This is a genomic window from Kitasatospora sp. NPDC048239 (genome assembly GCF_043202015.1).
In the GTDB taxonomy this organism is placed as follows: Bacteria; Actinomycetota; Actinomycetes; order Streptomycetales; family Streptomycetaceae; genus Kitasatospora.
The window spans coordinates 56,415-139,151 of sequence record NZ_JBICZP010000014.1 but is presented as its reverse complement, the minus strand read 5'-3'; the positions used below and the strand labels follow the sequence as shown (position 1 = coordinate 139,151).

Here is an 82,737-nt window from a genome sequence, read left to right as displayed (position 1 = left end):
CGTGGGGGGGGGGGGGCCGGGGGGGGGGCGGGCGCGGGGCCCCCCCCCCGGCGCGGGGGGGGGGGGCGGGGGGGGCCCCCCCCCCCCGCGCGGCCCCCTCGCCGCTGTCGTGTGCCGTCGCGTGCCGTCGTGTGCTGTCGTGTGCTGTCGTGTGCTGTCGTACGCGGGCTGCGCCGCGCGGTCGTCAGCCTGTCGCTCAGCCCTCGGCGGCCAGGGTCAGGGCGGCCGCCCGCGGGTCCTCCTCGACCGGCCAGCGGGCGTAGTTGCGGCGCCAGTACATCAGCGGGCTCGGCACCTCGGGCCGGGCGGCGCCGTCCACCACCGCGCCGACCACGATGGTGTGGTCGCCGGCGTCGAGGGCCGAGGCGACCCGGCACTCGGCGTGGGCGACGGCGTCCGCGGGGAAGGTCGGCAGGCCGCCGAGCCGGCTGGGCTCCCACTCGACGCCGCCGAAGCGGTCGCCGCGGGCCGAGGCGAACAGCGCGGAGGTGTCCTCCCCGCCGCCGCGCAGCACGTTCACCGCGAACGCGCCGCGGTCCAGGAGGGCCCGCAGCACCCGGCTCTCCCGGTGGATGCAGACCAGCAGCAGGGGCGGCGTCTTGGAGACGCTGCAGGCCGCCGAGCAGGTCAGCCCGTACGGCTCGCCGTCGGGGCCGAGGGTGGTCACGACGGTCACGCCGGTGGGCAGCGCTCCCATGATCGACAGGAAGGTCGGGCCGTCGACGCAGTCGGCGAGCAGCTCGTCGGGCAGGGGTATCGGGGGCATGGGTCCTCCACTCTCGGTGGTCCAGGGGATGTCCCCATGCTCGTGGGAGCGCTTCGAGCCGCCGTCGCGCGTGCGACGGCCCGGGGTCGGCCACCGTGTGGTGGCCGGCCCCGGGCCGTGGTCCGCCGGTGCCCCGCACGGGGGTCACCCCTCGTCGCGCAGCTCCCGCAGGAGGAAGGTGAGCACGAAGCCGACCGCCAGGATCACGCCGCCGACCAGGAACATGGTCTGGAACCCGGAGGCGAAGGCGTCGACCGCCGTCGCGGCGAGCCCGCCGGTGGTGTCCGGGTCGGAGAGCGCCCGGCGGACGGCGTCGTCGCCGTCGAGCGCTCCGCCGATCCGGTCGGCCGCGACGCTGAACAGCACCGACATGAAGACCGCGGCGCCCGCCGTGCCGCCGAGCTGGCGGAACAGGCCGGAGGCGGCGTTGGCCACGCCCAGCTCGGACTTGGGCGCCGCGCTCTGGATGGCCAGCGTGATGACGGTCTGCGAGAGCCCGATGCCCAGGCCGAGCCAGCCCGCGAGCAGCACGACCGCCCAGAGCGGGGTGTCGGCGCCGGCGGCGGAGAGGCTCAGCAGTGCGCCGGCCATCGAGCCGAGCCCGGCGATCGCGGGCTTCTTGTAGCGGTTCGACTTCTTGATGATCTTCGCGCAGACCATCTGGGAGAGGATCGCCCCGGTCATCACCGGGATGATCACCAGCCCCGCCACGGTGGCGCTGCGGTCCTGCACCAGCTGGAGGAAGAGCGGCAGGGTGGAGACGGTGCCGAAGATGCCGACGCCGATGGTGAAGTTGACGGCGGTGGCCAGCGTGATGCCGCCCCGCCGGAACAGCCGCAGCGGGACCATGGCGGACAGCCCGCGGGCCCGCTCCACCACCACGAACAGCACCGTGCCGACGGCGGCGACCGCGTACAGCACCAGGGCGCGGGCCGAGCCCCAGCCCCAGTCCAGGCCCTCCTCGGCGACGATCAGCAGCGGCACCAGCGCGAGCGCGAGGCAGAGGGCGCCGCGGTAGTCGATCGGGTGGTCCGTCCGCTGGTGCGGCAGGTTGAGCGCCTTGCGCACGCTGAGCAGCGCCACCAGCCCGAGCGGCACGTTGATCAGGAAGGCCCAGCGCCAGCCGGTCACCCCCAGGATGTCGCCGGCGCCCGCGAACAGCCCGCCGACCAGCGGGCCGAGCACGCTGGCGGCGACCCAGGCCATCATCAGGTAGGAGAAGTAGCGGCCGCGCTCCCGTACCGGGGCGAGGTCGGCGATCACGGCGGTGGGCAGCGACATCAGGCCGGCGCCACCGAAGCCCTGGACCACCCGGGCGATGGCGAGGGTCTCCATGGAGTTCGCCGCCGCGCAGGCCGCCGAGCCGACGATGAAGATCACGATCGCCGCCAGGTAGAGCGGCTTGCGGCCGTAGATGTCGGAGAGCTTGCCGTAGAACGGCATCGCGATCGTGGAGCTCACCAGGTAGCCGGTGATCACCCAGGCCTGGACGGTCTGGCCGTGCAGCTGGTCGCCGATGGTGCGCAGCGCGGTGGAGACGATGGTCTGGTCGAGCGCGGCGAGCAGGACGGCCAGCAGCAGTCCGGAGAGCGCCGTGATGATCTGGCGGTGGGTGAAGCCGGCCGGGCCGGTGTCGTCGTCGGCGACGGCCTCGTCGGTCTGCGAGGCGAGGTTAGCCATTCCTGTTTCTCCATTGAAATCGACAAGCTCTTGTCGAGTTGAGGGTAGTGGCCGGGCCGAGTGAATGACAAGCTCTTGTCGAAACGGCGGGGGCGTGCTGCGATTAGGCTGCCCCCATGACGGACCTCTCCCCCGCGGCCGATACCTTGAGCGAGATCACCACCGAACTCTTCGCCGTCAACGGCGCCCTGCTGCGCGCGGGCGACGCGCTGTCCGGCCGGTTCGGGCTGACCTCCGCGCGCTGGCAGGTGCTCGGCCTGCTGGCGGAGGGCCCGCAGAGCGCCGCCCACCTGGCCCGGGAGCGCGGGCTGCGCCGGCAGGCCGTCCAGCAGACCGTCGTCCGGCTGGTCGAGGACGGTCTCGTCAGCACCGCGCCCAACCCGGCGGACAAGCGCGCCCCGCTGGTCTCGCTGACCGCCAAGGGCGCCGACGCGCTCGCCCGGCTGGAGCCGGCCGAGCGGCGCTGGCTGGAGCACCTGGCCGCGGCCCTGGACCCGGACGACCTGAAGGCCACGCGGCGGCTGCTGCGTGGCCTTCGTGCGGTCCTGGCGGACGAGCTGCCCCCGTCGGTCACCGACGGGCCGGGCGCCGCCGAGGTCACAGGTCCAGCGTGACCTCGTACTCCCGGAGCCAGGAGTTGAGCCAGAGCACCAGCTCCAGGCTGCCCCGGTCGTAGGGCCGGCTGACCGCGCCCAGCGGCCGGTCGACCAGGGCCCGGGCCCGCCCGAGGTCCAGCAGCGGCAGCACCGGCGCGTCCCGGTCGCGCAGCAGCCCCGCGAGCTCGGCGCGCAGCACGCCCTCGTAGCCCGGGTCCTGGGTGGCCGGGTACGGGGTCTTGACCCGTTCGACCACCGAGCGCGGCAGCAGGTCCGAGACGGCCGCCCGGAGCAGGCTCTTCTCCCGGCCGTCGAAGGACTTCATCTCCCAGGGCACGTTGAACACGTACTCCACCAGCCGGTGGTCGCAGAACGGCACCCGGACCTCCAGGCCGACCGCCATGCTCATCCGGTCCTTGCGGTCCAGCAGGGTCTGCACGAACCGGGTCAGGTTGAGATAGGTGACCTCGCGCATCCGGCGGTCCTCGGCGGACTCCCCCGGCAGCACCGGGACCTCGGCGAGCGCCTCGGAGTACCGGGCGGCCCGGTGGCCGTCCAGGTCGAGCTTGTCCAACAGGCCCTGCTGGAACAGCGACCGGCCGCCGAAGTAGCGCGCCGAACCGGACGTGAGCCAGGGGAAGGTCGCGGCGCGCAGGGCCAGCGGGTTGCGGAACCAGCGGTAGCCGCCGAACAGTTCGTCCGCCGCCTCGCCCGACAGTGCCACCGTGCAGTGCTGTTTCACCGCCCGGAAGAACAGGTACAGCGAGGGCCACATGTCGCCCCAGTACGCGGGCGGCAGATCGGTCGCCCGCAGCACCGCGGCCCGTACCGCGGGATCCGTCAGCTCCGGGCTGTCCAGCAGGATCTCGCGGTGGTCCGCGCCCACGTGCCGGGCCAGGTCGCGGACGAACGGGGCGTCCGGCGCCTGCCGCACCGCGTCCGGGGCGAAGCCGTCCGCCGCCCCCCGGAAGTCGACCGAGAACGAGCGCACCGGCCCGGAGCGGGCGGCCAGCGCGGTGACCGCCGAGGAGTCGAGCCCGCCGGAGAGCAGCACTCCCAGCGGCACGTCCGCGACCAGCTGGCGCTCGACCGTGTCGGACAGCAGCTCCCGGACGGCCCCGATGGTGGCGGGCAGGTCGTCGGTGTGCTCGCGGGCCTCCAGCCGCCAGTACGTCTGCCGGCGCACCCCGGTGCGGCCCACCCTGACCAGCTGGCCGGGACGGACCTCGTGCATGCCCGAGAAGACCGCCGCCTCGGGCGTCTTGACCATGTCCAGGGCCTCGCACAGCCCCTCCGCGCCGACCCTGCGCGGTATCGTCCGGTCGGCCAGGATCGCCTTCGGCTCCGAGCCGAACAGCACACCCGTGCGGGTCGGGTGGTAGTACAGCGGCTTGACGCCCATCCGGTCCCGGACCAGCAGCAGCTCCTCGGCCTGCCCGTCCCAGATGCCGAAGGCGTACATGCCGTTCAGCCGCTCGACCAGTGCGGCGCCCCACTGGAGGTAGCCGCGCAGGACGACCTCGGTGTCGCACGCCGTCCGGAACCGGTGGCCGTGCCCGATCAACTCGGCGCGCAGCTCACGGAAGTTGTAGACCTCCCCGGCGAAGGTGATCGACGCGCTGCGGCCCTCGTGCTCGGCGGTCATCGGCTGCTGCCCGTGCGCCGGGTCGATCACCGCCAGCCGCCGGTGGCCGAAGCCGACCCACGGGCCGAACCAGAGCCCCTCGGCGTCCGGCCCCCGGCAGGCCATGGTGTCCGTCATCGCCTGGAGCAGCTCGCGGCGCTGCTCGGGGGAGGCCTCGAAGTCGACCGCCCCAACGATGCCGCACACGCTCAACCCGCCTTGGCGAGGCCGAGGTTGACCGCGTCCAGCAGCTGCCGGGGCGTGGTGGCCTCGACCACGACGTCGTCCGGAAGGGCGACGCCGCGGTCCCGCTCGATCATGTTGACGGTGTTGAACAGGGCCAGTGAGTCGTAGCCGAGGGCCTCGAAGGGCACGTCGAGGATGTCGTCGAGGTCGACGCCCTCGTCGCTGCCGGCCGCCTCGCGCAGCGCGCTGATCAGATCGTCAAGGGTGAACTCTGCCATGGTGTTTCCTCAGTTCGGTTGATCGTCGGTCACTTCTTCGACTACCTGCTCGGCCGCCCACTGCGGCTTTCGGCGGCTCGTCGCTCTCCCGCCGTCGGCTCGTCAGCGACTGCTCGGCGACTTCTCAACGACTGCTCGGCGACTTCTCAGCAACTCGTCAGCACGAGCGCGCTGTTGAACCCGCCGTGCCCGCGGGCGAGCACCAGCGCGCTCCCCAGCCGGGCCGACCGGGGCCGGTCCCGTACGAGGTCGAGCCCGCCGTGGGCCGGCCGGTCGATATGGACGGAGGGCGGGATGACGGAGTCCCGCATGGCCAGCAGCGCCGCCGCCACGTCCAGCGGGGCGCCACCGGCGAGCAGTCGGCCGGTCATCGTCTTGGGCACCGTCACCGGCACGCCACGCGGTCCGAACACCGCGCTCAGCACCTCGGCCTCCGCGCGGTCCCGCTCGGCCACCCCGCTGGCGTCGGCGAACACCACGTCGACGTCGCCCGGCCCGACCCCGGCGTCGGCCAGGGCCGCGTCGATCGCCCGCCGCAGCCCGGCGGGCCGACCGGAGCCCGGCCGCGGGTCGAAGGTCGCCGCATAGCCCGCGACCTCGCCGTAGTGGCGGCGCTGCCCGCGCTCCACCGCCCGCTCCGGGGTCTCCAGCACGAGCAGGGCGCCGCCCTCCCCCGGGATCCCGCCCGAGGCGTCGGTGTCGAAGGGGACGAAGGCCCGCCGCGGGTCCTTCTCCGCACTGATCGTGCCGCTGCGGGTGAGGCAGAGCCACGACCACGGGCAGATCGAGCCGTCCACCCCGCCGGCCAGCATCAGCGCGGTGTCCTCCCGCACGTGCCGCCGCGCCTTGGCGAGGGCGTCCAGCCCGCCGGCCTGCTCGGCCACCAACGCGGACCCGGGGCCCCGCATGCCGTGCCGGATCGAGATCTGGCCGGTGTTCACCGGGTAGAACCAGGCGAAGGACTGGTAGGCGCTGACGTAGGCGGGGCCCTTGCTCCACAGCGCCTCCAGCTCGCGCTGCCCGAACTCGAACCCGCCCGCCGAGGCGGCCGTGACCACCCCGGCGGCGAAGTCCGGCATCGACGCCGGGTCCGCACCGGCGTCGGCCAGGGCCTCCTGCGCGGCCACCAGCGCCAGCCTGGTCATGTGGTCGGTCTGGGGCAGCAGCCGACCCGGCAGGTGGTCCTCCGGGGTGAAGTTCACCTCGCCTGCCACATGCGCCCGGTAGCCGGCCGAGTCGAAGCGGGTCAGCGGACCGAGGCCCGAGCGCCCGGCCAGCGTCGCCTCCCAGTACTCCTCCACACCCCAGCCGTTCGGCGCCACGACGCCGATGCCGGTCACCACCACCCTGCTCATGCCCCACCCCGTTCCGGATCCGCCAGCACGATCGCGCTCTGGAAGCCGCCGAAGCCGCTGGCCACGCTCAGCACCGTGGACACCCGCTGCTCCCTGGCCACCAGCGGCACGTAGTCCAGATCGCACTCCGGATCGGGCACGTGGAGGTTGGCCGTGGGCGGCACCACCGAGTGCTCGATCGCCAGGGCGCTGGCCGCGAACTCGAGCGCGCACACCGCGCCCAGCGAGTGCCCGATCATCGACTTGATCGAGCTGACCGGCACCCGGTAGGCGTGGTCGCCCAGGCTCTTCTTGAACGCGGCCGTCTCGTGCCGGTCGTTCTGCTTGGTGGCCGAGCCGTGCGCGTTGACGTACGCGATGTCCTCGGGGTTCATCCGGCTGCGGTCGAGCGCGACCCGGATCGCCTCGGCCATCTCGTTCCCGTCCAGCCGCAGCCCGGTCATGCTGTAGGAGTTGCAGCGGCCCGCGTATCCCGTGACCTCGGCGTAGATGTGCGCACCGCGGCGGCGCGCGTGCTCGCGCTCCTCCAGGACGAACATCGCCGCGCCCTCGCCGAGGGCGAAGCCGTTGCGCGTCAGGTCGAACGGCCGCGAGGCGCTCTGCGGCTCGTCGTTGCGCGGCGTGGTCGCCTTGATCGCGTCGAAGCAGGCCACGGTGATCGGCGAGATCGCCGCGTCCGAGGCACCGGCGAGCATCACGTCCGCCTCGCCGTCGCGGATCAGGTCGCACGCGTGGGCGATCACGTCGATCCCGGAGGTGCACCCGGTCGAGACCACGCCCACCGGCCCCTCCGCCTCCACCAGCCAGGCCAGTTCGGTCGCCATCGAGGACGGCACGAAGTAGTCGTAGAGGTACGGCACCCCGTGCCCGTCGTCGACCAGGCGCTTGCGGCCCTCGTCGCTCACCACGGCGAACTCGCGGTCGAGACTGATCGTCATCCCGCACGCCGTGCCCGCCATCACCCCGGTCCGCAGCGGGTCGTTCAACCCCGACACCCCCGAGTCGGCCAGCGCCTCCCGGGCCGCGACCACCGCGAACTGCGCGGTGCGGTCCCACTGCCGGATCTCACGCTGCGTCAGACCGCTGGCCACCGGATCGAATTCGCACTCGGCGGCGACCCGGGACCGGAACGGCGACGCGTCGAACGTCGAGATCGTCCGGGTCGCCGTCCGGCCCGCCGTCAGCAGCTCCCAGAAGGCCTTGGTGCCGACCTCGCCGGGTGCCACCACCCCCATCCCGGTCACCACCACACGGCGCCGCCCGTCCTCACCTGACACTGCTGCTCCCCCCGCCCGTCTCCGACCTGCTGTCCGTCTCCGACATGCCCGACGACCTCCTGTACGGCAGGGAATTCCGCCGGTACAGATCGTCCGGCCCCGGCCTCGCGGCGGGTTCGAGCCGTCGTCCACCTGACCCGCCCTACCGAACCCCGCCCGCCGCGGGCGCGCTCCCGGCCGACGGCGTCCACGCTGCCCACGGCCACCGCAGGGCGGCGGCGCGAACCGCCGTTGAGGGGCGCTGCCTAGGGTCTGGGCGCATGGACATCGACACCGACATCTGCGTGGTCGGCGGCGGCCCGGCCGGGCTGACGCTCGCCCTGCTGCTGGTCCGCTCCGGCATCCGGGTCACCCTGCTGGAGCGCAGCCGCTCGCTGGACCGGACGTACCGCGGGGAGATCCTGCAGCCCGGCGGCCAGGCGCTGCTGGACGAACTGGGCGTCCTCGGCCCCGCCCGGGAGCACGGCGCCGTCGAACACGACCGCTTCCTGCTGGAGGAGCACGGGCGGGTCCTCATCAACGGCGACTACCGGCGGCTGCCCGGACCGTACAACTGCCTGCTGAGCCTGCCCCAGCGGCACCTGCTGACCGAGCTGCTGGCCGCCTGCGAACGCCACGAGGGGTTCACCTACCTGGCCGGCACCAAGGCGTCCGCGCTGGTGGAGGAGGCGGGCGCGGTGCGCGGCGTGGTCGCCACCCAGGGGGCCGGCCCGGTCGGCCGGGTGGTCCGGGCGCGGTGCGTGGTCGCGGCGGACGGCCGGTTCTCCAAGGTCCGCACCCTGGCCGGCATCGGGTACCGGCGCCAGGAGCTGTTCAGCCAGGACGTCCTCTGGTTCCGGCTGAGCGGGTCACCGCCCCCGGCCGGCTCGGGATCTCGGGACGTCCGGGTCTTCCGGGCCGGCGGCAACCCCGTCCTCAGCTACTTCTCGGCGTCGGACTCGGTCCAGCTCGGCTGGACGCTCCCGCACGGCGGATTCCGGCCACTGGCCGACCAGGGCGCCGGCCACATCGTCGAGCAGCTGTGCCGCGCCGCCCCGGAGTACGCCGACCGGATCCGCGCGGAGATCACCGGCTTCGGCGACCTCTCCCTGCTCGACGTCTTCTCCGGCAGCGCCGAGGAGTGGGTGCGCGACGGGCTGGTCCTGATCGGCGACAGCGCCCACACCCACAGCCCGATCGGAGCCCAGGGCATCAACCTGGCCATCCGGGACGCCGTGGCGGCCCACCCGGTGCTGGTCGAGGCGGTCCGCAGCGGCGACGCGGGCGCGGACCGGCTGCGGGCCTACACGGCGCTGCGCCGGCCCGAGGTGGACCGGATCACCCGGATCCAGCGCGTGCAGAGCCGGATGATGCTCTCCACCGGACGGCTCTCCTCGACGGTCCGCCCCAGGACTGCGGCGCTGCTCTCCAGGACCCCGCTCTACGGCGCCATGCTGCGCCGGATCGCCTTCGGCACCTCACCCGTCCCGCTCCGGACGGATCTGCTCGCCGCCGGGCGATGACCGCCGCCCTCCCCTCGTCCCGGTACCGCCCGTACCGGCACGGCCACCGCCCCCAGCCGGGCACCGAACGAAGAGGTCGTACCCGATGAGCCCACTGGCCCTCCCCCCTCCCCATGACTCCTACGCCCCTGTGCACCCGCAGTTGCTCGGCGCCGGTCCGACCGAGGCGCAGACCGCGGGCGGGGTGCTCGTCGCCCTCGCCGTCATCCTCGCCACGGCCTTCGTCTGCGGGCGGCTCGCCGTCCGGCTGCGGCAGCCGGCCGTCATGGGGGAGATCGTCGGCGGCGTCGCCCTGGGGCCCAGCCTGCTCGGGCTGCTCCCGGGGCACCTGGACGCCGTCCTGTTCCCCGCCGAGGTCCAGCCCTTTCTCCGGGTGCTCTCCCAACTGGGCCTGGTCTTCTTCATGTTCATCGTCGGCTACCAGTTCGACATCGGCCATCTGCGGGGCGCCGGACGCCAGGTGACCGCGGTCTCGCTCAGCTCCGTCGTGCTGCCCTTCGCGCTCGGCCTCGGCCTCGCGGTGCTGCTCCAACCCTGGTTCGACAAGTCGCAGTTGACCACGGACGGCTGGCTCGGCCCGGCGCTGTTCCTGGGCGCGGCGATGTCCATCACGGCGTTCCCCGTCCTCGCCAGGATCATCGCCGAGCGCCGGATGCAGCAGGATCCGCTCGGCACCATGTCGCTGGCCTGCGCCGCCCTGCAGGACTTCCTCGCCTGGTGTGCGCTGGCCGTGGTGGTGGCCGTGGTGAAGTCCCAGAGCCCCTGGGCCCTGGGCAGGCTGGCGCTGAACTCGGCCCTGGTCGTCCTGGTCCTCGCCTTCGTCGTGCGCCCCGGCCTGACCTGGCTGCTGGCGCCGGAGCGCCGCCGCTCCGTCGGCGGCCCGTGGATCCACGCCGTGCTCGTCACGGGGACGCTGCTCACCGCCTACGTCACCAGCACGATCGGCCTGGACGCCGTCTTCGGCGCCTTCATGTTCGGGGCGGCGGTGCCGCGCCGGCGGATCGACGTCCTCGCCCCGGAGGTCCCGGAGCGCATCGAGCAGGCCGGTCTCCTGCTGCTGCCCGCCTTCTTCACCGTCACCGGCCTGGCCGTCGACCTCGCGGGCCTCGGGCTGCACGGGCTGGCCATCGTCGCTGCGGTGCTGGTGACGGCCTGCGCGGGCAAGTTCGTCGGCGCTGCCGCCGCCGCCCGGTTGACCGGTTCGACCAGGCGCGATGCCGCCGCCCTCGGCATCCTGCTCAACGCCCGGGGGCTCACCGAACTGGTCATCCTGAACGTGGGCCACCGGCTCGGGGTCATCGACACCCGGATGTTCAGCGCCATGGTGGTGATGGCCCTGGTCACCACGCTGATGACCGGGCCACTGCTGCGACGCCTGCCGCCCAGGGAGGAGCCGCCGCGCGAGGGGCCGCCGCTTGAAGGGCCGGCCTCGGCGCGGTCCACCGCCTCCGCGGGCGCCTGAGCCTCCGCTCCGCGCACCCCGCGTGTCCCCGGGCGGGGCGCGCGGGGCCGGCGCGGGAGAGGCGCCGGCACGCCGGACTCAGAGTTCAGGGCGCGTCGGCCCGTCGCCGAGGCCGCGGAGCTCACGCCGCAGCCGCAGCTCGACGGCGCTGAGCGGCACCTCGGGGCAGAGCCGCTCCGGGTGCCCCGGCGCCGGGCCGCTCCCCGACGGCGCGAGCACCGGTGGGACGTACCCCGAGATCTGCCCCGAGACGACCAGGCCTCGCAGCAGGAAACGCAGGCAGGAGCCGAGCAGTGAGTACATCCGTCGAGGATGGCGCCCGGCCCCGGAGCCGTCGTACAGGGGCGCTCAAGCCCGCGGGCGGCTCGACCCGGCCGACCCGCGCAGCCCGTCCTTCTGCAGGCCGGCCAGGTGCCGCAGGGCCGTGTGCAGCAGGGCCGCGAGCGCCGCGCCGACCAGGTACCAGAACAGGTCCGGCGGGTTGAAGGTGGAGCCGAGGACCAGCCGGGCCGCCGTGCTGCGGCGGCCGAGGCCGTCGGGCACCCCGGTGAGCTGGAACAGCTCGACCGCCCAGCTCAGCGCGGCGGACACCAGGGCCGCGCGCACCGGGCGCACCCGCGGGGCGGCGGCGACCACCAGCGCGTACACCAGCACCGTGTAGAGCCCGTCGCCCGCGTACTTGGCGACCGCCCCGCCCGCCAGCGCCCGCACGCCCAGCCCGGCCGCCACCACCGCCACCGCCACCGCGCCCGCGGTCATCCGCACACCGGCCGTCCGCACGCCGGCCGTCCCCCGAAGATCGTCCACCCGGCCACCATAGGGCGTGTCCGGCGGCGGAACCGCGCCCTCCCCTCCGGCGTCCCTCCCCCTGCGGGTCGACCGGAGCGGCCAGGTAGCCTGCTGCGCGGCCCGCGAGGGGCCGGGTCCGCGCGGGGCGCGGGCCGGAACGACGGAGGAAACGGGGCGGGCGCAGTGACGCAGCTGACCGATGCGGTGAACGGGTCCGACAGGCCGGCGGCCAGGGCGGACGCGGTGGCGACCGGACGGGGGGCCGGGCGGCGGTTCGCCGTGGACGGGTTCGCGCCGCGGCACGACGGGCGGGCCCGGGAGCGCGGCAAGGCGCTGCGCGGGCGGATGCCCCGCGACCGGCACGGCGAGTTCGTCCCCGCGGACGACCGCCCGACCGCCGTCGAGGCGATCGAGGCGTCCAACGCGGGCCGCCTCGCCGACCTGGTGCCGATCCGGCTCGGCCGGATGGCGGCCACGCCGTTCGCCTTCCTGCGCGGGTCGGCCGGGCTGATGGCCGCCGACCTCGCCGCCACGCCCACCACCGGGATAACCGCCCAGCTCTGCGGCGACGCGCACGCCGCCAACTTCGGCCTGTACGGCGATGCCCGCGGCCAACTGGTCATGGACATCAACGACTTCGACGAGACCGTGCCCGGACCCTGGGAGTGGGACCTCAAGCGGCTCGCCGCCAGCCTGGTGCTGGCCGGCCGCGAGGTCGGCGCCGACGAGACGACCGCCCGGCAGGCGGCCTTCGACGCGACCGGTTCGTACCGCCGCACGATGCGGTCGCTCGCGAAGCTGCCCGCGCTCGACGCCTGGAACGCCGTCGCGGACGACCAGCTGGTCTCCTTCGCCCAGGCGCACGACCTGGCCGAGGTGCTGCACAGGGTCGGCACCAAGGCGCTCGGCAACACCAGCGCCAGGTTCGCCGCCAAGTCCACCGTCCGTACTGAGGAGGGCGGTTGGCGCTTCACCGCCGCGCCGCCGGTGCTCAGCGAGGTGCCCGACGCGACGGCCGCCGCCGTGGCGGCCGCGCTCGGCCCGTACGTGCACACGGTGGCCGCCGAGCTGCACCCGCTGCTCTCCCGCTACCACGTGCAGGACGTGGCGTTCCGGGTGGTCGGCACCGGCAGCGTCGGCACCCGCTCCTACGTGGTCCTGCTGACCGACCACCGGGAGCAGCCGCTGGTCCTCCAGGTCAAGGAGGCCCGCCCCTCCGTCCTGCTGCCGCACCTGGCCCGCGCGGGCTACCCGGTGACGGCGCAGGACGGTCACGAGGGCCGCCGGGTGGTGCTCGGCCAGCAGCGCATGCAGGTGGTCAGCGACACCCTGCTGGGCTGGACCACGGTGGACGAACTGCCCTACCAGGTGCGGCAGTTCCGCAACCGCAAGGGAAGTGTGGACCCGGCGGCGCTGCTGCCGGGCCAGCTGGACGACTACGCCCGGATCACCGGCGCCCTGCTGGCCCGGGCCCATGCGCACACCGCCGACCCGGGCCTGCTCGGCGGCTACTGCGGCAAGAACGAGGAGCTGGACGAGGCGGTCGCCGCCTTCGCGGTGGCGTACGCGGACCGTACCGAGGCGGACCACGCCGAGCTGGTCGCGGCCGTCCGGGCGGGCCGGCTCCCGGCCGAGCACGGGGTCTGACCAGGTCCCGTCCGGTCGGTCTTGGCGGATCAGCGCGCGGCTCGATGCCCGGCGTCGCGCGCCCGGCAGGATCGGCCGGACAGGGCCTTGTCGTCAGTCCGACTGGCCGGCGGGGTGCAGGAACGGTGCGACCACCGCCACGTACTCCGCCGGCCGGCTGTGGTGCACCAGGTGTCCGGCCTCGATGGTCACCACCCGGCAGTCCGGGATCCGGCGGGCCAGTTCGGCGATCCGGTTCTGCGGGACGTGGCTCGCCGCTCCGCCGGCCACCACCAGGGTCGGTGCGGCGATGTCCGCCAGACGCTCCCGCCAGGCCGGCTCCGGGGTGTCGATCTGTGCCTTGATCTGCCCGACCGCCGCCCAGTCGAAGTCCACCGGCCTTCCAGGACCAGCCGCCCGACCCGCTCGGGGTGCGACTGGGCGAGCAGGTAGGCGACCACGCCGCCCATCGAGTGGCCGACGAGGTCCACCCGGGCCAGTCCGAGCGCGTCCAGGAAGGCGACCACGTCGTCCCGCATCAGCTCCAGGCCGTAGCGGGCGGGGCGGTCGCTGCCCCCGTGGCCGCGCAGGTCGAGGGCGTACACCCGGTGGTGCGGGGCGAGCTGCGGGAGCACCCCGTCCCAGTCCGCGCCCCGCTCGCCCAGCGCGTGCAGGAGCAGCAGCGGCGGGGCGCCGGCCGCACCGTGCACGCGGTAGGCGAGGCGGAGTTCCCCGAGGTCGACGGTCAGCTGATCGGTCATGACGATCACCGTATGCGCGGACCGGCCGGGCCGGGAGCGCTGTTCGCCCGACGCACAAGCCCGACGCACAAACCCGACGCACAGGCCCGACGCCGATGCGGAACCGCCGCGGCGGGGCTCAGCGCTCCGCTCCCACCGCCGAAGGCCCGGGCGAGGCCACCGCCGCCGGCGCCTCCCCGTCCTTCGCGGCCCGGCTCGCGTACACCGACGCCAGCACCGCCAGGCCCGCCACCACCGCGCACACGGCGCTCGCCCAGGAGTAGGCCGCCCGGTGCCCTCCCCCACCCGCGGTGGCCCGCAGGTACAGCCCGGACAGCGCGGAGACGCAGACCGCCGCCGCGATCCGCTGCGCCATCTGCAGGATCGCTCCGCTCACCCCGGCCGCCTCGGCGGGCGCGTGGCGCAGCACGTAGGCCTGGTTGGTGGCCCCCATCACGCCGATGGCCGCACCGCCGAGCAGTTGCAGCAGCGCCAGCACCCAGGGCAGGGCGGCCGACGGCGCCCAGTGCACGACCAAGCCGCCGGCGAGCATCACCAGGGCGGAGGCGGCCATACCCGCGGTCACGGTCCGCCGGCCGAACCGCTGGACGACCCGCCAGGCGAGCGCCGAGGCCACGCCCATCGACACCGCCGAGGGCAGCGAGACCAGGGCGGCGCCCATCGGGGACAGGCCGAGGCCGTCCTGGAGGAACATCGTGAGCACCAGCCCGGCGGCGATGGACGAGCCGAACTGGGCCATCGCCACCGCCGTGCCGAGTGCGTACGGCGCCGAGCGGGTGAGCGCGGGGTGGATCAGCGGGTGGCCGCCGGACCGGGCGTAGCGGCGCTGCCACCAGGCCAGCGCGCCGAGCAGCAGGCAGGCGCCGGCGGTGAAGGCGAGCCAGCCGGTCCAGCCGGGCGGCTGGACGAAGGGCAGCATCAGCGTCAGGGTCAGCGCGGCGACCAGCAGCAGGCCGACCAGGTCGAGGTCGGCGTGCCGGGCACTGGGGCGCGGGCGCGGCAGGTAGCGGGCGGCGAGCGCGACGGTGGCCAGGCCGAACGGCACATTGAGCAGGAAGGTCAGCCGCCAGCCGTGTTCGGGCCCGACGGCCGCCAGGACCGCGCCGCCGATCGGCGGCCCGAGCGCGAAGGCCAGACCGCCGGTGACGGCGTACATCCCGAGGGCCCGGGCGCGCAGCTGGCCGCTGAAGACGTCCTGGAGGGTGCCGATCATCTGGGAGTTGACCAGGCCTGCCCCGGCGCCCTGGAGCAGCCGCGCGGCGACCAGCACCCAGGGCTCGGTGGCGGTCGCGGAGAGCAGGCTGACCGCGGTGAACAGGGCCAGTCCGGTGACGAAGAACCACTTGCGGCCCCTGACGTCGCCGAGCCGCCCGCCGGGGATCAGCGCCAGGCCGAAGGCGAGCGAGTACCCGGCGACGATCCACTGCAGGTGGGCGGGCTGGGCGTGCAGGCTCTCGCGCAGGGCGGGGATCGAGGTGTTGAGGACGGACTGGTCGAGCAGGGTGGTGAAGCCGCCGGCCACGCAGACCAGCAGCACCCGGCGCCCGGCGGCGTCGAAGCGCACGGGGGCGGGAGCCGGGGCGTCGGCGGGAGCCGGCTCAGCAGCGGATATCGGTCCGTCGGCGGGTATCGGCCCGTTGGAGGTCACGGCTCGACCACCACCAGCGCGTACCGGGCGTCCTCCGGTCCGGGGCTGCGGAACCGGGTGGTGCCGCAGACGAAGCGCAGGCAGTCCCCGGCCGCGAGCAGCTGTGGCTCGCCGTCGACGGTCAGCTCCAACTCGCCCTCCAGGAGCCAGATGTGGTGCTCCAGCCCGGGCACCGACGGCCGGTCGTAGCTGATGTCGGCGCCCGGCGGCAACCGTCCCTCGATGATCTCGGCGCGCAGCGAGCCGTGCGGCGGCGACACCGAACGCCGCACGAACCCGGTGGCCTCGTCGCGCCAGACCCGCTGCTCCCCGGCGCGGACCAGCCGGGCCGGGGCGGACTCCACCTCGGCGAGCAGGCGCGACATGGTGCGCCCGTACACCGCGCAGAGCCGTCCGAGCAGGGCCGCGGTCGGACTGACCTCGGCCCGCTCGACCCGGGACAGCGTGGACCGGCTGACATCCGCCCGCCGGGCCAACTCCTCCAGTGTCCAGCCGCGTTCGATGCGAAGTTCGGCCAGCCGGGTGGCCAGCCGCTCGTCGGCGGCCGTATCGATTCCCATATTCGCGATGCTATCCCAGATCCGGGATCACCAGAAGGCGGCCGGCCCGGCCGTCGACCCTGCCAGCTGCGGCGATGCGCCGATCCCACCGGTCGCCCGCACACCTCGCGCAACACCTCGCCAGGACACGGGAGTTCGCCGACCGGACCGCCACGCCGAAGTCTCTTGCCACAACTACTCTGCAATGCAAAGCTGACTGTATGACAGACGAAGCGGTGCCCGCGCCGGGCACGCCCCACGAAGTCCTCGCCAACCTCGGCGACTTGACCCGCAGGGTCCGCGCCGCCCAGCGCGGCACCTGGTTCCCCCTCTTACTGCTGGGTGTGCTCACGCTGGGCGGCATCCTCGCCAACCGCCTCACCTTCAGCATCCGGACCGTGGCCTGCCTGGACGGCTACAGCTCGACGGGCCCGGGCACCGGCTGCATCCTCATCAAGCAGGGATCACCGGTCTACTGGACGCTCGGGCTCCTGCTCGCCTACACCGCGACCGCGTTCTTCTACGTCCGCCGCTCGCGCAACCGCGGCGTGGGCACCCCCGTCCGGCCCTATGTCGTCGCCGGGATCGTCCTGGTCGGCCTGGTGGCCGCCACCGGGTTCTGGGCCACCCGCCACCTCACACCCGGCGGCCCGCTCGACCTCTGGGGTCTGCAGCTCGACCCCTCCTCCGAACTGACGGTGTTCCTCGAACGGTTCACCGGAGGGGCCGCATCCGTCGGGCTGCCGCTGCTGGTGCTGGCCTGGGTCGAACGCAGCCGCGTCCTGCTGCTCTTCACCCTGGCCTACCTCACGCTCGAACTGGCACCGATCCCCACCGGCTGGGCGGGGATCGACGCCACCTCGCCCTGGTCGGGCCTGCCCCCTCTGATCCCTCCCGGCGTGTTCCTGCTGCTCGGCGCCCTCGGCTTCGCCCGGACCCAACTGCCCCGCCACCGCGCCCTGTCATGACCGACCAGAGCGACCAGCGCGACCAGCACCCCGTCAACGGCCTGGACGACGTCGTCCACCAGCGCGTCCGCCTCGGCATCCTCACCGTCACCCACCAGGCCCGCCGCGTCGAGTTCGGCTTCCTGCGCACCACCCTCGAACTCACCGCCGGAAACCTCGGACAGCACCTCACCGTCCTGGAGAAGGCCGCACTGATCCACATCGAGAAGGGCTACGAAGGCCGGCGCCCCCGCACCTGGATCACCCTCACCCCGGCCGGCGACCAGGCCCTCCGCGAGGAGGTCGCCCAGCTCAAGCGCCTGATCCAGCAGATCGAGCGGCCCGAAGCGCCATGACGGCCGGCCGTGCCCAGGGGGCCCGTCCCCTCACCTCCCCCGTCGACCGGAGGCCGAGGAGGCGGGGCCCGGGCACGTCCAGCGGTCGCCCGGCGGACACCCTGTCCCGGTACGGCGCCGGGAGGCCGATCCGGCCGGGCGGACAGGACCGGTCGGACCCGCCCGGGGTGTCCGGTCACCGTTTCCCCACAGCTCCCGGGCGCGTCGGGCGGTGATCATATGATGTCCGGCGGACGGGGGTCCGATCAGCGGCCCGCGAGCACGCAAGGGGGATCATGTTCGGCATCATCAGGCCCTGTAGGCACCGGCTTTCCGAGCGGTTGCAGACCTCCTGGATGGCGCACCTGTGCGGGCTCTGCCTCGCGCTGCGCGACGACCACGGCCAACTCGCCCGCACCGCCACCAACTACGACGGCCTGATCATCTCCGTGCTGGTCGAGGCGCAGATCGCCCGCGACGACGCCTCCTGGCGCCGCACCGCCGGGCCCTGCCCGCTGCGCGGGATGCGGACCGCCTCGGTCGCCAAGGGCGAGGGGGCCCGGCTCGCGGCCGCCGTCTCGCTGGCGCTCGCCTCGGTGAAGATCCGCGACCACGTCGAGGACCGGGACGGCGTGTTCGCCCGCCGCCCGGTCGCGGCCGGCGCCCGCGCGGTGACCAGGCGCTGGGACCGGCAGAGCGCGGGCAGCGCCTCGGCGGTCGGCTTCGACACCGCCGTCCTGCTCGACGCGGCCTCCCGGCAGGGCGGGCTGGAGCGCGGACTGGGGCCGGGCGGCTCGGTCCTGCTGGTCACCGAACCCACCGAGAGCGCCACCTCGGCGGCCTTCGCACACACCGCCGTCCTGGCCGGACGACCCGGCAACGCGGCTCCGCTGGCCGAGGCGGGGCGGCTGTTCGGCCGACTCGCCCATCTGCTGGACGCCGCCGAGGACCAGGCCGAGGACGCCGCGAGCGGCGCCTGGAACCCGCTGACCGCCACCGGCACGGACCGCGCCGAGGCCGAGCGGCTCTGCCGCGACGCCGTCCACGGCATCCGCCTCGCCCTGCGCGAGGTGGAGCTCACCGACCGCGCGCTGGTGCACACCCTGCTCGCGCACGAGACCGAGCGCGCGGTCGAGCGGGTCTTCGGCCGGCCGGGGCACGCGGCGACCTGCGGCAACCACCCGGCCACCGGCGCCGATCCGCAGTCCCCGCCGACGCACACCCCCGACCAGCCGCCGGCCGGGCCCGGAGCCCCGATCCCGCCCTGGGTGCCGCAGGGGCCCGGCTTCACCCCGCCCGGCGCTCCGAAGCCGCCGCACCGCAACCTGCTGGCCGGCTGCGCGGTCTGGGCCCTGATGGCCTGCTCCTGCCAGCTGCTCTGCTGCGACCACGACGACCCGTTCTCCCGCGAGCGCCGGGAGGGCTTCTGCGAGCGGCACGACTGCTGCAACTGCTGCGACGGGTGCGAGGGCTGTAGCGACTGCTGCAGCTGCTGTGACGGCTGCGACGGCTGCGACGGCTGCGGGTGCGACTGCTGAAGCACGATGTGATGCCGGCGGCCTTCCCGAGGTGCGGTTCGCCAAGTAGTAGGCCACCGGAGGGCGTTCGGCGCGGCTCGGGCAGGCGGTCTCCGCACCGGCCGCGCCGAACGGTTTCCGTACGCGCTCTGGACGCGGGGTGACCTGAGCATGTAAAAAGCTGTCCCCGGCAGCTCTCCGCACAGCGCCATCCGCCGCGCCATCCGCCGCGCGATCCACAACGCGCCGTTCACAGCGCGCCATCCGCCGCGCCGTCCGCCCCCTCGCTGCGCCAGGTGCACCCCCGACCGCCCTCGCCGCTGCCGTCGTTCACCGCGTCCCGCCGCCGCGCCCCCTCGACGGCGCACCCTTCCGTGCGCCGTCGCCGCGGCCTTCGCCGAGAACCGAGGAGCACGATGCCGCTCAGCCTCCGGACCACCGCCGCCGCCATCGCCGTCGCCGTCGCGGCCTCCACCTTCACCGCCGTCGCCCTGCCCGGCACGGCCCTCGCCGCGCCCGCCGGGCCGCCGTCCGCGGCCGCCCGGGCCGACGCCGCGCTGGCCGCCAACGCCGCCCGACTGGGCATCACCCCCGGCCAGGGCCGCACCGTCCAGGGCGTCGTCACCGACGCCGACGGCACACAGCACGTCCGCTACGACCGCACCTACGCGGGCCTACCCGTCCTGGGCGGCGACCTGGTCGTCCACCTCGCCCCCGGTGGCGCCTTCGCGGGCGCCGACCGCGCCACCTCCACGGACGTCGCCGTGCCCACCACCCGGCCCGCCGTCCCGGCCGCCGCGGCCCGCGCACAGGCCGTCCGCGCCCTCGGCGGATCCGCCCGACAGGCCGAGGCGAACGCCGAGTTGGTGGTGGACGCCCTGCACGGCGCGCCCCGACTGGCCTGGCGGACCACCGCCTCCGGGAAGGACCACCTCGGCAACCCGGTCTCCCGCACGGTGCTCTCCGACGCGGCGACCGGCGCCGTGATCGACGCCTGGGACGCCATCGAGACCGCCGCCGGAGACGGCGCCTCGCTCTACGGCGGCACCGTCGCACTGGAGACCACGCCGGCCGGCGGCGGCTACCAGCTCAAGGACCCCACCCGGGGCACCACCTACACCGGTGACGCCCAGAACAAGACCGACCTCTGCTTCGGCAGCATCTGCCTCAGCCGGGCACCCGCCGTGGTCTTCACCGACACCGACAACCACTGGGGCACCGGCACCACCGCCGACCGCGCCACCGCCGCCGTCGACGCCCAGTACGGCACCGACACCACCTGGGACTACTACCGGAACGTCCACGGCCGCACCGGCATCGCCGGGGACGGCAAGGGCTCGTACAACCGCGTCCACTACGGCAGCAACTACAACAACGCCTTCTGGCAGGACGCCTGCTTCTGCATGACGTACGGCGACGGCGACGGGACGACCTTCGGCCCGCTGGTCTCGCTGGACGTCGCGGGGCACGAGATGTCCCACGGCGTCACCTCGCGCACCGCCAAGCTCACCTACTCCGGGGAGTCCGGCGGCCTCAACGAGGCCACCTCCGACATCTTCGGCACCCTGGTCGAGTTCTACGCGGCCAACCCCGCCGACCCGGGCGACTACCTGATCGGCGAGGAGATCGTGAAGCCCGGCTTCGGCAAGGCCGCGCTGCGGTTCATGGACCAGCCCTCCAAGGACACCAAGTCGGCGGACTGCTGGAGCTCCGGCGTCGGCAACCTCGACGTGCACTACTCCTCGGGCGTGGCGAACCACTTCGCCTTCCTGCTCGCCGAGGGCAGCGGCGCCCGGGTGGTGGACGGCGTCTCCTACAACAGCCCGACCTGCAACGGCTCGACCGTCAACGGGATCGGCCGGGACAAGCTCGGCAGGATCTGGTACCGGGCGCTCACCGTCTACATGACCTCCGGCACCACCTACGCCGGTGCCCGGACGGCCACCCTGAAGGCCGCCACCGACCTCTACGGCGCCGGCGGCACCGAGTACGCCGCGGTCGCCGCGGCCTGGTCGGCCGTCGCGGTCAACTGACCCTCGCCGCCCTCCACCACCGGTCCGGTGTGCCCCCGCACCCCGGGCCGGTGCGCGTCGTACGGCGCGGCGGCCGGCCCGCGCTGCCACAGCGGCAGCACCCGCACCGGTCTGCCGCCCGCCCCCTCAGTCATCGCGGCCCTGCGCCCCGGCCGGTGCCCCCGCCCGCCGATCGGTCCCCCGCCGATCCGTCGCAGGCTGACCCGCCACCCGGCGGTCCGCCGCCAGTGAACTCTCCAGCCGGGTCAACAGCAGCCGGAACCGGTCCGCGTCCTGCTCCGTCATCCGCCCCTCGGGCAGTGCCCGCACGCCCTGCACCCCGGTCGTTCCGTTGTTCATGGCCCCGACGCTAGGCCCAGGCGATCAACGTCCGATAAACACCCGGGCACAGCGGGGACGGCCTCAGGCCCTAGGCCCGGCCGAGCACCCGGTCCACGGTGATCTCGATGACCACCCGGTCCGGGTTCACCCGCGGCTCCCGGTAGCGCTCGGCGTACCGCCGTACCGCCTCCGCCACCGCCTCGGGTGCGTCCCGGACGACGGCCACCCCCTCCAGCGTCGACCAGCGCGCACCCTCCACCTGGCAGACCGCCACCCGCATCCCCTCGGGCCCGGCGGCCAGCACGTTGCGGACCTTCCGGCTGGTCCGGCTGCTGATCACCCGCGCGATCCCGGCCTCCGCCTGGAACGTCACCCCCACCGGCACCACGTGCGGCGAACCGTCCGGGCGCAGCGTGGTCAGCGTGGAGATGTGCCGCTCCCGCCAGAAGGCGAGAAAGGTGTCGTCGAGTGCGCGCGGATCATGGGCCATGCCCGCGATCGTACGACGCCCGGCCCGGTGCGGCGGGCACCGGGCCGGGCGGTGGGTACGTACGACGTCAGTGCCCGCGGGCGATCCACTCCGGCAGGGCCGGGGCCTCGGCGGCGATGGTGGTCGGGTCGCCGTGGCCGGTGCGGACCGCCGTCTCCGGGGGGAGGGAGAGCAGGCGGTCGCGGATCGAGTCGATGATGGTCGGGAAGTGCGAGAACGACCGGCCGGTGGCACCCGGGCCCCCGTGGAAGAGGGTGTCGCCGGTGAAGACCGTGCCGAGCTCCGGCGCGTACAGGCAGACCGCGCCCGGCGCGTGGCCGGGCGTGTGCAGCACGGTCAGCACGGTGCCGGCCACCTCGATCCGCTGCCCGTCGGCGAGTTCGCCGTCCGGCAGGCGGTCGGGGTGGGTGAGCTTCCACAGCGGCAGGTCGTCCGGGTGCAGCAGGATCGGCGCACCGGTGCGCGCGGCGAGCGCGGGGGCGGCGTCGATGTGGTCGTTGTGCGCGTGGGTGGAGACGATCGCCAGCAGTCGGCGCCCGCCGAGCGCGGCCTCGATCGCGTCGGCGTCGTGCGCGGCGTCGATCACCACGGCCTCGGCGTCGTCGCCGACGATCCAGACGTTGTTCTCCACCTCCCAGCTGCCGCCGTCGAGTTCGAAGGTGCCGGCGGTGACGAGCCGGTCGATCCGTGCGGTGCTCACAGGACGACCACCGAACGGAGCACGTCGCCCTGGTGCATGCGCTCGAACGCCTGCTCCACCGCGTCGAGTTCGATGGTCTCGGTGACGAACGCGCCGAGGTCCAGGCGGCCCTGGAGGTAGAGGTCGATCAGCATCGGGAAGTCCCGCGAGGGCAGGCAGTCGCCGTACCAGGAGGACTTCAGCGCACCACCGCGGCCGAACACGTCCAGCAGCGGCAGCTCCAGCGTCATCTCCGGGGTCGGCACGCCGACCAGCACGACCGTACCGGCCAGGTCGCGCGCGTAGAACGCCTGCTTGTACGTCTCCGGGCGGCCGACCGCCTCGACCACCACGTCCGCGCCGTGGCCGCCGGTCAGCTCGCGGATCGCCTCGACCGGGTCGGTGGTACGGGAGTTGACGGTGTGGGTGGCGCCCAGCGTGCGGGCGGTCTCCAGCTTGCGGTCGTCGATGTCCACCGCGATGATCGTCCCCGCGCCGGCCAGCCGCGAGCCCATCACGGCCGCGCCGCCGACCCCGCCGCAGCCGATCACCGCGACCGAGTCGCCCCGGCCGACGTTGCCGGTGTTGATCGCGGCGCCGATGCCCGCCATCACTCCGCAGCCCAGCAGTCCGGCCACGGCCGGCGCGGCGGCCGGGTCCACCTTGGTGCACTGCCCGGCCGCGACCAGGGTCTTCTCGGCGAACGCGCCGATGCCCAGGGCCGGCGACAGCTCGGTGCCGTCCAGCAGCGTCATCTTCTGCTTGGCGTTGTGGGTGTTGAAGCAGTACTGCGCCCGGCCGCGCCGACAGGCCCGGCACTGGCCGCACACCGCACGCCAGTTGAGGATGACGAAGTCCCCCGGCTCGACCTCGGTGACACCCTCGCCTACCGACTCCACGATGCCCGAGGCCTCATGGCCCAGCAGGAAGGGGAACTCGTCGTTGATGCCGCCCTCGCGGTAGTGCAGGTCGGTGTGGCAGACGCCGCAGGCCTGGATCCGCACCACCGTCTCGCCGGGCCCCGGGTCGGGCACGACGATCGTCGCCACCTCCACGGGCGCGCCCTTGGCGCGCGCGATGACTGCCTTGACCTGCTGGGACATCCGAAATCCACCTCCGTCGGCCGGTGCGACCAAAAGCACCGGCGTGACCTGATCGACCTGCTCCACGGCTTACCCGGGCAGCCTAGCGCCCGGGGTGCCCCGTGCCCGGCGAACGGCCCGGGTGATCCGGCTCACCGGCCCTCCGATGACCGCCGACCGGGGGGCGCGCGCCCGGCACTGAGCGCCTGTCATCGTGCCCCGGCCGCATCGCCGATGGCTCAAAGTGCCGCTGACTGCACGCCCGTCGCCCACGTACGGTCGTATCGGGCCCCGCCCCGTCCCCGAGCATCCACGCCCGCGCACCTCCCCGGATCCACCCCCCCCGCCGGGCCGCCCAGAGCGGCCCACCGCCTGGAGTCTGGAGTACGGATGTCCGCCGAGAACAGTGCCACCGGTGCCGGTCCTGGCACCACCGACGCGCCCCTGATCCCGCTGCACTGCCTGCGCCACCTCGAACCCGGCCCGCCGCGCCTGGCCGCGCTGCCCACCGGCACCCCGGTCTGGCTGGTCAGCCGGCACACCGACGTCCGACAGGTGCTCACCGACCCGCGCCTGGGCCGAGCCGCGCTGTACGCCCCGGACGCGCCCCCGCTCGCGCTCACCCCCAACATCCTGGACGACCCGCAGAGCCTGCTGAACCTCGACGGCACCGACCACCAGCGGCTGCGCCGCACCGTGCAGCGGGCGTTCACCCCGCGCGCGATCGCCCGCTGGCGCCCCTGGGTCGCCTCGGTGATCGAGGGCCTGCTGGACGAGCTGATCGACCAGGGCTCCGCCGTCGACATCGTCTCCGCCTACACCCGCCCGCTGCCGGTCGCCGTGATCAGCCGGCTGATGGGCCTGGACGGGCTCGACGGCAAGCGGCTCGCGCACTGGAGCGACCACGCGCTCTCCGCCACCGCGTACTCCGCCGAGGCCATCCGGACGGCGATGGGCGAGTTCGCCGCCTTCGGTGCCGAGGTGATCGCCGAGCGCCGTGCCGCCCCCGGCGAGGACCTGGTCAGCAGTCTGCTCACGGCCGCCGACGAGAGCGGCGACATCACCGAACCCCAGCTGGTCTCGCTGGTCATCGGCCTGGTGGTGGCCGGCCACGAGACCACCATGACCACCCTCGGCAACGCCCTGGTCTACCTGCTCGGCGACGGCCGCGAGGCCTGGCACCGCCTCGCGGCGGACGAGCAGAGTGCGGCCGCCGCCACCGAGCAGCTGCTGCGCGCCGTCCCGCTCGGGGACTCCGACGTCCTCCCCGGCCTGCTGCGGCGCACCGTCGAGGACGTGGAGATCGGCGGTGTGGTCATCCCGAAGGGCAGCGTGGTCGCCGCCGACACCGGCACCGCCAACCACGACCCCGAGCTGTTCACCGGCGACCTGATCACCGAGCTGTTCTCGCCGCTCGCCGCGCCGATGTACACCTTCGGGGCGGGGCCGCACCACTGCCTGGGCGCCTGGCTGGCCCGGATGGAGCTCGAACTCGGCCTCCACCGGCTGGCCCGGCGGCTGCCCTCGCTGCGGCTCACCGAGCCGCCCGGGGGGATCGACTGGCGGCGCGGGCTGCTCACCCGCAGCCCGAACACCCTCCAGGTCGCCTGGTGACGGCCGCGGCGCACCCGGTGCCCCCGGGGGCACCGGCGTCCGGACCGCTGGTGGTCGTCCGGGTGGACCGGGACCGCTGCGTCGGCTCCGGGATGTGCGTGCTCACCGCGCCCCGCTCCCTGGAGCTCGGCGCCGACGGCCTCGCCCACCCGCTGCGCGGCGGCGCCGGGGAGGAGCCGACGGAGGAGCTGGCCGAGGCCGTCGACTTCTGTCCCGCCGAGGCACTCGCCGTACACCCCGCGCGCGACGGCCGACCGGCCCCGCCCTCGGCCTGAGGACGGGTCGGGCCCTCCCGCATGGTGTGGGAGGGCCCGACCCGGGCAGGAACCGCTGTACCGGGATGAGCCGCCGAACCGACAAGGGGGCATGCGATGGACCTGGTACTGCACTGCCGGTGGCGTGACGACGCCGACGGCGAATGGGTCTTCGGCGTCGGCCGGGCACCGGACGGGTCCGGCTCCGGCTGGCAGTTCCTGGCCGGGGCGCCCGGCTGGTCCGAGACCCTGCCCTTCGAGGACACCGAGCAGGTCGGTGCGTTCGCCCGGGCGCTCCTGGAGCTCCCGCACGACGAACCCCCGCCCGAGCAACCCCCGCACGAAGACCTCCCGCCCGAGCAACTCCCGCGCGGACCGGAGCCCTTCGAGCAGGAGTGGCAGCTCGCCCGGACGGAGAACGGCCGGACCCACTTCGCCACCCTCGCCGTCGGCCTGGACCCGCTCGACGACCACCGCCCCTACCTCGCCTACCAGTCGTACTACGCGGCCAGCCGGGCGACCGCCCTCGGCCTGGAGCTGATCTACGAGGGCCTCCCCGTCGACCACCTCCGGGAGCAGGCCCGCACCCTCCTGACCACCCTCACCGGGCCGGACAGGGGCCAGAGCTGACGCCTCATCACGGTAAGCACCGTTGCAGTACTAGGGCCCGGCGGATCGTCCGGTGCCCCGGCGCAGGGCGGGTGCGGTCCCGTGGACCGCACCCGCCGTGGTCCGCCGTGGTCCGCCGTGGTCCGCCGTGGTCCGCCGTTCAGGACATCGGCACCGGTCGGAGCAGTGCCGGGCCGACCGGCAGCCGGCCGGGCGCCGGCGGCTGCGGCACCGCCGTCCGGGCGTCGACGGGGTCGGGCTCGCAGGTCAGGTCACGGGCGGGCAGCACCCCGGTGACCAGGAACCGGTTGGCCGCGGTGACGGCGCAGGACGGGGTGAACGGGTCGTAGGCGCCGTGGTTGCCGGTGTTGACGGTGACCAGCTGGGCCCGCTTGCCGAACGAGCCGCGCTGGCCGAGCGCGCCCGCGAGCGGGGTGGCCGGATCCCGGGCGGTCTGCAGGAGCAGGACGTTGCGCGGCCCGCGGTCGGTGATCCTCACCGGCGGCTCGACCGGGTCCGGCCAGAACGCGCAGGGCAGGATGTTGGTGCCCATCCCGGCCAGGAGCGGGTACCGGGCCCGGTCGGCCGTCACCTCCCGCTGGTAGTGGCCGATGTCGCGCGGCGCACGGGCGTCCCCGCAGGCCACCGCGAACAGCGAGGCCGTTCCGTTGTCCTCGGGTATCCCGGGTACCACCGGGAAGGCCAGCCACTCGGGGGCCGGGCCGCCCTGGTCGAGAAAGCGCCACCAGGCGGCGATCTCGGGGAAGTAGAACGTGTGGTACGAGTACCCGTGGTAGACCGCGCGGAACAGGTTGCCGTTGACCGGACCCGCCTGCGGGTGGGTGACGGGGGCGCGGTCGAGGCGGGCGGCCAGGGCGAGGAAGTTCGCCCGGACCTCCGCGGGGGTGGCGCCGAGGTGCAGCTCGGACTCCCGCTGGACCGCCCAGTTCGCGAAGTCCCCGAAGCGCAGCTCGGTCGCCTGGTCCCAGAGCGCGAACTGGCCGTGCCAGACGGTGTTCGGGTTCACGTTGGAGTCGAGGATGATCCGGTCGCTGCGGTCCGGGAAGAGCTCGGTGTACACGGCGCCCAGGTAACTGCCGTAGGAGGCCGCGTTGTAGGACAGCTTGCGTTCGCCGAGCGCGGCGCGGATCCGGTCCATGTCCCGCGCGGTGTTGGCGGTGGTGATGTGGCGCAGCACGTCGCCGCCGTGGGAGAGGCAGTCCCTGGCGAGGTCGCGGGCGAAGGTGACGTTCGCACCGATCGACCCGTCCGCGGCCGGGTAGGGCAGGACGCGCTCGTTGGGGAGGCTGGCCGCGGTCCGACCGCAGGTGACGGGCGTACTGTAGCCGACGCCGCGCGGGTCGAAGCTGACCAGGTCGTAGCGGTCCAGGACGTCCTGCGGGTAGTTGTGCACCCAGGAGCTCGGCAGGTTGAGGCTGAACCCGCCGGGGCCGCCGCCGTTGTGCAGCAGGATCCCGCGACGCACCCCGGGCTTGGCGGTGGCCAGCCGGGAGACGGCGATCTCGATGGTCGGACCGGACGGCACCCGGTAGTCCAGCGGCACGCGCAGCGTGGTGCAGCGCAGCCGCGGGTCGACGGGGCTTCCGTAGGGGTCGGGCGGGCACTCCCGCCAGGTCGGCGCGGGAGGCGGCGGTGCGGCCTGGGCCTGGGCCACCGAGGCGAGGGTGGCCGTGAGGGCCAACACCACCGTCCCGCAGAGGACTTTGAGTGATCGGCTCAACATGGCCTAGACCATAGGAAGAAGGTAAAGGAGGAGTCATCCTCCCTGGGGGGTGGGGTAAAGCCCGGTCGACTCATCCGCCGGGGGTACGGACCGTCAGATCTTCTAGGGGATGGCCGAGTTGTCGCCGGTCACCGGCTCGGTCAACCCGAACACCGAGGCCTGGCAGGGACGTTGCCCGGCCAGGCCTCGACGGCGGTCGGCCGGGAGCCGACCGGCGGTTCACCGGGCCAGCGCCGCGCGGATCTCGTTCACCGGGTCGCCCTCGTGGTACGGGCGCTCGCTGGTCTCGACGTGGTCCAGGAACTCCTGGTACCGCACGGCGTAGGACAGGTGGTAGAGCGGCTCCACCAGCTCCAGGGCGCGTTCCGGGTCCGAGCCGGGCGCGTGCCTGCGCCAGGCCTGCGCCCACACCTCGGCGATCTGCCCCCAGCGCTCCTCCGAGACGTACTGGCGCGGGCGCAGCCCGTCCAGGGCCGGGTGGCCGAAGCAGGAGTCGGCGTAGTCGACGACCACCGTGTTGCGGCCGTCGGAGCGCCAGTTGCCGGGGTGGAAGTCGCCGTGCACCAAGGTCTCGGGCAGGCCGCAGGCGGCGAGCTCCTCGACCAGCGCGGGCAGGCGGTCGGCGAGGGCCCTGGCGGCGGCGAGCTCCTCGGCGGTCAGCTCGGCGGTGGCCTCCGGCCGGTCGAGCAGGGTGCGCACCCGGCCGACCAGGGCGGCCGGGGTCCGGTCGGGCAGCCCGGCGGCCGCGGCCCTGCCGTCGGCGGCGAGCGCCGCCTGGGCGGCGACCAGCCGCGGCAGCACGTCGGCGACGGCCTCGGCGGACGGGCCCCAGCAGTCCTCGCCGGGGACGTGGTCGAGCAGCAGCCGGCCGCGCTCCGGGTCGGCGGCGAGGACCGACGGGACGAGGGTGGGGTCGACCGTGCGGAGCAGCGCGATGACCTCGGACTCGCGGGCGTTGAACGCCGGGTTGATCGCCTTCAGCCAGGCGTCGCCGCCCGGGGTGGTGAAGCGGAACAGCCCGGACAGGTTCCAGGTGCGGACCTGTTCGGCCCGGCCGGCCGCCGGACGGCCCGCCTGCCGCAGTGCCTGCTCCGCCCAGTCGAGTGCCTCGCGCAGTCCGGACGGCGTGGCCCAGCCGGCCCGCCGCTCGGCGGGGCCGAGCAGGGCGGCGGTCTCGGCCTGCGGCGGGCGCGGCTCCAGCGCGGTGGGCCGCTCCAACGCCTCGGCGTGGTAGACCACGTGCCCTCCGTGGCCGCCCCCGCCCTCCGCAACCTCGGCCAGCCGGACCACCACCACCGGGACCCCGACCAGTGCCGTGACCTGTTCCACCACCGGCGCGGCGGACGACCACCAGCCCCCGGCCACCTCGAAGGGGCCGAGCGGCCCCAGATAGTCACCGTCGTGGGTGAGATGGACGCTGACCATCCGTTCGTTAGCTCGTTGCATGCGGGCAGGGTCGCTCATCCCGCGCCGCCTGCGCGAATGGTTTTCTCCGACGGGGCCGACCCCGCCGGAGCGGCGGCCCACCGGGGAGAGCGACCGCGCTGGCGAACCCGGGCCCGGACTCGGACCCGGACCCGGGGGCCTGTGGGGGCGGTCACAGCGCGCCGCGTTGCACGGTGTCGGCGCATCGCACTAGGTTTCGACAGCCGTCGGCGCACACGTGCTGACCGCCGCTCAGTTCGGGTGGCGGCCGCCGCCCCGGATCCCCGGGGCCCGCGCACCGGCGGCAGGAATCACGGGGGAAAGGAAAAGCCATGCCGGGTGCCCGCTCTCAGGGGCCGACCGGGCGGTGAGGCGCGGCCCGTACCGCTGCCGCGGTACGCAGGGCCGCCGTGCGCCCCGACCCCGAACCATCACACCGGACACTTGAGGAACCGTCAGTTGTCTGCCACCAGAACCGCCATCGCCACCACCCTCGCCGCGCTCTGCTGCCTCGGCTCGCTCAGCGCCTGCGGGCCCGAGAACGGCGACGACAAGAACGCGGCGCCGCCCGCCACCGCCGCACCGGCCACGGGAGCCGCCGCGCCCACCACGGGAGCCGCCGCGCCGACCACGCCCGGCGGAGGCCAGGCCAAGCCGTCCTCCGGCGCCGCCGCACCCACCGGGGGCGGCGCGGCCAAGGGCATCCCGGCGGGTGCCTGGATCAACCCGCGCAGCATCCCGCTGGACTCCACCCACCACTGGGCCGCCCCGGCCGACCACGCCAAGCCGGCCGGCGGAGCGGTGGCCTTCAAGCTCCAGGAGCTGTGCCACTCCAAGCTGTCGAAGGACGTGGAGAGCCTCGGCACCGGCCAGGCCGCCGCGCAGGCCCTGATCGGCCCGGGCGGGGAGCAGTGGCAGGCGCAGCAGACCCTGCTGTACCAGGGCGACCCCCGCCCCAGCAGCGGCGTCGCCCAGAGCACCCACGCGGTGTTCACCGATCTCCGCGACGAGCTCAAGAACTGCGCGAAGACCGCTCCCGGCGCCACCGTGAACGTGACCAGCCCGGAGGACGGCATGTTCTTCGCGGCGACCGTGACCCTCCCGCAGTCCGGCGGCGGCACCGTCACCCTGCACGAGTACCTGACCGTCCCCGACGGCACCGTGAACGAGCTGTCGCTCTGGACGACCGCCAAGGCGGGCGCCCAGCCCAAGGTCCCGTGGGCCGGCCCGGCGGACGCCGAGGTCGCCAAGGCCATGGACTCGGCGCTCTGCAGCACGCTCAAGGACTGCTGACAGCAGCCGGAGCAGGCCGGACGCCGTCGGGGCACCCCACCCCGGCGGCGTCCGCCGCGTTCGGCCCGCGCCGGCCACCGAGGAACTTAGACGCCTTCGATGATGCGGAAGTCGCGCTCGACGCCGTCGGACAGGGCGAGCAGCGCCTGCTGGTAGGCCTCACTCGCGTGAGCTGCGACGGCCTGTTCGAAGTTGTCGAACTCGACCAGGACGACGCGCTCGGCGACGCCGTCGTCGTGGGCGACGACCCGCCCGTCGCGGGCGATCAGCCGTCCGCCTCCGGCCTCGATGGCCGGACGGGCCAGCTTGATGTAGGCAGCCATCTTCTCGGGGTCGGAAATGGTGCGGTAGGCGCTGACCCAGTAGCCCTTGGCCACGAGAACCTCCAGTATTCGGAAAGTGCGCGTCCGAGAATGCACGACGGAAGGTGCACGTCTGACGCCGGATTCACTCCTGCGAGCGAGCCACCCCGGCGGCAGATCACCGGGGTGGCTCAGGGAACCAGGCCGTCATCGACCTCCCAGGGCCGACGTGTGCTCTACTTCGTCTCGGCTGCCCCACACCTCCGGCAGCATCAACGAGGCCTGACACACACCGCATTCCCGCAGGTCGGACAGCCCGGTTCTGTTACCTCCTAAGCCCTGTCCGGCGCCCTACGGAATGGCCACCCCAGCACCCGACACCCGGACCCGGGTGTCCCCCTCCTGCAGCTCGACCCGCAGCAGACCGGGCCGGCCCAGGTCCTCCCCCTGGTGCAGGGTGAGCACCGCCGGCGCCACCACGGCGCCCTGCTCCCGCAGGTAGGCCCCGAAGGCGGCGGCCGCCGCCCCCGTCGCCGGGTCCTCCACCACCCCGCCGACCGGGAACGGGTCCCGGACGTGGAACACGTGCTCGCTCTCGCGCCAGACCAGCTGGAGCGTGACCAGGTCGCGCGCCGTCATATAGGCGGCGAGACCGTCGAAGTCGTAGGCGAGCCGGGCCAGCCGGTCGCGGGTGGCGGCGGCCAGGACGAGGTGGCGGGCGCCCGCGTAGGCGATCCGCGGCGGCAGCGCGGCGTCCAGCTCCTGCGGCGACCAGTCGAGCAGGGCCAGCACCTCCGCGATGTCCGCCTCGGCCACCTCCTCGACGTGCGGCTCGACGCTGGTGAGGGTGGCGCGCAGCACGCCGTCCGGGCCCTTGTCCACCTCGATCGGCACCTCGCCCGCGCGGGTGGCGAAGCGGAACCGGCCGGGGCCGAAGCGCTCGCCGAGCGCGACGGCGGAGGCCACCGTGGCGTGGCCGCAGAACGGAACCTCCGTCAGCGGGCTGAAGTACCGGACCGCGTAGGCGCCCTCGGCCGCCTCCGGTATCAGGAAGGCCGTCTCCGAGTAGCCGAGCTCGGCGGCGATGGCGAGCATCCGCTCGGCGGACAGCCCGGAGGCGTCCAGCACCACGCCCGCCGGGTTCCCGCCGGCGGGGTCGGTGGCGAACGCGGCGTAGCGCAGGATGTCGGGGGAGGCGGTCACGGATGCGTCGTCACTGGTCATGCCCGGTCGAACGCCGGCCGTCCGCCTGTTGTTCCCCTCCGCCCGAACACCCGTTGCAGCCCCACACGTCGCACGCCCCCCACGCAGTCCACACGCCCCGCAAGCCCTCCAGCCCCCCAGTCCCTCAAGCCCCCTCAGCCCGTCGGGGCGGACCCTGGCCGTGGCCGCCAACCGGCACCGGCACCGGCACCGGAAGCAGCCAGGATCCCCGGACCCGCCCCGACCCGCGGAGCCGGCGTCAGCCCGAGAACCCCGGGACCACCACGACCCCCTCCGCCCCCACCGACTGGTCCAGCACCAGCCGCGCGACCGCGATGTCCAGCGAGCCGAGCCCGAACGGCGAGTAGACCGCCAACCGCTCCCGGTCGGGCTTCACCCGGCCCTGGAGGTAGTCGCCGACGTTGCGGACCTCCTCGCGCGGCACCAGGCCGCCGGCCACCGCCAGCGCCAGCGAGGTCCGCTCGCGCAGCGCGTGCCCGACCTCGTCCACCACGTGCACGGCCCCGGCCATCGCGTCGGCGGTGAGGTCGCGCAGCGACATGTGGAGCACCACCGCACCCGGCTTGAACCAGGACGCGTCCGCCAGGTGCGGCAGCACCGCCGTGGTGGCGAGCAGCACCAGGTCGGCGTCCGCGACCGCCTCCCGGGTGGATTCGGCCGCCACCGCGCGGGCGGTGTGTCCGGCAATCCGCTCCGCGAAGCCCTCGGCCCTGGCCGGGTCGAGGTCGTGGACGGCGACCGAGTCGAACTCCCAGCCGTCGGCGGCCATGGTGCGGACCGTCGTCTCGGCGATGAAGCCCGTCCCGATCACGGCGAGCCGGCCGACCCGCCGCTCGCCGCCGTAGAGCGCCTGGGCGCCGACCGCCGCCGAGAGGGCCGTCCGGTGGGCGCTGATCAGGGCGCCCTCGATGACCGCGGTCGGAAAACCGGTGAGCAGGTCGTTGAGGACGATCAGGGCCGACGCCCGGGGCAGGCCGAGGTCGAGGTTCCCGGGGAAGCTGGAGATCCACTTGATGCCCATGGCCGAGCTCTCGCCGGGCACGTACGCGGGCAGGGCGATGATCCGCTCGCGGTGGGCCGGGTCGGGGTCGGGCCGCAGGAAGAGGCTGTCGGGGTTGACCAGCCGCCCCTCCGCGGCCTCGATGTAGACGTGTTCGACCACGGCCTTGGACTGCGGGAGCAGCCGGTCGAGCGCGGCCGCCACGACGGCCTGGGGTATCACGGTGAGCTGGTACGGGGAGGCCGTGCGGTCGGGCGTCGCGGTCACGTTGGGCTCCTTCAACTCAGCAGGAAAGCAGCAGGTAGGCAGCGGGTAGGCAGCGGGTAGGCAGCGGGATTTCAGCACGTAGGCAAGAGAACGGCGAACAGGACGTCCGGAAGGCCCCGGTACGGGCCCGCCCTCAGCGCAGCAGCGAGAACTTCCTGGTCAGCGGGTCGACCTGCTCCCGCGGACCGAACAGCGCGACGCCGTAGTAGTCGAGGGCCTCCTCCGCGGTGGACTTCATCCGGTCCAGCTGGTCGGCGTAGTCCCCGCCGGCCATCTCGCCGGTGAAGTCGGTGCAGAGCAGCCCCGCGGCGTGCGCCTCCTCGCGCAGCCGGCGCAGCCAGGCGGGCCGGCCCTCCAGGACGACCAGCGAGAGCCCGGAGATCGGCGTGTGCTGTCCGCCGTCCCCGTCGGTGAAGGTCAGGAAGGACATGTCGGCGACCAGCTCGGGCCGCTCGGCGGCGGCCTTGGCGACCAGGCCGAGGCACAGGTGGGAGGCGGCGTTGGTGGCGACGCCCGGCGCCAGCTTGGCCTTGAGGGCGACGACGAACTTGTGGTCGGTGGCGACGGCGTCGGGCTCGACCACACCGCTCGGCAGCTCGGTCATGGTGGCACCTTTCTCAGGGGGTTGACGATGGATCGGTCGGAACGGGAGGGGTCAGCGGTCGGGCGGGAAGCGGTGGAAGCTCTCCACGCTCACCGGGTTGATGCGGTAGCCGGGCCGCCCCTGGATGACGGTGTCCGGGTCGAGGGTGAACTCGGTGGCCGCGCCGAAGCGTTCCTGTGCGGCTCCGCGGAAGCGGCGCACGCTCTGGGCGAGCGCGGCCGTGGTCCGCCCGGTGCGGCTGGACAGTTCGGCGGCGGACAGCAACGGCACCTCCCGCCCCTCGGCGACGGACCCGGCGAACTCCTCGCCGAGCACCTGCAGGATATCGACCAGCGGCTCCGGGGTCTGCTCGTACACGGTGATCCCCTCGATGGACAACAGCCTTCCGTAGAGGGCCACTTCCACCTGGACGGAGTTCTCCCGGCGGCGGGCCGCCCGCTCGGCCACCAGGGCCGGCACGGTGTGCAGCTCCCGCAGGCCCGCGTAGTGGGCGAGCAGTCGCTGGGCGCCCTCGGAGCTGGTGTCGGGGGTCTCGCCGTTGAGCTGGAGGTAGGTGACGGCGGTGCGCAGCAGCTCGGGGATCTCCGGTCGCAGCTCCCGGGTGTAGCGGCTGATCCACTCCACCGTGGCGGTGGTGCCGTGGAGTTCGGCGTGGATGATGGCGGCGTCGAGCAGCGCGATGTCGGCCTGCTTGGTGAGGCCGGCCCGGGTGAGCCGGTCGTGCAGGTCGACGGCGGTGTCGATCAGGGTGGGCGAGGTGGGCCGCACCCGGCCGGAGCGCAGCATCCGGTGCCAGCGGGCGTAGCCGGTGAGTTGGGCGCCCCAGCGGCCGGGCGCGCCGGCCAGCCGGTCGGCGAGGTGCTGGAAGATGTGCGGGTACGGGGAGTCGGGGAAGCTGGTCCAGCCGAAGGAGAAGAGGTCCAGGGCCGCCTCGAAGTCCCGCTGGGAGCGGTAGCGGGCGGCGGAGAGCAGCAGTTCGCTGACCCTCGCGTATCGGCGCAGTATCGCCCGGTCGGCCTCGGTGAGGGCGGTGGGCTGCAGGGTGACGGATTCGACGAAGGTGCTGTAGTCGCCGCTCTGGACGTCGCCGAGCTGGAACACCGGCGGGCCGTCCCCGGTGACGGGGTAGTCGGCGAGCACCTCTTCGACGTATCGGCCCTGCTCCTGGAACACCCCTGCCGCGTCGGCCTCGTGACCCTGCATCAGGTGGACGATGACCAGGTCGGTGAAGAGCCAGGCCGCGTCGGCGTGGTAGAGGTACGCGCGGTAGCGGGCGAGCGAGTCGTCGAACAGGGGCGCGGCGAGGTCGGCCCGGCCGTCCGCCGCCGTCTCCAGCCCCCGTCTCCAGCGGGTGAAGGAGGTGGTGGCGAACGGCTCGGCGCCGTCCGTGAAGCCGAGCTCGGCCGCGAGTCGGGCGAGCGCGGCCGGGAAGACCGAGGAGGGGAAGGCGGGCCACCCCTGGCTGAGGTGGTCCGCCAGCTCGACGAGCGTACGGGGGCAGCGCTCGTCCACCGCCCGGTCCAACAGGACGATCATCTCGGTGAACCGCGGGATGATCCGCCCGGTGTACAGGAACGACCCCTCCTCGTAGCTGCGGGCCACCGCGACCAGCCCGGCGGCGTCCGATGCACCGCCGTCGAGCCGGGCGCAGAGTGCGGCCAGCAGCAGGGTTCGCGCCACGGCGTGTTCGCCGGACTGGAGGAGCTGTGCGCCGGTCATACGGCGCATCCCCTCCGGGTCCGGGCGCGGTCCACCGTCGACGTAGCTCTCCAGCGCTCGTTGGATATCGGGCAGTTCGGGCATTCGTGCTTCCTCATCGGCTGGTCCGGTGTCCTCCACGGGGAGGTCACAGACCATGTCTACCGCACGGTGGCGGCCGTTCGTGTCCGGTGGACGCCCGGCAGGTCGGCCGGTTGACCGATGGATTCGAGCCACTCGTCGTTGTAGATGGTGCTCTGGTACTTCTCCCCGCCGTCCGCGCAGACGCACAGCGGTTCGGCCGTCTCCGGGTGGTCCGCCAGGTAGCGCACGCAGGCGGCGAGCACCGCTCCGGACGAGCCGCCGAGGTGGATGCCGGACTCCTGCAGGACGAGCCGGCAGTAGTAGGCGGCCTCGGCGATGCTCGCGTACGCGACCTGGTCGATCATGTCCGGCTCCAGGAACGAGGACCGGCGGCTGGCGCCGATCCCGGACAGGTGCCGGGTGCCGGGCGGTCCACCGACCGCGACCGAGCCGTTGATGTCCACGGCCACCAGGCGGGTGCGCGGACTGTGCTCCCGGAAGTGCTGCGCGAGCCCGGCGAAGGTGCCGCCGGTGGAGATCGCCGCGAACAGCGCGTCGGGCGGCTCGGGCAGTTGCCCGAGGATCTCGGGGCCGGTCATGGTGCGGTGGATCTCCGGGTTGCGCGGGTTCTCGTACTGGTTGGCCCACACGTACCGGTCGTCGGTGGCGACCAGTTCGCGGACGGCCGCCAGCCGGGAGAGCAGGTAGCCGCCCGCCGGGTCGGGCCGGTCGACCGTGATGACGGTCGCGCCCAACTCGGCGAGCCGTTGGCGGCACTCGGCCGTGATCATCGGATCGACCACGGCCGAGAACCCCACGCCCAGGTAGCGGGCCATGCTCGCGAGCGCCACCCCGAGGTTGCCGGAGGTGGACTCCAGCAGCTCCACCCCCGGGCGCAGCAGCCCGTCCTCGGCGAGGCCGCGCACCAGGCCGTACGCGGTGCGCCCCTTGACCGAGCCGGTCAGGTTCTGCCCCTCCAGCTTGAGGTGGATCCTGCGGGGCCGGCCGAGGACGTCGATGGTGACCGTCCGGATCGGTGTGAGGCCCAGCAGGGTCTCGAAGCGTTCGAGGTGTTGCCGGAAGAACATGGCGGGTGTGCTCCCATCGCGTTCCATCACCAGGTTCCGCGTTCCATCAGCGGGTTCCGCGTTTCATCAGCAGGTCCGCGGGGGGCCGGTCAGTCGCGCGGGGTGGCGTAGACGACCCAGTTGTCGTGCGTGTGCGGGTAGGGGCGGAAGTCGCCGTGCGGCGGGTCGTCCCAGGAGATCCGGTCGAGGTCGATGATCTCCCACTTCTCGAAGAGCCCGCGGATGTCCTCCTCCTCGTAGTAGCGGAAGAGGGTGTCCTTGTAGGCGAAGGTGTGCCGGGCTATCTCCTCGCCCTCGCCGTAGGTGCCGTCCTGGGTGGTGAAGGCGTTGGTGACGAAGAGCCCGCCCGGGGTGACGATGCGGCGGGCCTCGGTGACGAGGTCGGTCGGGTCCTGGACCTGGCCGAACACGTCGAAGCAGGTGACGGCGTCGACGGAGCCGTCGATCAGCGGGAGCCCGGTGGCGTCGGCGCGCAGCAGGAAGGAACGCTGCTTGATGACGCGCCGGGCGTGGGCGAGGCCGGTCGGGGCGATGTCGACGCCGAGGGCGGTGAACCCGGCGTCGGCGAGGGCGGCGAGGTTGCGACCGTCCCCGCAGCCGAGGTCGACCACCGTCTTGACCTCTCGCGCCTTGAGGGCGGCGACCGCGGCCGGGATGACCGGGATCGGATCCTCCTGCCAGAGGGGGCCTTCGCTCTGCTCCTGGTAGGCCTTCTCCCAGCCGTACTGGAGCTCGCCGTAGGTCACTGAAGTTGTCATCTTGACTCCTTGAGTTGACATCTGTGTAGCATCTTATGCACTCGACTTGACATGTAAACCTCCGTCTCAACATCTGAGCCGGAGCAGCCGAGCGCGGAAACGGGGTACGGCCATGGCGACGGGGACCGAACAGCACAACGACACTGGTCCGGCCCGGGACAGACCGGCGATCCTGCGGGCCGCCGCCGGAATCGCGCTGGCGGTCGGCGCGTACGGACTCTCCTACGGAGCGCTCGCCGTGGCGGCGGGCCTGACGGTCTGGCAGGCCCAGGCGCTCTCACTACTGCTGTACGGCGGCTCCTCCCAGCTGGCGCTGGTCGGGGTGCTCGCCTCGGGCGGCACGGGCGCCTCGGCGACCGCGACCGCCGCACTGCTGGGCGTCCGGAACCTGTTCTACGGGGTCGGCCTGGCCCGGCAGTTGCGCCCCAGCCGCAGCGAACTGCTGCCGATGGCACACCTGTTGAGCGACGAGAGCGCGGCGATGGCGGCCGGACAGCCGGAGCGCGGCCGGGCCCGACTGGCCTACTGGGCCACCGGGGGCGCGGTGTTCGCCTGCTGGAACCTCGCCACGCTGATCGGCGCGCTGGCCGGATCACTGCTGGACGATCCGAAGACGCTGGGCCTGGACGCGGCGTCCTCGGCCGCATTCCTGGCCCTGGTCGCACCGCGGCTGCGGACCGCGGCGGACCGCACGCTGTTCCTCACCGCCGGTGCGGTCGCGGTCGGCTGCTCACTGGTCGCGGGATCCGGCCTGCCCGTCGTGGTGGCCGGCCTGACCTCGTTCGGCGCCCTGCTCATCCGCACCGCTCCTCCGTCCGCACCCGAACCCGAAGCCCAACCCTCTGCCCGACCCTCGCCGGACACCGACTCCGACGAGCGGACCGACCGCGGCGACGAGCACCGCTCCGGCCCCACCCACACACCCGGCGCACGCACGGCCGGTCCTGCCCACACACCCGGCGCCCACACGCCCGACCCCGCCCGCACACCCGACCCCGTGCCCGAAGGCCGAGGAGAACACCGATGAGCTGGATCTGGATCGCCGTCGCCGCCGGGGCCTGCCTGGTCCTGAAAGTCACCGGCCTGCTCGTGCCGGCCCGCGTCCTGGAGAACCCGGCGGTGGCCAGGGTCTCGCAGGCGATGCCGATCGCCCTGCTGGCGGCGCTGATCGCGGTGCAGACCTTCGTCAGCGGCCACCGGGTCGACCTGGACGCCCGGGTCGCGGGACTCCTGGCGGCCGGGGTCGCCCTGCGTCTGCGCGCCCCCTTCCTGGTCGTCGTCCTCTCCGCGGCCTCCACCACGGCGGCCCTGCGCTGGTTCGACCTGGCCGGATGACCGGGTGCCGGGCCCCTCCGGCGGCTCCATCGTGAGTCAGGTGCTGACGCCATGTCAATCATGCCTGGATGTCCGGCATATGAGACACGGGCGAGGGGGTCTGGCGCCCGCCGCACCCGGCGACGCAAGATGCGAAAGGGACTCCGGTCCCCCTGTGCGGCGCTTGTCCCGAGTGCCGACCGGCCCGGCCGAACGGCCGGAACACGACCCTCCCACCCGCCGCCGCCGATGGGATCCGGTCTGCCCGAAAACGCCCGCACCCCGTGATTCCGGGTAATCCCCGAATATCCGGAGGGCCTTGCGCCCGGGGCCGTTCGGCAGACATTCTGAAAACGGCGGCGAGAGTAATTCCCCAGCCGGTGAACCGGGCTGGGCCGAACCGAACCGAGCTCGTCCGCACTGATCCGCACCATCCGGAAGAAATCGACCGGGAGCAGCCGTGCGCGAAATCGACATGTTCACCCCTGGGCCGGCGCGAATCCCGATCGGCGTTCGCCTGGCCTCCGTCTCCACCGTCCTGCACCACCGCTCGCCGGAGTTCCGCGAACTCTACGGGCGCATCCACGAGGGCCTGCGGGGTCTCTTCCGCACCTCCGGCGAGGTACTGATGCTGCCCTCCTCGGGCAGCGGCGCCCTGGAGGCGGTGGTGGTCAACACCGTCTCCCCCGGCGACCGGGTGCTGGTCCTGGCGGCCGGCAAGTACGGGCGCCGCTGGGCCGAGCTGTGCCGGACCCACCAGGCCGAGGTCCGGCTGCACGAGGTGCCCGACGGCGCGACCTTCGACCCGGAGGCCGTCCGCCGCGAACTGGCCGCCCACCGGCCGCGGCACCTCTTCTTCACCCACTGCGAGACCTCCACCGGTGTCGCCCACGACGTGGCCGGGCTCGCCGAGCTCGGCCGCCGGGCCGGGGCGACGGTCGTGGTCGACTCGATGACCACCATCGGCGTGGAGCCGTTCCTCCAGGACGCCTGGGGGGTCGACTTCGCGGTGACGGCCTCGCACAAGGGCCTGATGAGTCCGCCGGGTGCGGCCTTCGTCTCGGTCGGCAAGCAGGCCTGGCACCGGGTGCGGCCCACCCTGGGCTACTCGTACTGGAACTTCCGGCACCTGCGGGAGAGCGCGCTCGACCGCACGGTGCCCAACACCCCGCCGGTCGCGGCACTGCTCGCGGTCGCCGCCGGCCTCGACCTGATCGAGGCCGAGGGGCTGGAGAACGTCTGGGAGCGGCACGCCCGGTGCGCCGCGGTCTGCCGGACCGGGCTCGCCGCACTCGGCCTCGAACCCTTCCCCCGGGCCCCGCAGGCGGCCGCGCTCTCGGTGGCCCTGCTGCCCGAGGACCGGCGGGCCGAGCGACTGGTCGAGCAGCTGCCGGAGCGCTTCGGCCTGCGGATCGCGGCCGGTCAGGGCGGGCTCAAGGGCCGCATCCTGCGGGTCGGCCACATCGGCGCCGTCGCCCCGCTGGACCTGCTGCCGGTCCTCACCGCCCTCGAACTCCTGATGCTGGAACGCGGACTCGCCGAGGAGCCCGGCCGCGCGGCCGCCGCGATGGCCGCGGAGCTCTGGCAGCGGACGGCCCCCGCCGGCGCCGACCGCCGGGCCGTCGCCACCGCCCGCTGACCCTCCGCCCCTCCCCTCTCCCCTTCACTCCCCTCACCCCTGGAGCAGTCGCATGCTGAGCGAGAGCACGCGCCGTTTCACCGGCGCGTTCACCACCCTGCTGACCCCCTTCACCTCCGACGGCGAGCTGGACGAGCCGACCCTGCGCAGGCTGGTCGACTTCCAGATCGACAACGGCGTCACCCGGCTCGCCCCGAACGGCGTGACCGGCGAGGCCGCCGCGCTCACCGACCGCGAGAAGGTCCGGATCACCGAGATCGTGGTCGAGCAGTCCGCCGGCCGGGCCCTGGTCGTCCCCGACATGGGCACCGAGAGCCTGGCCCGAACGCTGGAGCTGGCCAAGGAGGCCGAGCGGATCGGCGCCGACGCGGTGCTGGCCTTCACCCCCTACCTCGACCCGCCCACCGAGCGCGGCCTGGTCGCCTACTACGGGATCGTCGCCGACGCCCTCTCCGTGCCGCTGCTGATGCACAACCTGCCCGGCCGCACCACCGTCGACATCGCCCCCGAGTCGGTCAGCGAGCTGGCCCGGCACCCCAACATCGTCGGCATCAAGGAGGGCAACCAGGACCTCGTCCGGTTGCGCCGGGTGCTGCACCTCGTCCGGGACGCCGACTTCGCCGTGCTGTCCGGCAACGACTTCACCGCGCTGCCCACGCTGCTGCTCGGCGGCCACGGCCATGTCTCGGTGGCCGCGAACGTGATGCCCCGGCAGAGCCGGTCGATCGTGGAGGCGGCGCTCGCCGGCGATTTCCTGACCGCCCGCGACCTCTACCTGAAGTTCGCCGAGTTCTACCGCGCCGTCTATTTCGCGACGAATCCGATCGCCCTGAAGAAGGCGTTCTCGATCGCCCATTTCGAGGTCGGCGACCCGCGTATTCCGCTGACCCCGCTACCGGCCGACCGGATTCCCGAACTGGAGTCGATCATGAAGGACTGCGAGCTGCTCTGATCCACCGCCCCGACCGGTGGTCCCGAACAATTCACCAGGGAAAGGAACCAGCCGATGGAACCGATGATCGACGTGGCCGCGATCACCGAAGCCGTCTACGGCGGAGACGTGGTGCGCTCGCTGCTGTTCGCGGCGGCGGAGCAGCCCGAGAACCGGGTGGTGCGGGTCGCGATGGCCAGCGCCGAGCCCGGCAAGGGCGGTCAGCTGCACCACCACCCGGAGACCGACGAGATCTACTTCATCATCGCGGGCCGGGCCCGACTCCACCTCAACGGCGAGCAGTTCGACCTCGTCCCGGACAACTGCGTCCGGATCCCGCGCGGTTCCACCCACCGGATCGCCTCGGTGGGCACCGAGCGGCTGCGCTACCTCGCCTTCCACGTCGGCGCGGCGGACAACGACCGCCCGGTCGCCCACGTCCAGGCCCCCGGCACCGCGGCCGCCGGGTCGGCCGACCGGGAACCCGCCGACGCCGCGGCCCCGAAGGCCCGGTAGCGCCGGTGGACATCGTCATCGTCGGTGCGGGCAAGGCCGGTTCGCTGCACTACCGGGCCTACTCCCGGCTCGCCCGCGCGGGCCGCCTGGACCTGCGCCGGATCCACTTCATCGACCACACCGGCCGGCCCGGCACCGAGCTGGAGCGGCTGCTTCGCGCGGACGGCCTGAACCCGCCGATCGCCACCGACCGGACCGGCGCGGAACTGCCCGCACCGGAGCACACCGTGGTGGACCTCTGCCTGCCCAGCCGCAGCCTGGCCCCCGCGTTGATCGAGTGGTGGCGCGCCGGATACCGCCGCTTCCTGCTGGAGAAGCCCTTCCTGGTCACGCCCGAGCTGCGGGCCGAGGTCGCCGAGGTGTTCGCCGGCTCGCACATCGTGCTGGTCCGCAACTACCTGCACTCCCGGGTGCACGGGGCCGTCCGCGAGCTGATCGACCGCTACGACCTGGACCCGGTGCTCTGCGTCACCGACTTCTCCAAGGACCGCCGGGCCGACAACCACCGCGGCCGCGGCGCCTCCGGCCTCTCCTCCTTGACCGTCTACGAGGTGGAGCTGCCGCACCAGTTGTACATCGGCGCCGACCTGATCGGCGCACCCCAGGCGATCGAGCACGTCGAGGACCTCGACCAGGACGCGGTGGGCGGGGCCGGGCCGCTGCGGCTCGGCGAGGGCGTGATCGTCGGACGGGCCGAGCGCGGCGCCGCCTTCATCCACTACTCCAACCTCCAGCACCCGACCATCGTCCGCAGCCTGGACCTGCTCTGCCGCGAACGGCTCTCCGTGCACGCCACCTACGCACCGATCTGCGAGGAGCTCACCGCCATCAAGGCCGGGGTGTTCCTCTGCAAGGGCGACACGGTGCTGGCGAAGAGCCTGTTCACCGAGGACGACAACATGCTGGCGATGATCTCGGACGCGCACACCGCGCTGACCGCCCCGCGGCCGACCGCGCGGGCGGACCTCGCCGAGGTGCTGCGCAACTCCGAGCTGATCCACGCCGCGATCGCCGACCCGACGGGCGCGGCCACCCCGGGCGTCCGGCCCGCCCGCGGGGACGTGCTCCAGGAGTGGGTGGTCGACTCCTTCCGGCTGGGCCTGCCCTCCGGCGCCGGCCGGGCGTTCCTGGGCTTCCTCGACCAGCGCCGCCGGGCCCGGATGGCCGGGCAACTACCGGCGCTGGACCCTGCGTTCGAGACCGGCCCGGGCCCGCGCGGCCTGGCCAGAGCGGTGGCGTGATGGCGATCCAGACCGAGGCTCTGCTCCATGTCGCCCTGGTCACCGACCAGTTGGACCGGATGGAGGCGTTCTACCAGGACGTCTTCGGCGCCCGGACGCTCAAGCGGCTGGACCTCGACTCCGAGCGGTTCGCCGCCGGGGTCGGCGTCCCCGGCGCCACCGCGGTCACCGTGCACCTGCTGGTGCCGGGCGCGGAGGTGGTGTTGGAGCTCACCCAGTACCGGGCGGTCCACCCGGCCGCACCCGGCGCACCCGCGAACGCCGCCGGCTGGCGGCACATCGCCTTCCGGGTGCCAGACCTGGCCGCCGCCGCCAAGGAACTGGCCGGCCGCGGGGTGCCCGTGGTCGGCGAGGGCCCGGTGGTGGTCGACCGGCCCGCCGCCGCGGCCGGCACCGGCTTCCTGTACCTGCGCGACCCCGACGGCAACATCGTCGAACTCATCCAGCCGCCCGCACCGGCCCCCACCCCCGAAGGAGACCAGGCATGAGGATCGGACCGATCGAACGCACCACCGCCGACGGGTTCCTGGAGCTCTCCGCCCAGGTGACCGGCGCGGACGGCGGCGCCGCGGACCGGCTCTGGTACCGCATACCCGAGCAGTTCGCCGACCGGCTGGCCGACACCGCGGACACCTTCCTGCTCGCGGCGCTGTTCGCGGCGATCCGCCGGGGCGAGAGCCTGCACTCCGAAGGCCCGGTCTCGGCAAGCCTGTTGGAGAACCTGGAGGAGTTCCAGGCCGCCTGGGCCCAGTGGCGCCCCGACCGGTACACCCCGATCGCGCTCTCCGCAGACCAGGAGGTCGCCGACCCGGACACCCCGGACGACCGCTCGGCGATCCAGACCTTCTCCGGCGGGGTGGACAGCGCCTTCACCACCGTGCGCCACACCAAGAAGAGCGCCGGGCGCGCCTCCCTCGAGCTCGCCGCCGCCGTGATGGTGCACGGCTTCGACATCCCGCTCACCGACGGCGAGGCGTACTGGTCGCTGCACCGGCGCAGCGTGCCGCTGCTGGCCTCGGTCGGCGTCGACCTGATCCCGGTCGCCACCAACTTCCGCTCCCTGTGGCACAGCGACCTCAACGACTGGGAGGACGCCTTCGGCACCGGCATGGTCTCGGTGCTCAGCCTGTTCGCCGGCCGCTACCGGCACGGGCTGATCGCCAGCTCGGAGCCGTACGGCTCGCTGGTGCTGCCCTGGGGTTCCAACCCGATGACCGACTGGATGCTCTCCAGCGGCCGGCTGCGGATCCACCACGACGCGGGCGGCGTGGACCGCAGCGACAAGGTCGACGGCCTGTCGCGGCTCTGGCCGCAGGGCGCGGACAACCTGCGGGTCTGCTGGCAGGGCGAGCGCAAGGACGCCAACTGCGGCCGCTGCGAGAAGTGCATCCGCACCATCCTCAACTTCAAGGTGGCCGGCCGCCCGCTGCCCGCCGCCTTCCAGCAGGACGTGACGCCGGATCAGATCAGCAGCCTGCGCGGCCTGTCCGAGGCGCACATCAACCCGCTGCGGCAGATCCTCGCCACCGCCCGGCGAAACGGCCTCAAGGAGGACTGGACGGTGGCGCTGGAGGCCTGCATCGCCAGCAACGAGGACGAGTTGGCCCGCGGCGTGCGCTACGAGGGCGGCTTCCCGCAGTTGGCCTCCGCCGGCACGGCCGGCTGAGGGGCGCGGCGATGTACGCGGTGGTGGCCCGCTTCGACGTCCGGCCCGGGCACGAGGCGCAGTTCGACGCGCTGGCGGCCTGGCGGATCGGCGAGGCCGCGCACGAACCCGGCCTGGTCGGCTACGCCGTGCACCGGATCGACGGCGAGCCGCAGGCCCGGGTGTTCTACGAGGTCTACCGCGACCACGCGGCGTTCCTGGAGCACCGGGCGACCGTCGAGACCAAGCGGTTCGGCGCCGAGCACGTCCCGTACGTGACCGGGCCGCCGCGGATCGAGCTCCTGGAGGTACTGCACTCCGCCGCCGGACTCGCCCGCTGACCCCGCCGGCCCGCTCCCCCCTTCACCCCCCCTCTGGCCGTCAACCCCCTTGTACGGAAGGCACAACCATGACCGATCCCGCCCCGGCCGGCACCTTCCGGCCGCACCACACCGCGATCACCGTCGGCGACCTGGAGGCCTCCAAGGCCTTCTACGGGTACTTCGGCTTCCGGCTGATCGCCGAGTGGGTCAAGCACGACAAGTCGCTGACCATCACCCACCTCCAGCTCGACGAGGGCTGGGTGCTGGAGCTGTTCCACTACCGCAACGACGACGGCACCGAGCCGCCGGTCTTCACCGTCGGCAACAACCTGCCGGAGACCGGGGTCAAGCACTTCGGCTTCACCGTGGACGACCTGGCCGCCACCCGCGCGGCGGTGGTCGCGGCCGGCATCGGCGAGGTCACCGAGATCGCCCGGGGCCGCACCCTGGTCGACTACTTCTTCGTCCGCGACCCGGACGGGATGTACGTCGAGGTGGTGAACGACTCCCGCGACACCGACTGGCGCCGGCCGCTGCTGCTGACCGACGGCGGCTGACCGACCGCGGCCGGCCGAGATCCTGTCCGGCCCAGCCGCCACCACGACGCGGGCGGGCGCGCTTCCCCCGGCGCGCCCGCCCGTCCCTCCCCTCCGGCTCCCGCTCGCCCCGTCACCTCGCCCGTTCAGCACGAGAGGCCCTGCGATGCCCGTCTCCTCCCAGATGGTGCCCATCGGCACGCCCGCGCCCGACTTCGCCCTGCCCGCCGTCACCGGCGGCACCGTCCGGCGCGACGACCTGGTACCCGCCGACGCCCTGCTGGTCGCCTTCCTCTCCAACCACTGCCCGTTCGTCCGGCACATCGAGCCCGCGCTCACCGCGCTCGCCGAGGAGTTCCCGCAACTCGCCGTGGTCGCCGTGTGCAGCAACGACACCGACATCGCCCCGGACGACGACGCCGTCGGCCTGAAGGCCCAACTCGGGCGCACCGGCTGGACGTTCCCGTACCTGATCGACGCCGGTCAGGATGTCGCCCGGGCCTACCGGGCGGCCTGCACCCCGGACTTCTTCCTCTACGACGCCGAACTCCGGCTCGCCTACCGCGGGGCCGTCGACGACTCCCGCCCCGGCAACGGCGAGCCCGTGGACGGCGCCCGGATGCGTGCCGCCGTGACCGCCGTGCTGGCCGGCCGCGCCGTCCCCGAGCCGCACCGCGCCTCGATCGGCTGCTCGATCAAGTGGACCGAGCCCGAGGACGACTGACCCTCCCCCCTGCCCGACCGCGCCACCCTGTCCACCCCGGCAGCCCGCGCGTGCGGGCCCAAATGGAGGAGTGAGCCATGGCCGTCAACGCACCCGCCGTGAACGGGCCCGCCCTGATCGCGATGCGGATGAACCGCCTGCCGCTGACCCGTACGCACCGCCGGCTGGTCCTGACCGTGGGCCTCGCCATGTTCTTCGACATGTACGAGATCTTCATGTCCGGCGTCCTCGGCGCCGTGATGAAGCAGCGGTACCACCTGGACCGCACCGAGGTCTCGGCGGTGCTGGCCTCCGTGTTCGTCGGCATGTTCATCGGGGTGCTGGCCGTCGGCCGGCTCTCCGACCGGCTCGGTCGGCGGCGGGCGCTGCTGCTGGGGGTGTGCGTCTACACGGTGTTCTCCGCCGTGGGGGCGCTCACCGACGGGGTGTCCCAGCTGATCGCCGCCCGGATGCTGGCGGGCCTGGGCATCGGGCCGGTGCTGCCGCTGGCCGACGCCTACCTGAGCGACCTGCTCCCGGCACGGGCCCGCGGCCGCTGGACGGCCTGGGCGTACACCGTCGCCTTCTTCGGCGTGCCCGCCGTCGGCCTCACCGCCCGCTGGCTGGTGCCGCTGAAGCCGCTCGGGGTGGACGGCTGGCGCTGGCTGTTCCTGATCGGCTCGGTCGGCGGACTGATCGTGCTGGCCCTGCGCCGCCATCTGGTGGAGTCCCCGCGCTGGCTCGCCTCGGTCGGCCGCACCGCCGAGGCGGACGAGGTGCTGCGCCGCCTGGAGGGCGAGGCGGGCGTCACCGGGGCCGACGCCGCCGCCGAGGTACTGGACCGCCTCAGGGCGGAGGCCGGTACCGCCGACTCCGGCGCACACGTCCCGGCCCCCGCCAAGGGCGGCGCACCGGCGAAGGGCGACACACCGGCAACGAGCGGCGGGTCCACGACGATCGGCGGGTCCGCCAAGGGCGGCGAGCCGGTGCAGGCCGAGGCCCGCAGACGCCTGGAGCCGGTCCACCGCAAACGGGTCGCGATGATGGCGGTGTTCCACCTGCTCCAGGCCTTCGGCGGCTACGGCTTCGGCACCATCGCGCCGCTGGTGCTCGCCACCAAGGGCTACTCGATCGTCAGTTCGCTGCTCTTCAGCGCGCTGACCTTCGCCGGCTACCCGCTCGGCTCACTGATCTCCATCCCCCTGATCGAGCGCGTCGAGCGCAAGTTCCTGATCGTCGGTGCCGCCCTCGGCATGGCCGTCTCCGGCCTCGCCTTCGGCCATGCCTCCGGCGCGCCGGCGATCATCGCGGCGGGGGTCTGCTACACCGCCGTGAGCAACGTCTTCTCCAACGGGTACCACGTCTACCAGGCGGAGATCTTCCCGACCACCCACCGGGTCGCGGCCGTCGCCGCCACCTACTCGCTCTCCCGGATCGCCACCGCCGCGATGCCCTTCCTGATGGTGCCGCTGCTGGAGCGCTCCGGTGCCGACGTGCTGTTCGCGGTGGTGGCCGCGACCCTGGTGGCGATCGCGCTGGACATCGGCCTGCTCGGGCCGCGGGTCAACGGGCAGACCCTGGAGGACGTCAACGAGGCGCTGGCCGCACGGTCCGGGCCGAACCCGCCCGCACACCCCGCACCGGCGGCCGGCGCGGGCGGGGAGGCGGAGTCCGGGTCCGGGCCTCGGCACCCGGACCGTGCGGTCGGACCGGTCAGCCCCGGAAGCCCCGGTTCACAGCCGACACCAGGGCCTTCAACGAGGCGGTGACGATGCTGGAGTCGATCCCGACGCCCCAGAACGCCCGGCCGTCCACCGCGCACTCCACATAGGCCGCCGCCCGCGCGTCACCGCCGGCGGACAGCGCGTGCTCGGCGTAGTCGTGCACCCGGACGTCGATGCCGAGGTCGGCGAGCCCGGCGACGAAGGCGTCGATCGGGCCGTTGCCCGCGGCCTCCAGCCGCCGTTCGGCGCCGTCCAGCCGCAGGTCCACCACGAGGGCGTCCTTCTCGTCCACCACGGCCGAGGTCCGGTGGGCGAGCAGCGCCATCCGGCCCCACTCCTTGGCGCCGGCCGCCAGCGGTCCCGCCTCCGGCGAGCCGGCCGGCAGGTACTCCTCGACGAAGATCGCCCAGAGCTCGGCCGGGGTGACCTCGCCGCCGGACTCGTCGGTGCGCGCCTGCACCGCCCGGGAGAACTCGATCTGCAGCCCGCGCGGCAGGTCCAACTGGTGCTCGGTGCGCATCAGGTGGGCCACGCCGCCCTTGCCGGACTGCGAGTTGACCCGGATCACCGCCTCGTAGGAGCGGCCGACGTCCTTCGGGTCGATCGGCAGGTACGGCACCGCCCAGGCCGCCTGGTCGACCTCGACGCCGGCCGCGGCGGCGTCCTGGCCGAGGTGGTGGAAGCCCTTCTTGATGGCGTCCTGGTGCGAACCGGAGAAGGCGGTGTAGACCAGCGAGCCGCCGTAGGGGTGGCGCTGGTGGACCGGCAGCTGGTTGCAGAACTCGACGGTGTCGCGGATCCGGTCGATGTCCGAGAAGTCGATCATCGGGTCGACGCCCTGGCTGAACAGGTTCAGCCCGAGCGTCACCAGGCAGACGTTGCCGGTCCGCTCACCGTTGCCGAACAGGCAGCCCTCGATCCGGTCCGCGCCCGCCAGGTAGCCGAGTTCGGCGGCCGCGACGGCCGTGCCCCGGTCGTTGTGCGGATGGACGGAGAGCACCACCGCGTCGCGGAAGGCCAGGTTGCGGTGCATCCACTCGATGGAGTCCGCGTACACGTTGGGTGTGGCCATCTCCACCGTGGCCGGCAGGTTGACGATGGTCCGACGGTCCGGGGTCGGCTGCCAGACCTCGTTCACGGCGTTGCAGATCTCCACCGCGAACTCCAGCTCGGTGCCGCTGTAGGACTCCGGCGAGTACTGCAGCCGCACCCCGGTGTCGGTCATCCGCTCGGCCAGGTCGGCGCAGACCCGGGCGCCGTGCAGGGCGATGCCGGCGATCTGCGGACGGTCCATGCCGAAGACGACCCGGCGCTGGAGCGTGGAGGTGGAGTTGTAGAGGTGCACGATCGCCCGGCCGGCGCCGCGGACGGCCTCGAAGGTCCGCTCGATCAGCTCGGTCCGGCAGGGGGTGAGTACCTGGATCGCCACGTCGTCCGGGATCAGGTCCTGCTCGATCAGCTGGCGGCAGAAGTCGAAGTCGGTCTGGCTGGCGGACGGGAAGCCCACCTCGATCTCCTTGTAGCCCATGGCGACCAGCAGTTCGAACATCCGCAGCTTGCGGCCCGGTCCCATCGGGTCGATCAGCGCCTGGTTGCCGTCCCGCAGGTCCACCGCGCACCACTGCGGGGCCCGGGTGATGGACCTGCCGGGCCACGTGCGGTCCGGCAGGTCGATCGCCTGGAACGGGCGGTAGCGCTGGAACGGCATGCCCGAGGGCAGTTGGAGCGGAAAGTCGGGCCGGGCGTACTGCTGCGCGTCGGTGTTCATCGGGTTCGTCCTCCTGGGCTGTTCAGGTCTTGCGGTCGGCCGCACGGGCCTCTGCACACCGCGACGAGCCGGCCGACCGTTACGGGCGCTCGTCGCGGCGGCTAAGAAGGAGGGTGGGACGCGTGGAGGGACGCGTGGCGGGATCGCGCATGGCGCCTCACCATACCGGCGATGATCCCGTCGTGCGCGCGCCATCCAGCATGAGGACAAACCGAACGGTTGTTTGACGATCAGTCAGGCTGACGTGACGTCATCTCGGCTTCGCGGTGCGCCCCTCACCCCGGCCCTCCCGCCGCGCGGCCAGCCCGAACCCGACCAGCAGCGCGATCAGCAGCACCACGCCCGCGTCCACCAGGGTGCCCAGCCGCACCCCGCCCAGCAGCGAGAGCTCGAACGACTCCCCGGCGTCCTGCTGTTGGGACAGCCGGTACGAGCAGACGGCGCTCAGCACCGGCGTGCCGATCGTGATCCCGATCTGCTGCGCGCTGGTGATCAGCCCGCCCGCCAGCCCCTGCATGTCGTCCGGCAGCCCGGCGGTCGCGTTCACCCCGTACGAGACCACGGCCGACATGTGGCCCACCGAGGCCAGCAGCAGCGCCGCCAGCGGCACCCAGGCCGAGGCGTCCGCCCGGACCAGGGCGAGCAGGGCGAAGGTCCCCACCGCCTGCACCGCGAGGCCGCCGGTCAGCACCGTCCTCGCCCCGAGCCGGCCGATCAGCCGCGAGGCGCCCATGCCGGTGGCCACCAGGACGATGCCCTGCGCACCGAAGAACAGCCCGGTGGAGAGCGCCGACAGGTGGAGCACCTGCTGGAGGTAGAGGGTGAGCAGGAAGATCAGCGAGCTCATCATCGCGAAGGTGGTCAGCCCGCCCAGGTTGCCGAACGCCACCCCGCGCAGCCGCAGCATGGCCAGCGAGACCAGCGGCTGCGGTGCCCGCCGCTCCACCAGGACGAACGCGGCCAGCAGCAGCACGCCGACCAGCAGCGCACCCGCCACCACCACCTTGTTCGGGTGCTCCCCGGAGGCGGTGGAGGCGCCGTAGATCAGCGCGAGCAGCCCGCCGGTGACGGTCATCGCGCCGGGCAGGTCCAGCCGGGCGGTCCGCTCCGACCGGCCCGGCTCGGCGATCAGCCGCATCGCCGCGACCGCCACCAGGGCCCCGGCGACGGCCAGCAGGCCCATCGTCGAACGCCAGCCGAGCCCCTCGGTCATGCTGCCGCCGAGCACCATGCCGACGGTGTACCCCAGCGACAGCAGCGCGCCGTTGACGGCCAGCGCACGGTTGCGCAGCGGGCCCTCGGGGAAGATCGTGGTGAGCAGCGACATCCCGACCGGCACCACCACGGCCGCGCCGAGCCCCTGCAGGGCGCGGGCGGCGAGGAAGGAGCCGGGGTTCCAGCCGAGCGTGGCCAGCACCGAGGCGGCGGTGAACAGCGCCACGCCGCCGAGGAACAGCCGGCGCCGGCCGTAGATGTCGGCGGCCCGGCCGAAGAACAGCAGGAAGCCGCCGGAGGGCAGGGCGAAGGCCGTCACCGCCCACTGGAGGTCGCTCGGCGCCATCCCGAGGTCCTTGCCGAGCTTGGGCAGGGCGACGTTCAGGATCGAGAAGTCCAGCGCGATGATGAACTGGGCGCCGCAGAGCACCGCGAGGGTGAGCGCGGCGCGGGCGCCCAGCCGCCCGTCGTCCGCCGCGTGCGCCGCCCGCGGGCCGGCGGACTGTTCACTGGTTGTGGTCATGGCGACCAGCCTGGCCCGACGCACCCGCCCGTGGGGAGCCACTGTCTATCCTGGTGGTCGCACCACCAGGCGGTGAGGAGAGCAGTCGTGGATGTCCAGCAGCCCGGCCGGCGGCCGGAGTTACGTGAGTTCCTGATCAGCCGCCGGGCCCGGGTCAGCCCGGCCGGGGCCGGGCTTCCGGCCGGCACCGACCGCCGCCGCACCCCCGGGCTGCGCCGCGAGGAGGTCGCGGTGCTGGCCGGGGTCAGCCCGTCCTGGTACCAGTGGCTGGAGCAGGGGCGGGACATCACCGTCTCGGGCGGGGTCCTCGACGCGGTCTCCCGGGTGCTGCGGCTGGACGACACCGAGCGGCGCCACCTGTACGGTCTGGCCGGCCTCAACCCGCCGCCGAGCAGCGCCCCGGTCGACACCGCGTACTGCGAGGAGCTGCAGCGGCTGATCGACTCCTGGGCGCCGAACCCGGCCGCCATCCTCGACCGGTCCTGGAACTACGTGGCGCACAACGCCACCGCCCGGCTCGCGCTCAACATCGGCCAGGCGGACCGCAACTGCCTGGTGGCCTTCTTCCGCGACCGCGCCTACCGGGCCGGCAGCGGGCCGTGGGAGCGGGTGGCCCCGTCCGTGGTCGCCGCGTTCCGGGCGGCCGCCTCGGAGCACCCGGACAACCCAGGGTTCCGCGAGGTGGTCGACGAACTCTCCGCCACCAGCCCCGAGTTCAGAGCCCTCTGGGCCCGCCAGGACGTGGCGGCGGGCGGCGTCCTGGTGAAGGAGGTCGACCACCCGACGATCGGCCGGCTGAGCTTCGAGAGCAGCCAGCTCAAGCTGCCGGCCCGACCGGACCTCACCGTGGTGCTGTACAACCCGCTGCCGGGCACCGACACCGCCGAGAAGCTGGCCCACCTGGCGGCCGCGGTCTGAGGCCCGCGGCCTGGCCTGCCAGGCTTGGCCTCCCGGTCCGGTCTGCCGGTCCGGTCTGCTGGTCCGGTCTGCCGGTCCGGGCCGCTGCGGCCCGAGGGGCGCTCCGGCGGGGCGGTCCCCCTCTCGGGCCAACCCGGGGTGCGGGCGGTGCCGGGGGCGCCGATGCTGGGCGGCGACGCGTGCCCGGCCCACGGCCGCCGGGCCGGCCCCAGGAAGGACCCCCATGAGCTCCCTCGACTTCCAGGTCATCGACAGTCCCGACAGCTCGCTCAACAAGACCTCCGTGCTGGTGACCGGCCCGAACGAGGCCCTGCTGGTGGACGCCGGGTTCACCCGCTCCGACGGGCGGCGGCTGGCCGAGGCGGTCCGGGCCTCCGGCCGACGGCTGACCACCGTGTTCGTCAGCCACGGCGACCCGGACTTCTACTTCGGCGCGGAGGAGGTCCAGGACGCCTTCCCGCAGGCCCGCTTCGTCGCCACCCCCAGCACCGTCGAGCACATCCAGGAGTCCTACGAGGGCAAGCTGAAGGCCTGGGCGCACCTCGGCCCCGAACTGCCCACCCGGCTGGTCCTCCCCGAGGCCCTGCACGGCGACGAGATCGTCTTCGAGGGCCACCGCTTCGAGCTGCGCGGCGCGGACTTCCACCTCCCGGACCGGCACTACCTCTGGCAGCACCACCACGGCGCGCTCCTCGGCGGCGTGCTGCTCTTCGAGGGCCTGCACGTGTGGACGGCCGACACCGGCACCCAGCAGCAGCGCGCCGCGTGGATCGACCTGCTGGACGGCATGGAGGCGCTGGAGCCGCAGTTCGTGGTGGCCGGCCACCGCATCGCGGGCGCGCCGACCGACACCACCGCGATCACGCACACCCGCGACTACCTGCGGGCCTTCGAGACGGAGATCGGCAAGTCCGAGGACGCGGCCGGGGCGAAGGCCGCACTGGAGCGCCGCTACCCGGACCTCGGGCTGAAGCTGGCGGTCGACCTCGGGACGAAGGTCGCCAAGGGCGAGCTGGTCTGGGGCTGAGCCGCGATGATCGAGATCCCGAGGTCCACCGCGTCGTTCGCCGAGTCCTCCGCCCCCGCCGACGTGGTCCGCCGCCAGTACCTGGCCTCGGCGCGCGGCGACCTGGCCGCGCTGCGGGCCACCCTGGCCGACGACGTCGAGTGGACCGAGATGGCCGGCTTCCCGCTGGCCGGCACCTACCGCACCCCCAAGGGCGTCACCGGCGGGGTGATGGAGCGGCTGGCCGCCGACTGGGACGGCTGGACGGCGCACGACGACCACTACGTGGTGGACGGCGAGAACGTGGTCGTGCTGGCCCGCTACACCGCCGTCCACAAGGCCACCGGGCGCCCGCTGGCCGTCCGGGTCGCCCACCACTTCACCGTGCGCGGCGCGCGGATCGTCCGCTTCGAGCAGTTCGTCGACACCGCGCTGGTCCGCGACGCGATGACGCCGTAGCGCAGGAGGCGCGGCGGGCGCGGCGGGCACGGCGGGCGCGGCGGGCACGGCGGGCACGGCAGGCGCGGCGGGCATGGCAGGCGCAGCGGGCGCAGCGCAAACCCGGCGCCCGCCCGCTTCACCCGTTCGGGGGAGCCTGCCGCGGCGCGCCTGGCGTGGTCTCGACAGGCCCGCCGGGCGGCGGCAGGCTGTCGGTGATTCCGGCCGGAGAGCGAGGAGTTCACCATGAGCACGGGCACATCCACGGACACCCCCGAAGGTGCCGACGGCCCCGGGGAGGAACGCCCGATCGTCATCGTCGGCGCCTCCCTCGGCGGTGCGAAGGCGGCCGAGGCCCTGCGCGAGGCCGGGTACCGGGGCGGCATCGTGCTGATCGGCGACGAGCACGAGCGCCCGTACGAGCGGCCGCCGCTCTCCAAGGGCTACCTGCTCGGCAAGACCCCGCGCGAGAAGATCTACGTCCACCCGCCGCAGTGGTACGGCGAGCAGAACGTCACCCTGCGGCTCGGCACCGCGGTCGCCTCCGTCGACCCGGCCGCGCACACCGTCACGCTCGCCGACAACGGGCGGATCGCGTACGCGAAGCTGCTGCTCACCACCGGCTCGGTACCGCGCCGGCTCCCGGTGCCCGGGGCGGACCAGGAGGGCGTGCTCTACCTGCGCCGGGTCGGGGACAGCGACCGGATCAAGGCCGCGGTGGAACGGCCCGGCGCCCGGATCGCGGTCATCGGCGCGGGCTGGATCGGCCTGGAGACGGCCGCGGCCGCCCGCACGGCGGGCGCCGAGGTCACCGTGCTGGAGGCGGCCGAGCTGCCGCTGCTGCGGGTCCTCGGCCGGGAGGTCGCCCAGGTCTTCGCCGACCTGCACCGGGAGCACGGCGTGGACCTGCGGTTCGGCGCCAAGGTCGAGGAACTGGTCGGCGAGGGCGGCCGGGTCACCGGCGTCCGGCTCGCCGACGGCACGACGGTGGCGGCCGACGCGGTGGTCGTCGGCATCGGGATCGCCCCCGACACCGCGCTCGCCCGGACCGCCGGACTGGACGTCGAGGACGGCGTCCGGACGGACGAGCACCTGTGCACCTCCGACCCGGACGTCTTTGCGGCGGGCGACGTCGCCAACGCCTTCCACCCGCTGTTCGACCGCCACATCCGGGTCGAGCACTGGGCCAACGCGCTCAACCAGCCGCAGACCGCCGCCCGCGCGATGCTCGGCCAGGACGCGGTGTACGACCGGGTCCCGTACTTCTTCACCGACCAGTACGACCTGGGCATGGAGTACACCGGCTACGTGGAGCCCGGCGGCTACGACCGGGTGGTCTTCCGGGGCGATCCGGCCACCCGGGAGTTCATCGCCTTCTGGCTCGCCGACGGCCGGGTGCTGGCCGGGATGAACGTCAACGTCTGGGACGTCACCGACCCGATCCGCGAACTGGTGCGCTCCGGCCGGGCGGTGGACCCGGACGCCCTCGCCGACCCGGCCGTCCCGCTGTCCGAGCTCTGAAATCGCGGCACCCCGGCCGCGCCCGCACCATGGTCAACCGGCCGTCCTCCCGGGCATGGTGGTGCACACCATGCCCGGGGGACGACCCCGGGGGCGGCCCGCCCGGCCGTCACCGGCGACAGGACGGCGGCCCGCGATGACCCGGCAGTTCGGCGACTACCAGAACGAGATCTACTTCGACGGCCTGTTCGGCGTCCTGCCGAAGTACCCGCTGGAGTTCGCCGGGTTGGAGGCCGCGGCGCTGGCGGCGCTCCCGCCGTCGATCCGCTCGTACGTGGCGGGCGGTGCGGGCGACGAACACACCCAGCGGGCCAACGTCACCGCGTTCCGGCGCTGGGGCCTGGTGCCCCGGATGCTGGTCGGCGCCGCCCGACGGGACCTCTCGGTCCGGCTGTTCGGACTGGAGCTGCCCTCCCCGCTGTTCCTGGCACCGATCGGGGTGATCGGGCTCTGCGCGCAGGACGGCCACGGGGACCTCGCCACCGCCCGGGCCGCCGCCCGGACCGGCGTGCCGATGATCGCCTCCACCCTCACGGTCGACCCGATGGAGCAGGTGGCCGCCGAACTCGGGGACGTCCCGGGCCTGTTCCAGCTCTACACGCCCACCGACCGGGCGCTCGCCGAGAGTCTGGTGCACCGCGCCGAGGCGGCCGGCTTCCGCGGGATCGTGGTCACGCTGGACACCTGGGTCACCGGCTGGCGCCCGCGCGACCTGGCGGTCGGCAACTTCCCCCAGCTGCGCGGCCAGGCGCTGGCCAACTACACCTCCGACCCGGTGTTCCGCGCCCGGCTGGCCAAGGCCCCCGAGGAGGACCTCCAGGCCGCCGTGGCCGAGTGGGTCGGCCTCTTCGGCAACCCGCTCACCTGGGACGACCTCGCCTGGCTGCGCTCGATCACCCGGCTGCCGCTGATCCTCAAGGGCATCTGCCACCCGGAGGACGTCCGGCGCGCCCGGGACGGCGGCGTGGACGGCGTCTACTGCTCCAACCACGGCGGCCGCCAGGCCGATGGCGGACTCCCCGCCCTGGACGCGCTGCCGGCCGTGGTCGAGGCCGCCGCCGGCCTGCCGGTGCTCTTCGACTCCGGCGTGCGGACCGGCGCCGACGTGGTCAAGGCCCTCGCGCTGGGCGCCGCCGCCGTCGGCATCGGCCGCCCGTACGCGTACGGCCTCGCCCTCGGCGGCGCCGACGGCGTCGTCCACGTCCTGCGCTCGCTGCTCGCCGAGGCCGACCTGATCATGGCGGTGGACGGCTACCCGACCCTGGCCGACCTGCGCGCCGAGGGCGCCCTGCGGCGGGTCTGAGCACCCGCCGCGGGCCGGCCTCAGGCCGTGACGAGTGCGAGCACGAAGCCGTCGTAGCCCTTCTCCCCCACCGTCTGCACCGCGGTGGCCGTCAACCGCGGGTGGGCGGCCACGAGTTCAGTGAACCGGCGGACGCCCTGGACCCGCGGGTCGTCGCTGGCGGGGTCGGTGACGGCGCCGTCCCGGACGACGTTGTCGCCGATGATCAGGCTGCCCGGCCTGGTCAGCCGCAGCGCCCAGTCCAGGTAGTCCGGGTTGGCGGGCTTGTCGGCGTCGATGAAGACCAGGTCGAACGGCCCGGCCTGCTCCTGCTCCAGCAGCGGCAGGGTGTCCAGCGCCCGGCCGGCCCGGACCTCCGCGACGTCCGCCAGGCCGGCCCGGGCGAGGTTGGCGCCGGCGACGGCCGCGCAGCGCTCGTCGGCCTCCAGGGTGATCAGCCGCCCGCCCTCGGGCAGCGCGCGGGCGAGCCAGATGGTGCTATAGCCGCCGAGGGTGCCGATCTCCAGGATCCGGCGGGCGCCGTGGACGCGGGCGAGCAGGTTGAGCAGCTTGCCCTGGTTGGGCGCCACCTGGTGCGGCGGGAGGCCGGCCGCCGCGCTGTCCTCGACGGCGGCCAGCAGGGCGGCGTCCTGCTCGACCAGCAGGTCGTTGAAGTAGTCGTCGACGGCGGTCCAGGTCTGCTGCGACATCGTGAGTTCCCCTTCGAGACCAAGTCAGTTCCGAAGAGAAACCTACTATGCCGCTCCGCGAGCGCGCCCACCACCCCCCGGCACCCGCGGCCCGGGTGCGGCGGGAGAACGCCGGGCCGCCCCAACGCCCCTGACGCCGGGGCGGTCCGCGCGTGCGCCGCCGGCCGGTCGCGGGGCGTTCCGTCAGTTGGTCGCGGCGGCGTCCCGCCGGTCGGGGGCGGGCAGTGCCGCCACCGGGCCGGGCCCGGACGGGATCGGACGCCAGGTGCGGGCCGCCAGCACGCCGGAGGCGAGCGCGAGCGCGCCGAGAACGGCCGCCGCCGCGGTGAGCCCGGCCGCGGCGCCGAGCCGGCCGGCCAGCGGGTAGGTGAGCAGCCAGCAGCCGTGCGAGAGGGAGAACTGGGCGGCGAAGACGGCGGGCAGGTCCGCCGCGGCCACCGAGTCGCGCAGGACCCGCCCGGTGGGGGTCAGGATGAGCGAGCCGGCCGCGCCGAAGGCCGCCCAGACCGCCAGCAGGGCGGGCCAGCGCCAAGCGGCCGGGCCCGCCTGGGTGATGGCCGCGAGGACCGCGAACAGGGCGACGACGGCGAACGCCGCCGGGAGCATCACAGCCCGGTCGGCCACCCGGTCCAGCACCCTCGGCAGCAGCAGGGCGACGGCCATGGAGCCCGCGCCGTAGGCGCCGAGCGCCAGCGCAACGTCGCCGGCCGGGCGGTCCAGCCGGTCACGGACGTACACCACGGTGTTGACGATCACCATGGCACCGGCGGCGGCGACCGCGAGGTCGAGGGCGAGCATGGCCCGCAGCCGCGGCACCGCCAGGAAGAGCCGGGCGCCCCGGGCGGCGCGGGTGAACACGCCGTCGGTGGCGGGGTGTTCGGCCGGTACCGCCCCGGGCAGGACGGCCGTGGCGACCAGCGCGGCGGAGCCGAGAAAGCCCGCGGCGGTGCCCCAGAACAGCCAGTGGTAGCCGACCAGGGTGAGCAGCGCGGCCGCGAGCAGCGGGCTGACCAGGCTCTCCGTGTCGTACGCCAGACGGGAGAGGGACAGCGCCCGGGTGTAGTCGCGTTCCTTCGGCAGCACCTCGGGGATCACCGACTGGAACGCCGGGGTGAAGGCCGCCGAGGCGCACTGCAGGACGAACACCAGGCCGTAGACCTGCCAGATCTGGGTGACGAAGGGCAGGGCGAGCGCGGCGGCGAGCCGGGTGAGGTCCGAACCGACCATCAGACGGCGGCGCGGGATCCGGTGCGCCAGCGCGGTGACGAGCGGGGCGATCCCGACATAGGCGGTCATTTTGATCGCCAGCGCGGTGCCCAGCACCGCTCCGGCGTCCGCGCCGGCGAGGTCGTAGGCGAGCAGCCCGAGGGCGACCGTCGCCAGCCCGGTGCCCACCAGGGCGAGGAGGTGCGCGGTGAACAGGTGCAGATACGCGCGGTCGCGCAGGACGGACAGCATCGGGGGACCCCGCTCGGACTCGGCGTGGCAGGACGGCGGATCCAGCATAGGACAACATGTACGTACCCGTGCACCTGTTGCAGGGGCCGCCGGCCGGGGACGAACGGTGGGCCGATGAGGCGGCAGCGGAGCAGGGCGGGTCAGTCGTGCGGGGGCAGCCCGCTGATCTGGTGGTCGGCGACGTTCAGCGCCTCGTTGACCAGGCGTCGGAGGTGGCCGTGGCGCAGCGCGTAGACGACATGGCGGCCGTCCTTGCGGGCGGTGACCAGCCCCGCCAGCCGGAGCTTGCCGAGGTGCTGGCTGACCGACGGCCGGGCGGCACCGCACGCCTCGGTCAGAGTGGTCACATCGGCCTCGCCCTCGCCCAGCCGCTGCAACAGCGCCAGCCGGGTGCGGTCGGCGAGCAGTGCGAGGATGCCGGCGGCGGTGTCCAGCCGCTCGGCGGCGTCGCGCTGTTGCACCTGATGTGCACCTGATAGCTGAAGGCTGCCGCTCATGGCCTCATCGTAGTGGGGCGGCACCGGCCCGGACCCCTCGCGGAGTCGGCGGCCTCCCCCTACGAGGACGAGGCGACGCGGCGAGGGGCCCGGGCCGGGACGGTCAGCCGCGGGCCAGCACCAGGGACTGGACGGCGGGGAGCCTGCGCCAGTCGCTGGAGACGATGCTGGCGTGCGCGCGGGCCAGCTGCTCGGTGCGGCTGCGGGCCTGGTCGACGGTCGGGTCGGTGGCGCTGATCGCCGGCGCGACGTTGTGGGCGTCGGTCAGCACCAGCAGGTAGTGCCGGCTGTCGTACCAGCCCGTGTCGATCCCACCGCCGGTGTAGGTGGCGGCGTCGCCGTCGAAGAGCACGAACCACGGGCGGATCGCGGCCTCGCCGTACTTGCCGCGCGGGTCCCCGGCGGCCGCGCCGTGGACGGCGGGGAAGACCTGGGCGTCGCCGATCCGGCCGGCGGCGGCCAGGTCCCGCAGGTGCCGCCCGTACTCGACGTCGGTGTGCAGGGTGTCGAAGGGATTGCCCTCCTCGACCGTGCCGGGGATCACGTACACCAGCACCCGCCCGGCCAGCGCCGCCCGGGACGGCCAGTTGCCGGCCTTGGCCGCCTCGTCGGCGGTCGGGTAGGCGCCGCCTCCGGGCTTGGCGAGCAGGTCGGCGGGGCGGAAGACGGCGGAGCCGAGGTGCCCGGCGATCAGCGAGTCGAGCTGGGCCGGGCCCATCCCGCGGTTGGCGGCGAAGCCGCCCTTGAGCTCCAGCTTGACCACCAGCGGGCCGGCCCCGGGGTGGGCGCCGAGCCAGACCCGGACGTCGTCCAGGCAGGTCTCCAGGTTCTTGTTGGCGCCGCCGGTGTAGAGCTGGGCGGGGGTGCTCGCGGTGACGCAGTTGTTGGCGTTGCCGAGCGGGTTGGAGTGGCTGACCTTCCACTCCTTGGTGATGGTGTCCGTCCAGGCGTCCAGCTCGATCATGCCGGTGCCGGTGTCGAGGCCCTGGGCGAGGTAGCCGAAGGCCGCCGGGTCGTAGGCGTTGTGCAGGCCGACGGTGGTGGCCGAGCCGAACGGCAGCTCACCGGGCCCGGTCGCGGCGTCGGCCGACTGCACCGAGATCAGGGCGGCGGCGGCGAGCAGGCCGGCGGCGAGGGAGCCGGCGAAGGTGCGGCGTGCGTTCACGGGTGGCTGTCCCCTTGTCGGAGGTTCGATGGGCGGTCGCCCCGCCCGGGCAGAAGGATGGTGCGCCTGAGCATCCTTCAGGTGAAGGGGACACAACAAGAACGCGACGCATCATCGTAGACCGTCCGCGGACCCGCTCCGGACTCAGGTACCGGCGGACCGTTCGGGGGCGGCCTGCTCCCCCGGCAGCCGGGCCTCGGGGGCGGCCTGCTCCCCCAGCAGCCGGGCCAGCGCCTCGGCGTAGGGCTGCGGGCGGCCGCGCCGGGCCAGCGCGATCCCGAAGTGGCGGGCCGGGCTCGGCGGCCGCACCGGCACCGCCCGCGTCCCGGGCAGTGCCGGTGCGAGCGCCACGTGCGGCACCAGCGAGACGCCGACGCCGGCCGCGACCAGCGAGCGGGCGAAGAAGTAGTCGGTGGTGGAGCCCGCCACCCGGAGCTCGAAGCCCGCCAGGGCCGCGTGCCGGTGCAGAAAGGCCTCGGTCTTCAGGCAGCCCAGGACCCAGCGCTCGTCGGCGAGTTCGGCCAGCTCCAGGTCCTCCCGGCCGGCCAGCCGGTGCCCGTCCGGCAGCACCACCGAGAGCGGGTCGTCCATCAGCGGCGTCCAGTCCAGCCCGGAGCGGTCCCCCGGGAGCACCGGCAGCGGGCCGTCGAAGTGGTAGGCGAGGGCGAGGTCGGCGGTGCCCTCGCGGACCATCGGCAGGCTGTCCTCGGGCTCCCGCTCCACGATCCGCAGCTCGACCTCCGGGTGCTCGGCCGCGAACCGGGCCAGCGCCACCGGCAGCAGGTGCCGCCCGCCGCTGGTGAAGGTGGCGAGGGTGAGCCGGGGCCGGGTCGCGCCGAGCCGGCCGATCCGCTCCTGGGCGTTCCGCAGTTCGGCGGAGATCGCGGTGGACGCCTCCACCAGCAGCCGTCCGGCCTCGGTCAGCCGCACCCCGCGGGTCGAGCGCTCCACCACCGTCGTTCCCAGCCCCCGCTCCAGCGCCGCGACCTGCTGCGACACCGCGGAGGGGGTGAGCAGCAGGGCCGCCGCCGCCCGGTTGAAGCTCCCGTGCTCGGCGACCGCCTGGAGCACCCCGAGCCGTCGGACGTCGATCATCGCGCTCCCCCGGTCAACAGTTTCGCTGATGACCCGTTCAGTAAGTCGGTAGTTCCGGTGATGACCATACGACGACAGGGTGGGGGTCATGCAAAACGTCTGCGTCATCGGCGGAAGCCGCTACTTCGGCCTGCACCTGGTCACCCTGCTTCGCGACTCCGGTACCCGCGTCACCCTGGTCAACCGCGGCTCCGGGCCGCCCCCGCCCGGCGTCGACCACGTCCTGGCCGACCGGTCCGACGAGGCCGCGCTGACCGCCGCGCTCGGCGGCCGCACGTTCGACGCGGTGATCGACCAGGTGCTCTACACGCCCGCCCAGGCCGCCGTGGCCCGCCGGGTGTTCGACCACCGCACCGACCGCTATGTGATGACCTCGACCATGGAGGTGTACGACCCGGCGACCTCGCCGCTGGTGCGCACCGTCCCGGGCGTGCCGGTGGCCGAGCAGACCGTCGACCCGGCCCGCTGGCCGGTCGCCGCCGGCCTGCCCTGGCACGACCCGAACGCGCTCGCCCGGCACTTCGACGAGGCGACGGCGTACGCGGAGGGCAAGCGGCAGGCCGAGGCGGTGCTCGCCCAGGACCCGCCGTTCTCCTGGGCGAGCGTGCGCAGCGCCCACGTCCTCGGCGGCGGCGAGCGGGACTTCACCGGCCGGCTGGCGCACTACACCGGACTGATCGCGGCCGGCCGCCCGGTCGCGGTGCACGAGCACCCGCAGCCGACCTCCTTCGTCCACCACGAGGAGATCGCCGCCGCCCTGGCCCTGGTCGCCGCCTCCGACGCCGTCGGCCCGGTGAACGCCTGCTCCGCGGACCCGCTCGACGCGGTCGCGCTCGGCGGGCTGGTCGCCGAGCGGCTCGGCACCACCGCGCGGTTCAGGCCGGCCGTCGGCGCGGACGCCTCGCCGTTCTCCTTCGACCGCTGGTACCCGATGGACGACCGGCGCGCCGTCGCCCTCGGCCTGCGGTTCTCCCGGACGGCCGACTGGCTGCCCGCGGCCGTCGACGAGGCCGCCGCCGGCGCCCGACGGGCGGCCTGAGATGACCTCCCCCCTCCCCACCCGGCCTCGAAAGGCGGTCTGAGATGACCCTCCCCCTCCCCACCCGGCTGCCGCAGCGGACCGTCGGCGGTACCCCGGTCGGCGCGATCGGACTCGGCGCGATGCCGCTCTCGGTCGAGGGGCGCCCGGACGAGGAGGCCGCGCTCGGCACCCTCCACGCCGCGCTCGACGCCGGTGTCACGCTGCTCGACACCGCCGACTCCTACCACTGGCACGCCGACGAGGACGGTCACAACGAACGCCTGGTGGCCCGCGCGCTGGCCGCCCGGCCCGCCGCCGACCGCGCGGCCGTGCTGGTCGCCACCAAGGGCGGCCGCGGCCGGCCCGGCGACGGCTCCTGGACGGTCGACGGCCGGCCCGAGCACCTCCGGCAGGCCTGCGAGGGGTCGCTGCGCCGGCTCGGCGTCGAGGCGATCGACCTCTACCAGCTGCACAAGCCGGACCCGAGGGTGCCGTGGGCCGAGTCGGTGGGCGCCCTGCGCGAGCTGCTGGAGGCCGGGAAGATCCGCGCCGCGGGCGTCTCCAACGTCGACGAGGCACAGATCCTGACCGCCCGGGAGATCCTCGGCGCCGGCCTGGTCGCGGTGCAGAACCGCTTCTCCCCGGCCGTCCGCACCGCCGAGCCGGAGCTGAGGCTCTGCGAACGACTCGGCCTGGCCTTCCTGCCGTGGAGCCCGCTCGGCGGCCTGTCGCGCAGCGTCCTGGACGACCCGTCGGACACCGCCGCCGTCGGCACCGCGTTCCATCGGATCGCCGCCGAGCGCGGCGTGTCGCCCCAACAGGTCGGCCTGGCCTGGCTGCTGGCCCTGTCGCCGGTCGTCGTCCCGATCCCCGGCGCACGCCGCCCGGCCAGCATCCGGGACTCCGCCGCGGCCGCCGGGCTCACCCTCGACCCGGCCGAACTCGCGGCGCTCTCCGTACCGTTCGCCTGACCGGCCGCCCACGCACTGCGCCGAGGCCGCCCTGGCCCGCGACGGGGACGCCGCGTCGATGAGAGCCGTCGCGCAGGGGGCGGGCGTCGGCCTCGGCACGATCTACCGGCACCTCCCCACCCGGGAGGCACTCTACGAAGCGATTCTCCTCGACCGGATGCAGCGCCTGACCGAACGCGCGGCGGCCTTGCGCCAGGTGGAGGACGCAGGTGCCGCGTTCTTCGGCTTCTTCACCGAAATCGTCGACAACGCAAGCCGGATGAAGGCCATGGCCGATGCCCTCGCCGACGCCGGGATCGACGTCAAGGCAGGCCTGCCGGAGTCCGGCAGCGCCGTGCGGTCCGCCGTCGAGGCGCTTCTGATCCGCGCCCAGCAGGCGGGTGCGGTGCGCAACGACCTGCACATCCCCGAGGTGCTGGCCCTGCTCGGAGCCTCGTGCACGGCGGCGGAGCGCAACCGGTGGGAACCCGAGCTGCGGGACCGGGCTCTCGGAGTCGTGTTCGACGGCTGCCGTCCGCGCCACTGACTCGGCCTGGTGCCGTCGGCGAGCCGGCATCCCCGCCTACCGGCCCGGGTCCGTACTGCCGTCTCAGGGACCGGCGGCGCTGCACAGCGGGCCGCCCTCCCCGGGACGATCAACCCGCGGCACACCCTTCGGGTCGATTACGGGACCGCCCTCAGCAACGCCCGCAGCCTGCCCGGCGGCAGACCGGCAGCCCGGCGGACCACGTGCGTCATGTGCGCCTGGTCGGCGAAGCCCATCTCGTGGGCGAGCAGGCCGAGTTCCGCCTCGCCCTCGGTCAGCCGCTCCAGCACCCGGGTGACCCGCAGGCGGTTGCGGTAGCGGGCCAGGCCCTCACCGGTGGTGGCCCGGAAGACCCGGCTCAGGTGGTGCGGGGAGCAGCCGACGGCCCGGCCGAGCTCCGCCAGGCCGAGTCCGGGCTCGGCGGCCAGGGCCGCGCGGGCGCCGTCCACCAGCCGTCGGCGGGCGGCCGTCCGGACCGGCAGGCCGCTCGCGGCCCGTTCCGGGGCCAGCCCGGCCAGCACCCGGCCGACCAACCCCAGGGCGCGCTCGGCGAGTTCGAAGGCGTCCGCGTGCGCCCTGGCCCGGGCGGTGAGCAGCCGCTGCTCCAGCGCCAGTTCGGGGGTGGTGAACACCAGCCCCTGCGGCACCACCGGGTCGCCGCCCAGCAGGGAGGCCAGCTGCGGCTCGGAGAGCACGATCTCGGTGTAGGCGTCACCGCCGCACGGGTGCGCGAACTGCTGCTCGCAGCCCGGCCGTTCGACGTAGACGCTGGCCGGGTCGAGCAGCTGCTCGACTCCGTCGGCCCGCCCCCGGACGAGGCCCCGGCGCACCATGACCAGCCCGAAGACGGGGGCCGGGCGCAGCTCCGTCCAGCCGTGCGGCGGGTCCTGGCAGTGCACATCGGCGACGTAGAGGTCGTCACCGCTCAGCAGACAGCTGCGTTCGACCGGCATGGGCGCACCCTACCGCCGCCCGGCAGGGCTGTCGCCGCCTGCGCGCGGGTGCCACCGGCTGGGAGTCGCACGCCGGTTGGTGGATTCAGCCGCTTGCGCGGCTGGTCTCCGATCGCGCAAGAACCTACAAGCCGCGGACGTGCCGCCGACGCGAGCATGGTCGGACCGGCGCCCCGTACGGGGGACGGGGCGCCGGGTGTCCGACTCCGACCTCTCCCTCGCGAAGGAGCCCCGGTGAACCATCAGCACGCCCGACCCGGCCGACCCGGCCGCCGCCAGGTGCTGCGCGGTGCGGCCGCGGCCGCCGGCACGGCCTCCCTCTGGAGCCTCACCGGCCGCCCGGCCCGCGCGGACCAGGCCGGCGCGGACCGGGTCCACCCGGACCAGGCCGCCGCCGTGCCCGGGGGCCTGGTGGCGGCCCGGCAGCTCGGCCGGTTCGAGGTCCTGGCGCTGCTCGACGCCCACGGGCCCTTCCCCGGCACCCGCCAGGCGGCGTTCCCGACCGCCGGCGCGGCACACTGGCGGCGCGCCCGGGAGCTCGACCCGGCGGCCTTCGGGCCGGGCGAAACCTGGGAGTTGGACTTCCGCTGCTACGCCGTCCGCGGCCCGGGCGGCCGGGTCACCCTGGTGGACACCGGGGTCGGCCCGGCCGGGAGCCCCGCCTCCGGCTGGGCGCCGGTCCCGGGGCGGCTGCCGAAGGTGCTGGCCGCCGCCGGAATCGCCCCGGGCGACGTCACCACGGTGGTGCTGACCCATCTGCACGAGGACCACTACGGCTGGTCGGTGCTGCCCGACGGCACCCCGGTGTTCCCCAACGCCCGGTACCTCGTCCAGCGGGCCGAGGTCGCGGCGCTCGCCGAGACCAGGACGGCGATGACGTACGTGGTGGCGCCGCTGCGCCGGGCCGGGCTGCTGCGGGAGGTGGACGGCCGGCTCCGGCTGCCCGGTCCCGGGCCGGCCTGCGACGTGCTCACCCTGCTGCCAACCCCGGGCCACACCCCGGGGCACCAGTCGCTCCTGGTCGAGGGCGGCGGGCACCGGCTGGTGGTCACCGGGGACGTCCTGGTGCACGCCGTCCAACTGGCGGACCCGGCGGTGGCGTACGCCTACGAGCTGGACCCTGAGCTCGCCCGGCGCAGCCGCGAGGAGCTGCTGGCCGAGGCCCGCCGCACCCGCGCGGTGCTGGCCACCGCCCACCTCAACCAGCCGTTCGTCCGGCTCCCCGGCCCGCCGCCCGGCCAGGGCCGGGGGTGACCGGGCCCCGGTCCGACGTGACGGCAGACCGGGCCCGGCGTGGCGGCGGTCAGGCCCGGCAGCTGCCGGTGGCCCAGTCGACGGTGGCCGTGGCCTGGGAGTACTGCCACTCGGGGGCCAGCAGGTCGCGGTCCAGCCGGGCCGCGGCCGCCCGGTCCTCGACGATGTAGCCGAAGTCCTGGAGCCAGGCCGGGTAGAGGTTCTTCGAACCGATGTAGAAGGCCGAGCCGTCCACCGCGACCAGCTTGTGGTGCAGCGCGTAGGGGTGGCCGTCCGCCCAGGTCGCGGTCGGGGCGGCGCGGAAGGTGGCGAGCTGGAGGTTGCCGCACAGCGCCGCCGAGGCCTTCGCCGGGTCGCCGGTGAGGGCGGTCAGCCGGGCCCGCAGGACGTCGCTCACCTCGGAGAGGGACTTGATCTGCGAGTAGCCGCCGCTGCCGACGGCGCCGCGGTTGGCCGGGTCGCTGACCACGATGCGCACCTTGACGCCGGCCGCGAGCTTGGCGGCCAGCGCGTCGTACAGCCGGGCGTCGTAGCGGGGCAGCGGCGGGCAGGTGCCGTTCATGTCCTGCTGGGAGATCTCGATGTGGCTGCGGGCGCTCTGGACCAGGGCCCGCAGCGCGTTCTCCTCGGGGTTGACCGTCTCGTAGTTCCGGTCGGCGTTGGTGTTGTCGTGCAGGGTGAGCGGGCCGCAGCGGGTGTCGGAGGCGGCCGCGACCGGGCTCGGGCGGTAGGGCGAGGCGGGGTCCTCGGCCTTGATGCCGACGCCGAGGCCGCCGACGGCGAGGACCGGGACGGTGCCGGTGGCGGGCGGGGCGGCCGGGTTGAGCTCGCGTTCGATCGAGGGCCGGCAGGCGCCGCCGTCGGAGGAGGCGAACCAGGCGTTGTCGAACAGGCCGGTGTTCTGGCAGGTCCAGGCCCACAGGGTGTCCAGGTAGCGGCCGGCCGAGCCGGCGGCCGGGCCGGTCAGGGCGAGGTCGACGTCCGAGACGGGGTGCGCGGTGTCGAGGTAGTCGTCCTTCCACCCGTTGATGCCGCCGGCGATGACGCTGCGGCCGTCCACCACCACCAGCTTGGAGTGGTTCCAGGAGAACGCGGTGCGCGAGGTGGTCATCGAGGCGATGTTGAGGGTCACCGAGCCCGCGGCGGGGCCGAGCCTGGCGAGCAGCTCGTCGCGGTAGCGGGACGGCAGGATGTTGGCGTTGTAGATCGGCGCGGCGCCGACCAGGATGCGCACCTGGAGCCGGTGGCCTGCGGCGGCCGAGGCCTTCAGCCCGGCCGCCAGCGCGTCCTCGAAGCCGCCGTTGGGGAAGGGCGCGAGGGTGGAGACGTCGACGGTCCGGGTGGCGCCGGCGATGTCCGCCGTCATCCGGTCGAGCAGCGCGCGGGTGCCGGGCCGGTCGGCGCAGGCGGCGTCGCCCCAGCAGCCCGGGGTCTGCAGCAGCCAGCCGGCCCGGTCGCCGGCGGGGGTGTCGAGGCTGTTGCCCTCGGTGCGCTGCCAGACCGTGCCCTCCAGGCCCGGCGACACCTGGCGCAGGACGCTCTCGACCGCGTCGAGGTGCGGGGTCCCCTCGGTGCTCGCACCGCCGGAGCCGGTGGCCGGCGCGGGGTCCGCCTGCGCCGGGACGGCCGGGACGACGGCGAGCAGGGCGGAGGCGGCGGCGGTGGCCAGGGCGGACCGCAGGAGGCGGCCGGGACGGCGGGACCGGTGGAGGTGCACGTGATGTTCCTTCAGGAAGCGGCGGGCGGTTCACCCGTGGGACCCCCTGAGATTACCCAAAAGTAACATGGCGTCTAATCGGGACATGACAACAGGCCAGCTGTCCGGATTCGCACCCGCCGTTCGGCCCCCGCCTCCCGACGGGGTCGGCCCTGCGCACACGGCGGCGGAGGGGGAGCGACCGCGGGCCGCTCCCCCTCCGCCGTGGCATCACGCCGAGTGGGCCGGCGTCAGGCGACCGACGGGAAGATCTCGGCGTCGGGCCGCAGGAGCTGGCCGGACGCGGGCACCTTGCCGTCCACCAGGTACGAGGTGACCAGCGTGTTCAGCGCCTTGCTGCGGCCGATCGCGCAGTGCTCGATCGCGTCGACGCTGACCAGCACGGCGCTGCCCAGCTGCTGCTGCATGCGCTGGGCGAACTTGTACTGGGTGGCCGGGTCGTAGAGGTTGCCGATCACCAGGACGGGGTTCGCCGTCCGGCGGTTCCACGGGCCGGAGTACCGCTCGGCGTCACGCGCCGGGGCCGGCCAGCTCGCGCACGCGGGCGCGTCGAAGGCCTGGTACCGGCCGAAGGTCGGCGACTCCCGCTCCCAGGACTTGGCCACGTTCGCGAACACCCGGGTGTTCGACGGGTACGGCTTGTCCTGGCAGTTGACCCCGTAGTAGGAGTCGTCGGTGGTGTACGGGGTGTCGGCCGGGGCCTCCCGCAGCGCCGCCGGGACGGTCTGCGTCAGCACCTTCGCCGCGTCCACGGACGGCGCGGCCGCCAGCGAGGCGGTCCGCGGCTGGATCGCCTGGTCCAGCGCCTGGATCGACACGGCGAGCGGCGCCAGCCGGCTCTGCGCGTAGAGGGCGTTGGCGACCTGGCTGGTGAAGCTGCTCAGGGTGACCTGCGAGCCGTCCGGCAGGGTGACCGGGCTGGTGCGCAGGTGGTCGCGGATCGCGTCGAACCTGGCCCGGGTGTCGCCCTCGCCGAAGGCGCAGCGCGGGGCGCCGGCAGCCTGGCAGCGCTTCAGGAACTCGTCCAGGGCGATCTCGAACCCGTCCGCACGCTGCCGGTCGTACTCCAGGCCGTTGTGCAGCCGCAGTTGCGGGTCGACGTTGCCGTCGATGATCAGCGCGCGCACCTTGTCGGGGTACATGCCCGCGTAGGTGGCACCGATCAGCGTGCCGTAGGAGAACCCGGCGAAGTTGAGCTTGGCGTCACCGACGGCCCGGCGCATCCGGTCGAGGTCGCGGACCACGTTGATGGTCGACATGTGCTCGATCAGCGGGCCGGCGTTGCGGCTGCAGGCGTCGGTGTAGTCCTCGGTGGCGTCCAGCGTCTCGTCGACCTCCGCCCGGGTGACGGGCACCCCGGTCATCCGGCCGGTGATGGCGTCGGACTCCTCGGCGGTCTTGAAGCACCGGAGCGGGTTGCTCCGGGCGACCCCGCGCGGGTCGAAGCCGATCAGGTCGAAGCGGTCCTGCACCTGGGGGTCGAACCGGGCGGTGGTCGCCCACAGGTAGCCGCTGCCGCCCGGGCCGCCGGGGTTGAGGAACAGCGAGCCGATCCGCTTGGCCGGGTCGCCGGCCCGGCGGCGCATCATGGCGATGCCGATCTTCTCGCCCTTGGGGTGGTCGTAGTCGAGCGGCACCGGGTAGACGGCGCAGTCGTAGATCTTCGGGTCCGGCTTGGAGGGGTCGGGGTTGCAGGGCGTCCAGTTGACCGGGTCGACCTTCTCCGCGGCGGCCGCCGCGGCCACCCCGGGTGCCTGGTCCGTCGGCGCAGCCGACACCGCGCCGGCGGTGCCGGCGACGAGTGCGAGGGCACAGGCGGCCGCTGCTGCAAGTGTGGATATGCGGGACAAGGAATCTCCTCCGTTTCTACAGAATCGGGCCCAGCCTGGCAGTCCACGATCAGCAGGGGAAGACCTGGTACGCACCGAAGATCCTTTGGCTGAATACCGTGCCGGGAGCAGGATCTGGCGTGAATGGACCGAACCTGACGACAAATCGGCGCGACGGGGGTGAGGCGTTGCGCAGTACCGCGGGCGGTGCGGGTGACCACCGCCCGCGGCACGGGGGACGGTCCAGGGCGTGTGGAAGCTGATGCGGCGCAACAGCTGGCCGTGCCAGCAGCCGGTCCGCCGGGCGATCGAACGCGACGACGGGGCGATCGAGGTACGGAGGAAGCTGGGGGTACCCCCGCTTGCGGGGAGTGCGGCCGCTCTACCGGCCCGGGCTGGACGACGGAAAGGGCCGCCTTCGCCGATCCCGACCACCTCGTGCGCACAGTCGGACACGGCCTACGGAAGATCCAGTACCGGCCCCGGCTCATCGACGGCTGCCTGGCCGCAACCGGGCTGATCACCGACATCGCGAGTTCAGCCTGAGTAGCCCGCCGGCCAGCCGTCCACCATCGTGAGGCTGCGGTGGTAGGGCCCGTCGGGGCCGGTGCTGCGGTAGTCCTCGACCGAGCGTCCGGTGCGGACGGTGGCGTCGCCGTCGTGCCGGTGGGCGGAGGGGCTCAACGTGTGGTCCACCGTGGAGCGTTCGACGATCCGGGCGCCGACGGCGGTAGTGGCCTCCCGGTGGTAGCCGAGGTCCATGACCGTCCACTGGTCTCCCGCGCCTGCCGCGTCGCGGGCGACCCGGTAGTCCACGTCCAGCGGTGCGCCCTCGTGGACGGTCGCGGTGCGGCGCGGGCCGGCACCCGAGGTGACGGTCGTCCGGGTGAGGTCGGTGCGGTTGTGCAACGTCAGGTCGTTGCCCCCGTCCCGCAGTTGCTGCTCCGAGCGGAACGAGAGGTCGTCGCGGACCTCGGTGGTGATCCGCCCGTGCGAGGTCTGCACCCAGCCGCGGGCCAGGTCGTGCCGGCCGGCGGTGACGCACCAGTCCGCGCTGCCGGTGCCCCGGTCGGTGAGGGCGGTGCCGACGGCGGCCTCCGGGGCGACCCGGTGCTCGGTGAGCTGCCCGGTGGTGCGGGCGGCGCCGTGGTCGACCTCGGCGAAGAGGTTGACCTGGCCGGTCCAGACGTCGTTGCCCTGCGCCTCGGCGGCGTTGACGGCGATCCCCAGGGAGTGCGGGCGGCCGTCCAGCAGCAGCCCGACGTAGGGCGTGAGGTCCACCTGGTAGGCGGGCAGGTCGAAGGCGAAGATCCCCGGGGTCGGCCGCCAGAGCAGCGGGTCCCACCCGCCGGTGTAGATCACCGGGTACGGCCACACCGCGCCGGCCGTCCGCCCGTCGATGGTGAGCCGCAGCTCGCGGAACGGGCCCTTGCCGCAGGCCCCGAGGCCGGGGTTGGCGCGGACGAACTCGTCGGGCGCGGAGGCGTAGGCGAACTCCTCGCAGGCGCCGCCGCCGCGGGCGTACACCTCGGCGGTCAGCCGCTCCAGGTTCTGCGGGAGGGTGAGCTCCCGGGCGGCCGCGGGGGCGGCCTGGGTGAGCCCGAACGGGCCGGTGGTGAGCAGCCGGTCGGCGGTGTGCGCGGCGGGCCACCGCGCCGACGCGGTGTAGAAGGTCAGGCTCGCGGAGATCCGGAAGACGCCGGTGTAGGTGGCGTCGGTGACGTTCGCCAGGTCGAAGGAGAACGGCTGCGGGTCGCCGGTGAGCAGCGGGGCGTAGCGGGTGACGTCCCGTTCGACGGCCCACTCGATGCCGTCCGCGGAGGGCTCGGGGGTGGAGGAGAGCATCACCTGCACGCCCCCGATCCGGACGGAGAACAGCCGGTCGAACTGGCGCCCCGCCACCTGCCCGTGCAGGTCCAGCACGACCGCGGACCACGGTCCGGCGCACTCGGCGGGCGGGGTGACGGTGGCGGTGTACGGCGTGTCGGGCGGGTTGCCGTAGCCGTCGCGGAACGGCTGGTCGTGCATCACCTCGGCCCGGCAGGAGCGGGTGTCCGGCCGGTGCAGCGGTTTCACGGCCGTGACCGGGTCGTGGTAGTCGGTGCCGAAGTCGGCGTACGCGGGGCCGCCCGCGGCCAGGGCGCCGGCGAGGGCGAGAACGAGGGCGGCCAGTACGGCGGCGGCCCGGCGGAGCCGGCCCGGGCTGTGCGGGCGGATCGGAGCTCGGCGGACCGGAGCTCGGCGGATCGGCGGGTGAACGGCCAACGGGGTCCCTCTCCTCGGACCGGACGGGCGACCCGGGCATCCTCCCGGCCCTGGCATGACACCGTCAAGCACCCGGCCCGCCCCGAACCGGCGGCCCCTTACCGGCAGTTCTCAGACCGGCGACGGGACGGCGTGCGCCTCGGCGGCCGCCGGTGCGAACCGGGCGCGGTCCCGCTCCGCCCACCGGACCGCCGGACCCATCGCGCAGCCGGCCGCCAGGAAGAGCCCGCCGAGCAGCAGCCAGCCGGGCGCTCCCCAGTCCAGCAGCAGCGTCGTGAGCAGCAGCGGCCCCAGGGTGCGCGCCACCGCCACGCCCGTACCGAAGAAGCCCTGGTACTGGCCGGTCTGGTGGGCCGGGGCGAGGTCGAAGGCGATCTGCCAGGAGCCCGCGGACTGCTTCATCTCGCCGGCCACCTGGAGCGTCGCGGCCACCACGAGGAGCGTCGCCATGCCCCACAGCGGAAGGTCCGCGGCCGACAGCGCGAACACCGCGCAGGAGGCGAGCAGCAGCACACCGGCCTCGCGCACCGCCCGGGAGGCGGACCGCAGTCCGCTGACACCGCGGGCCGACCTGACCTGAAAGGCCATCACGGCACCGGTATTGAGCACGAACAGCGCCGAGCCCAGCCAGCCGAGCTCGCTCGACCGCGCCGCGATCCACAACGGGATCACCAGGCTGAGCAGCGGCATCCGCAGCAGCAACACCGTGTTGACCAGCGCCACGACGGCATACCGCCGGTCCGACAGGACCGCGAGCCTCGGCCCGCCGGCGGTCTGCCCGGCGGCCGGTGCGACCTCGGGCAGCCGCAGCAGGATCAGGCCGCAGGCCAGGAACCCCAGCGCGTCGACCGCGAAGACGGCCAGGAACCCGCCCCTCGTCCCGATGCTCAGCGCGATGCCGCCGAGGGCCGCACCGAGGGCCAGGCCCGCGTTGAGCGTCGACTGCAGCCGGGCCAGCACCTCCGTACGCTCCGACGGCGCGACGAGTCCGCCGATCAGCGCCTGGCGGGCGGCCGTGAGCCCCGACTGCGCGGTGGCGTACAGGCAGACGGCGATCAGGAACGGCCCGAAGGACCGGACCACCAGGAAGGTGGCGACGGCCGCCGCGGTGGCGAACGCCAGCAGCACCGCCGTGCCGCGCGGCCCGCGCCGGTCGGCGAGATGGCCGAGCGGCACACCCGCCAGCGAACCCACGGCCCAGGCCACCGCGAGCGCGACACCGAGCCGCGTCGCCGACATGCCCACGATGTGGGTGAAGTACAGCGCCGAGCAGGTGTAGTAGGCACCGTCACCGACGGCGCTGATCAACTGGGCGACGACCAGGGTCCGCTGTGGTCCGGCGGGCGGGACAAGACGCATGGGCACGGCACTCCTGGCTGAGGCGGCCCCCCGGCCGCTCGTTCACTCGACTCCGCCCAGACTAGGCGTCAAGTGGACCAGCCGACAGGGCCAGTCACAGCTCCTGACAGTGGGCCACTCCGCCCTCGGCCTGCACGGTCCACCCGCCGCACCGGGGCAGGTCGGGCCAGGTCAGGAACCGCGGGGGTAGCTCCGCTTCACCGTGCCCTTGGTGTCGACGGACAGGTAGCCGCCGCCGTAGGCGTCGGAGAGGTAGACCCTGATGGTGGGGGTGCCGTCGAGGATGTCCGGTCCGATGATGAGGTAACGGCTGGTCGGGTTGGGCACGTTCAGCGTGTCCTGGGCCTTCTTGAGCGCCCCCGGGATGATCTCCCAGTCGAAGCTCTGCAGGTCGGACATCTTGTCGCTGGAGCTCAGCGTGCCGCCCGGCGTGTGGGTGACCTTGCCGTCGCGGTAGCTGAGCCGGTCGTACAGCTTGGGGTCGGCGACCGTCGGCGCCTCGGCGCTCGCGTAGGTCGGGTAGACGGTGAGCTGCTTGATCCTGGTTCCGGACATCTGCGGACGCATCGCATCGATCGTGGCGCGGACCCCGGCCGGGGTCAGCAGGTCCGGCTGGGTGGCGGGCGGGGCCGCCGTCCGGTCGGCGGTGGAGGTCGTCGCGGCGGGCTCGGTCGGGACGGGTGCGGTGGAGGCGGGCGGCGCGCCGACGGTCGACGCCGGGCTCGCTCCGGGGTTCCCCGGGCCCGAGACACCGCCGGTTCCGGTGGTGGTGGTGCCGTCCCCGGGGCGGAGGTTCCAGGCGAGCACACCGGTCAGCGCGACCGCGACCACCGAGGCCGTGACCACCGCCGTCCGCCCGCCGCGACGGGCCGGGGCCGGGTACGTCGGCCGGGTGGGGTCGGTGGCGGCGGGCCCGCCGACCGCCGCGTCGACCGGACCGAAGCCGGGCGGTGGGAACGTCCCCGAGGCACCGGACGGCGGGAAGTGCCCCGGGACACCGGGGGGCGGGAACGTCCCCGAGGCGCCGGTCGGCCAGTGCTGGACGGGCCCGGGGGCGGCTGCTCCCGGGGTGGGCCACGGCGTGGGGGTCGACACCGGGGAGCCCGGCGAGCCCGGCGAGGCCTGCGAGGCCGACGGCCAGGGCGCCGCCGGACCCGGCACCGGGCCCGCACCGTACTCGGCCGCGGCCAGAGCGCGGTCGAGCTGCTCGGCGTCCGGGCGGGCGGCCGGGTCCCTGGCGAGCAGGGCGGACAGCAGCGGACCGAGCACCCCCGCGCACACCGGCGGCGGCAGCGGCTCGTCGAGCACGGCGGCGAGGGTGGCGAGCGTGGTGGCGCGGCGCAGCGGGTGGTGGCCCTCGACGGCGACGTACAGCATCATGCCGAGCGACCACAGGTCGGAGGACGGGCCGCCGTCGTGCCCGCGGATCCGCTCGGGGGCGATGTACTCGGGCGAGCCGATCAACGAGCCGGTGGCGGTGAGGGCGGTGGCGTCGTGCATGGCGGCGATGCCGAAGTCGGTGAGCACCGGTGTGCCGTCGGGCCGCAGCAGGACGTTGCCGGGCTTGACGTCGCGGTGCTGGATGCCGGCGGCGTGGGCGGCGCGCAGCGCGGCGAGCACTCCGCGGCCGATCATGGCCGCCTCGGGGACGGTGAGCGGCCCCTGGGCCAGCCGGTCGGCCAGGCTGCCGCCGCTGACCAGCTCCATCACCAGCCAGGGGTGGGGGTGTTCGGAGGTGTCGACGATGTGGTGGATGATCACCACGTTGGGGTGCTGGAGGCGGGCCAGCGACCGCGCCTCGCGCAGGACGCGCTCGCGCAGCTCCCGCGCACCGTCGGGGTTGGCGGCCGCGATCGCCGGGTCGAGCGGGCGGACCTCCTTGAGCGCCACCTCCCGGTGCAGGGCGTTGTCCCGGGCGCGCCACACCAGGCCCATGCCTCCGCCACCGAGCCGTTGCAGCAGTTCGAATCGGCCGTCGATGAGTCTTGCGTCCGACCCGTCAGCGTTCATGCCCGACATGGTAGGAGACGCCGCCGACACCTCCGCGCGCGGGAGCACTCCGGCGGGGCCGACCCCGTGGCGCCGTGGGCGGTCCTATTCCTCCAGGTCGGCGGGCGGGGGTGGCCACCGCAGTTCGCCCGTACCCAGAGCAACCGTCAACCGCACCCGCATCGGGCCCTCGCCCCGGCGGGACAGCACGACCAGCTCGTCGATCGGCGCCGAGGTGGCGCCGAGCCGCGCGGCGCATGCGGCGGCGAGCCCGCGCGGGTTGCGTGTCCGGCCGAGCGACAGGTGGGGGGTGAAACCGTCGGCCCGGCCCCGGCAGCGGGGGAAGCGCTCGACCAGTGCGTCGTACAGCGCCGCCCAGGGCGCCGGGCCGTCGGCCGCGGGGTCGAGCCAGACGGTGGCGTCGTGCCGGTGCCGGAAGCTGCGCACGCCCCGCAGGCGGGCGGTGAACGGCGCTCGCGAGGCCGCCGCGGCGGCCAGCAGCGGCGCGGCCGAGCCGAGCTCGGACTCGGGGACGAAGCCGAACAGCAGGTTCACGTGCGGCGGCCAGCGGCGGATCTGCGGGTCGTACTCCTGCCGGATCCCCTGGATCACCGGCCACAGCCCGGCCGGCGGGAGCCAGGCCACCGCCGTCCGGGGCGTCGGGGCGGCGTCCAGCACGCCCGGGAGGTCGTAGCGGCCCGGGAGGCCGTCGGTCGGATGGGCGTCCACCCCTCCATGGTCCCGCGCGCCGGCCGCCACCGTCAGCCGGCGTCGCGGGAGCGGGCCCGCTGCCAGGGCGCGGGGTGCGTGAAGTGCACGTCGTAGCGCTCCTGTTCGGCGAGCAGGCCGTCGAAGGTGCCCTGCCCGGCCGCGATCCGCCCGAGGTGGCGGAAGTAGCCGAAGCGCTCGACCGCGGGCGACATCACCACCAGCAGGTCGGCCGTGCTGCCCCGCGCCGCGCCGAACGCGTGCGGAAGTCCGGGCGGCACGACCAGCAGGTCGCCCGTGGCGGCGGTGGTCAGGCGGTCGCCGAGCAGGAACTCCGCCACACCGCCCAGCACGTAGAACAGCTCGGAGGACAGCGCGTGGTAGTGCGGCCTGGCGCCGTCGGCACCCTCCGCCAGGGTCAGGCGGTTCGCGCCGAACGCGCTGCCGCCGCCACCGCCGTCGCCACCGCCGTCGACGAGCAGGTGGAAGGCGCTGCCCGCGGCCAGCGCGACGAGCTCGGCGCCCGCCGCGCGGACGACTGCGGCCTCCCCGGGGTCGGGGCGGGTCGAGGGGGCGGTGTCAGGGGCGGGGTGGGACGGCATATCGGCAGTTCCTCAGGTGGTAGACGGCCAGGCGGGTCGGCGGGTAGCCAGGCCGGCGATCACGCCGCCCGGCGCCGGGACCCATTCGACCGCGGGAATACCGCCCGAACCAGCGCCGGTTGGCGATGGCACCGATCACCGATCGCGATGGATCGGCACGGCAGTGCGCCCGCCCCACCCGGCGGTCCCGCGCATCGGCGACGAAGGGGGTGCGGTGGAGCTGCGGCAGCTGGCCTACCTGGTGGCGGTGGCCGAGGAGGGCGGGTTCGGCCGCGCCGCCGAGCGGCTGAGCATCGTCCAGTCCGCGGTCAGCCAGCAGGTGCAGCGGCTGGAACGCGAGCTCGGGCTGGTCCTGTTCGACCGCTCGTCCCGGCGGGTCCGGCTGACGGCCGCCGGGGAGCGCCTGCTGCCCGAGGCCCGCGCCGTCCTCGCCGCGGCGGAGCAGACCCGCCGGGTGGCCGCCGAGATCACCGCCGGCGCCGAGGGCGTGCTGCGGCTGGGCGCCGTCCACGGCCCAGGGGACCGGCTCTACCGCGTGCTGGCCGAGCTGGCCGAACTCGCCCCTCGGCTGCGGGTCCGGCTCACCCGGGCCGCCCCGACGCAGCGCCTGGCGCTGGTCCGCTCCGGCGCGCTCGACGCCGCCTTCGTCCGAGGCCCGGCCGCCGCCCCCGGCCTGGACCTGCTCCCGCTGTGGAGCGACCCGCTGTACGCCGCGCTGCCCACCGCCCACCCGCTCGCCGGACCAGGCGACGGCGCCCCGCTGCGCCTGGCCCAACTCGCGGATCTCCCCCTGCGGTTGGCCCCCCATACGGACAACCCGCCGTTCCACGGGCTGGTCACCGCCGCCTGGCGCGCGGCGGGCCTGACCCCGCCACCGCCCGGGCCCCCGTTCACCACACTGCGCGAGACCCTCACCGAGATCGCGGACGACCCCCCGTCGTGGACGGTGTTCTACCAGGTCTCCGATCTGCCCCCGGTCCCCCGCGTCGCCTACCGCCCCCTCGCCGACCTCACCGTCACCACCTCCCTCGCCGTCCGCAGCGGCCCGCCTCCGCCCGCCGTGCGCCGGCTCCTCCAGGCCCTGCACCTCGTGAACTCCCCTGCACCGGGAAGGACTTGATCACTCCGTCACGCACCGAAAGTCACCGCGCGAGCACGCAGCGCAACCTTCGGCATGCGCGGCAGCTCGGCGGGGGCGGGCCGCCCCGTCGCGCGCCCCCCACCGTCCGTACCCGCCCCATCCGCGCCTCGTCCGGCGCTCCGGCGGCGCACGCACCGTGCTTCGAGCACCTGCCCGATCGCGCGCGAACCGGCCATGTTGACCCGTCAGTAGAGCCCTCCTATGCTCAACCGCGTTCGCGATCCGGCACCGGGGCCGGGGCCGCCCAGACCCGCCCGGCCGGAGCCGCCATCGGCTCGAAGGGCTTCTCCCATCAGCACCTCCATCGCACCCGGCGCCGGCGCGCCGGAAACCGCCGCACGGGACACCGCCGCCCGGGACACCAGCGCGCAGAACACCGGCGCGCCGGCACCCGCCGCGCGGGAGTCCGCCGATCCCGCCGCGGCCGGCGCACCCACCGGCCGCCGCCGCTTCCTCACCTACCTGCTCGCCGCCCCGACCCTCACCGTCGGCGCCCGGCTCGGCCTGGACGCCGTCGCACCCGCCACCGCCGCCGCCCAGCCGGCCGCCGTACGCGCCGAAGCACCCGCCGCCGCACCGCAGTTGCTCGGCCTGCCCGGCATTCCCGACATCGTCGACCTCGGCGACGCGCTGATCCTGGCCGGGCTGCCCACCGCGCACCTGCTGGTCCTGGAGATCACCACCGCCGGCCGGGCCGCGCTGTACCTCCCGCGCCTGGAGGTCGGCCAGGGCCTCACCACCACCATCGCGATGCTGGTCGCCGACGAACTCGACGCCCGCCTCGCCGACGTCGACGTCCCGCTCTCCGACGGCCGCCCGGACCTGCTGTTCAACCAGCTCACCGGCGCCTCCAACTCGGTGCGCTCGCTGTACGACCCGGTCCGCGCCGCGGCCGCCGCCGCCCGCGCCCGGCTGGTCACCGCCGCCGCCCGCCGCTGGGGGCTGCCCGCCGACACCCTGCGCACCGCCGACTCCGCCGTCCTCGCCCCGGACGGCCGACGGGCGGGCTACGGCGAACTCGCCGAGGCCGCCGCCGCCATCGCCGTCCCGGCCGTGCCGAGCACCCCCAAGACCCCTGACCAGCTGCGGCTGGTGGGCCGCCCGACCGGTCGGATCGACGCCCGCGACATCGTCACCGGACGCGCCAAGTACGCCGGCGATCTGGCCGTCCCGGGCGCCGTCCCGACCGTGGTCGCCCGCCCGACCACCATCAACGGCACCCTCAAGTCGCTGGACGCATCCGCCGCCCGCGCCATGCCCGGCGTGCTCGGCGTGGTCCGGATCCCCAGCGGCGTCGCGGTGCTCGCCGAGACCTTCGACCAGGCGCTGAAGGCCCGCGACGCACTGCAGACCTCGTGGAACCCCGGCCCGGTGGCCGCCCTCTCCGACGCCGACATCCGCCGCCAACTACGCGCCAGCCACCTGCCGTTCCTGGTCCCGCCGCTGCTCACCCAGTACGTGGACGGCGAGTTCGACTTCGCCTTCGTCAACCACGCGCCGATGGAGGTGCTGACGGCCGTCGCCGACGTCCGGCCGAACCGCGCCGAGATCTGGTTCGCCTCGCAGACCCCGATCGTCGCCCAGCAGGCCATCGCCGCCGAACTGGGCCTGCCCCAGGGCGCCGTGACCGTCCACGTGGTGCGCGGCGGCGGCTCGTTCGGACGCCGGCTGTTCTTCGACGCGGCGCTGGAGGCCGCGCAGATCTCCCGGGCGGCGGGCCGACCGGTCAAGCTGATGTGGACGCGCAACGACGACATGCGCCACGGCCGGATGCGCCCCGCCAGCCACCACCGGGTCCGTGCCACCTTCGCGCTCGGCCAGGTGCTCAGCTACGAGCACCGGGCCGCCACCGTGCAGACCGACTTCCGGCACGGCCTCGGCGAGGCGCTCACCGCCGCCGGATTCAGCCTGTCGGTGGCCGGGATCAGCCTCGCCCAGGCCTTCTTCCTGCTCAGCGAGAAGAACCCGTACAACGTCGGCATCGTCACCCAGCTGCTCTCCGAGCTGCCGTTGGAGATGCACACCGGCAGCTGGCGCTCGGTGTACTCGGGCACCGTCCGGGTCGCCGACGAGATCATGATGGACGAGATCGCCCGCCGCCTCGGCCAGGACCCGGTCGCCTTCCGCCGGGCCCGGATCCGCGACACCGGGGGCCGGGCCGTCCTGGACAAGGTCGCCCAGGCCGGCCGGTGGGGCCGACCGATGCCCGCCGGACAGGCCCAGGGCATCGGCTACCACGACGAGAACGGGGGCCGCACCGCCTACCTGGTCGAGCTCGACGCCACCGACCCCGCGCAGCCGCGCGTCACCAAGGCCGTGATCGCCGCCGACCTGGGCCGGGTGATCAACCCGCGCGGTCTGGAGGCCCAGCTGACCGGCGCGCTGATCGACGGCATCTCGGTGATCCTCCAGGCCGGCAACCACATCGACCACGGCGCCGTCCGCGAGGGCAGCTTCGCCGACTTCCGGTACGCCCACCAGCGCCACAGCCCGCCCTCGGTCGAGATCCACCTCATGCCGCCGAGCGGACCTCCCGGCGGCGCCGGGGAGTTGGGCGTCCCGGCGGCGTCGGCCGCGGTCGCCAACGCCTACGCGCGGGCGACCGGCACCAGCCCCCGCTCCTTCCCGATCGACTTCTGACCTCGCCCCCCGGACCCGGCACCCGGGCCCCGCACCCCAACCGACACCCCCGAAGGGCCCAGCCTCACCATGCCCAGCCACACCTTCGTCCTCAACGGGCAACCGGTCACCGTCGAGGCCCCGGACGACATGCCGCTGCTCTGGGTCCTGCGCGACAAGCTCGGCGTCACCGGCCCCAAGTACGGCTGCGGGGTGGGCGTCTGCCGCGCCTGCACCAGCCATCTGGACGGCGAGGAGTTCCAGCCCTGTACGCGGGCCGTCAAGGACTGCGCCGACCGCCGGGTCACCACCATCGAGGGCCTGGCCGACGGCGAGACGCTGCACCCCGTCCAGGAGGCCTGGCTGGAGTGCGACGTCGCCCAGTGCGGCTTCTGCCAACCCGGCCAGATCATGACGGCGGTCGCCCTGCTGCGCCGCACCCCGGCCCCCACCGACGCGGACATCGACCAGATCCAGAACATCTGCCGCTGCGGCACCTACCCCCGGATCCGCGAGGCGATCAAGAAGGCGGCCGCCCGGGGGGCCGTCCCGGGCGCGCCCGCGTAACGCCCCATCGGGGCCCGGACACCAGCTGCCGGTGTCCGGGCCGAGCGCGGCTCGCGACGGCTCAGACCGCGGCGGTCACGAGGATCTCGACGAGCACCTCGGGACGGTAGAGCCGGGCCTCCACGGTGGCGCGGGCGGGCGTGGCCCCGGCGGGCACCCAGGCGTCCCAGGCGAGGTTCATCTCCGCGAAGTCACCGATGTCCGCGAGGAAGATCTCCGCACGGAGCACCTTGCTCTTGTCGCTGCCGACCTCCGCCAGCAGCCGGTCGACGGCGGCCAGCACCTGCCGGGTCTGCCCCTCGACGTCCAGGTCGATGTCCGTGGCCACCTGGCCCGCCAGGTAAACGGTGCCGTTGTGCACCACGGCCTCGCTCATGCGCTTGCCCGAACCGAACCGCTGGATCATGGGGTCCTCCTGTAGATCGTCAAGGAGCGCCGATGGTAGCGGCGGCGCCGCACCGCCGTCGGCCGCGTCCACAGGATGGCCTCCGGCCCTGCACCGCCACCGGGGGGCAGCAGCAGGCCGGCCGTCCGATCCGGACCCGGGCAACCGGGACCCGTCCTGGCCATATTGGTCCAGTCCACCTAAGGTGATACTCCGTCAGGACGGCTGATCCCAGGGGTGGATGACGATGATCACACGCCGGTCACTGCTGGCACTCGCGGGGCTGGGCGGCGCCGCGCTCACCCTGCCCGGCGCACCCGCCTGGGCCACCGCCGCGGCCGCCCCCGCCCGGCCGCGCGTGATCGACCTACCGCCGCCCACCCTCCGGCGCCCGGTCGGCACGGTCTCGCTGCATCTGGTCGACCGCGCCCGCCAGGACCCGTTCGCCCCCATACCCGGCCCACGCGAGCTCATGGTCCAGCTCTGGTACCCGGCCCTCGGCACCGCCGGCCGCGCCCGCGCGCCCTACACCACCCCGCGGGTGGCCGCCGCCATCGACACCACCCTGCCGCTGGACCCGGGCACGATCGCCGCCGTCCGCCCGACCGCCCGCACCGGCGCGCCCGCCGCACCCGGCGCCCTACCGCTCCTACTGATGGGGCACGGCCGCAAGGGCGGCCGCAGCAACTGCACCGCGCTCGCCGAGGAGCTGGCCGCCCACGGCTACCTGGTCGCGGCGATCGACCACACCTACGACGCGACCGCCGTGGAGTTCCCCGACGGCCGCCTGGTACGCAGTGCGCTGCTCGACGACCCGGCGGACTGGGACGCCGCCGACCGCAAGGAGATCACCGCCAGGGTCGGCGATCTCCGCTTCGTGGCAACGGAGTTGACCGAAAACCGGACCGACGCGCACTCCGGCCTGCCCACCGCCGACCCCCGGCGGATCGGCGTCCTGGGCCACTCGATGGGCGGCGCGGCCGCCGCCGAGGCCGTCCGCCAGGACGACCGGTTCGCGGCCGGACTCGACCTGAACGGCGGCCTGTTCGGCTCACCGGTACCCGAACTCGGCCTGGACCGGCCCTTCCTGCTGCTCACCGCACTCCCCGACCACGACACCTGGCAGCACTGGCGCGAGCACCAGAACGCCTGGGGACGGCAGTTGAGGATGCGCGACGCCGGCCACCTCAGCTTCACCGACCTCCC

77 protein-coding genes (1 of these 77 cut by a window edge) are annotated in these 82,737 nt (G+C 74.2%); 37 read left to right on the top strand and 40 right to left on the bottom strand.

The genetic code is table 11. The features are described from left to right. Positions 1–196 precede the first annotated feature (196 nt). Both ACGFZP_RS30555 and tcr3 read right to left on the bottom strand, forming a co-directional pair. The gene (locus tag ACGFZP_RS30555; RefSeq protein ID WP_392939213.1) at positions 197–766 is read right to left on the bottom strand and encodes a flavin reductase family protein; all 570 of its coding nucleotides are present in this window, start codon (positions 764–766) and stop codon (positions 197–199) included. Positions 767–910: 144 nt separating this feature from the next. Continuing rightward, positions 911–2,446 carry a tetracycline efflux MFS transporter Tcr3 gene (gene tcr3, locus ACGFZP_RS30550; protein WP_392939212.1) on the bottom strand — a complete coding sequence of 512 codons (1,536 nt, stop codon included), beginning with the start codon at positions 2,444–2,446 and terminating at the stop codon, positions 911–913. A 116-nt stretch (positions 2,447–2,562) separates the two neighbouring features. On the opposite strand from tcr3, the gene ACGFZP_RS30545 reads away from it, so the two are divergent. Then, complete coding sequence (locus tag ACGFZP_RS30545) at positions 2,563–3,060, top strand: MarR family winged helix-turn-helix transcriptional regulator (RefSeq protein WP_392939210.1); 498 nt, start codon at positions 2,563–2,565, stop codon at positions 3,058–3,060. On the opposite strand, the gene asnB is transcribed toward ACGFZP_RS30545, so the two are convergent. From asnB to ACGFZP_RS30525, 4 genes are all read right to left on the bottom strand, one after another. Continuing rightward, the gene (gene asnB / locus ACGFZP_RS30540) at positions 3,044–4,873 is read right to left on the bottom strand and encodes an asparagine synthase (glutamine-hydrolyzing) (protein WP_392939208.1); all 1,830 of its coding nucleotides are present in this window, start codon (positions 4,871–4,873) and stop codon (positions 3,044–3,046) included. The genes ACGFZP_RS30545 and asnB overlap by 17 nt on opposite strands. A 2-nt stretch (positions 4,874–4,875) precedes the next feature. After that, positions 4,876–5,130 (bottom strand): acyl carrier protein, encoded by a 255-nt coding sequence (locus tag ACGFZP_RS30535; protein WP_387949243.1) that lies wholly within the window; start codon positions 5,128–5,130, stop codon positions 4,876–4,878. 146 nt (positions 5,131–5,276) lie between these two features. Next, positions 5,277–6,485, bottom strand: a complete 1,209-nt coding sequence (locus ACGFZP_RS30530; protein ID WP_392939206.1) for a ketosynthase chain-length factor — start codon at positions 6,483–6,485, stop codon at positions 5,277–5,279. Then, positions 6,482–7,762, bottom strand: a complete 1,281-nt coding sequence (locus ACGFZP_RS30525) for a beta-ketoacyl-[acyl-carrier-protein] synthase family protein (protein ID WP_392939204.1) — start codon at positions 7,760–7,762, stop codon at positions 6,482–6,484. Before ACGFZP_RS30525 ends, ACGFZP_RS30530 begins: the two co-directional genes overlap by 4 nt. A gap of 260 nt (positions 7,763–8,022) precedes the next feature. On the opposite strand from ACGFZP_RS30525, the gene ACGFZP_RS30520 reads away from it, so the two are divergent. Both ACGFZP_RS30520 and ACGFZP_RS30515 read left to right on the top strand, forming a co-directional pair. Beyond that, entirely contained in the window at positions 8,023–9,264 is a 1,242-nt protein-coding gene (locus ACGFZP_RS30520) for an FAD-dependent monooxygenase (protein ID WP_392939202.1), read from the top strand. A gap of 85 nt (positions 9,265–9,349) precedes the next feature. After that, positions 9,350–10,726: a cation:proton antiporter gene (locus ACGFZP_RS30515; protein WP_392939201.1), complete on the top strand. Its 1,377-nt coding sequence runs from the start codon at positions 9,350–9,352 to the stop codon at positions 10,724–10,726. Positions 10,727–10,804: 78 nt separating this feature from the next. Here ACGFZP_RS30515 and ACGFZP_RS30510 read toward each other — a convergent pair whose 3' ends face one another. Continuing rightward, on the bottom strand, positions 10,805–11,029 hold the full coding sequence (locus tag ACGFZP_RS30510; protein ID WP_392939200.1) for a DUF6059 family protein: 225 nt from the start codon (positions 11,027–11,029) through the stop codon (positions 10,805–10,807). A 45-nt stretch (positions 11,030–11,074) separates the two neighbouring features. Beyond that, positions 11,075–11,533, bottom strand: coding sequence for a DUF2809 domain-containing protein (locus ACGFZP_RS30505; protein ID WP_392939198.1), 459 nt, complete (start codon positions 11,531–11,533; stop codon positions 11,075–11,077). Positions 11,534–11,707: 174 nt separating this feature from the next. Between ACGFZP_RS30505 and ACGFZP_RS30500 the strand changes: the two genes are divergently transcribed. After that, on the top strand, positions 11,708–13,162 hold the full coding sequence (locus tag ACGFZP_RS30500; RefSeq protein WP_392939357.1) for a DUF2252 domain-containing protein: 1,455 nt from the start codon (positions 11,708–11,710) through the stop codon (positions 13,160–13,162). Positions 13,163–13,350: 188 nt separating this feature from the next. Here the strand turns inward: ACGFZP_RS30500 and ACGFZP_RS30495 are convergent, their stop codons facing one another. The 3 genes from ACGFZP_RS30495 to ACGFZP_RS30485 form a co-directional block, all read right to left on the bottom strand. Continuing rightward, the gene (locus tag ACGFZP_RS30495; protein ID WP_392939196.1) at positions 13,351–13,902 is read right to left on the bottom strand and encodes an alpha/beta fold hydrolase; all 552 of its coding nucleotides are present in this window, start codon (positions 13,900–13,902) and stop codon (positions 13,351–13,353) included. Between the two features lie 118 nt (positions 13,903–14,020). After that, on the bottom strand, positions 14,021–15,550 hold the full coding sequence (locus ACGFZP_RS30490; RefSeq protein ID WP_392939195.1) for an MFS transporter: 1,530 nt from the start codon (positions 15,548–15,550) through the stop codon (positions 14,021–14,023). Beyond that, positions 15,547–16,110: a helix-turn-helix domain-containing protein gene (locus tag ACGFZP_RS30485; RefSeq protein WP_392939193.1), complete on the bottom strand. Its 564-nt coding sequence runs from the start codon at positions 16,108–16,110 to the stop codon at positions 15,547–15,549. The genes ACGFZP_RS30490 and ACGFZP_RS30485 overlap by 4 nt, the downstream gene beginning before the upstream one ends. Before the next feature lie 200 nt (positions 16,111–16,310). On the opposite strand from ACGFZP_RS30485, the gene ACGFZP_RS30480 reads away from it, so the two are divergent. From ACGFZP_RS30480 to ACGFZP_RS30465, 4 genes are all read left to right on the top strand, one after another. Continuing rightward, on the top strand, positions 16,311–17,057 hold the full coding sequence (locus ACGFZP_RS30480; protein WP_392939191.1) for a hypothetical protein: 747 nt from the start codon (positions 16,311–16,313) through the stop codon (positions 17,055–17,057). Next, positions 17,054–17,392, top strand: a complete 339-nt coding sequence (locus ACGFZP_RS30475; protein ID WP_392939190.1) for a winged helix-turn-helix domain-containing protein — start codon at positions 17,054–17,056, stop codon at positions 17,390–17,392. The genes ACGFZP_RS30480 and ACGFZP_RS30475 overlap by 4 nt, the downstream gene beginning before the upstream one ends. Before the next feature lie 275 nt (positions 17,393–17,667). Then, the gene (locus ACGFZP_RS30470) at positions 17,668–18,909 is read left to right on the top strand and encodes a DUF5685 family protein (protein ID WP_392939188.1); all 1,242 of its coding nucleotides are present in this window, start codon (positions 17,668–17,670) and stop codon (positions 18,907–18,909) included. Between the two features lie 395 nt (positions 18,910–19,304). Continuing rightward, the gene (locus tag ACGFZP_RS30465) at positions 19,305–20,921 is read left to right on the top strand and encodes a M4 family metallopeptidase (protein ID WP_392939187.1); all 1,617 of its coding nucleotides are present in this window, start codon (positions 19,305–19,307) and stop codon (positions 20,919–20,921) included. A gap of 126 nt (positions 20,922–21,047) precedes the next feature. On the opposite strand, the gene ACGFZP_RS30460 is transcribed toward ACGFZP_RS30465, so the two are convergent. From ACGFZP_RS30460 to ACGFZP_RS30445, 4 genes are all read right to left on the bottom strand, one after another. After that, positions 21,048–21,260, bottom strand: coding sequence for a hypothetical protein (locus tag ACGFZP_RS30460; protein WP_392939186.1), 213 nt, complete (start codon positions 21,258–21,260; stop codon positions 21,048–21,050). Between the two features lie 70 nt (positions 21,261–21,330). Next, positions 21,331–21,732, bottom strand: coding sequence for a pyridoxamine 5'-phosphate oxidase family protein (locus ACGFZP_RS30455; protein WP_392939184.1), 402 nt, complete (start codon positions 21,730–21,732; stop codon positions 21,331–21,333). Between the two features lie 67 nt (positions 21,733–21,799). After that, entirely contained in the window at positions 21,800–22,432 is a 633-nt protein-coding gene (locus ACGFZP_RS30450) for an MBL fold metallo-hydrolase (RefSeq protein WP_392939183.1), read from the bottom strand. Then, complete coding sequence (locus ACGFZP_RS30445; protein WP_392939182.1) at positions 22,429–23,514, bottom strand: S-(hydroxymethyl)mycothiol dehydrogenase; 1,086 nt, start codon at positions 23,512–23,514, stop codon at positions 22,429–22,431. Before ACGFZP_RS30445 ends, ACGFZP_RS30450 begins: the two co-directional genes overlap by 4 nt. Before the next feature lie 369 nt (positions 23,515–23,883). Between ACGFZP_RS30445 and ACGFZP_RS30440 the strand changes: the two genes are divergently transcribed. The 3 genes from ACGFZP_RS30440 to ACGFZP_RS30430 all read left to right on the top strand — a co-directional run bounded on the left by ACGFZP_RS30440 (position 23,884) and on the right by ACGFZP_RS30430 (position 25,991). After that, positions 23,884–25,107 carry a cytochrome P450 gene (locus tag ACGFZP_RS30440; RefSeq protein WP_392939180.1) on the top strand — a complete coding sequence of 408 codons (1,224 nt, stop codon included), beginning with the start codon at positions 23,884–23,886 and terminating at the stop codon, positions 25,105–25,107. Continuing rightward, the gene (locus ACGFZP_RS30435; RefSeq protein ID WP_392939178.1) at positions 25,104–25,382 is read left to right on the top strand and encodes a ferredoxin; all 279 of its coding nucleotides are present in this window, start codon (positions 25,104–25,106) and stop codon (positions 25,380–25,382) included. Before ACGFZP_RS30440 ends, ACGFZP_RS30435 begins: the two co-directional genes overlap by 4 nt. A gap of 96 nt (positions 25,383–25,478) precedes the next feature. Beyond that, complete coding sequence (locus ACGFZP_RS30430; protein WP_392939176.1) at positions 25,479–25,991, top strand: hypothetical protein; 513 nt, start codon at positions 25,479–25,481, stop codon at positions 25,989–25,991. A 139-nt stretch (positions 25,992–26,130) separates the two neighbouring features. Here ACGFZP_RS30430 and ACGFZP_RS30425 read toward each other — a convergent pair whose 3' ends face one another. Beyond that, on the bottom strand, positions 26,131–27,714 hold the full coding sequence (locus tag ACGFZP_RS30425) for an alpha/beta hydrolase (protein ID WP_392939174.1): 1,584 nt from the start codon (positions 27,712–27,714) through the stop codon (positions 26,131–26,133). A gap of 219 nt (positions 27,715–27,933) precedes the next feature. After that, the gene (locus ACGFZP_RS30420; protein ID WP_392939172.1) at positions 27,934–29,160 is read right to left on the bottom strand and encodes a phosphotransferase; all 1,227 of its coding nucleotides are present in this window, start codon (positions 29,158–29,160) and stop codon (positions 27,934–27,936) included. Positions 29,161–29,598: 438 nt separating this feature from the next. On the opposite strand from ACGFZP_RS30420, the gene ACGFZP_RS30415 reads away from it, so the two are divergent. After that, entirely contained in the window at positions 29,599–30,432 is an 834-nt protein-coding gene (locus ACGFZP_RS30415; RefSeq protein WP_392939170.1) for a hypothetical protein, read from the top strand. Between the two features lie 86 nt (positions 30,433–30,518). On the opposite strand, the gene ACGFZP_RS30410 is transcribed toward ACGFZP_RS30415, so the two are convergent. The 7 genes from ACGFZP_RS30410 to ACGFZP_RS30380 all read right to left on the bottom strand — a co-directional run bounded on the left by ACGFZP_RS30410 (position 30,519) and on the right by ACGFZP_RS30380 (position 37,457). Next, positions 30,519–30,809: a DUF1330 domain-containing protein gene (locus tag ACGFZP_RS30410; RefSeq protein WP_392939168.1), complete on the bottom strand. Its 291-nt coding sequence runs from the start codon at positions 30,807–30,809 to the stop codon at positions 30,519–30,521. 276 nt (positions 30,810–31,085) lie between these two features. Beyond that, entirely contained in the window at positions 31,086–31,958 is an 873-nt protein-coding gene (locus tag ACGFZP_RS30405) for a PhzF family phenazine biosynthesis protein (RefSeq protein WP_392939166.1), read from the bottom strand. 238 nt (positions 31,959–32,196) lie between these two features. Further along, on the bottom strand, positions 32,197–33,225 hold the full coding sequence (locus tag ACGFZP_RS30400) for an NAD(P)-binding domain-containing protein (protein WP_392939164.1): 1,029 nt from the start codon (positions 33,223–33,225) through the stop codon (positions 32,197–32,199). A gap of 133 nt (positions 33,226–33,358) precedes the next feature. Then, positions 33,359–33,829, bottom strand: coding sequence for a DUF2000 domain-containing protein (locus tag ACGFZP_RS30395; protein ID WP_392939162.1), 471 nt, complete (start codon positions 33,827–33,829; stop codon positions 33,359–33,361). Between the two features lie 51 nt (positions 33,830–33,880). Continuing rightward, complete coding sequence (locus ACGFZP_RS30390) at positions 33,881–35,632, bottom strand: hypothetical protein (RefSeq protein WP_392939160.1); 1,752 nt, start codon at positions 35,630–35,632, stop codon at positions 33,881–33,883. A 56-nt stretch (positions 35,633–35,688) separates the two neighbouring features. Beyond that, positions 35,689–36,699, bottom strand: a complete 1,011-nt coding sequence (locus ACGFZP_RS30385; RefSeq protein ID WP_392939158.1) for a pyridoxal-phosphate dependent enzyme — start codon at positions 36,697–36,699, stop codon at positions 35,689–35,691. An 89-nt stretch (positions 36,700–36,788) separates the two neighbouring features. Continuing rightward, a complete protein-coding gene (locus tag ACGFZP_RS30380; protein ID WP_387949275.1) occupies positions 36,789–37,457 on the bottom strand; it encodes a class I SAM-dependent methyltransferase in 669 nt (222 codons plus the stop codon). 112 nt (positions 37,458–37,569) lie between these two features. Here ACGFZP_RS30380 and ACGFZP_RS30375 point away from each other — a divergent pair, with 112 nt between their 5' ends. The 12 genes from ACGFZP_RS30375 (at position 37,570) to ACGFZP_RS30320 (ending at position 48,074) form a co-directional block, all read left to right on the top strand. Then, positions 37,570–38,484 (top strand): AzlC family ABC transporter permease, encoded by a 915-nt coding sequence (locus tag ACGFZP_RS30375; RefSeq protein WP_392939157.1) that lies wholly within the window; start codon positions 37,570–37,572, stop codon positions 38,482–38,484. After that, positions 38,481–38,792 (top strand): AzlD domain-containing protein, encoded by a 312-nt coding sequence (locus tag ACGFZP_RS30370; RefSeq protein ID WP_392939155.1) that lies wholly within the window; start codon positions 38,481–38,483, stop codon positions 38,790–38,792. Before ACGFZP_RS30375 ends, ACGFZP_RS30370 begins: the two co-directional genes overlap by 4 nt. Before the next feature lie 439 nt (positions 38,793–39,231). Continuing rightward, on the top strand, positions 39,232–40,410 hold the full coding sequence (locus ACGFZP_RS30365) for a pyridoxal-phosphate-dependent aminotransferase family protein (protein WP_392939154.1): 1,179 nt from the start codon (positions 39,232–39,234) through the stop codon (positions 40,408–40,410). Positions 40,411–40,462: 52 nt separating this feature from the next. Beyond that, positions 40,463–41,362 carry a 4-hydroxy-tetrahydrodipicolinate synthase gene (gene dapA, locus ACGFZP_RS30360; RefSeq protein ID WP_392939152.1) on the top strand — a complete coding sequence of 300 codons (900 nt, stop codon included), beginning with the start codon at positions 40,463–40,465 and terminating at the stop codon, positions 41,360–41,362. A 54-nt stretch (positions 41,363–41,416) separates the two neighbouring features. Further along, complete coding sequence (locus tag ACGFZP_RS30355) at positions 41,417–41,857, top strand: cupin domain-containing protein (RefSeq protein ID WP_392939150.1); 441 nt, start codon at positions 41,417–41,419, stop codon at positions 41,855–41,857. 5 nt (positions 41,858–41,862) lie between these two features. Then, positions 41,863–43,098 (top strand): hypothetical protein, encoded by a 1,236-nt coding sequence (locus ACGFZP_RS30350; RefSeq protein ID WP_392939148.1) that lies wholly within the window; start codon positions 41,863–41,865, stop codon positions 43,096–43,098. After that, entirely contained in the window at positions 43,098–43,586 is a 489-nt protein-coding gene (locus tag ACGFZP_RS30345) for a VOC family protein (protein WP_392939147.1), read from the top strand. The genes ACGFZP_RS30350 and ACGFZP_RS30345 overlap by 1 nt, the downstream gene beginning before the upstream one ends. Next, a complete protein-coding gene (locus ACGFZP_RS30340; protein ID WP_392939145.1) occupies positions 43,583–44,764 on the top strand; it encodes a hypothetical protein in 1,182 nt (393 codons plus the stop codon). The genes ACGFZP_RS30345 and ACGFZP_RS30340 overlap by 4 nt, the downstream gene beginning before the upstream one ends. 11 nt (positions 44,765–44,775) lie before the next feature. Further along, a complete protein-coding gene (locus ACGFZP_RS30335) occupies positions 44,776–45,084 on the top strand; it encodes a putative quinol monooxygenase (protein ID WP_392939143.1) in 309 nt (102 codons plus the stop codon). Positions 45,085–45,152: 68 nt separating this feature from the next. After that, positions 45,153–45,623, top strand: coding sequence for a VOC family protein (locus ACGFZP_RS30330; RefSeq protein ID WP_392939141.1), 471 nt, complete (start codon positions 45,153–45,155; stop codon positions 45,621–45,623). 145 nt (positions 45,624–45,768) lie between these two features. Then, entirely contained in the window at positions 45,769–46,326 is a 558-nt protein-coding gene (locus ACGFZP_RS30325; protein ID WP_392939139.1) for a thioredoxin family protein, read from the top strand. Positions 46,327–46,403: 77 nt separating this feature from the next. Next, a complete protein-coding gene (locus ACGFZP_RS30320) occupies positions 46,404–48,074 on the top strand; it encodes an MFS transporter (RefSeq protein ID WP_392939138.1) in 1,671 nt (556 codons plus the stop codon). Here the strand turns inward: ACGFZP_RS30320 and leuA are convergent. After that, on the bottom strand, positions 48,019–49,797 hold the full coding sequence (leuA, locus tag ACGFZP_RS30315; protein ID WP_392939137.1) for a 2-isopropylmalate synthase: 1,779 nt from the start codon (positions 49,795–49,797) through the stop codon (positions 48,019–48,021). The genes ACGFZP_RS30320 and leuA overlap by 56 nt on opposite strands. Positions 49,798–50,047: 250 nt before the next feature. Beyond that, on the bottom strand, positions 50,048–51,535 hold the full coding sequence (locus tag ACGFZP_RS30310; protein WP_392939136.1) for an MFS transporter: 1,488 nt from the start codon (positions 51,533–51,535) through the stop codon (positions 50,048–50,050). An 87-nt stretch (positions 51,536–51,622) separates the two neighbouring features. Here ACGFZP_RS30310 and ACGFZP_RS30305 point away from each other — a divergent pair, with 87 nt between their 5' ends. The 5 genes from ACGFZP_RS30305 (at position 51,623) to ACGFZP_RS30285 (ending at position 56,721) form a co-directional block, all read left to right on the top strand. After that, the gene (locus tag ACGFZP_RS30305) at positions 51,623–52,453 is read left to right on the top strand and encodes a helix-turn-helix transcriptional regulator (protein ID WP_392939134.1); all 831 of its coding nucleotides are present in this window, start codon (positions 51,623–51,625) and stop codon (positions 52,451–52,453) included. A 223-nt stretch (positions 52,454–52,676) separates the two neighbouring features. Further along, complete coding sequence (locus tag ACGFZP_RS30300) at positions 52,677–53,480, top strand: MBL fold metallo-hydrolase (RefSeq protein ID WP_392939132.1); 804 nt, start codon at positions 52,677–52,679, stop codon at positions 53,478–53,480. 6 nt (positions 53,481–53,486) lie between these two features. After that, positions 53,487–53,918 carry a nuclear transport factor 2 family protein gene (locus tag ACGFZP_RS30295; RefSeq protein WP_387949290.1) on the top strand — a complete coding sequence of 144 codons (432 nt, stop codon included), beginning with the start codon at positions 53,487–53,489 and terminating at the stop codon, positions 53,916–53,918. Positions 53,919–54,143: 225 nt separating this feature from the next. Then, on the top strand, positions 54,144–55,418 hold the full coding sequence (locus ACGFZP_RS30290) for an NAD(P)/FAD-dependent oxidoreductase (protein ID WP_392939131.1): 1,275 nt from the start codon (positions 54,144–54,146) through the stop codon (positions 55,416–55,418). 136 nt (positions 55,419–55,554) lie between these two features. Beyond that, the gene (locus tag ACGFZP_RS30285; RefSeq protein WP_392939129.1) at positions 55,555–56,721 is read left to right on the top strand and encodes an alpha-hydroxy-acid oxidizing protein; all 1,167 of its coding nucleotides are present in this window, start codon (positions 55,555–55,557) and stop codon (positions 56,719–56,721) included. A gap of 20 nt (positions 56,722–56,741) precedes the next feature. Here the strand turns inward: ACGFZP_RS30285 and ACGFZP_RS30280 are convergent, their stop codons facing one another. The 5 genes from ACGFZP_RS30280 to ACGFZP_RS30260 form a co-directional block, all read right to left on the bottom strand. Then, the gene (locus tag ACGFZP_RS30280) at positions 56,742–57,410 is read right to left on the bottom strand and encodes an O-methyltransferase (RefSeq protein ID WP_392939127.1); all 669 of its coding nucleotides are present in this window, start codon (positions 57,408–57,410) and stop codon (positions 56,742–56,744) included. A gap of 183 nt (positions 57,411–57,593) precedes the next feature. Continuing rightward, a complete protein-coding gene (locus tag ACGFZP_RS30275; RefSeq protein WP_392939355.1) occupies positions 57,594–58,868 on the bottom strand; it encodes an MFS transporter in 1,275 nt (424 codons plus the stop codon). Between the two features lie 140 nt (positions 58,869–59,008). Then, entirely contained in the window at positions 59,009–59,365 is a 357-nt protein-coding gene (locus ACGFZP_RS30270) for an ArsR/SmtB family transcription factor (RefSeq protein WP_392939125.1), read from the bottom strand. A gap of 103 nt (positions 59,366–59,468) precedes the next feature. Next, entirely contained in the window at positions 59,469–60,530 is a 1,062-nt protein-coding gene (locus tag ACGFZP_RS30265; RefSeq protein ID WP_392939123.1) for a phosphatidylinositol-specific phospholipase C domain-containing protein, read from the bottom strand. A 144-nt stretch (positions 60,531–60,674) separates the two neighbouring features. Next, positions 60,675–61,625, bottom strand: a complete 951-nt coding sequence (locus tag ACGFZP_RS30260; RefSeq protein ID WP_392939122.1) for a LysR family transcriptional regulator — start codon at positions 61,623–61,625, stop codon at positions 60,675–60,677. A gap of 88 nt (positions 61,626–61,713) precedes the next feature. On the opposite strand from ACGFZP_RS30260, the gene ACGFZP_RS30255 reads away from it, so the two are divergent. The 3 genes from ACGFZP_RS30255 to ACGFZP_RS30245 are packed head-to-tail and all read left to right on the top strand — an operon-like array spanning position 61,714 to position 64,143. Beyond that, positions 61,714–62,664 (top strand): reductase, encoded by a 951-nt coding sequence (locus ACGFZP_RS30255; protein ID WP_392939120.1) that lies wholly within the window; start codon positions 61,714–61,716, stop codon positions 62,662–62,664. 44 nt (positions 62,665–62,708) lie between these two features. After that, complete coding sequence (locus tag ACGFZP_RS30250; RefSeq protein ID WP_392939119.1) at positions 62,709–63,617, top strand: aldo/keto reductase; 909 nt, start codon at positions 62,709–62,711, stop codon at positions 63,615–63,617. A gap of 58 nt (positions 63,618–63,675) precedes the next feature. Continuing rightward, the gene (locus ACGFZP_RS30245) at positions 63,676–64,143 is read left to right on the top strand and encodes a TetR/AcrR family transcriptional regulator (RefSeq protein ID WP_392939117.1); all 468 of its coding nucleotides are present in this window, start codon (positions 63,676–63,678) and stop codon (positions 64,141–64,143) included. Positions 64,144–64,280: 137 nt separating this feature from the next. On the opposite strand, the gene ACGFZP_RS30240 is transcribed toward ACGFZP_RS30245, so the two are convergent. Beyond that, entirely contained in the window at positions 64,281–65,096 is an 816-nt protein-coding gene (locus tag ACGFZP_RS30240) for a helix-turn-helix domain-containing protein (RefSeq protein ID WP_392939115.1), read from the bottom strand. Between the two features lie 234 nt (positions 65,097–65,330). Between ACGFZP_RS30240 and ACGFZP_RS30235 the strand changes: the two genes are divergently transcribed. Beyond that, positions 65,331–66,350, top strand: a complete 1,020-nt coding sequence (locus ACGFZP_RS30235; RefSeq protein WP_392939114.1) for an MBL fold metallo-hydrolase — start codon at positions 65,331–65,333, stop codon at positions 66,348–66,350. Positions 66,351–66,399: 49 nt separating this feature from the next. On the opposite strand, the gene ACGFZP_RS30230 is transcribed toward ACGFZP_RS30235, so the two are convergent. The 7 genes from ACGFZP_RS30230 to ACGFZP_RS30200 form a co-directional block, all read right to left on the bottom strand. Next, positions 66,400–68,067 carry a phospholipase D-like domain-containing protein gene (locus tag ACGFZP_RS30230; RefSeq protein ID WP_392939112.1) on the bottom strand — a complete coding sequence of 556 codons (1,668 nt, stop codon included), beginning with the start codon at positions 68,065–68,067 and terminating at the stop codon, positions 66,400–66,402. Positions 68,068–68,297: 230 nt separating this feature from the next. Continuing rightward, positions 68,298–69,917: an alpha/beta fold hydrolase gene (locus ACGFZP_RS30225; RefSeq protein WP_392939110.1), complete on the bottom strand. Its 1,620-nt coding sequence runs from the start codon at positions 69,915–69,917 to the stop codon at positions 68,298–68,300. 516 nt (positions 69,918–70,433) lie between these two features. Then, positions 70,434–72,161, bottom strand: coding sequence for a peptide-N4-asparagine amidase (locus tag ACGFZP_RS30220; RefSeq protein ID WP_392939108.1), 1,728 nt, complete (start codon positions 72,159–72,161; stop codon positions 70,434–70,436). A 111-nt stretch (positions 72,162–72,272) separates the two neighbouring features. Beyond that, positions 72,273–73,520, bottom strand: coding sequence for an MFS transporter (locus tag ACGFZP_RS30215; RefSeq protein ID WP_392939107.1), 1,248 nt, complete (start codon positions 73,518–73,520; stop codon positions 72,273–72,275). A 171-nt stretch (positions 73,521–73,691) separates the two neighbouring features. Then, a complete protein-coding gene (locus ACGFZP_RS30210; protein ID WP_392939105.1) occupies positions 73,692–75,530 on the bottom strand; it encodes a protein kinase in 1,839 nt (612 codons plus the stop codon). Positions 75,531–75,614: 84 nt separating this feature from the next. Further along, positions 75,615–76,238, bottom strand: coding sequence for a 2'-5' RNA ligase family protein (locus ACGFZP_RS30205; protein ID WP_392939103.1), 624 nt, complete (start codon positions 76,236–76,238; stop codon positions 75,615–75,617). 32 nt (positions 76,239–76,270) lie between these two features. Further along, complete coding sequence (locus tag ACGFZP_RS30200; RefSeq protein ID WP_392939101.1) at positions 76,271–76,819, bottom strand: cupin domain-containing protein; 549 nt, start codon at positions 76,817–76,819, stop codon at positions 76,271–76,273. A gap of 214 nt (positions 76,820–77,033) precedes the next feature. Between ACGFZP_RS30200 and ACGFZP_RS30195 the strand changes: the two genes are divergently transcribed. The 3 genes from ACGFZP_RS30195 (at position 77,034) to ACGFZP_RS30185 (ending at position 81,146) form a co-directional block, all read left to right on the top strand. Then, on the top strand, positions 77,034–77,939 hold the full coding sequence (locus ACGFZP_RS30195) for a LysR family transcriptional regulator (protein ID WP_392939100.1): 906 nt from the start codon (positions 77,034–77,036) through the stop codon (positions 77,937–77,939). A 222-nt stretch (positions 77,940–78,161) separates the two neighbouring features. Then, a complete protein-coding gene (locus tag ACGFZP_RS30190) occupies positions 78,162–80,600 on the top strand; it encodes a xanthine dehydrogenase family protein molybdopterin-binding subunit (protein ID WP_392939098.1) in 2,439 nt (812 codons plus the stop codon). 69 nt (positions 80,601–80,669) lie between these two features. After that, complete coding sequence (locus ACGFZP_RS30185) at positions 80,670–81,146, top strand: (2Fe-2S)-binding protein (RefSeq protein ID WP_392939096.1); 477 nt, start codon at positions 80,670–80,672, stop codon at positions 81,144–81,146. Positions 81,147–81,207: 61 nt separating this feature from the next. Here ACGFZP_RS30185 and ACGFZP_RS30180 read toward each other — a convergent pair whose 3' ends face one another. Continuing rightward, a complete protein-coding gene (locus tag ACGFZP_RS30180) occupies positions 81,208–81,552 on the bottom strand; it encodes a RidA family protein (RefSeq protein ID WP_392939094.1) in 345 nt (114 codons plus the stop codon). 220 nt (positions 81,553–81,772) lie between these two features. On the opposite strand from ACGFZP_RS30180, the gene ACGFZP_RS30175 reads away from it, so the two are divergent. Beyond that, a protein-coding gene (locus ACGFZP_RS30175; RefSeq protein WP_392939092.1) for an alpha/beta hydrolase family protein crosses the window boundary here: on the top strand, positions 81,773–82,737 show its 5' portion. Its footprint extends 217 nt past the window's final position; the window shows 965 of its 1,182 coding nt (coding positions 1–965); its start codon is at positions 81,773–81,775; its stop codon lies off the right edge, out of view.

What these genes read in the sequence shown, in the direction of transcription:
- ACGFZP_RS30250 (WP_392939119.1), top strand. Translation starts at nt 62,709, where the DNA reads ATGACCCTCCCCCTCCCCACCCGGCTGCCGCAGCGGACCGTCGGCGGT.
- ACGFZP_RS30345 (WP_392939147.1), top strand. Translation starts at nt 43,098, where the DNA reads ATGGCGATCCAGACCGAGGCTCTGCTCCATGTCGCCCTGGTCACCGAC.
- ACGFZP_RS30240 (WP_392939115.1), bottom strand. Translation starts at nt 65,096, where the DNA reads ATGCCGGTCGAACGCAGCTGTCTGCTGAGCGGTGACGACCTCTACGTC.
- ACGFZP_RS30455 (WP_392939184.1), bottom strand. Translation starts at nt 21,732, where the DNA reads ATGGCCCATGATCCGCGCGCACTCGACGACACCTTTCTCGCCTTCTGG.
- ACGFZP_RS30295 (WP_387949290.1), top strand. Translation starts at nt 53,487, where the DNA reads ATGATCGAGATCCCGAGGTCCACCGCGTCGTTCGCCGAGTCCTCCGCC.
- ACGFZP_RS30420 (WP_392939172.1), bottom strand. Translation starts at nt 29,160, where the DNA reads ATGCAACGAGCTAACGAACGGATGGTCAGCGTCCATCTCACCCACGAC.
- ACGFZP_RS30515 (WP_392939201.1), top strand. Translation starts at nt 9,350, where the DNA reads ATGAGCCCACTGGCCCTCCCCCCTCCCCATGACTCCTACGCCCCTGTG.
- ACGFZP_RS30460 (WP_392939186.1), bottom strand. Translation starts at nt 21,260, where the DNA reads ATGAACAACGGAACGACCGGGGTGCAGGGCGTGCGGGCACTGCCCGAG.
- ACGFZP_RS30380 (WP_387949275.1), bottom strand. Translation starts at nt 37,457, where the DNA reads ATGACAACTTCAGTGACCTACGGCGAGCTCCAGTACGGCTGGGAGAAG.
- ACGFZP_RS30425 (WP_392939174.1), bottom strand. Translation starts at nt 27,714, where the DNA reads ATGTTGAGCCGATCACTCAAAGTCCTCTGCGGGACGGTGGTGTTGGCC.
- ACGFZP_RS30475 (WP_392939190.1), top strand. Translation starts at nt 17,054, where the DNA reads ATGACCGACCAGAGCGACCAGCGCGACCAGCACCCCGTCAACGGCCTG.
- tcr3 (WP_392939212.1), bottom strand. Translation starts at nt 2,446, where the DNA reads ATGGCTAACCTCGCCTCGCAGACCGACGAGGCCGTCGCCGACGACGAC.
- ACGFZP_RS30260 (WP_392939122.1), bottom strand. Translation starts at nt 61,625, where the DNA reads ATGATCGACGTCCGACGGCTCGGGGTGCTCCAGGCGGTCGCCGAGCAC.
- ACGFZP_RS30520 (WP_392939202.1), top strand. Translation starts at nt 8,023, where the DNA reads ATGGACATCGACACCGACATCTGCGTGGTCGGCGGCGGCCCGGCCGGG.
- ACGFZP_RS30485 (WP_392939193.1), bottom strand. Translation starts at nt 16,110, where the DNA reads ATGGGAATCGATACGGCCGCCGACGAGCGGCTGGCCACCCGGCTGGCC.
- ACGFZP_RS30480 (WP_392939191.1), top strand. Translation starts at nt 16,311, where the DNA reads ATGACAGACGAAGCGGTGCCCGCGCCGGGCACGCCCCACGAAGTCCTC.
- ACGFZP_RS30445 (WP_392939182.1), bottom strand. Translation starts at nt 23,514, where the DNA reads ATGTCCCAGCAGGTCAAGGCAGTCATCGCGCGCGCCAAGGGCGCGCCC.
- ACGFZP_RS30275 (WP_392939355.1), bottom strand. Translation starts at nt 58,868, where the DNA reads ATGCTGTCCGTCCTGCGCGACCGCGCGTATCTGCACCTGTTCACCGCG.
- ACGFZP_RS30330 (WP_392939141.1), top strand. Translation starts at nt 45,153, where the DNA reads ATGACCGATCCCGCCCCGGCCGGCACCTTCCGGCCGCACCACACCGCG.
- ACGFZP_RS30340 (WP_392939145.1), top strand. Translation starts at nt 43,583, where the DNA reads ATGAGGATCGGACCGATCGAACGCACCACCGCCGACGGGTTCCTGGAG.
- ACGFZP_RS30535 (WP_387949243.1), bottom strand. Translation starts at nt 5,130, where the DNA reads ATGGCAGAGTTCACCCTTGACGATCTGATCAGCGCGCTGCGCGAGGCG.
- ACGFZP_RS30545 (WP_392939210.1), top strand. Translation starts at nt 2,563, where the DNA reads ATGACGGACCTCTCCCCCGCGGCCGATACCTTGAGCGAGATCACCACC.
- ACGFZP_RS30370 (WP_392939155.1), top strand. Translation starts at nt 38,481, where the DNA reads ATGAGCTGGATCTGGATCGCCGTCGCCGCCGGGGCCTGCCTGGTCCTG.
- ACGFZP_RS30210 (WP_392939105.1), bottom strand. Translation starts at nt 75,530, where the DNA reads ATGAACGCTGACGGGTCGGACGCAAGACTCATCGACGGCCGATTCGAA.
- ACGFZP_RS30310 (WP_392939136.1), bottom strand. Translation starts at nt 51,535, where the DNA reads ATGACCACAACCAGTGAACAGTCCGCCGGCCCGCGGGCGGCGCACGCG.
- ACGFZP_RS30215 (WP_392939107.1), bottom strand. Translation starts at nt 73,520, where the DNA reads ATGCGTCTTGTCCCGCCCGCCGGACCACAGCGGACCCTGGTCGTCGCC.
- ACGFZP_RS30495 (WP_392939196.1), bottom strand. Translation starts at nt 13,902, where the DNA reads ATGACCGATCAGCTGACCGTCGACCTCGGGGAACTCCGCCTCGCCTAC.
- ACGFZP_RS30440 (WP_392939180.1), top strand. Translation starts at nt 23,884, where the DNA reads ATGTCCGCCGAGAACAGTGCCACCGGTGCCGGTCCTGGCACCACCGAC.
- ACGFZP_RS30355 (WP_392939150.1), top strand. Translation starts at nt 41,417, where the DNA reads ATGGAACCGATGATCGACGTGGCCGCGATCACCGAAGCCGTCTACGGC.
- ACGFZP_RS30430 (WP_392939176.1), top strand. Translation starts at nt 25,479, where the DNA reads ATGGACCTGGTACTGCACTGCCGGTGGCGTGACGACGCCGACGGCGAA.
- ACGFZP_RS30185 (WP_392939096.1), top strand. Translation starts at nt 80,670, where the DNA reads ATGCCCAGCCACACCTTCGTCCTCAACGGGCAACCGGTCACCGTCGAG.
- ACGFZP_RS30465 (WP_392939187.1), top strand. Translation starts at nt 19,305, where the DNA reads ATGCCGCTCAGCCTCCGGACCACCGCCGCCGCCATCGCCGTCGCCGTC.
- ACGFZP_RS30270 (WP_392939125.1), bottom strand. Translation starts at nt 59,365, where the DNA reads ATGAGCGGCAGCCTTCAGCTATCAGGTGCACATCAGGTGCAACAGCGC.
- ACGFZP_RS30280 (WP_392939127.1), bottom strand. Translation starts at nt 57,410, where the DNA reads ATGTCGCAGCAGACCTGGACCGCCGTCGACGACTACTTCAACGACCTG.
- ACGFZP_RS30510 (WP_392939200.1), bottom strand. Translation starts at nt 11,029, where the DNA reads ATGTACTCACTGCTCGGCTCCTGCCTGCGTTTCCTGCTGCGAGGCCTG.
- ACGFZP_RS30300 (WP_392939132.1), top strand. Translation starts at nt 52,677, where the DNA reads ATGAGCTCCCTCGACTTCCAGGTCATCGACAGTCCCGACAGCTCGCTC.
- ACGFZP_RS30385 (WP_392939158.1), bottom strand. Translation starts at nt 36,699, where the DNA reads ATGTTCTTCCGGCAACACCTCGAACGCTTCGAGACCCTGCTGGGCCTC.
- ACGFZP_RS30255 (WP_392939120.1), top strand. Translation starts at nt 61,714, where the DNA reads ATGCAAAACGTCTGCGTCATCGGCGGAAGCCGCTACTTCGGCCTGCAC.
- ACGFZP_RS30200 (WP_392939101.1), bottom strand. Translation starts at nt 76,819, where the DNA reads ATGCCGTCCCACCCCGCCCCTGACACCGCCCCCTCGACCCGCCCCGAC.
- ACGFZP_RS30190 (WP_392939098.1), top strand. Translation starts at nt 78,162, where the DNA reads ATGCTCAACCGCGTTCGCGATCCGGCACCGGGGCCGGGGCCGCCCAGA.
- ACGFZP_RS30390 (WP_392939160.1), bottom strand. Translation starts at nt 35,632, where the DNA reads ATGCCCGAACTGCCCGATATCCAACGAGCGCTGGAGAGCTACGTCGAC.
- ACGFZP_RS30290 (WP_392939131.1), top strand. Translation starts at nt 54,144, where the DNA reads ATGAGCACGGGCACATCCACGGACACCCCCGAAGGTGCCGACGGCCCC.
- ACGFZP_RS30320 (WP_392939138.1), top strand. Translation starts at nt 46,404, where the DNA reads ATGGCCGTCAACGCACCCGCCGTGAACGGGCCCGCCCTGATCGCGATG.
- ACGFZP_RS30285 (WP_392939129.1), top strand. Translation starts at nt 55,555, where the DNA reads ATGACCCGGCAGTTCGGCGACTACCAGAACGAGATCTACTTCGACGGC.
- ACGFZP_RS30245 (WP_392939117.1), top strand. Translation starts at nt 63,676, where the DNA reads ATGAGAGCCGTCGCGCAGGGGGCGGGCGTCGGCCTCGGCACGATCTAC.
- ACGFZP_RS30470 (WP_392939188.1), top strand. Translation starts at nt 17,668, where the DNA reads ATGTTCGGCATCATCAGGCCCTGTAGGCACCGGCTTTCCGAGCGGTTG.
- ACGFZP_RS30395 (WP_392939162.1), bottom strand. Translation starts at nt 33,829, where the DNA reads ATGACCGAGCTGCCGAGCGGTGTGGTCGAGCCCGACGCCGTCGCCACC.
- ACGFZP_RS30405 (WP_392939166.1), bottom strand. Translation starts at nt 31,958, where the DNA reads ATGACCAGTGACGACGCATCCGTGACCGCCTCCCCCGACATCCTGCGC.
- ACGFZP_RS30335 (WP_392939143.1), top strand. Translation starts at nt 44,776, where the DNA reads ATGTACGCGGTGGTGGCCCGCTTCGACGTCCGGCCCGGGCACGAGGCG.
- dapA (WP_392939152.1), top strand. Translation starts at nt 40,463, where the DNA reads ATGCTGAGCGAGAGCACGCGCCGTTTCACCGGCGCGTTCACCACCCTG.
- ACGFZP_RS30530 (WP_392939206.1), bottom strand. Translation starts at nt 6,485, where the DNA reads ATGAGCAGGGTGGTGGTGACCGGCATCGGCGTCGTGGCGCCGAACGGC.
- ACGFZP_RS30325 (WP_392939139.1), top strand. Translation starts at nt 45,769, where the DNA reads ATGCCCGTCTCCTCCCAGATGGTGCCCATCGGCACGCCCGCGCCCGAC.
- ACGFZP_RS30375 (WP_392939157.1), top strand. Translation starts at nt 37,570, where the DNA reads ATGGCGACGGGGACCGAACAGCACAACGACACTGGTCCGGCCCGGGAC.
- ACGFZP_RS30555 (WP_392939213.1), bottom strand. Translation starts at nt 766, where the DNA reads ATGCCCCCGATACCCCTGCCCGACGAGCTGCTCGCCGACTGCGTCGAC.
- ACGFZP_RS30180 (WP_392939094.1), bottom strand. Translation starts at nt 81,552, where the DNA reads ATGATCCAGCGGTTCGGTTCGGGCAAGCGCATGAGCGAGGCCGTGGTG.
- leuA (WP_392939137.1), bottom strand. Translation starts at nt 49,797, where the DNA reads ATGAACACCGACGCGCAGCAGTACGCCCGGCCCGACTTTCCGCTCCAA.